Origin of the sequence: Rhizobium sp. Root1204 (genome assembly GCF_001424965.1) — a bacterium.
Lineage (GTDB): Bacteria > Pseudomonadota > Alphaproteobacteria > Rhizobiales > Rhizobiaceae > Pararhizobium.
In genome coordinates, this window is record NZ_LMCZ01000040.1 from 1 (window position 1) to 112,931 (window position 112,931).

The following is a 112,931-nucleotide window of genomic DNA, read 5'->3' on the forward strand; positions in this document are numbered from 1 at the left end:
TGCGCCGCCGACATCTGGGTGCGGATGCGGGCCTGGCCTTTCGGCACGACGGGGAAGGAAAAGCCGACGACATAGACGCCCTTTTCCAGCATCTTGGCAGCAAAAGCCTGTGCCAGCGACGCATCGCCGAGCATCACCGGGATGATTGGATGACCCTCACCGGCGAGCGTGAAGCCCAGCTTGCCCATTTCGCTGCGGAACAGCGTCGCATTGGCTTCAAGCCGCGANAGCATCACCGGGATGATTGGATGACCCTCACCGGCGAGCGTGAAGCCCAGCTTGCCCATTTCGCTGCGGAACAGCGTCGCATTGGCTTCAAGCCGCGASCGCAGCGCSTCGCCATTGTCGATCAGGTCGAACACTTTCAGCGAGGCAGCCGCAATCACCGGCGCCAGCGTGTTGGAGAATAGATAGGGCCGCGAGCGCTGGCGCAGCCACTCGACCACTTCACGTCTTGCCGACGTATAGCCACCTGAGGCGCCGCCAAGCGCCTTGCCGAGCGTGCCGGTGATGATATCCACCCTTCCCTCGACGCCGCAATATTCGGCCGAACCGCGGCCATGCTTGCCGACGAAACCGACGGCATGGCTGTCATCGACCATCACCATGGCGCCATACTTGTCGGCGAGATCGCAGACCCCTTGCAGATTGGCGAAACCGACGGCATGGCTGTCATCGACCATCACCATGGCGCCATACTTGTCGGCGAGATCGCAGACCCCTTGCAGATTGGCGATGATGCCATCCATCGAAAAGACGCCGTCGGTGGCGATCAGCTTGAAACGCGCGCCTTCGGCTTTCTTCAGCTCTTCTTCGAGCGCCGCCATATCGTTGTTGGCATAGCGGAAGCGTTTGGCCTTGGAGAGCCGCACGCCGTCGATGATCGAGGCATGGTTGAGCGCATCGGAAATGATCGCGTCCTCTTCGCCGAGCAGCGTCTCGAACAGACCGCCATTGGCATCGAAGCAGGAGGAATAGAGGATCGTGTCCTCCAGTCCGAGAAACGACGAAATCCGCGCCTCAAGCTGCTTGTGCTCTTCCTGGGTGCCGCAGATGAAACGGACCGAGGCCATGCCGTAGCCGTAACGGTCGAGCGCCTGCTTGCCCGCCGCAATCAGCTCGGCATTGTCGGCAAGCCCGAGATAATTGTTGGCGCAAAAGTTCAAAACCTTCGCACCGGACGCAACCTCGATCTCGCCAGCCTGCTTGGACACGATCACCCGCTCCGACTTGTAAAGCCCGGCGGATTTCAGCCCTTCGAGTTCGGAGGAAAGGTGAGTGATGAAGGCTGACGTCATGAAGGCCGCTTTCCAGGATCTGAGATCGGTTTGCGATGAATTCCTATCATATTCCGTTTGATATGACAGCGAAAGACGGCGCCAGCGGGCGGCGTTTGCACGACAGGATCGTTCCGGGTCTTGCCTGATTGCGACTTGACTGTTTCAAACAGGCTATCCACCCCAGCCCTTGAGCTTCTGCACCAAAAAACGGAAAACTGCAAAAATTAATTGACTGAGTCCACTATTTTGATGTCGATAGACAACGCTTTTAATGCGATGAGGAAGCCATGACTAGATTCGACAGATTTTCGCTCAAGAGCCGTGTAGCGCTTGTCACCGGTGGCGGGCGCGGGCTGGGACTGGAGATTGCCCGGGCGCTGGCAGACGCCGGAGCACATGTCGTCATCAATGGCCGCACGGCTGCGACGCTTGAAGGCGCGGTCAACTCGATCAGGGCCTCAGGTTGCAGCGCCGAGGCGATGGCTTTTGACGTCGCGGACCGTACCGCGCAACGAGACGCGCTTGCCAGTATTGAACGACGCCATGGACGGCTCGATATTCTCGTCAACAATGTCGGCGCCCGCGACCGCAGGCCTTTGGCCGAGTTCGACGACGATGCCATTCTCACCTTGATCCAGACGGACCTCATTGCCGCAACCACGCTATCGCGCGATGCGGCGGCAATCATGAAGCGGAACGAGTACGGGCGGTTGATCGCAATCACCTCGATCAACGGCTATGTGGCGATGCCGGGCGACGGGATCTATCCCCTTGCCAAACAGGGGTTGACCGGCCTGATGCGCTCGATGGCGGTCGAATTCGGCCCCTCCGGTATCACCAGCAACGCCATCGCACCCGGCTGGTTTGCCACCGAGACCAACGCAGCGATGGCCGCTGACGAAGACCTGATGCCGTTCGTTCGCCAGCGCATCCCGGCGCAGCGCTGGGGCCGGCCCGACGAGATCGCCGGTGCCGCCCTGTTCCTCGCCAGCGACGCCGCATCCTTTGTCAACGGCCATGTGCTGACGGTCGATGGCGGCATGACGGTCAGGATGTAGCGGCTCTCACTCTTCTCCCCGGCGGGGAGAAATGCCGAGCAATGCGAGCGAAGCGATGAGGGGCCGCGATTTCAGAATTCACCGCCCCCCACCCGCCCTTCGGACACCTTCTCCCCGGTGGGGAGACGAGGGAGCCAGCCCGTCAATCGAACCCGCGAATAACATCCAGGAACGCGTCGCCGTATCGCTCCAGCTTCGACTGGCCGACGCCGGAGATGCCGAGAAGGGCGTCGTGATTGTGCGGGCGGGCGGTGGCGAAAGCGATCAGGGTCGTATCCGGGAAAACAACGTAAGGCGGAACACCCAGTTCCTTGGCAATGCCGGAACGTGCCCGGCGCAGGGCTTCGAACAGTTCCGCATCCGAACCCGACAAGGCCGATTTGGCGCTGGATGACGCCGATTGCCGGGCGTTTTTACCCTTGCCGCTGACCGGCCGATCCTTGCGGAAGCGGACCTCGCGCTCACGCTTGAAGACGGCGCGTGCTTCCGGCTGCAGCTTGAGCGCCCCAAAAGCCTCGTGATCGACGCTGATCAGGCCGGCGGCCAAAAGCTGGCGATAGACCGATTGCCAGGTTTTCGACGGGATATCCTTGCCCGCCCCGAAAACCGGCATCTTGCTATGGCCGAAGCGCTCGGTCTTTTCATTCTCGGTGCCGAGCAGCACATCGATCAGGTGACCAGTGCCAAAGCGTTCGCCGGTGCGGTAGATCGCCGCCAGCGCCTTGATCGCGGCGTCTGTTCCATCCCAGGTTTCGACCGGGTTGATGCAGGTATCGCAATTGCCACACCCGCCGCCATGCGCCTCGCCGAAATGGGCGAGGATCGATTGACGCCGGCAGCCGGGTGTCTCGCAGATGGCCAGCAGCGCATTCAGCTTGGCGCGCTCGACGCGCTTGACATCGTCGCCCGATGTTCCGCCATCAATCATCCGGCCGCGCTGGATGACATCGGCCATGCCATAAGCCATCCAGACATCCGACGGCAGGCCGTCGCGCCCGGCGCGGCCGGTTTCCTGGTAGTAGGCCTCGACCGAGCCCGGCAGATCGAGATGGGCGACATAGCGCACGTTCGGCTTGTCGATGCCCATGCCGAAGGCGACGGTCGCCACCAGGCATAATTCCTCCTCCTTGAGGAAGGCATCCTGATTGGTATCGCGCACCGCGCGGTCCATGCCGGCGTGATAGGCCAGCGCGTAAATGCCCTGCCCGTTCAGCCACTCGGCTGTTTCCTCGACCTTGGCGCGCGACAGGCAATAGACGATGCCGCTCGATCCCTTGTGGCGCGACAGGAAACGCAACAATTGCTGGCGCGGCTGATCGCGCTCGACAATTTCATAGGCGATGTTCGGCCGGTCGAACGAGGTGGTAAAAACCTCGGCAGACTGCAGGCCCAGCCTGTCGATGATGTCTTCGCGGGTATGCGGATCGGCGGTCGCCGTCAGCGCCATGCGCGGCACGCCGGGATAGAGATCGCCCAGTTGGCCAAGCTCGCGGTATTCAGGACGAAAATCATGGCCCCATTGCGAGACGCAATGCGCCTCGTCGATGGCAAACAGCGAAATCGTCGCATTGCCGATCAAATCCTTGAAGCCCGGCGTGACGATGCGCTCAGGCGTTACATAGAGAAGATCGAGATCGCCATTGGAGATTGCCCGGCGGACATCGACGAATTCTTCGCGCGAGAGCGAGGAATTGAGCGCCGCTGCCCTGACCCCCAATTGCTTCAACGCCTCCACCTGATCCCGCATCAGCGCAATCAGTGGCGAAACGACGATGCCGACGCCATCGCGGCAAAGGGCAGGAATCTGAAAGCACAGCGATTTCCCCGCGCCCGTCGGAAACAGAACGACGGCATCACCGCCCGACACGACCCGCTCAACCACAGAAGCCTGCTTGCCCCGAAAAGCCGGATAGCCGTAGACCGTTTTCAGCACCGACAGCGGATTTCTGGCACCGTCAGTGTCAAAGGTGGGATCAATACGGTTCTGGGTCTGCGGCATGGAATCGCTTTCGTGGGAGAAAGCGGACTATGGCACAGGAACGGTTGTGGGCGCGAGGGCCGAGTTCTCATTGAAGGCGGTTGACCGGACCGTTTGGGATTGCCGCAACAACCGGATCCCGCTGGCAACAGCTAAGCGGTCCATTCGTCCGCTCGGCCGAAGGACGCGCCGTCAGACGCTCGCACGCCGGTAAAATGCCAGCGACCCGGCGAGCGCCAACAGAACACCTCCGCAGACGCGGTCGAGCCAGAGCGCGCCGGACGTTTTCAAAACCTTGACGGCCTGCGAACCAAGGGCTGCGTAGCCGAACATGACGAGGAAATCGACGGTAGCAAAGATCAGGGCAAGCACCGCATACTGGGTGAACTGCGGCTCGGACGGCACGATGAACTGCGGCAGGAAGGCCGAGAAGAACAGGTAACCCTTGGGATTGGTGACCGCGACCAGAAAGCTTTTCAGAAAGATCGCGCGCGGCGATCCCGAACCGGCCTGCGCCGCGCCGTGCAGCGTCTCATTGAGTGTGCCTTTCGAGCGCAGGAGCATGATGCCGAGAAAGGCGAGATAACCCGCACCGATCCATTTGACCACCGAAAACCAGAATTCGGACGCCGCCAGCAGCGCACCGAGACCGAGCGCCACGGCACCGATCAGGACAAAATCGGACAGGACAGCACCGAGCATGCCGATCAGCGCGCGGCGCACACCAAAGCGCGAACCATTTGTCAGCGCCAGAAGCACGGTTGGACCGGGCGTGGCGATACCGATGAACGAGACGAATGCAAAAGCCAGCAAGGTGATTTCGGTCATGGTTGCCCCTCCTCCGGACCTGCGCAGCGGCATCGCCGGCGGCGCAATCGAAAGGGCAGTCTTGCAATTGCCTTGCAAGGTGGCAAGAGGCTCACTGAACCGGTTTCGTCACCAAAAGAGCGTGCCCTACTTGCCCGCCGGTCCCTTGACGCGCCCCGACAACACGCCAAACCCGTCGACGATCGCTTCCTGGTTTTCCAGCCGCGTCACTTCGAGCTGCACTTCCTGCAGATTGCGCAGGATCTGGCTGACGGTGTCGTCATCACCTTCTTCCGTTGCGTAGGCCAGTTCGCTTTCCAGCTCGCGGCGCTGCCAGAGCAAAGCCTTGGTGCGCTGATGGAGAGCAAGCGCCTGCAGGTAACCTTCGCGGGCATCCTCCGGCGCTGCGGCCGTGGTGGCAGTCCACAGGCGGGCGAAGCGGATCTGCTGGTCAAGCGCTTTCAGAAGCGCATCGAACCCTTCGGCCTCCAGCTGCTCGACGAGGACTTCGCGCGTCAGGCGCGGACCTTTGGCGGCGGCGGCATTGAGCACCGAGGACCAGAAGCGCTGCAGATCGCGATTGTCGTATTCGATCGCGGAAATCTCGTCATACTCTTCAAACAGCAGTTGCGGATGATTGACGATGGTCAGCGCCAGCACGCTTTCGCGCAAGGGCGGCAGCGCCTGATGGCCGCTCACCAGCGACGAACGCGCCAGCCGGTCGGAAATGCCGGTGCGCTCCGACATGCGCGCGCCCTGCTGGCCACCGCGCCCCTGCCCCTGGCCGCGTCCGCCGCCCTGGCGCGGGTTGCGGTCAAAACCGCGCTGGCCGTTCTGTTGACGGGAGGCGCCCTGAAAGAACTGGTTGAGCCGATCGCGGATATCCTGGCCGTAGTGACGGCGGACATTTTCATCGGCAATGACAGAAACCACCTGTTTCAACGTCGCTTCCAGCTGGGCCCGGCTCTCCGGCGTATCGAAGCCACCGGCCTGGGCTTCGCGCAACCAGACCATTTCCGACAGCGAACGCGCTGACGCCATGACCTTGTCGAACGGCGCGCGTCCTTCGTTGCGGACGAGATCGTCCGGGTCCTTGCCATCCGGCAGCATGGCGAAGCGCACGGAGAAGCCGGGCTTCAGGTGCGGCAGCGCCAGATCGACGGCGCGATTTGCGGCACGGATACCGGCACCGTCGCCATCAAAGCAGAGTACCGGCTGCTGCGTCAGTTTCCAGAGCAGCGTCATCTGGTTTTCAGTGAGTGCCGTGCCGAGCGGCGCGACTGCATTCTCGATGCCGGCCTGATGCAGCGCGATGACATCCATATAGCCTTCGACGGCGATGATCGTGCCTGCGCCGTCGGCACCGGACATGGCGCGGCGCGCGCGAGCGAAATTGTAGAGAACGTTGCCCTTATGGAACAGCTCGGTCTCGTTCGAATTGAGATATTTGGCCGGCGCATCCGGCGACATGGCGCGGCCGCCGAAGGCGATGACCTTTTCGCGCGATGAGAGGATCGGGAACATGATGCGATCGCGGAACCGGTCATAGGAGACGGGAATGTCGGGACGATGGACGACCAGGCCACAGGCCTCGATCTGGTCCTTCGGTATGCCCTTCCCGGCCAGAAACTCCTTCAGCGCATTGCGGCTTTCCGGCGCATAGCCGAGCCGGAACGTTTCGATGGTGCGGCCGGTCAGCCCGCGGTCGCGCAGATAGGCACGCGCCTTGGCGCCGTTTGCGGTCTGCAGCTGGGCTTCAAAAAACTGCGTCGCCACTTCCATGACTTCCTGCAGGCCGATGCGCTGGCGGTCGCGCTTTTCCGCCTCGACATCCGGCTGCGGCATGGCGACACCGGCGAGATCGGCAATCTGCTGCACGGCTTCCGGAAAGGCCATACCGTCAAGATCCGTGAGGAAGCGGAAATGATCGCCCGACACGCCGCAGCCGAAGCAGTGATAGCGGCCCTTGCGGTCCTCGCAGTGAAAGCTCGGCGACTTCTCGCCATGGAACGGGCAGCAGGCCCAATAGTCGCCGCGCGAGGCATTGGTTTTCTTGCGATCCCACGTGACACGCCTGCCGATCACATCCGAAATGGGAACGCGGTCGCGGATCTCGTCAAGGAAGGTGTTGGAAAATCGCATGGATACCTCTGGGCTGGCTTCCATATAGGCGGCAATCGCCGCCCGCGCCACAAGAGGGGACGCATGATACCCGCAATTCACAGGTTGACGGAATTCGAATACGTATATACAATTATATATGCAAATTCATTATCCGAAAGGAAACATATGTAGGCAAGGCGACATGTCATTGTTGAGAGTTCGGAAATGCAGCACGCAGATAACAAATTCCCATCTTTTGAATGGGACGAAAACAAGCGCCTTATTAACATTCGCAAACACGGTATCGACTTTCTGATTGCAGCGGCCGCATTGAACGAGCCACATGTCGAAAGCCAAACCGACAAGAACGGAGAAGTCCGCACACTGGCGATTTGCCCTTCGTCGGGAACCTTGATCGCAATAGTCTATACGATGCGGAAAGAGGCCTGCAGGATCATTTCAGCCCGTTCGGCACACAAACATGAGCGAAGACAATATCGTCAGATATTCGCTGGATGAAATCCGCGAAAAAATTGCCAAGGGCGAAGACCGCACCGACTGGGCGCGCGTTGCAGCCCTGACCGACGAGGATATCATGACGGCCATGCGGGACGACCCCGACTGGGCGGAATTCGTGGATGTTGACTGGTCGAAGGCGACGATCGTCTACCCGACCCCGAAGAAAGCCGTTTCGATCCGGCTCGACGAGGATGTCATCGACTTCTTCAAGAAAAGCGGAAAAGGCTATCAGACGCGGATGAATGCGGTGCTCAGGCATTTCATGACGGAGCAGAAGAACCGCAAGAACGGATAGCCCCCGACCGCCACCCGGCCTCTCCAGGAAACCTTGCATCTGGGCAGACCTGCCCAGAATAGGCCATTGATGCCGGATGCAGAACAGGCAATGAATTGTTGGCATCCCTCCGGAAACCGCCCGATGCCCTTTGTCGCAAGCGATCTCGTGTCCAACAGCGTCTTTTTTGCCGCCATGCAGGAAAATGCGCGGCAGATGACGGCGCAGTTTGCGGAAAATCCGCGGTTGAGCTCGATCTTTGCCTCGCAGCAGCGCTGGCTGATGGCGCAGCTGGGCCTGTCGCTGCATTACCGCCGCGCTGATCCGGACAAGGGCCTTTATGCCGGGCGTTTTGTTGCGAACGCCGTGCAATACGGTATTGCCAGCCGCAACACCGCTGGCGCCTTCGTCAAGGAAATGCTCGCCTATCGCTTCGCGCGTCCTGCCGACAATCCGCCTGATCATCGTATGCGGCCGCTGGAGCCCACCGATGTCGCGATAGAATCCGTCGTCAAATGGCTCTACACGCATTTGGCCATTCTCGACATGCTGGACGGTGGCAAAAGGGCTGTGGCGCTGGCAGAAAAACCGGCGCTGTTTGCAAGTCTACAGCCCGCCATCGCGCAGGGAATTCTGGAAAACCACGCGGTGCGCAACCCCGGCGAGACGTTCAATCTGTTTACCTGGGCCAATTCCGGCGGTGTGGTGATGGATTGCCTGATTGCCCTGATCAGGGATTTCGATCCGGACGCGCCCCGCATCCGGATCGGGCCAATCTCATCGGCCGAAATCTGCCAGCGCTACCGGATCTCGAAAACCCACCTGAAGCGGCTGATGGACAAGGCGGCAGAGATGGGCAGCCTTGGCCATGATAGCGGTGCCGGCAAGAACATGCTCTGGCTTTCGCAAGGGTTTATCCGCGAATACCGGACCTATCAGGCGGAAAAATTCGCGATTATCGACGCGGCCTTTCATGCGCAGGCCGCGCCGGAAGAAACGGCAGACAACCCCGCCGTCAGCCAGCTGTCAGCAGTTCCTTGAGAACGGACGACGCCTTGGCGAAATCCATCTGGCCGGCATAACGCTCTTTCAGCACCGCCATGACCTTGCCCATGTCCTTGATCCCGCCGGCGCCCGCTTCGGTGATCGCAGCGGCGATATTCGAGCGTATCTCGGCCTCGCTCAATTGCTTGGGCATGAAATCCTGAACGACAACGATCTCGGCGCGTTCCTTGGCGGCCAGTTCCGGGCGGGCATTGTCTTCGTAGATCTTTGCCGATTCCTCACGCTGCTTGACCATCTTGGCCATGATCTGCAGGATTTCGTCGTCGCTGGCGTCGCCTTTGCCAGCGCTGCGATTGGCGATATCGCGGGTCTTGATCTCGGCCTGGATGAGGCGAATGGTGGACAGCCGCGGTGCGTCCTTTGATTTCATCGCATCCTTGAGGGCGGCAGCGAGTTGATCGCGCATCTTTATCTTCTCCTGTTTGATGGCGTTTCATAAACCAGCCGGACGAGCCGGAGCAAACGAAATGCGAGTTTCCGTAGTAAAAGCTGCAGGAAAAGCCAGATCCCGCTGTCTTCAAGATTGACCTTGCCGGACACTGCAGTTATTGACCGTCACCTGCACCAACATCGTGACCAGGCCTGACAGCGCGCGCCCATCGCCCGCATCTGCCCGCCTGCAAACCACAAAGGCCGGACGGCGCTCCTTTGGGGAGCGTCCGAGACGCGCCGCCTGAACGGGATGAAGACAATGACCGCGACAGCCCCCTGGACCACCGCAAAACCAACCGCCCTGCTCGTTCTGGCCGATGGCACCGTCATCGAAGGCAAAGGCATCGGCGCCACCGGCAAGGTACAGGCCGAGGTGGTCTTCAACACCGCACTGACCGGTTACGAAGAGATCATGACCGATCCCTCCTATCTCGGTCAGATCGTTACCTTCACCTTCCCGCATATCGGCAATATCGGCGCCAATGACGAGGACATCGAAGACCTGACGCCGGCAGCACGCCACGGCGCGGTCGGGGTCATCTTCAAGGCTGACATCACCGATCCTTCCAGCTACCGTGCGGCAAAGCATCTCGACGCCTGGCTGAAGGCGCGCGGCATCATCGGCATGTGCGGCATCGACACCCGCGCGCTGACCGCCTGGATCCGCGAGAACGGCGCGCCGAACGCGGTCATCGCCCATGACCCGAACGGCGTTTTCGACATCGAGACGCTGAAGGCCGAAGCCAAGGCCTGGAGCGGGCTTGAAGGTCTCGATCTCGCCAAGGTCGCCTCCTCCGGCCAGACCTCGCGCTGGAGCGAAAAGCCCTGGGTGTGGAACGAGGGTTTTGACGAACTGGCCGACGCCGACACGACGCACCATGTCGTCGCACTCGACTATGGTGTGAAGCGCAACATCCTGCGCCTGTTCACCGGCCTTGGCTGCAAGGTCACAGTCATGCCGGCAACGACATCGGCCGAAGACGTGCTGGCACAGAAGCCGGACGGCATCTTCCTGTCGAACGGCCCGGGCGACCCGGCAGCAACCGGCGAATACGCCGTCCCGGTGATCCAAGAGCTGATCAAGAGCGACATCCCGCTGTTCGGCATCTGCCTGGGCCACCAGATGCTCGGCCTGGCACTCGGCGCGACGACCGAGAAGATGCACCAGGGCCATCACGGCGCCAACCACCCGGTCAAGGATCACACGACCGGCAAGGTCGAGATCGTCTCGATGAACCACGGCTTCGCGGTGGATTCGAAGTCCTTGCCGGAAGGCGTTGAAGAGACTCACGTTTCGCTGTTCGACGGCACCAATTGCGGTCTGCGCGTCACCGGCAAGCCGGTCTTCTCGGTCCAGCACCATCCGGAAGCTTCGCCCGGCCCGCAGGACAGCCACTACCTCTTCCGCCGCTTCATCAATCTGGTGCGCGAAAAGAAGGGCGAACCGGCGCTGGCCGAACGCTGATATCCACCATCCTGAAATGCCAAAAGCCCCGGTCTCTCAATGGAGTACCGGGGCTTTTCGATTCAGCCGTTGAAGACGATGGCAAGCTTGTTGCCGGCCGGATCGCGCATATAGGCGGAGTACCAGTCCGGGCCATATTGCGGACGAGGCCCAGGCTCTCCCTCGCTGCTGCCACCATTGGCGAGTGCCGCGTGGTAAAAAGCCTCAACCTCGTCGTGGGATTTCGCCATGAAGCCGACCATCGTGCCGTTGCCGGGGGTCGCCGGTTCGTGGTTGAACGGTTCGCAAACCCAGAGCAGAAACCCCTCCCCGCTGCCGCCCAGGGTGTAGCCGCGCCAGCCGGGATAGTTTGCATGTGCGCTCCAGCCAATCGTGGCTAGCGCCGCATCGTAGAATCGCACCGACGTTGCGTGATCCAATGTTCCAACAGTTGCATATGCCGTCATCACGTCCTCCCTTTGATCACCGGCAGGCTAAGCGAAAATCCAGAACAAATAAAGAACAAAATTACACGAAAGAAATGCAGCTTCCGGCTTAATGCCCCTGTGCCGACTTCACCTTCGCCCATACATCCCGGGTCAGCCGGTAGCACATCCAGCTGACGGGTGAACCGGAAATATCGAGCACCGCATCATAGGCATGCACGGCGCCGAGCTTGGCGGTCGCTTTCTGTGAACGGATATTGGTGGGGTCGATGTGGAACCAAACATCATCGACACTCTTGAAGGCATGGTCGAGCATCAGGCGCTTGATCTCGAAATTGGTGGCGCCGCCCCAATAGGCATTGCTGAGGAAGGTGAAACCGATCGAGATATCTTGCGGCTGATCGGGTGCCACATAATAGCGCGAGCAGCCGATCAGCTTACCCGTGGCCCGGTCGATGAAGACCAGCGTGCTCCGGCTGGTCAACTGGGCGTCGAAATACTGGCGGAAGATCTCCGGTTTGTAACGGTCTTTCGCCGGATGCCCGGCCCAGACGGCCGGATCGCTGCCGGCCGCGTAGAGTTCATCGAAGTCATCGGCCGTCAGAGGACGCAGTAGCAGCGTCTCCCCTTTTAATTCCGGCTGAAGATTCAGGCCATCTTCCGGCATGCCGCGGCTCACAAAACGGTTCCGGCCGGCAAGGCCAGCAGCTTGCGCTCCCGCTTCAGGAAGAGGAAGAAGCGCCAGGTGAGCGAAACGCTGGCGGCGGCAAGACCGAGCACGAAGCCATACCAGACGCCGACACCACCGAAACCGAAGTGGAAGGCGAGCAGATAGGCGGCGACAAAGCCGATCGGCCAGTAGGAAACCAGCGCCAGCACCATCGGCACGGTCGTATCTTTCAGGCCACGCAGCATGCCGGCAGCAAGGGCTTGCACCCCATCGACCAGCTGGAACGCGCCGGCAATGACGATCAGCGGTCCGGCAAAGGCGAGCACTTCGGCCGCATCCGGCCGGTTGGTATCAAGATACATCGCCGCCAGCTCATGCGAGAAAATCGCAAAGACGGCGCTGCCGATGAAGGCAAAGCCGCAACCGATGACAAACACGGCGATCGCTGCGCGCCTGATTCCCTCCGCATCGCGGCGGCCATGGGCAAGGCCGATACGCACGGTCGCGACCTGCGCCAGCCCGAGCGGCACCATGAAGGCGACGGAGGCAAACTGCAGGGCGATGCCGTGCGCGGCAAGCTCGACAGTGCCGATCATGCCCATCAGCAGCGAGGCGACGGTGAACAGGCTGACCTCGGCAAGGATGGTGACCGCGATCGGCAGGCCGAGCTTGACGACATCCCTCAGCACCGGCCAGTCCGGCCGCCAGAACCGCACGAAGATTTCATAGGCCCGGGTCTGCGGCTGCGCCTGGATATAGATGTAGAGCAGCACGAAGCTCAGCGTGTTGACGATCAGCGCCGAAATACCGGCACCGACGATGCCCAGCGCCGGGGCGCCGAAATGGCCATAGATGAATACGTAGCAGAGTGCGGCATTGGCAAGCAGCACGATGATCGTCACGTAAAGGATGATGCCGGCACGCTCGAGCGAGCTCAGGAAGCCACGCAGAACCATGAACAGCAGCGCCGGGAACATGCCCCAGAGCGCAACATGCAGATAGCTTCCGGCAAGGGCTGCCACTTCGGGCTTCTGCCCCAGCAGCAACAGGACGTGCTCGGCTTGCCAGAGAACCGGCGCCATGATGACGCCATAGCCGAGCACGGCCCACATGCCCATGCGCACGGCGCGGCGCACGGCAACACGGTCGCCGCGGCCTTCGGCCTGCGCCACGATCGGCACGACGGCATTGGCAAAGCCGGAGCCGAAAATGAAGATGGTGAAAAACGTCTGAGCGGCCAGAACCATGGCCGCAAGCTCGGTCGTGCCGAGGCGGCCGACCATCAGCACGTCGGTGGCATGGATGGCGAACTGCGCAAGCTGCGCGCCGACGAAGGGCACACCGAGCGCAATGGTGGCGCGATAATGCGCGGACCAAGAATTATCGGTGCGGACGCCCGTGTCGACAGGGGGTGAAGTCAGCATGTGAGGATAGGCCTTTGGCTTCGTCGCAACCGGTATGGGCCGCAAGACGGAAGATTTTGAAATAGAACAACCGATTGAAAAGCACCAGCCAGAACGGCAAATGTGCTTATTTTTTCATCCAAAGATCACAGAAGTTGATCTTTTTTCGAGCGTCAATCCGGGAAAGCAGGTCAGGCAGCCTGTCCGGCCACACCACCATCATCGATTGAGGCAGGCTCCGGCCGCACTTTTAATATGTACACGGCAATGGCCAGCACAATAAAGATGGCACCCAGAACATATGGTGCGCCGGCAAATGTGACGGGCGCCTGCGGGGCCGTGAAGAGACTGAAGATCTGCGCGAACATCAGCGGCCCAAGGATCGTCGTGAAGCTGGAAATGCTCGACAGGGCGCCTTGCAATTCGCCCTGCGCCGACGGAGGCACCTTGGCGGACGCGATACTGCGCAAGGGCGGATCCGCAAGCGCTTCAAGGCAGGTGACGATGATCACGGCGTAGATCATCCACCCCTGAAAGGACAAGGCATAACCAACCAGACCGAGTCCGGTAAAGATCAGCCCGACGGCTCCCGCCTTCCATTCGCCGAGCAGCGGAATGGCTTTTGGCAGAACAAAGCCCATCACCAGCGCCCCGCAAATCCCGAAGATGCCGAGAGACAGGCCGATCTGCCCTTCGCTCCAGTCATAACGATAGGAGGCGACGAAGGACCACACGGCCGGATAAACCGCATGCGCCTGCCAGAACAGGAAGAACACCAGCAGCACCCAGCCGATGCCCGGATAATTGCGCATCTGCTTCAAGGCTCCTAGCGGATTGGCACGCTTCCATTCGAAGCGGCGGCGGTTTTGGCTTTCCAGCGTCTCCGGCAGCAGGAACCAGGCGACGACGAAATTGACGAAGGACAGGGCCGCCGCACCATAGAAGGGAACACGCGGGCCGAATTCGCCGAGCAGGCCACCGAGCACAGGACCGAGCGCAAAGCCGGTGCCGAAGGCGATACCGATCAGGCCGAAATTCTTCGCCCGGTTGGTATCATCGCTGACATCAGCGATATAGGCGGCAGCGGTCGAGAAACTTGCGCCGCTGATGCCCGCCAAAACCCGTCCGACGAACAGCATCCAGTAGGTTGTTGCCAGCGCGCAAATCAGGTTGTCGAGCGCAAACGTCAGCACCGAGGCAAGCAGGATTGGCCGGCGGCCGAAGCGGTCGGACAGATTGCCGATCAAGGGCGCGAAAATGAACTGCATGCCGGCATAGGCCAGAAGCAACCAGCCGCCATCAACGGCTGCTTCGCTGATCGTATCGCCGGTCAGCTCCTTCAGATAGGCGGGCAGCACCGGCACGATGATGGCGATGCCCATAATATCCAGGAAGAGGATAAGGAAAACCAGGAACAGGCCACGCCGCGTTGATTTCGGATCGATCATCGAACAAACCTTAATGGGCATCCGGCGGCGCGCGGATACAGAACGCGAACATGACAGGCAAATCGTCTGTATCGGAAAATTTTGACGGAAACAATCCGTGAACATTTCACTGTTCGTGATGAGTGCTTCGGGAACATTGATGAGCGGGCGCAACATACCCAAGGGATAGCTCCCGTTCCAAACGATGACGGATGTTCCGTTACAACGGTTGCCTGAAAGGGGTGGGGCTAGAGGATGAAAAGCCCCTTAGTCAGCACGACAGCGTCGTCGAGATGAATGGCGAAATCAGCCTTCTTGTCGCCGTTGACATCGGCGTAGATGTAGCTATCAGACACCTTTTTGTCATAGCGCAACTCACCCGCCTTGCCCGAAAAAGCCTTCGTTCCGATAAAACTGAAAGCCTGATTACCGCTGAGCTTCAGATTGGCGTCGATGGCCGACAGATCGACCCGATCGCCTTCCTTGGCGCTGAAATCGTAGATGGTATCCCGAAAGGCCACGCTGTTGGCGGATTCCTTTGTACTCTTGAAGACAAAAATATCCTTGCCGGCACCACCGAAGAGTTTATCCGCACCGGCGCCGCCGATCAGCTTGTCGTTCCCCGCGCCACCGCCAAGAATATCGTTTCCGGTATTGCCCAACAGCGTATCGTTCCCACCGGCGCCGTAGGCGATATCGTTGCCCGCCTTGACGTCGATCGTATCAGCTGCGGAGCCGCCAACCAGAGCATCCCTGCCCGCCGTGCCGGCAAAGACCGATTTGATCGGAGCTATCGTCACGTTGAAAGAACCGCTGTCTGTAGCCAGCGCCACCCCATAACCGAACGTGTTCTTGTTGCTGACAAGTTTATCCAAGATACCGGAACCGATAGTACTCAGCACGTTCTTCAAGCCATTACTAATGCCTGTCACATCGAGTAGCCCCTTGCTGGTCACGTCATCCAGACGCTGGAACATGTCTTCGGGACTGCTGCGCTCGTTGACACCGTCATCGATGATGGAAAACAGATTGGTGTGAAAGTTGGTCAGAGCCTCCTTGATCCGAAAGCTCTCTTTCGCAGCTTCATACTGGCCTAGTACGCCGCGATTGAGCGCCAGATTTTCAAGGAAACCGTCAGCTTTATCGAAAAAAGCAGAGTAAGTTTTGGCGACTAGGAATTGTTTTATTCCATCAGTGGTCCATTCACCCGGAACAAGGTCGCTAAGATTCCACCGATCTAACGTCTTGTCGAACTCGATCTTCGCAGACGTCAGTTGGTCCTTGATGTTGTTCCAGTCCTCTCCCCAATGGGTATCAGTCGGTGAAGGCATATCCGGCAGGAATTGTTCGAATCTGGTATCCGTCGAGGAGGAGAAATAGTCGTTGACGGCGGCTTCGAACAACATGTCCGGCGGATATTGATCAACGATCGTCTGAACCAGTTCAAGCCCACGAAACAGACTGTCAAAGTTTCCACTTGCAAACTGGCTTATGACATCAGCCACCTCCGATGTGTAAAGGCCGGCATCCTGCAAGTAGCCGATCACTTCGTTCCAGTCGACTGATGCGAAGTCGAATGAGGACAATAGCGAAACATACCCGGATATTTCGCCCACCGTAAACGTCTGATAGCTCATCCTTCCCTCCGCAATAAATAAAATCTGAAATACCGCCAAACCGAAAAATATCAGACACGACTAAAATCACAAGGCCGCACATACCGCCAGCAAAAGTTGCAAGGATACTGCAATCATGAGAAGCGATATTCCGCAAAACATCGGCAGAATGGCGCAACCCGCAGACTTTAATCCTAGCCCCCCGGCATGCTCTTCAGAAAGCGCATGAAGACCCACAGTGAGGCCGCAGATGCTCGCGACCTGCACTATGGAAATTAGAAAAATCGGACAGGCAGATAAGCGGGAGATGTCGCGGGAAACGCAGACGGCGCAGACCAATCGGTGACTATCTTACATAAACGATCTTGCCGCCATTGAACGCGGTCTGGATGCCGACGACATTGCGCAACTGGACGCGCTTTTTCTGGAGAAAACCACGCAGATAGGCGTCAGACCGGATTTCGTCCTGCGCCTTGGCGATCGTCTGTGGCGAGGGGTAGCGATAGGTGCGCGGCACCTGCTGTGTTTCGTCATCACTATCGACCTCATTCTTGATGATGATGACGGTGATGCTGACCTGGCCGGAACGCGCATCCCGGGCGCTGGCAAGGCCGCCAAGCGGCATGGCCGCGACCAACACGGCAAACGTGAGCATGATGAGTCTGCGCATTGTTCTCTCCTCAGAGATCCAGTGACGGCTTCCAGCGGCCGGCAGACTGTCACAGACGGCTACTGCGACTGGTAAGGACCGGGTGCGCGCGATCGTCATGGCGGCGCGCAGTCACGGTGATGAAACCAGACGCCGCCGTCCCGATCACTTCACATAGACAATCTTGCCGCCGTTGAAGGCGGTCTGGACGCCATTGACGTTGCGTGCCGGAATGCCGCGCTTCTGTAGGGCCGCACGGATGTTGGGCGTGTTGCGGATTTCCTCCTGCCCCCTGGCGTAGGTCTGCGCCGACGGATAACGGTAGGTGCGCGGCACTTGCTGGAAATCGTCCGGGCCGATATAGTCGCGGATGATGATCACCGTGACGCGGGGATTGGTGTTGGCGGCCTGGCGAGCGGTCGGCGCCCTCTGGGCATAGGCCGTTCCCGTTGCCAACCCGGCACCAAGCGGAGCTAAAAGGGCGGCAGCCAGAACAAGCGTAACGATCTTCTTCACTGTCTTTCTCCTTCAGGCGTTTGCGGTCACACGTACCGCAATGGGCCGATATCATCGTGTATAAATGATCTTGCTACCATCCAGCGCCGTTTGAATGGCAAGGACATTGTGCGGCCGGATGTTTCGCCGTTCCAGAGATGCCCTGATGACTCGATTCGAGGCAATTTCCGCCTGCGCCCGGGCGCGCGTCTCTGCCGACGGATCACGGAAGATCGCCGGAGCGCGATCACCGCCACGATCGCCGGACCTCACCATGACAACGGCGATGCCGGGCTCCATGGGGTGGCCGAACAGGATGGTGCCGAGTGTTTCGGTCGCCGATGCGGGCGGCACGGCCGAAAGGGCGAGCGCCGCAGCCGCAAATGTCAGGGGGAGGATTTTCCGCATGCTTATTCTCCTTCAGTAACCACCCGGCCGGGCTTGCCATCGGTGTCGTCTTGTTCAGGAGATATAGGTTATCCCGCCGCTTTTGCGATCACCATGCTGCGGCGCGCGAGATTTTTTAATGCTTGCCGTAAAGACGGCGCGTCCGCGAAAGGACGCGCCGTATGCCACTCAGATGTTGCTGTTGAACGTATCGCAGGCAGAAAGCTTGCCGCTGTCGAAGCCGCGCTTGAACCAGGTCGAACGCTGCGCCGAGGTGCCGTGGTTGAAGCTTTCGGGAACGACATAGCCCTGGGTGCGCTTCTGCAGCGTATCGTCGCCGATCTGCGTGGCGGCGTTCAACGCTTCTTCCAGATCGCCCTGCTCGAGAAGCCCCTTCTGCTCGGTATATTTGCCCCAGATACCGGCGAAGCAATCCGCCTGCAATTCCACCCGCACCGACATCTGATTGGAATCGGCTTCGCTCATGCGCTGGCGCTGCGCGTTCACCTTGGGCAGAATACCGAGCAGGTTCTGGACGTGATGGCCGACTTCGTGGGCAATGACATAGGCCTCGGCGAAATCACCGGATGCCCCGAATTTCTGCGCCAGCTCATCGAAGAAAGCCATGTCGAGATAAACCTTCTGGTCACCCGGGCAATAGAACGGGCCGCTGGCGGAAGACGCCATACCGCAGGCCGAATTGATGCCGTCACGGAACAGAACCAGTTTCGGCTCGACATAGGTTTCGCCGCTCGCCTGGAAGATGCCGTTCCAGGTGTCTTCGGTCTCGGCCAGAACGGTGGAAACGAACGCCTTGGTCTCTTCCTCGGCGGCAGAGCCCTGCGGCGATTGCGACTGGGTCTGCTCGTAGCCGGACTGGCCGGGCGACTGGCCACCGTCGAGCACCTGCAGCATGTCGATACCCATCATCTTCAAGACGAAATAGATAGCAACGAGGAAGATGATCGTGCCGATGCTCATGCCGCCGCCACGGCCGCCACCGCCGGTCGGCAGGCGGAAGCCACCGCCGCGGCCGAACGGATTACCGCCCATCCCGCCCCGCACAGGACCCGCTCCGCGCTCGTCCTCGATATTGCCCGATTGACGCCGGCCCTTCCATTCCATGATCTGATCTCCCCGTGCTGGCCGCTCAAGGCCCTCAAGCTTTTCAAGACCATATAACGCGCCAGACGCGATTTTGTACAAGACCCAAATGACAAAGTTTTTCACTCGCGAAAATTCGATCCGGCCGTTGGCAGCCGGTGAAAGGCCATGCCAGTATGGCAGCCATTGTTTTGGGAGGAACGAGCCTATGAAAGCCATGCGCCTGGAATCGATCGGCAAACTTTTCGTGCGCGAGATCGAGACGCCCGTTCCGGGGCCGGACGACCTTCTGGTCCGGGTCGAGGCCTGCGGCATCTGTGGTACCGACCGCCATCTGCTGCACGGCGAATTTCCCTCGACGCCCCCCGTGACGCTCGGCCACGAGTTCTGTGGCATCGTCGAGGCTGTGGGTGCTGACGTGAAAGGCTTCAAGCTGGGCGCGCGCATCACCGGCGACCCGAACATTTCCTGCGGCCGCTGCCCGCAATGCCAGGCAGGCCGGATCAATCTCTGCCGAAACCTGAAGGCCATCGGCATCAGCCGCGATGGCGGTTTTGCCGATTATGTCATCGTGCCGCAGAAGCAGGCGTTCGAAATCCCGCTCGATATGCCCGCGACCCACGGCGCGTTCTGCGAACCGCTTGCCTGCTGCCTGCACGGCGTCGATATGGCTGAGATCAAGGCAGGCTCTTCGGTCGTTGTACTTGGTGGCGGCGTCATCGGACTTTTGACGGTGCAGCTGGCGCGGCTGGCGGGGGCAACGACCGTCATTCTCTCGACCCGGCAAGAAGCAAAACGGAAGCTGGCGGAAGAACTGGGCGCGACTGCCAGCATCGATCCGTCGGAAGGCGACCTGATCGAAGCCATTACCGGACCAGGCGGACTTGTTCCCGGCGGTGTCGATGTAGTGATCGAATGCGCTGGTGTGGCGGCGACGGTCGAGCAATCCACCCGGCTTGCGAAACCCGGCGGCACCGTCGTCATCCTCGGCGTGATGGCACAGGGAGAGACGGTCCGGATCGAGCCGTTCGACATTCTCTTCCGCGAACTCAGGGTGCTCGGCTCCTTCATCAATCCGTTCACGCATCGCCGCGCTGCCGATCTGGTGGCATCGAGGGTGATCAATGTGGAAAAGCTGATCTCCCGCACAATCACGCTTGAAGAAGCGCCGGACGTGATCCGCAATCCTCCGGCGGCAGGCGAAGTCAAGGTCCTGGTGGTAAGCAACCGCGTCTGATTCGATCGCCGTGCCACCTCTTAGATTTTCCGGTCTATCGTGATACAAGAATTGCGGTGATCTCAAGCTATGGGGAAGCAAGATGACGGCATTTGGCGTTGTACGGTTCCGCCCGAAATCCGGCCTGCATGACGAGTTCGAAAACCTGTTTCGCAGCCTTTCGCGCAACTTCGAGGGATTACGGAAATTCTCGCTGATCAAGTCCGCCGATGGCACCTATTGTTCGATCGGCGAATGGGACAGTTTCGATCATATGGTGGCGGCGCGGCCAAAGATGATCAACAATCTCGACACGTTCCGCCATACGCTGGAGGATCTGGGCGAGGAGCGCGGTGTCACCGATGCGGTTTCAGGCGATGCCGTCATAGAAATTTCCTTCTCCTAGCTCGCCGGCATTCGAGCGACACCGGGCAGACCTGACGGAAATGTCCGCAGGCCCCACGCTTGACGGAGGTCTGAATGACCGACCGATGGGAAATGTGCATCGCACCTCCCATCGGTCAGATTCGTCATGCCGCTATCATTGTTTACCTCAAGCGGCGAAGCGGGCGATCACCTCGGCCAGCGGCACATGGCCGACGCAGGCGCCGGAGCCAGCCGGTGTTTCGCCGTCCTCGACTGCCAGGGCATATTGCACCACCGGCTCGGCTTCGATCCGGCGGCGCAGCGCGGCAAGTTTCGGATAGGCCTTGGGGTCAACGGCTTGATGGAATTCGGCCCAGCGCGCCACACCGATCAGCGTCGTATCCGCCAAACTCAGGCGATCACCAGCCAGAAATGGCGTATCACCGATCATAGCTTCCAGCTTTTCGTGGCGTTCCACAACGGATTTGCGGCCGAACTCGCGCAGAAATGCAAGTGTCTCTGGCGTCTCGCCTTCGGACTCAAGCGCAACCCACAATGGCCCGAAAGCACCGGTGAAGCCGGTATTGATGAAGGCCATCAACTGCAACATCCGGTCTGCCTGTGGCGAGCGGGGCTCAAAGCTGATGCGGTGCTGGGTATCGCGGGCTGCAAGCCAGCCGGCAATCGCCATGGTTTCGGTGAGGACTGCGCCCTTGTCCGTGATCAGGACAGGAGTTTCCTGACGGCCGTTCAGCCGGGCATAGGCATCGTTCTTCATCTCGGAGAGCATGTCGACGCGGCAGAGGCGGTAAGGCTGGCCGACTTTTTCGAACGCAGCGACAAGCCCCATCGAGCTTCCAAGCGGGAAGCCGTGAATGAGAATAGGTTCCATTTTTCGGGTCTCTTGTTGTTGTTGATGGTGACGCTGCGCAGCGATGGTTGACCCTAACCATTGGCGCCCCCATGTAAATTACGCACTCTTTTGTAACCAGGACCGCCCGATGAAAGACGTCGTCTCCAAATGCCCGATCGAAGAGACCATGCGCGTGCTGAGCGGCCGCTGGCCGACATTGCTGCTCTATTATCTCAAGGACGGCACCAAGCGATTCAGCGATCTGCAGCGCGACAACCCGACGCTGTCGCACCGGATGCTGGCGCTGGAACTGCGCAAGCTGGAAAAAGCCGGCATTGTCAGACGTACGGCCTTTTCCGGTTATCCGCTGCGGGTCGACTATGACCTGACGGCTTCGGGCTATGCGCTCGTGCCGCTGATCGACGCGCTCGGCGATTGGTGGGAGGACACTGCAGGCGCCCGGGGTGAACCGGTTGAAACAAAGATACGCAGGCCACTGATCAAGGCGGCCTGACGGTCGGCCGCATTTTTGCACCGGGGCGCCTGCCCCTGTGCAATGGGGAAGCAGCAATCCGCTGTCAGCAAATCGGATTTGGTGTAAACTGTGCGCATGAGCGACACCCAGCCCCTTTTCGCGGCGTTGCGCCAATCGGCAAGGCCGGACATTGTCGATGCCATCGAACGGCTCGTTCAAGATGCGCCGGACCGCAAACTCGGCCGGGTAAACCCGCTGGCGTTCGCCGCCAACGCGGGATTTGACGAAGAACACGCGATCAACGGGTTTCTGCACGCGTCGCGGCTCGGCCTGTTCGAGATGTCATGGAATGTCCTGTGCCCGGGGTGCGGCGGTGTGCTCGATGCCAATACCTCGCTCAAGACCGTGCAAAGCGAGCAATATATCTGCGCGCTCTGTGCCGCCGGTTACGAGCCGACGCTCGATGAGATGGTCGAGGTGACCTTCACGGTCAATCCGCGGGTGCGCCACATCGAAGCGCATAATCCGCACGACCTGCCGCCGCTCGAATATTTCCGTCAGATCTACTGGGGCTCCGGCATCGACATGCCGGAAGACGATTACGAGGCGAAGGTCGATGAATTCGTCCTCGAAGCGCTGGAACTGCCATCCGGCGAAAAGGCGGTCATCTCGCTGCAATTGCCCGAAGGGTTCGTGATGGTGTTTGAGCCCGTCACCCATGCGGCACAGTTCATTGACGTGAAGGGCGAGCCGACCAAGGAGCGAACGAACCTTTCGCTTGTCTTCGACAGGTCTTTTCAGCATCGCGAGACGCTGGAATTGCGGCCCGGGCCGGTGCGGATCATGGTGGAAAATCACACCGGGGTCCGGACATTGCCGTCCGTGTGCCTGGCCAACGACGCATTGCACGATCTGCTCGGGCGGCGCCGCCCCTTCCTGACCGCCAAACGCCTGCTCACCAATCAGACGTTCCGCGACATTTACCGCACCGATACGATCGACGTCGATCAGCGGCTGAAGATCACCAGTCTCACCTTTCTCTTCACCGACCTGCGTGGCTCGACAGAGCTTTACGAGCGCGTCGGCGATCTCGCAGCCTTCGATCTGGTGAAGACGCATTTCAGCATTTTGAACGAGATCGTCAGTGCGGAAGCAGGCGCCGTCGTCAAGACCATCGGCGATGCGGTGATGGCCACCTTCCCGACACCGGACCGTGCCGTAGCCGCCGCCATGCGGATGCGCGATGCGATGCGCGCACTCAATGAGGAGCATGGTAACGAAGACCTGCTTTTGAAGATTGGCATCCATGAAGGACCGTGCATTGCGGTCAGCCTGAACGAACGGCAGGATTATTTCGGCCAGACCGTCAACATCGCCTCAAGGGTACAGCATCTCGCCACGTCCCGCGAAATCTTCGCAACCGGCTCTGTCCTGCAAGACCAGCGTGCCTTGCACCTGCTGACACAGCGCGGCGTGACGCCGGCATCGCACAATGTCGCCCTTCGCGGCATTACCGGCGAGATCGGCATTTTCGCGATTCCGTAAGCGCTCGTCCGCCGGGTTGCCAATTCCCGGCAAACCGAACCTCGCAACAGGCGCCATGACAGGGAAAACACGCGAACTTTCCTGTCGATTCCCGCATTTTCGGGGTTCCGCTTTGCGTCACATTTCCCTATAAGCCGCTTCTAGCCTGAAAATACCAAGCCTGCGCGACCCGACCGGTGATCTCCCACCCTGGCCGGTTTTTTGCGCAGCCGGAAAAAGCGGATAGAACCCATGCCAAAGCGCCAAGACATTAAATCGATCCTCATCATCGGCGCGGGTCCGATTGTCATCGGCCAGGCTTGCGAGTTCGACTATTCCGGCACACAGGCCTGCAAGGCGCTGCGCGAGGAAGGATACCGGGTCATCCTAGTCAACTCCAATCCCGCCACCATCATGACCGACCCGGATATGGCCGATGCGACCTATGTCGAGCCGATCACGCCTGAAGTCGTCGCCAAGATCATTGCCAAGGAACGCCCGGACGCGCTTCTGCCGACCATGGGCGGCCAGACGGCGCTCAACACCGCACTCTCCTTGAAGCGCATGGGCGTGCTCGACCGCTACAATGTCGAGATGATCGGCGCCAAGCCCGCCGCCATCGACATGGCCGAAGACCGCGCCCTGTTCCGCGAAGCGATGGAGCGCATTGGTCTCGAAACTCCAAAATCGCTGCTGGCCAATGCCACCGAAATCAAAGACGCCGACCGCAAGGTGCATGTCGCCGAGCGCGACAAGCTGAAGGCGCAGCTGTCAGGCGCCGAACTGGACAAGGCGCTGGACGAACTGGAAAACCAGTGGAATCTCGGCGAGACAGACCGCAAGCAGCGCTACATGAGCCATGCCATGGCGATCGGCGCGCAGGCGCTCGACACCATTGGCCTGCCCGCGATCATCCGCCCGTCCTTCACCATGGGCGGCACCGGCGGCGGCATTGCCTATAACCGCTCGGAATTCTTCGAGATCATCAATTCCGGCCTCGACGCTTCGCCGACCACCGAAGTGCTGATCGAAGAATCGGTGCTCGGCTGGAAGGAATACGAAATGGAAGTGGTCCGCGACACGGCGGACAACTGCATCATCATCTGCTCGATCGAGAACATCGACCCGATGGGCGTGCACACGGGTGACTCAATCACCGTTGCCCCTGCCCTGACGCTGACCGACAAAGAATACCAGATCATGCGCAACGCCTCGATCGCGGTTCTGCGCGAGATCGGCGTCGAGACAGGCGGTTCGAACGTGCAGTTCGCCGTCAATCCCGAAAACGGCCGCCTCGTCGTCATCGAGATGAACCCGCGTGTTTCGCGCTCCTCTGCTCTGGCATCGAAGGCCACCGGTTTCCCGATCGCCAAGATCGCCGCCAAGCTCGCGGTCGGCTACACGCTGGACGAACTCGACAACGACATTACCGGCGGTGCGACGCCTGCCTCGTTCGAACCTTCGATCGACTATGTCGTCACCAAGATCCCGCGCTTCGCCTTCGAAAAGTTCCCCGGCGCCGGCACGACGCTGACGACGGCGATGAAGTCGGTCGGCGAAGTCATGGCAATCGGCCGCACCTTTGCCGAATCGCTGCAGAAGGCCCTGCGTGGCCTCGAAACCGGCCTGACCGGTCTCGACGAGATCGAAATCCCGGGGCTGGAAGACAGTGGCGACAACCACAACGCCATCCGCGCCGCCATCGGCACCCCGACGCCCGATCGCCTGCGCATGGTCGCCCAGGCGCTGCGCATGGGCATGTCGGAAGCCGACGTTCATGACGGTTCGAAGATCGACCCGTGGTTCATCGCCCAGTTCAAGGCGATCGTCGACATGGAAGCCCGCGTGCGCGAGCATGGCCTGCCGGAAGACGCTGAAAACCTGCGCATGTTGAAGGCCATGGGCTTTTCCGATGCGCGTCTTGCGACGCTCTCCAAGAGCCGCCCGAAGGAAGTGGCCGAACTGCGCAACCGGCTGAACGTGCGCCCGGTCTACAAGCGCATCGACACCTGCGCTGCCGAATTCGCCTCGCCGACCGCCTACATGTACTCGACCTACGAGACGCCGTTTGATGGGAAGGCACGCTCCGAAGCGCAGATTTCCGACCGCAAGAAGGTCGTCATCCTCGGTGGCGGTCCAAACCGCATCGGCCAGGGCATCGAGTTCGACTATTGCTGCTGCCATGCCGCCTTCGCGCTGAAGGATGCCGGCTATGAAGCGATCATGATCAACTGCAACCCGGAAACCGTCTCGACCGACTATGACACATCCGACCGGCTCTATTTCGAGCCGCTGACCGCCGAAGACGTGATCGAAATCCTGCGCGCCGAACAGGAAAACGGCGAGTTGCACGGCGTCATCGTCCAGTTCGGTGGCCAGACGCCGCTGAAGCTCGCCGAAGCGCTGGAAAAGAACGGCATCCCGATCCTCGGCACCGCCCCCGACATGATCGATCTCGCCGAAGACCGCGACCGGTTCCAGAAGCTTCTGATGAAGCTCGACCTCAACCAGCCGAACAACGGCATCGCCTATTCAGTCGAACAGGCCCGCCTCGTCGCATCCGAAATCGGCTTCCCGCTGGTCGTGCGCCCGTCCTATGTTCTGGGCGGCCGTGCCATGCAGATCATCCATTCGGAATCGATGCTGCAGACCTACCTGCTCGACACCGTACCGGAACTGGTGCCGGAAGATATCAAGCAGCGCTATCCGAACGACAAGACCGGCCAGATCAACACCCTGCTCGGCAAGAACCCGCTTCTGTTCGACAGCTACCTGACCAATGCCGTCGAAGTCGACGTCGATGCGCTCTGCGACGGTGAGACTGTGTTCGTCTCCGGTATCATGGAGCATATCGAGGAAGCCGGTATCCACTCCGGTGACTCTGCTTGCTCTTTGCCTGTCTACTCGCTGTCATCCGAGATCGTCGACGAACTCGAGCGCCAGACCAAGGCAATGGCCAAGGCCTTGAACGTCGGCGGCCTGATGAACGTCCAGTACGCCATCAAGGACGGCACGATCTACGTGCTCGAAGTCAACCCGCGCGCCTCGCGCACGGTGCCCTTCGTCGCCAAGACCATCGGCGCGCCGATCGCCAAGATCGCTGCCCGCATCATGGCCGGCGAAAAGCTTGATGATGCGATCTCCGCCTATGGCAAGAAGCCGGATCCGCGCAAGCTGAACCACATTGCCGTCAAGGAAGCGGTGTTCCCGTTTGCCCGCTTCCCCGGCGTCGACATCCTGCTTGGCCCGGAAATGCGCTCGACCGGCGAAGTCATCGGCCTCGATACAGACTTCGCGCTGGCCTTCGCCAAGGCCCAGCTCGGTGCCGGCGTCGACCTGCCCCGCGAAGGCACCGTGTTCGTCTCGGTGCGCGACGAGGACAAGGAACGGGTCCTGCCCGCCATCCGCATCCTGACTGACATCGGCTTCAAGGTGATGGCAACCGGCGGCACGCAGCGCTTCCTCGCCGAAAAGGGCATCACCGCCACCAAGATCAACAAGGTCCAGGAAGGCCGTCCGCATATCGAGGACGCCATCCGCAACCGCCAGGTCCATCTCGTCATCAACACGACGGATTCGAACAAGGCGATCTCGGACTCGAAGTCGCTGCGCCGTGCGACGCTGATGCAGAAGGTGCCGTATTACACGACGATGGCGGGTGCCGAAGCGGCTGCCCGGGCGATCAAGGCCTTGAAGGCCGGAAGCCTGGAAGTGCGCACGCTGCAGAGCTATTTCCAGGATTGATGCATGTGAACGGCGCCTGAGAGGGCGCCGTTTCTCTTTTGCGAAATATCAGATCGCAATTTCCGCACGCGCAAGGCGCACGGTTCGAAAACCGAGAATGACGGCGACAGCTGCAATCACACATCCGCTGACAAAAACCACCAGCATGGCGTGGCGCATCGTTTCAACGCTTGCAGTGCCGCCGAACCCCATGAGATTGGCAACTAGACCGAAGACTGCGGCGCCGATCGCATACCCTGCCGATTGCAAGGTCGGCAGCATGGCCGAGGTCCGGTCGCGTTCGTCATCGGTGGATACGTCCATCATCAGCTGGCTGAGCGTGCCCCAGGAGACGCCGAAGCCTGCGCCGATCATCGCCTGCCCCGGCAGGATCAACCAGAATATGTCGGCACTGATCGCAAGCACCACCGAGGCCAGTCCCGCCAGAAGCAGAACCGGGCCTGTCAACATGATCCGATTGCGTAATGCCAGCGACCGCACACTTGCCACGCCGATGGCGCTCAGGCTCCAGGAAATCGCCATGACTGCGCTCAGCGCGCCGGCTGCGGTCGGACCGAGATTCCAGAGATGCTGCAGGCTGTAGACGAGGAACACCGAGCCAGCTGCCTGCGAAAGCGGCATCAGCAGGATCACCCATAATCCGGTTCCCAGTGCCTTGCGGGCGGTGAATGCCGCGCTCGGCAGAACCGGGTTGGGTGAACGCCGGTCGAAGAGAACGACGGTTACCAGAACCACGGCCGCGCCGATCAACAATGCGGTCATCGGCATTGTTCCACCAGCAATGCCGGACAGCGAGATCATCAGGATGCCAGCCCCCGCTGCGACGAGGCGTACAAACGGAATGGGCGAGACTTTCCCGGCACCGGACACCCCGCGCGGAACGATGGCGAGAACGAGGACGATGAAGATGGCCGCCGCCGGGATGCTGACGAAGAAGGCCGCCCGCCATGAAAAATGCTCGGTCAATCCGCCGGCGACCAGCGGTCCGGAAAACGCCGCCATGGCCCAGACGATCGCCTCGGCGCCGAACACCTTGGGGACGAGGCGGGAGGGGAAAAGCTCGGGGATCAGCGCATAGCAAAGAGCGGCGACAACACCCTCACCCGCCCCCTGCAGCAACCGCCCGGCCAGAACCTCTTTCATATCAGCAGCGGTGGTCGCAAGCACCGTGCCGGCGATGAAAACGGTTGCTGCGGCAAGCAGTGTGTTGCGGGCACCGAACCGCCGCTTGAGATTGGCCGCGACAAGGCCGCCGATGATGGCAAAGACCAGATAGAGGGTGAAGGCCCAGGACAGAAGCGAGGCACCACCGAGTTCCTCGACCGCCGTCGGCAAGGCCGTGGAAATGAAGAACTCGTTGAAGGCGAACAGGGCGACGCCGAGGCAGAGCGTTATCGTCGAAACGAGATAACGCGGCTGCATCAGCTCACCCCATCCTCCGGCCATTTCAGAGGAGGCGCTGTTCACCGGCTCGTCTGTGTAAGGGATATTGTCAGTCGTCATGCTTCCGTCTCCAGTAGGGAGCCAGACTGATACAACCTCAAGCGCTGTTGAGGTAAAGCCCTATTTTTACGGCAGAACTGATTTTTTCGCCCTCACGCCGCCTGATTTTCTTTGGCTGGACGGGCATTGAACAGCTCCCGGCCGATGGTGTGCGCGGCCTCCAGATGCCGGACGACATCCGCCGGTTCCGACCCGAGCAGCAGTTCCGATGTCAGCACCGGAGCGCCACAATAATCAAAGATGCCGTGATCGATCTGCGTCTTCATCGCATCGCGATAGCCCCGCCGCTCATAGGTCGATGCGCTGGCGCCGCCGAGGCCGACAAGATGAACGTTAAGATGACGCAACCTCTTCACGGACTTGATCCCCACACCCTCATCATAGGCCCAGCCGTTGGAAAACACCCGATCGATCCAGCCCTTCAGCAAGGCGGGCATCGACCACCAGTGGACGGGAAAGACCAGCACGAGCGATTCGGCACGATCGATCCGCTTCTGCTCGGCGGCGATATCTGGCGGGATTGGCACGTCACGGCGGTGAACGGCAAGGTCGGTCACTGTGAATTCCGGCGAAAAACCTTCCGCTGAAAGATCAGCGATTTCAAAGGAATGATCATCATTCGGCTGGGCGATGCCCTCCGCCAGATGCCGGACGATAGTGTGGGTCAGCGAATCCTGGTCGGGATGGGCGACGACGATAAGCGCATGCATGTTGAAAACTCCTGCTTGGCTGTTGCGAGCGAAAGTCGCACGCTATATACTTTTAGTAAGTTACTTTTGGTACATAACGGTGTCAAGCATGGAAAACACAGCTCCCACCACGTCGACACGACGGCGCCTGTCGCGAGAGGAACGGCTTCGTCAGTTGCTGGATGTCGCATGGCGAGTGGTTCGCACCGAGGGAACCGAAGCACTGACGCTTGGTTATCTGGCCGAACAGGCAGGCGTGACCAAGCCCGTGGTCTACGACCATTTCAACACACGGCCGGGACTGTTGGCAGTGCTCTACCGCGAATACGACACGCGTCAGACGGCGCTGATGGACAAGGCGCTTGAGGACAGCGAGCCGACCCTTTCCGGAAAGGCACGGGTGATTGCATCATCCTATATCGAATGCGTTCTTCTGCAGGGGCGAGAAATTCCCGGCGTCAGCGCAGCCCTGGCAGGCTCGCCCGAACTGGAAAAGATCAAGCGCGAATACGAGACGGTCTTCACCGAAAAATGCCGGGCGGCTCTTGCCCCCTTCTCTGGCACCGGCACGATTGCCGCCGCCGGTCTCTGGGCCATGCTTGGGGCCGCCGAAGCCCTCTCCTATGCCGCCGCGACCGGCGACATCACCGCCGCTCAAGCCGAAGACGAACTTTACCAGACCATCCTGTCGATGGTTAGCCGGAACGCCTAGTAACCACCGACGATCGGCAGAACCTCGCCGGTAATGTAGCTGGAGCATTGGGGCGATGCGAGGAAGACGTAGGCCGGGGCAATCTCTTCCGGCTGTGCGGGACGCTTCATTGGCGTGTCGGCCCCGAATGTGGCGACGTCCTCTGCCTGTTTGTCGGAAGGATTGAGTGGCGTCCACACCGGCCCCGGTGCGACGGCGTTGACGCGGATGCCCTTTTCGATGAGTTGACCGGACAATGCCTTCGTGAAGGCATGAATGCCGCCCTTGGTCATGGAATAATCGACCAACTGCTTGCTGCCCTCGATGCCCGTAACCGAACCCGTGTTGACGATGGCGCTGCCCTCCTTCATGTGCGGCACCGCGGCCTGTGCCATGAAAAAATAACCGTAGAGATTGGTCTTCAGCGTTTCGTCGAAATGCTCCTCCGAAAGGTCGAGCACATCGGCGGAATGGACCTGGAAGGCGGCGTTGTTGACGAGTACATCCAGCCGCCCAAAGACTTCGACCACGGCGGCAACGGCCTTCCGGCAGAATGCCCGGTCTTTCACGTCGCCGGGAAAGGTCATGGCCTTCCGTCCTTCCGCCTCGATCGCCTTCACTGTGTCGTCGGCATCCTTGCCTTCGGCAAGATGAAGGATCGCGACATCGGCGCCCTCCCGGGCAAAAAGAACTGCGACCGCACGGCCGATGCCGCTGTCGCCGCCGGTGATCAATGCAACCTTTCCATCGAGCTTGCCGGACCCTTTGTAGTAAGGCGCTTCATAGAAGGGGGCCGGGTCGAGCCTGTGTTCGGCACCCGGCTTCGGCTGGTGCTGCCTGGGAAAGGGCGGGACCGGATAAGCCCGCGCGCCAGCTTGCATGGCTTTCGGTTTGGCAGGCTTTTTCGTTTTTTCGCTGGCGTCGGCCTTGGCCACCTCAGCCTGGATATCACGCTGCTTCTCCGCCGTGCGGGCGGCTGGACTCGACCGTGCGGCCATCGTATCTCTCCTCGCGATTTTTAAGAAATCTGTGTCGGCTTGATCGTGCCGACGGACACGACACCATCGACAACGCCGCGCGGTCCGGACGCAGCAACGCCCAACTGGTCCAGCATTTCAACGACGGCATAAAGCCGCTCGTTGCGAAAAGCGCTGGCGTCTCGCGTCGAATTGCCCTCCGCAGGGGCAGCGTCGATCTCGGTAAAATCCAGTTCTGCTTCCGCTGCCGTGACGCGGGCATCAGCGGCGGAAAAAGCGCGAACAATCACCTCGCCGTGGTTATCGGCATTGTCCCAGTTGGGATCCCCTGCCCTTGCAACAGGAACCAGCCGGTAAAGCTTCAACCTGTCCAGAGGGCGGTGGTTTTCCTGTATCATCGATCCTCGCTTTCCGGCGCGGCATCGCCGCGCGCCTGTTCCTGACGTCCCACCGCCTGCACCCGCAGGAGCGCCGCAGTGACAATCGACTGAAGCTCGTCATCGGCGATCTGCTGAGTTGCAAAACTGCCATTGGGCTCCACTCCAGGATCTTCCTCATGATCGAGAACCGTTTCGGCATCGCGCCTCAGTCGCTCCACAAAGGCCCGGCCCTCAGCGCCATCTGCGATAAACGCAGCCAGTGCGACCAAGAGTTTTCTGTGGGCATTGAGCCGGCCTTCAAGCTGTTCCGGTGATTGGTTTCGCATCATCTGGTCCTCGTCTCAAACACCCAACGGGCACTACCGTCATTTGTTCCCTCCAAGCCATTTTCAGCGCTGGATGGACACCCCACGGCTTGCGCCCGCCTCCGATTAATCTGGCTTTTTCACTCCGCTTTCTGCTATAAGAGTCATTCAAATGTTTCCGACGGTTCCGGAGTTAACGCTCCGGTGACCGTTTTCTTTTGTGCTAAGCCCTGCTTGAAGCGGGCAAGCATGGACTATGAAGGACAGCGAAATGGTCGATAAAGTACCGATGACTCAGAGCGGATTCGCCAAGTTGCAGGAAGAACTGCGTTGGCGTCAGCAGGAAGAGCGCCCGCGGATCATCGAAGCGATTTCCGAAGCGCGCGCCCATGGCGACCTTTCGGAAAACGCCGAATATCATGCGGCCAAGGAAGCCCAGAGCCACAATGAAGGCCGCATTGGCGAAGTCGAAGATTACGTCGCGCGCGCCGAAGTCATCGACCTGTCGAAGATGTCCGGTACGAAGATCAAGTTCGGCGCCACCGTCAAGCTGATCGATGAAGACACGGAAGAGAACAAGACCTACCAGATCGTCGGCGACCAGGAAGCCGACGTGAAGCAGGGCCGCATCTCGATCTCCTCGCCGATTGCCCGCGCCCTGATTGGCAAGGAAGTCGGCGATTCGATCGAAGTCGTCGCCCCCGGCGGCTCCAAGGCTTACGAGATCCTCGCGATCAACTGGGGCTGATCCCCGGCATGCCCATAGAAAAGCCCGGACGGCGCGCAAAGCTGCCTCCGGGCTTTTTCTGTTCCTGCATGTTTAAAGCGCTACAGCGACCTTTGAGCCTCATGAAGGGTGCGCACTGCAAATCACACACAAGGGCTGGCAAGTGGTAGATATCAGCGACGTCGAGATCATTGCACCGAACTTCAAGCAACGCCTCTCCGGCGTCACCTCGACCATCATCCAGCTGATCCCCGTGCAGCGGGCACTTGGCCAGAAAGTGGCGGCTCTTGGACCGGGTCTGCCGGATAGCCTGCCACATATCGGATACACAGCCCTTCTCAGCCTCTGGCGCCGTCCGAAAAGCCGGGCGCTGCGCGTCTGGCATGCCCGCCGCAACATCGAAATGCTGCCCGCTATCGTCTTGCGCGATATCCTGCGGATGAAACTGAAGATCGTCTTCACCTCGGCTTCGCAGCGCAAACATTCCGGCTGGACCAAATTCCTCGTCCGGCGGATGGACGCGGTGATCGCCACCAGCAACCGTACGGCCGACTATCTGGAGGTGCCGAGTACGACGATCATGCACGGCATCGACACGCAGCGCTTTTTCCCGGCACATGACAAGGCCGCAGCAAAGGCAGCCCTCAACCTGCCGTCAGACAAGAGGATTGCCGGCTGCTTCGGCCGGGTTCGCCATCAGAAGGGCACCGACCTGTTCGTCGACAGCATGATCAGCCTTTTGCCACAACGGCCCGACTGGATTGCCGTGGTCGCTGGCCGCGCCACGCCATCGCATCAGGGGTTCGAGACAGAACTGAAGGAAAAGGTCAAAGCCGCAGGCCTTGCCGGACGCATCCTGTTCGTCGGCGAACACACTAATATTCCAGACTGGTACCGCGCGCTCGATCTTTTCATCGCGCCACAGCGCTGGGAAGGTTTTGGCTTGACACCTCTGGAGGCTATGGCAACGCAAGTGCCGGTAGTGGCAACCGACGTCGGCGCATTTTCCGAACTACTCGTCACGGGCGAGGACGAAACCGGCATCCTGGTCCCCGCCAACGACCTGACCGCGATGGCCGGCGCTGCGGCATCGCTGATGGACGATCCGGAACGGACAAAGCGCGCGGGCGAACAAGGTCTTTCCCACGCCATCGCCAGCTTCAGCATCAAGGGCGAAGCGACAAAAATCGGTGAAATCTACGAAAAGCTTTTGTCGTCTGCGACTTAAGGTTTTCGCTTGAACAGTTCGATATAGGCGTTGGCGACCGCTTCCTCGGAGAACTGGCCCATCAGGGTCTTTTGGCCGCCCAGGATAACACGATCGGCCAGTTGACGGTCGTTGATCAGCCGCTCGATTGCCCGGCTGAAACCATCGGTATCGCCGATATCGGCGAGCAGGCCGTTGTCACCATCGCGCATGAACCAGCTCGGACCTTCGGAACGGCTGGAAACGACCGGCTTGCCTTGTGCCCAGGCCTCCAGAATGACATTGCCGAGCGGTTCGTGGCTCGACGGCATGACGAAGATATCGCAGGCGGCCACATAGGGCCGGGTATCCTTCTGCCAGCCAAGGAACCGCACGCGGTCAGTGACACCGATATCGGCGGCCAGCTTGCGGACATTCTCCATCTCCTCACCGTCGCCGGCAATCCAGAGATAGACGCCAGGCAGCTTGGCCACGGCCTCGGTCAGCAGCGCAAAACCCTTGCGCGGAACGAAACGTCCCATGGACATGACAACGGGCGCATTCTCCGGCGTGTCGACAGTTCTGCGGTCAACCGGTGTGACGCGCTCGGTGCTGGTGAAGTTGGAGATGACCTCGACGCTGCGCGTCCAGCCGAGACTGCGCACATGATCGGCAATGCCGGGCGTGTTGCAGACGATCACATCGGTATTCTTGAAATAGTGCAGCCGGGTCGGATAATCGCCAAGCCGCGAAACCTTGATGCAACCCTTGTAGTCCGGCATCAGCTCGCTTGCCCGCGGCGCCCATGCCATCAGCGCGTCCGGATTGCTGCTCCTCGCCATCCTCAGGACTTTGCGTGGCAACAGAACCCGATCAAGCGACAGATTGCGGAAATGGCTCTCCGTCACCCCGACAGCAGCATTGATATCCCGCCGCCAGACGCGATTGGGCCGGATGACCGCCGTCTGTTCGATGCCACGGCGCGCTAGCGCATTGACGAGATGGACGAAAAAGCGCTCCGCCCCGCCATCCTTGCCGAAATGAAAGTGCGAAACCTTCATCGGAAGCCAGACCCGCGCTTGAAGAGATCGATATAGGCGGCGCTGATCGCATCCTCGGAAAAGCGGTCGCGCAATGTCGCCTGTCCGCCCTCGCTGAGGCGCTGGCGAAGAGCCGGATCTGCGCGCAGCCTTTCAATCGCATTTGTGAGACCCGCAGCGTCGGCGCAATCGACCATCAGCGCATCGGCCTCATCCGTCATCACCCATGAAGGGCCTTCCGCACGCGATGCGATCGTCGGCTTACCGGCGCCCCATCCCTCAAAGCAGACATTGCCGAGCGGTTCATGCAGCGAGGTGACGGCAAAGGCATCTGCAGCGGCCAGATAGCCATAGGCATTGGTTTTCCATCCAGGGAACCGCACACGATCCGAGACACCGAGATCGGCGGCCAGCTTGATCAGGTTGTCGCGTTCAGGGCCGTCTCCCAGCAGCCAGAGATAGGTATTGGGCGCATTGGCAATCGCCCGGATCAGATAGTCGAAGCCCTTGCGGGGAACAAATCGGCCCATGCCAGCCACCACGAAAGCATCGTTTGGTGTTTGCAGCTCGCTGCGCTGAACCGCAGCAACCGGCTTTGCACGGGTGAAATTGGCAATCACCTCGATGTCGCGGGTCCAGCCCATCTTCCGCACCTTGTCGGCCATATCGGGCGTGATGCAGACAAGGGTCTGGACGTTCTTGTAGTAGTCGAGATGTTCGGGATAATCGCCAAGGCGCGACAGGCGAAACGAAGCATCCCATTTCGGCATGAAACGGCTCGCCCGCAATTGCCATGCCATGATGACGTCGGGCTGAAACTCGCGCAGCACGCTCTTCATTCTAGCCTGCAAGAGAAAGCGCGAGAGCGAGATACGCCGGAAGACCCCCTCGTAGACAGTCCCGCACGCTTCCAGATCCTTGCGCCAGCTCCGGTCCGGGCGGATCAGCATGCGCTGCTCGACGCCACGATCGTGAAGGGCATTGACGAGATTGACAAAGAAGCGCTCGGCACCGCCGTCCTTGCCGAAGTGATAGTGCATAACCTTCATGACGTCCTCACTTGCCGCGGCGTGCGCGCTCCATGTCGTCGAAATTCGGCTTCCGCTGCAACGCGTGCCGCTGGTAGATCTTGGCTGCGGTCATGAAGGCGTAGACGGCACCGGTCGCAGCCTCGATAAAGCCCGGAAAGCCACACCGCCACAGCCCGTTGCGAAAATAGAGCCGCAGAAAATAAAGTGGGGGACTGAACAGCATCTTGTAGGCCCGTGGCGGCTTGCCAGCGACAAACTGCTGGTCGGCCTTCAGGGTAGAATACTTGTTTTCCTTGAGAATCTGTTCGTCCAGCATAAGCGGCCGGTAATGCAACAGGCTGCCGGTCGCCGCCGCTCCAGCCTTGCCATCAGGGACGATGCCTTCATGAACTTTCTGAGAAAGATCGTAGGCGCCCCTGCCCTTGCGGATCAGCCGCAGGTTCTTGCGCTCGCGTACCTTATCAGGCGTGTAGCCATAGCCGATCAGATAGGGCCGGCGGGCAATACGCCAGCCAACGATATCTACGGGAGCCTCCAGCAGCGACGGCAGCAAGGCTTGAAGCGGCTCGTCCAGCCGCTCGTCGGAATCGATATTCAGACACCAGGGCTCACGGCACTGATCGAGCGCGAACTGCTTCTGGCCGGCATAGCCGCGCCAGGGTTCGAACAGGAAACGGATTGGCCAGCCCTTGTCGATATAGGATTGCACCAGCGCCGCCGTACCGTCGGTCGATCCCGAATCGACGATGACGATCTCGGCGCAGCTTTCCAGGCTCTCGATGCAATTGCCGAGATAGGCCTCTTCATTCTGGCAGATGATGAAGGCGGAGAGCGGGAGTTTCGCTGGCATCAAAGGGCGCCCTTCAGGCCGCACGGGCAAAATGGGAGGTTTTGCGATTACTGCTGCGCATGACGTAACCGCGCGCTTTCAGACTGGAAACCAGCGTTGATATCGCAGCTTCACCAACGATATGCGGATGCAGCTCCACAATGATATGGGCGATGTTCTTCAGATCGACATCACCGAGCAACTCAATCTCGGCACCCTCCACATCCATGATCAAGGCCGACGGATCGTGCTTTGCCAGGACATCGGACAGCGCTTCGCTCTCCACCACGATCTGCTGATCATCGCGCTTGCGGTCGTAGAGGCTGGACGAGATGATGTTGTCGCTTCTGAAAAACGTGATCGGGGCGCCATCGACGGTGACCGCCCGCATGGTCAGGTTGGGCGCCATGCCGTTGAGCGCGAAATTGCGTCTGATCGTCGGCTCCAGTTCCGGATTGGCCTCGTAGCAGAACACGTTGTTCACTCCACAGATCCGGGCCGCAACCAGACTGACGAAGCCGATACCAGTGCCGATTTCGAGCGTGCGCATACCCGGCTTGAGGATTTTACCGATCAGGTCACGCTCGGTATCCTCGTAGATTTCGCGGAAAATCAGCTCACGGACGTTTTCCGGGATATGGCCAATAGTCGTATCGATCGTCACCCCGCCCAGCCGAACGGTACGGACCTTGAACATGTACCGGAAGCTTTTGCGCAGCGAACGCAGCAATCTTTTCAAAATACCTGATCCTATCGTGGTAAGCGGAAATCTCGGGCAACAGACCAATCAGGAGATCTAGATCTCGATAAGGCTGACATCCTTGACTTGGCGAATGGTCAGCATGGTGCGTACCGTGTCCACATTCTCCGTGGCCGTAAGCTCCTCAATAACGAAATCCTGAAAGCCTGCAAGGTTTTCGGCGACGCATTGCAACAGAAAATCGGACTCGCCCGACACCATCCAGGCCTCGCGCACCAGCGGCCACTTGGCCGTTTGCTTGGCAAATGCCTTCAGGTTGGCGTCGGACTGATGCTTCAGCCCAACCATGCAAAAGGCCACCAGATCGTAACCAAGCGCCGGAGCATTCAAAAGAGCGCGATAGCCGCGGATGATGCCGGCTTCTTCCAGCTTTCGCACACGCCGCAGGCAGGGCGGCGCCGAAATTCCGACGCGTTCGGCAAGCTCGACATTCGTCATCCGCCCGTCGTTCTGGAGTTCGCGTAGAATTTTCATATCGATAGCATCAAGTTCGACGCGTATCACCATGGTTGAGCTTCCCGTTGTTCTTCTTGGTCCGCTCTGAGCAGACCCTTTCTTGTTACTGCCCGCGATATTTCACAAGCCTCGCCGGACTGCCGACATAAATTCCATAGGGCTCCGTCTTGCCTTTGACGACGGCATTCGCGCCGATGACACACCCTTTTGATATATGCGAGTCCCCCAATATCTTCGCGCCGGCCCCGATCCAGACATCGTCCTCGATGGTGATCGGTTTGGCGATGACACCCTGCATGGTAATGGGCTTGGAGACATCGTCATAACGGTGGTCGAAGGAAACGATCACGACATGGGCAGCGATGCGCACATCATTGCCGATCTTGATCCCGCCAAGACCATAGAGAATGCTATAGGGATTGATCGAGACGTTCGAGCCAATCTCGATGCTTCCCTTCTGCGCGTCGATGAACCCGCCCTTGTGAATCTTGAACCGGTCGCCGATGACAACGCGGCCGCGATAGGCATCGATGGCCGCGCCCGAGCGAATCTGGGCTCTGCGGCCGATGCGCAAATGTCCCGGCAACAGAAATCCGCGAAGCAGCCAATAACAATGGGTCAGCGATCCGATGCGCATCCGCCGTTAAATCCCCCCGCCCTGGCCGGTGGACCAGATCGACCGCATGAAACCACGCTCGACCAGTTGCTCCGGCGAGGCATATTTCAAGGTTCCGTCATAGACAAAATCAAGATCGCCGCTGGCCTCGACAGTGTCGAGAATGCGCTGATATTCACGAGCGCCACCGAAATACTGCTTGTCCTCCACCGCAGCCCGCGTCTTCTCATGATAATCGGCAAAGAATTTGAAATGCAGCAGCACGCCTGAAATGGCCGAGAAATTGCGATCGAAAGGCAGTGGCTGATGGATGCTGATGCCGAAACTGCACTCGTCGTCCCAATACATCAATGGATATTTCATCATTTCAGCTTCTGCTGCAAACTTGCGCCGGCGCGGGCCACCGGCGAGACTGAGAAAGCGCTTTGTCTTCTCAAGAACGTAGCCGTTGCCATCGATACAGCCGGCAACCGCCCAAGGCATGACGTCCGTCGAACCGTCGAAAGCGAAAGCACTGACGCTGCCACCCGGATACATATCAATCATCGGCGCCGCAAACCGGCGAAGCCCGAGACGTTCCAATTGCGCAATCAGGTCCGGCAACGGCTTTTCAAAACAGCGGTCGTAGACGAGATACTCGTCCGCATCGATATTCAGATACCAGCGGTTCTTGCCATAGCGGGCAAACAGCGCTTCGCGCCAGAGCTTTCCGCGGCGGGCTTCGCCATAACGCACCGTCGAGGTCCAGACATCGACATCGGGCTCAGCGCATAGCAATTCGCGCGTGCCATCGTCGGATTGATCATCGACGCAGATGAAACGGGTGACACCGAGCGCGCGGTAATGGGCAAGCAGCGAGCGCATGAACTTGAGGTCGTTGTGCGCCAGGAAAAGCAAAGGCACGTCGCTATCCGCCAGCGGCCAGAAGGTGACAGGCGACAAAAGCGCGAGCGGTACCGTTTCGGCTCTGCTTTTAAGCCGGGCGGAGACGCGGCGACTATCGAGCCAGGTCCGGAGCCGGTGAAACAGCGTACGGCTATAATCGAAATCGTCCGGGTTTTTGAACGGATATGAGGATTGCCGTATTTTCACTGCCAGTTCGATCCCGATCGGCCACTTGTCACAAGGCTCGTCGGTAACACGTATTAGGATGGAAAAACGAGAGAGAGTTTGTGTGTCATGCACAAAAACCTCGTAAAACCGGGGCAATGGAGCAACACATCTGTGTGTATCAGCAGCCTCGCCCTTGAAACAGGGCTGGGGGAATCCCTAGACTAGAGAGGATTTTCTCAACCCAGGACGAAGCTGGGCGGCATTATACCGTCATAGCGATCGAAGGACCCGGACCATGACTGCCCGACACACCAAAGTTCTCATCATCGGCTCAGGCCCGGCCGGCTATACCGCCGCCATCTATTCGGCACGCGCGCTGCTCAACCCGGTTTTGATCGCCGGCATGGAACAGGGCGGGCAGCTGATGATTACCACGGATGTCGAGAACTATCCGGGCTATGCCGATCCGGTCCAGGGACCGTGGATGATGGAGCAGATGCTCAAGCAGGCGCAGCATGTCGGCGCCGAGATCGTCAACGACCTCGTCACCGATGTCGATATGTCGGTGCGCCCGTTCAAGCTGAAAACCGACAGCGGCACCGATTGGACGGCCGACGTGGTGATCATCGCCACCGGCGCCAAGGCGAAGTGGCTGGGCATCGAGAGCGAACCAGCCTTCCAGGGGTTCGGCGTCTCGGCCTGCGCCACCTGCGACGGCTTCTTCTATCGCAACAAGGACGTGATTGTTGTCGGCGGCGGCAACTCTGCCGTCGAGGAAGCGCTGTACCTGTCGAACCTTGCCAAGACCGTGACGGTCGTTCACCGCCGCGATCACTTCCGCGCCGAGAAAATCCTGCAGGAGCGGCTGTTTGCCAAGGAAAACGTCAAGGTCGTTTGGGATCATGAAGTCACCGAATATACCGGTGCGGCGGCCAAGCCCCCAATGCCGGCCTCGGTCAGCGGCGTCAAGCTGCGCAACACCAAGACGGGCGCAGTCAGCGACATGCCGATCGACGGCGTGTTCGTGGCCATCGGCCATGCGCCTGCGGTCGAACTCTTCAAGGACAAGCTACGCCTGAAGCCGAACGGCTATCTCTGGACGGCGCCGGATTCGACGGCCACGGATGTGCCGGGCGTTTATGCCGCAGGCGATGTGACCGACGATATCTATCGCCAGGCCATTACCGCCGCCGGAATGGGTTGCATGGCGGCTCTTGAAGCGGAAAAATATCTGGCGGGCCATATGCCTGTCGCAATTGCGGCCGAATAGAAGCCGCGAAGAATGGGATCGGTCGAAGACCGTTCCTGAGTGGGAACAGACAATTAGCCTTATGGCGGAAAACACGAGGCCGTTTTCCGCCACGAGCATTTATTGGGGGACGGCATGCCGCTAGACTGGGACAAACTGCGTATTTTCCATGCGGCGGCGGAAGCGGGATCGTTCACCCATGCAGCCGACAAGCTTCATCTGTCCCAATCGGCCATCAGCCGCCAGGTCAGTTCACTGGAGCAGGATGTCGGCATCAAGCTGTTTCATCGCCATGCCCGCGGCCTGATCCTCACCGAACAGGGTGAAATCCTCTATCGCACGGCACACGAAGTGCTGATGAAGCTGGAAAGCGTCAAGGTCCAGCTGACCGAGAACACCGACAAGCCATCCGGCAAGCTGCGTATCACCACGACGGTGGGTCTCGGCCAAGGCTGGCTGACCGACAAGGTGCAGGAATTCCTGGCGCTTTATCCCGACATGCAGGTTCAGCTGATCCTCGACAACGAGGAACTGGATGTGAACATGCGCCATGCCGATTGCGCCATCCGGTTGCGCCAGCCACAGCAGTCCGACCTCATCCAGCGCAAACTGTTCACCGTGCACATGCACGTCTACGCAGCCCCCTCCTACATCAACAAGTATGGCGAGCCGCAGTCGATCGAGGATCTCGACAACCACCGCATCATCACCTTCGGCGAGCCGGCGCCCAACTACCTGCTCGACGTCAACTGGCTGGAGATCGCCGGCCGGGATTCGGACAATCCCCGCCCCTCGCATCTGCAGATCAACAGCCAGACCTCGATCAAGCGCGCCTGCCTGCTCGGCATCGGTATCGCCATGATGCCCGACTACATCGTCGGCCGCGATCCCGGCTTGATTCAACTTCCGATCGGTGCCGAGATTCCGTCCTTCGATACCTATTTCTGCTATCCGGACGAGATGAAGAACGCCGCCAAGCTGAAAGTCTTCCGTGATTTCATCGTTGCGAAGGCACGTAACTGGGCCTTCTGATGCAGCCTTCGCACCTGCACAAAAAACACTCTCTACCTTTCTCCTAGACAAACTGTTGTTTTAACTTATTTTTTGCCAAATCCTCTGCTTTATAAGGGATGCAAGGAATAGAAACCGCCTGAAAATTACGCAGGGGTGCGTCCGGCACATGGCTGTCATGCAGATTAAATCATTGCGAACAGCCCAAAAAACCATCATACCGACTGCAGCTGATGCATCTTGGTGGCTTTTTTCCTCCCAGTGCCACCGCAGCAGCTGTTCCCCTCTGGAGGTTTAATTACCTTCATAACTATAAAGGGCCCAAGTTTTTCTTGTGGCCCTCTTTTTTTGCCCAGATTTCAAAGACATCCCTAAGGTTGCAATATTTCTTGCCGAGCGGCATTGAAGTTTTTAGGCACCTTTCCCATATCCAGTTCAGCTGATGCACATGGTGGTCTTTTCCTCCCAGTACCACCGCAGCAGCTGTTCCCCTCTGGAGGTTCTATAACCTTCACATCTAAAAGGGCCCTGTTCGTCAGCGGCCCTCTTTTTTTGCCCGGATTTCCCCTCCAGGCATTTTTCACGAAGACGTGACTTGAATATCGGAAAATACCGATTTACGTATCGCTATATCGGAATTTAGCGATACAGAGTAGACTGATGGACAAGGACGAAATTCTCAAAGCCCTGGCGCATCCCAAGCGCATCGAAATGCTCGGCTGGATGAAAGAACCGGAAGCGCATTTTTCCAGCCAGCATCATCCGCTGGATATGGGTATCTGTGCCAGCCAGTTCGAGCGCTGCGGCCTGTCGCAATCGACCGTGTCCGGCCATCTGTCGATCCTGCAGCGCGCCGATCTCGTCAGCACCAAACGTGTTGGCCAATGGGTTTTCTACAAGCGGAACGAAGACACAATCGCAGCGTTCCTGAAGGACATCGGCAACACGCTCTGACCGCCAACGTTGCCCAACATTTTATCCTCCCAAGATAAACACCCCGCAGCAAACGAAAAGGACTTCCCATGACTTCCCTCTTCGACCCGATCAGGATCGGCGATATCGAGCTTGCCAACCGCATCGTGATGGCTCCCCTGACGCGCAACCGCTCGCCGGGCGCCGTGCCGAACACGCTCAACGTCACCTATTACGAACAGCGTGCCTCCGCCGGCCTGCTGATCACCGAGGCGACTGCGATCACCCATCAGGGCCAGGGCTATGCCGACGTTCCCGGCCTCTACACCAAGGAAGCGCTCGACGGCTGGAGACAAGTGACCAACGCGGTGCACAAGGCAGGTGGCAAGATCGTCGTGCAGATGTGGCATGTCGGCCGTATCTCGCACACGACGCTGCAGCCGGATGGCGGCAAGCCGGTATCGGCCTCGGCCATCCAGGCAAAGTCGAAGACCTATCTGATCAACGCTGACGGAACCGGCACCTTTGCGGAAACGTCCGAACCGCGCGCGCTGGAACTCTCCGAGATCCCGGGCATCATCGAAGACTACCGCAAGGCCGCCCGAGCTGCTGTTGATGCCGGGTTCGATGGTGTCGAAATCCATGCCGCCAACGGCTACCTGATCGACCAGTTCCTCCGCTCGGGTTCCAATGTCCGCACCGACGAGTACGGCGGCCCGATCGAAAATCGCGCCCGCTTCCTGTTCGAGGTTGTCGATGCGATCACCAAGGAAATTGGCGAAGGCCGCACCGGCATCCGCATTTCGCCCGTGACGCCTGCCAATGATTCCTCCGATCCGAATGCGCAGGCGCTGTTCACCTATGTCGTCGAAGGACTGGCCAGGTACAAGCTGTCCTACATCCACATCATCGAGGGTGCGACTGGTGGCCCACGCGACTTCCAGCAGGGCGACAAGCCGTTCGACTATGCGGCGCTGCGCCAGGCCTATGAAAAGGCCGGCGGCAAGGCCGCCTGGATGACCAATAACGGTTACGACCGCGACCTCGCCATCCAGTCGGTCAAGGACGGCAAGACCGACCTCGTCGCCTTCGGCAAGCCGTTTATCTCCAACCCGGATCTGGTTGAACGCCTCAAAGACGATGCACCGCTCAATATGCCGGATCAGGCGACTTTCTACGGCGGCGGCGCCAAGGGCTATACGGATTATCCGGTGCTTGAACAGCAGGTTGCTTGACTATCCACCCTCCCCTTGAGGGGGAGGGTCGGCACGAGAGTGCCGAGTGAGATAAGGCGATGAGGGGGTACGGCCGTGATTTCGGAGCCAGCCGCCCCCTCATCCGGCCCTACGGGCCACCTTCTCCCCATAGGGGAGAAGAGGACGCGAACCACCGTTTCTCTCATTGGGGAAATCACGGAGTGAAGGTGCCTGCAATGTTCGACCATTTCATCAAGGCATGGGCCTTGCAGCCTGATGGCGTGCCAGTCGTCACGCCGTCCAGCCTCCTCCTGCCCGTCCGCTGGCAAGGTCTGCCTGCAATGCTGAAGGTGGCGACCATTGCCGAAGAGAAACGCGGCGGCCTGTTGCTGCAATGGTGGAACGGCCAAGGTGCAGCCAAGGTCTATGCCAGTGAGGATGACGCCATCTTGCTCGAGAGAGCTGAAGGCAAGCGTTCTCTGCTGTCCATGGCCATGACGGGCGAAGACGAGGCTGCGAGCCGGATCATCTGCGAAACCGTCGCAACCCTGCACAGGCCATCCGCAAAACCCTATCCCGAGCTTGTTCCTCTCAATATCTGGTTCCGCGCCTTGGAACTGGCCTCGCTGGCGCATGGCGGCAAGTTCAGCACCTCTGCCACCGTGGCAAAAGCGTTGCTTGCCGAACCCCGGGAGATCGGCGCGCTGCATGGCGATATCCATCACAGCAATATTCTCGATTTCGAAGCCCGCGGTTTTCTGGCCATCGACCCGAAAGGTTTGCTTGGCGAGCGTGGCTATGACTATGCCAACCTGTTCTGCAATCCCGACCTGCCATCGACACAGGAGCCGGCAAGACTGCGACGCCAGCTTCCCATCGTGGCACAAGAATCGGGCCTTGCGCCGGAGCGGTTGCTGCGCTGGATCGTCGCCTATGCCGGACTTTCCGCAGCGTGGTTTCTTGAAGATGGCGGCGATCCGGCACCGGCGCTTCGCGTTGCCGAAATTGCAGCGGCGGAGCTTGCCGGTAATCCATAAGCAGTTTGCGCAAGGGCAGGATTTACCGGCTGTACAACGCCTCTATCGCGGCTTAGAGCTTCGCCAAACTGCTGGAGACCACTGATGCACCTGCGCGACGCCGAAGAAACCGACCTGCCTGCCATCCGCGACATCTACAATGATGCCGTGCTCAACACGACGGCGATCTGGAACGATACACAGGTCGATCTTGTCAATCGCGCCACATGGTTGGCCGATCGAAAACGCCTCGGCTATCCGGTTCTTGTCGCGGTTACGGATGACGGCACCATTGCCGGCTATGCCTCGTTTGGCGACTGGCGCGCTTTCGACGGTTACCGCCATACGGTTGAGCACTCCGTCTATGTCGAGAAGAACCAGCGCGGCGGCGGCATCGGCAAGCTGTTGATGCTTGCCCTGATCGAGCGGGCGGCGGACTGCGGCAAGCATGTGATGGTCGCTGGCATCGAAGCCAACAATGCCGCCTCGATCCGCCTGCACGAAAAGCTCGGCTTCGAGATCACCGGCCAGATGAAGGAAGTCGGCACCAAGTTCGGCCGCTGGCTGGACCTGACCTTCATGCAGCTGACCCTGCCGGAAAAACCATAAGCATTTTCCGGTTTCGCCGATCGATGCTATCAAGGGCCGTCGAAGCGGACGGTCCCCTGGCGGATGAGATACAAAAGACGTTGGCAGGAGCGGATATGGCTTGCAGCGCTGTCTACGGCCGCGGTGCTTAGCGGGACGTTTTTGCACAGCCCGATTGCCCTGGCGCAGCCGGAATGGCGTGCACCACCGTGCGTCTACTCCGCCAATACCGGCACGGCGACGCTTTGCGTGCGCGCCAAAAGCTATAGCCGTGACATCTGCACGGCGCTTGGCCATTTCGCTGAAACCAATGCGCTCCCACCCGACTTCTTCGCGCGACTGATCTGGAAGGAAAGCCTGTTTCGGCCGGATGCCGTCAGCCCGAAGGGTGCCGAGGGCATCGCGCAGTTCATCCCTTCGACCGCGAAACTGCGCGGGCTCACCAATAGCTTCGACGCGCTGGAAGCCTTGGGAAAATCGGCCGAATATCTCGATCTGCTGCGTAATCGCTTCGGCAATCTCGGCCTTGCCGCTGCCGCCTATAATGCCGGTGAAGGCGGGCTTAGCAACTTTCTGGAAACCGGTAATCTGCCGTCCGAAACGCGCGCCTATGTGCTGGCCATCACCGCCCATCCGGTCGAGGAATGGAAGGACAATCCGCCTCAGACGCTCGATCTGCGGCTCGACAAGGACAAATCCTTCTACGATGCCTGCACCGCCCTTGCTGACAAGCGGCGGCTGAAGGAGGTTGAGTTTGAAGAGGAAGGCACCTGGACACCCTGGGGGGCGCAGCTTTCAGCACATTTTCAGAAATCGGTTGCGGAACGGCTGTTTCTGGCCACCGTCAGCCGCATGCCCTCGCCGCTTAATACGGAGAAACCGCTGATCCAGCGCGAGCGCAACCGGGCCTTCGGAAACCGGCTGCGCTACACGGCCCGCATCGGCCGCCAGACGCGGGCGGAAGCCGATGCAGTCTGCGCCGATATCCGCAAGACCGGCGGCGCCTGCATTGTCTTCAAGAACTGAACAGTCACCCTGTGCTCTCCAAAGGCCCGCGTTACCGCGTCACCTTCGATGCGCTGGTCGAGGGATTTTGGCCTATCTAGGGAAAAAAGCCGGCCGTTAGACCGCAGCAGTAGCCGCATCCGCCACACTCCGGCGCGGCGCCAGCGCCTTGACCGAAAACAGCGCGTAGATGATCAGCGGCAGGCAGACGAGATAGGATGTGCGGATGCCCGCATGTTCGGCAACAAAGCCGAGCAGCGGTGGTGCGAGGAAGAAGACGATGAACGTCACCTGCCCGAGGGCCGCGACATTCACCTGCGCCGGCCTGTCAGTGCGCTGCGCAGCCGCAGACACTGCCAGCGGATAGACCGCACTGCATCCGCCACCCATCAGCGCGAAGCCGAACAGCGCGACATAGGCATGCGGCGCCAGCCAGACGGCGGTGAGGCCGATGGCCGACAGCACAAGCAGGACCGAGGCGACGTTGCGGGCGCCAAACCGGTCGACGACCGGATCGATGAACAGCCGGGCCATCGCCATGAAGAAGGTGAACAGAGTCAGCCCCAGACCGCCGATGAACGGCTCGACGGCAAAGACGTCGCGCATGTAGATCGCCGACCAGTCGATCCCCGCGCCTTCGACCAAGAAGGCCGCAACGCCAATGATGCAGAGCGGCAGCAGGCCAAGCGTCGGCACGGCGAACAACGGCGCCTTGGCCTCGTGCGAAACCGCCCGCGCCGGCGCGTTGCGGATACCCGAAATGGCAAATGCACCGGCAACGACGACGACGACAAGCGTTATCCCCAAATGCAGCTGCATCGAGATTTCCGCCTGGCGGACGCCCGAAGCGATCAGCGCGGTGACGAAAAAACCGAAGCTCCAGAACCCGTGCGCCCTGTTCATGATGCCTCGGCCAAGCCGCGCCTCCAGCCGGTCGATCTCGACATTGAGGTTGATTTCCAGCGCACCGGCCAGCAACCCGGCGGTAAACAGCACGCCGAACACCAGCACCGGCGCGCCAACCCAGGGAACAATCGCAAACGCGGTGGCCGTCCCGAGAACGGTGATGAAGGCCGTGGTGCGCGCGCCCAGATGCGCAATCAGCGGCGAAGAGAATGTCAGCGAAATCAGCGCCCCGACTGCCATGCCGATCAGCGTCAGCCCGAGCTCGGATTTATTCACCCCCAGCGCCACCTGCAGGTCCGGCATGCGGGCCAGCAACGCGCCAAGCGACACGGCAAACAGGAAGAAACAGGTATAGATCCTGTGATGCGGCGCAATAGTCATGACGGGGCTCCTCGGTACGCTGTTGTGTATCGGGAATTGGGTTGGAGCGGAAGCCAAGCGCACATTCAAGGGTAAAGATTTACCCCGGCGACTGTCAGATTTCGCGACAGAGAGAAATGGCGAGGTAGCCAAGCTCCAACAAAAAAACCCGCCGTTTCCGGCGGGCCCATTGTCGTTCAGTGACGATGCCTTACTTGCAGGCGCCGCAGAAGCGCTGGATGCGCTTGCAGGCTTCTTCGAGCTGCTCTTCCGAAGTCGCATAGGAGATGCGGAAGTTCGGGCCGAGGCCGAAGGCCGAACCGTGAACGACGGCGACGCCTTCGGATTCCAGCAATTCGGAAACGAAGTCCTCGTCGCTTTCGATCAGCTTACCGTTTGGCGACGTCTTGCCGATCAGGCCCTTGCAGGACGGATAGACGTAGAACGCCCCCTCCGGCGACGGGCATTCGATGCCCTTGGCCTGGTTGAGCATCGAGACGACGAGGTCGCGGCGGCCTTCGAAGATCTTCTTGTTTTCAGGAATGAAATCCTGCGTGCCGTTCAGCGCCTCGACAGCCGCCCACTGGGCGATCGAGCAGGCACCCGAGGTCTGCTGGCCCTGGATCATGTCCATCGCCTTGATCAGCGACAGCGGGCCGGCTGCGTAGCCGATGCGCCAGCCGGTCATGGCATAGGCCTTGGAGACGCCGTTCATGGTCAGCGTGCGGTCATAGAGCTTTGGCTCGACTTCAACCGGCGTGGCAAACTTGAAGTCGCCATAGGTCAGGTGTTCGTACATGTCGTCGGTGAGCACCCAGACATGCGGGTGCTTCAGGAGCACATCGGTGAGGGCCTTCAGTTCGGCATGCGTATAGGCAGCGCCCGACGGGTTCGACGGCGAGTTGAAGATGAACCACTTGGTCTTCGGTGTGATCGCCTTGTCGAGGTCTTCGGCTGTCAGCTTGAAATTGTTGGCCTGGGTCGCTTCGACGAATACCGGCGTGCCGCCGCAGATCGACACCATCTCCGGATAGGAAACCCAGTAAGGTGCCGGAATAACGACTTCATCACCCGGGTTCATCGTCGCCATGAACGCGTTGAAAAGAATCTGCTTTCCACCGGTGCCGACGATTGTTTGGGCAGCCGTGTACTCAAGATTGTTTTCGCGCTTGAACTTCTTCGAAATCGCTTCGCGCAGTTCCGGGATGCCCGAGACCGGCGTGTACTTCGTCTCGCCGCGGTTGATCGCGTCGATGGCGGCCTTCTTGATGTTATCCGGCGTATCGAAATCCGGCTCTCCGGCACCAAGCCCGATCACATCGCGGCCCTTGGCTTTCAGTTCCCGGGCTTTCTGGGAAACGGCGATGGTGGCGGATGGCTTTACACGGGAAAGGGCGTCGGCAAGAAAGGCCATGATATGTTTGTCCTGATCAGGTTGAAACAGCATGCGGCCAAGAGCGGGCATCGCCGGGCTCCATAGCGGTTAGGTGTATGTCGAAAGACCGCCCCGGTTTCAAGCGCAAAGAACCGATAAAACCGGCAAAATGCGTAACCATGACAATGTTTCTTCAGTGACATCACAGGTTTGGATGAATCACTTTGTCGGCTGAGCTGCGCAGACGATTGAAACGACTCTGCTTTTTTGAGCCCTGCCAATGAGAAACGTCGCCCCGGGCTGCCGTATCCGGACGGAGCGCAATAACGTTTCTTCACCGAGATTTATTCATTAAAAACAAAAACTTTTGCCACTTTCCGCAACGCCTTGATTTGGTCACAACAAATGCCTCGGCCTGCCGCAATTCCGTCCTTGTGCAGCCGATTTCGGAGCCTTTTCTGAAGGCACACGAATCCATTTGCGCCGAGGGGGCCTGCAATGCTTCTGGACACCGAAAACTCAGCAAAGCGACCAAGCCGCATGACCGCGCGGCACATCGAATATGCGATCGTCGCAGCCCTTGCTGCCCTGACACTCGTCCTTTTGTTCGTGATGGGTGTCTTTTCGCACGCCGTGGCCGAGACCAATGACGGCAAGCCGCAGCGTCTTGCCGGTTATGTGCGCCCCAACGACATGGGGACCGGTGCCTTGCTCTTTCCCTCCAAGGAACCGGGGTCCTTCGTCGAGGCGCCGCGTCTGGCGACCGACGTGGTGATCGACGTCAACGGTCCGATCATTCGCACCCGCGTCACCCAGCGCTTCCAGAACCCGAGCAAGGGTTGGGTCGAAGGTACCTATGTCTTCCCGCTGCCGGAAAATTCTGCGGTCGATACGCTGAAAATGCAGATCGGCGACCGCTTCATCGAGGGTGAGATCAAGGCCCGCGAAGAGGCCCGCAAGGTCTATGAGGAAGCCAAGGCCGAGGGCAAGAAGACGGCACTTCTCGAACAGCAGCGCCCTAACATCTTTACCAACCAGGTTGCCAATATCGGACCGGGTGAAACCATCGTCGTGCAGATCGAATACCAGAGCAGCGTTCATCAGTCGGGTGGCGAGTTCTCGTTGCGTTTCCCGATGGTCGTCGCACCGCGCTACAATCCCGACCCAATCATCCAGACAGTCGATCTCGATCCGAAGTCCGGCTATGCGGTCAACGATCCGGTACCGGACCGCGACAAGATCGCCGCCCCCGTACTCGACCCGGCTGAGAACGCCAGGATCAATCCGGTGACGCTGACCGTCAATCTCAATGCCGGTTTCCCGCTTGGCACAGTCACCTCGCCGTTCCATCAGACCGACATGCAGACGGTCGATGACATGGCGCGCACGATTTCTCTGAAGGGCGGCAGCGTGCCGGCCGACAAGGATTTCGCGCTAAGCTGGAACGCCATCGCCGGCAAGACACCAAATGCGGGCCTGTTCCGCGAAACCCAGGGTGGCAAGACCTATCTGTTGGGCTTCGTCACGCCTCCCGCCGGGTCCGCTGTAACGGAAACACCGGCAAAGCGCGAGGTCATCTTCGTCATCGACAACTCCGGCTCGATGGCCGGACCATCGATCGAGCAGGCACGCGATAGTTTGGCGCTGGCAATTTCCAAGCTCAAGGCCGAAGACAAGTTCAACGTGGTGCGTTTCGACGACACGATGGAGGTGCATTTCCCCACGCTCGTCCAGGCAACACCGGACAAACGTGAGGATGCCATCGCCTTCGTTCGCGGCCTGACCGCCGATGGCGGCACGGAAATGCTGCCGGCGCTCGAAGCAGCCCTTCGCACCCAGGGTCCGGTCGAACCCGGAGCGCTGCGGCAGGTGGTGTTCCTCACCGATGGCGCGATCGGCAACGAGGCACAGCTGTTCGAGGAGATTTCGAAGAACCGTGGCGAGGCTCGCGTCTTCACCGTCGGCATCGGCTCGGCACCCAACACGCATTTCATGACCAAGGCCGCCGAAATCGGCCGTGGCACCTTCACGCTGATCGGCTCGGAAGATCAGGTTGCTGCGCGCATGGGTGAATTGTTTGCCAAGCTCGAAAACCCTGTGATGACCGACATCGCCGCTGACTTCGACGGGGCCAATGCCCGGGATATCACCCCGAACCCGATGCCCGACCTTTACCGCGGCGAGCCGGTGGTGCTGACAGCGCAGCTTGACGGCGCAACGCCCGCAGGCAAGCTGCAAATCACCGGCAAGACCGGCAACCAGCCGTGGCGGATCGAAATGGATGTTGCCAAGGCCTCCGAAGGCCAGGGCATCGCCAAGCTCTGGGCCCGCCGCAAGATCGACGATCTCGAAGCCAATGCCTATGCGGTCAACGATCAGGCGGCGCTTGACAAGCAGATTGAGACGGTAGCGCTTGCCAACCACCTTGTCTCGCGCGTCACCAGCCTTGTCGCCGTCGATGTGACGCCGTCCCGTCCGACCGGTGAGCCGGTCGTCAGCACCGACTTGCCGCTCAACCTGCCCGAGGGCTGGGATTTCGAGAAGGTGTTCGGCGAGAAGCCACAGCAGGCCATGCCGGAAGGCGAGCGCAAGGCATCGCTTGAACGGAGCGAACAGCAGGCCATGATGGTCGCCGACCGGATGGCCGCAGCACCGACGGCGCGCGCCGCCAGCGTAATCGCCGACGCCGGCAAGCAGGTGGACCTGCCGCAGACGGCAACGCTTGCCGACCGGCATATCCTGATCGGCCTGCTGCTGCTCGCCTTTGCCCTGATGGCGGCGACAACGTTCAGCCTGTGGCGCTGGCAACTGCGTGGCCTGGCTTTGGAGGCAAGCGACCGTGTCTGATAAGCCCGGCAACCAGGAAAATCAGGACAAGGAAGGACGCGCCGGTTTTCTGGCGCGCCTCACCGCGCTGGAAACGATTGTGCTGGCCGGAATCCTGCTGATCGCGCTCGCCGGCCTGATGCTGGTCGGCAAAGGCTTTTACATGAAGGCCAAGGCGGAGGTTTCGCAGGTTCTTTTGAAGCGCAGCTTTGAGGCGCAACTGCAGGGTGAAACCAATGTCAAACCCTGGCCCTGGGCCGACTTTTCCACCGAGGCGGAAATCACCGCACCCCGGATTGGTAAGACGGCGGTCGTGCTTTCCGGCGCCAGCGGCGAGGCCCTGGCCTTTGGCCCGGCCCGCCTGGCCAATACGCCTGCGCCGGGGGAACCCGGCACGTCGGTCATCGCCGCGCATCGCGACACGCATTTCCGCTGGCTCAAGGACGTCAAGCCGGGCGATCTCCTGGTCGTCACCCGCAACGACGGCACCAACCTCACCTTTCGCGCCGGCAGCAGCCGCATCGCTCGCTGGGACCAAAGCGGCATCAACGCCAATGCGCCCGGCCGCAATCTGGTACTCGCCACCTGCTGGCCGTTCGATGCCGCCGAGCAAGGCCCGCTGCGTTACATCATGAATGCCGAACTTGTCGCGGATGCAGACCCATCAACGCTCGCCGCGCAAGGTGAATCAGGTAAACTCCCGGTCAAATCCTTTTGATCGCAAAACCTCGCTCGGGACCTTGATCCGCGTGTCTCAAGACCCAGCTTCAACGGGTATCCGTGGGAGAATGAGATGACGACGCCATTCGCAAGCCTGTTGAAATTCGCCGGACTGGCGTCGGCTTTTGCCGCCGTCCCTGCCCTCGCCGACACTCCCAAGCAGTTTACGACCGGAAAGGCGGCCGTCCAGGTCGATACGATCGCATCCGGCCTCGACAATCCATGGTCAGTCGAAGTGCTTCCGGATGGCGCTTACATTGTCTCAGAGCTTGGCGGCACCCTTCGCATCATCCGTGACGGAAAGGCGTCCGAGCCAGTCACCGGCGTTCCGGACGTGGCGCCGCAGGGACAAGGTGGGCTTCTCGACGTCGCGCTCGATCCCAAATTCAAGACCAATCGCACGCTGTTTCTTTCCATGGCGGTCGCAGAGCGCAGCCGCTATGGCACGGCCGTCGTTCGCGCGACCCTCTCCAAGGATGGCAAAAGCCTGACACAGGTGCAGGAACTTTTCCGGATGAATAGGTTCACCGGCAAGGGCCAGCATTTCGGGTCGCGGATCGCGGTGGCCGCCGATGGCAGTCTGTTCTTCGGCATCGGCGATCGGGGCGAACGGGCTCGGGCACAGGACATGCGCGACCATGCCGGCGCCATTTTGCATATCAATCCGGATGGCAGCATTCCGGAGAACAATCCCTACAAGGACGGCAAGGCCGGACTTGCCGAAGTCTGGTCAAAAGGCCACCGCAATCCGCAGGGCATTGTCATCGACCCGGACAGTGGCCAATTGCTGACGGTCGAACACGGCGCGCGCGGCGGCGACGAAATCAACGCGCCGCAGCCGAGCAAGAACTATGGCTGGCCGGTCATCACCTACGGCAAGGATTACTCCGGCGCGAAGATCGGTACCGGGCAGGCCGCCGATGGCTACGAACAACCGCTTCACTACTGGGATCCATCCATCGCGCCCGGCGCCATCGACGTCTATCGCGGCGCCATGTTTCCCCAGTGGAACGGAAACCTGTTGGTATCAGCGCTGAAATCCGAACTGCTGACGCGGCTGGAACGGGATAAAGACGGCGCGATTGTTGCCGAAGAGCAGCTGTTCGAGGGCGAATTCGGACGCATTCGCGACGTCAAGGTTGCGCCCGACGGGGCGATCCTGATGTTGACGGACGGAGACGGCGGCGCGCTTCTGCGGGTTTCCGCACCTGGCAACAGGAGCTGATAGCCCGACAATTTGCGCCAGACGACCGCTTGCCGAAAATCCGTGCAGATGTTAGCTCAGATGCAAATAGGATCCAACGCACTGCTGCCCTGAAATCGTTCCGATATGAGGCCTTCGTGCCGATACATCAGGACCAGCATCGTGACGCGCTTTCAGGCCAATCTCTTCCTGCTCATGTCCGGCGCCATCTGGGGGGCCGGTTTCGTTGCTCAATCCACAGCGATGGAATCGATCGGCCCGATGTGGTTCATCGGCCTTCGATTTGCCATTGCAACCGCGGTAGCAGCACCGCTGGCTTTGTGGGAGCATCGCAAGGCAGAGAAACCAACACCGAAATCCAACATCCGCAACTTCCTGTGGATCGGGCTGGCATTGTTTGCCGGTGCGATGACCCAGCAGCTTGGTCTCCTGACGACCAGCGTCACCAATTCCGGCTTCCTGACCGGGCTCTACGTCGTGTTCGTACCGATCCTGACCGTGGTGTTCCTGCGCCGCAAGCCGCATTGGGTCATCTGGCCGGCAGCCGGCATGGCGCTGCTCGGCATTTTCCTTCTCAGCGGCGGCACGCTTGCCGGCCTGAACAACGGCGATTTCCTGACCATCATCTGCGCTGCCTTCTGGGCACTGCAGGTGATGCTGGTCGGCATTTTCGTTGGCAGTACCGGCCGGCCGATGCTGCTGTGCGTGGTACAGTTTGCCGTCTGTGCGGTTCTGGGCTGTTTAGCCGGAGCGTTGTTCGAACCACTCGATATGACGGCCATTACAAACGCCCTGCCCGAAATCCTCTATGCCGGTTTCTTTTCCAGTGGCATCGGCTTCATTTGCCAGGTGGTCGGGCAGCGCTATACGACAGCGCCGCAGGCGGCGATCTTCTTGTCGAGCGAAGCATTGTTTGCCGCGCTGCTCGGCGTTCTGCTGCTCGGTGAATCCATCACCACCGTTGGCTACATTGGTTGCGCAACGATCTTTGCCGCCATGCTGATCGCCGAGATCGTGCCCGAACTGACAAAGCCAAAACGCATCGCAGCCGGCGCCTGATGCCTCGCCGGTCATAAGGCGTAGCTTTCCGAGTGTTGACTGCGTTGCATTAGAACACCCGCAAGTACCAGTTTTATCAAACGGTTAATATTTAAGATACCCGGGGAAACGGGTCGTGTTGCCTTAATCTTCTCAGGCACACTCAGCCTCAAACGGCTTAAAAAATGCGTATTCGCGGCCAAATGATAATATTTTCAATAGTTTGCAATATATCGGCCGAAGAACCGCATTTTTTGGCAGTTGATTGCTTTTTAAACAAACCAAAACGGCACACTTGTTTCAAAAAACTTTTGCTTGCCAATTTAAAATAAACACAGCAATCTTACTGTGTTCGGGCAATTTGCGAACACGGGAAGACCTTTATATTAACGCGCGCCGGACACGCACAATGTCCCGGGCAGTCAGGCAAAGAGACGGAATTCTTCGATGGCTGGCTGCAATTACAGGACCCTTTCCTCATAGTCGAGAACTGCCTGCCGCACGCCCTTTGGGGCAAAATATCGTAATGCTGCCCGCTGCATCCGGGCAGAGGAAAAAGGACCTGACGTATGGCCGAGACTGGCATTGTTAAATTCTTCAACACCGACAAGGGCTTTGGGTTCATCAAGCCGGACAATGGTGGCGCCGATATCTTCGTGCACATCTCCGCAGTCCAGGCCTCGGGCCTGAACGGACTCTCCGAAAATCAGAAGGTCAGCTTCGACACGGAACCGGATCGCCGCGGCAAAGGCCCTAAGGCGGTCAACCTGCAGGTTTCTGGCTAAACGGCCCGAGTTTCTGCAAACAGATTCACGTTGAAGCCCGGCCTCGTTGCCGGGTTTTTTCATTCAGCCTGCGTTCAGTTTCGCCAGACTAATCTGTTTTCATCATCAAGGACTGAATTGTCCGGCCGAAAACAGGATCGAATCAATGAACAAGGTTATCAAAGCTGCCGTTCTTGCCATCGCCACCGCAGCGACGGTCATTCCGACAGTATCGTCCGCCCAGGCCGAAGACTGGGGCCGTCGCGGCTATCGCCATGGTGGCTACGACAGAGACTATCGCCGCCACAACAATGGCGACGCTGTCGCGCTGGGCGCACTTGGCCTTGCTACCGGCGTCATCATCGGCGGCGCGATTGCCAGCCAACCGCGCTACCAGGAACGCGTCTATATCGATCCGGAGCCCGAATATTATGAGCCGCGCCCGGTCTATCGCCGCGCACGCCCGGTCGTTGTTCAGAACTACGGTGGACTGGAGCCTTGGACACCCGGCTGGTACCGGTATTGCTCGCAACGTTACCGCTCGTTCGATTCCCAGTCCGGCACATTCCGCGGTTATGATGGCCGGGACTATTTCTGCCAGGCAGGCTGAGGCGACAGTCTCGTTTCACTGAAAAGGCACGTGCTGACCGGCACGTGCCTTTTTTTATTGTCCCTGCCCCTGGCACAGGACCGATGCTGGCCGTTACAGACCGCGCAGATAAGGGTTGGTCCGGCGCTCTTCGCCGATCTGCCCGCCCGGGCCATGCCCACAGATGAAGCCGACGGTATCACCAAGCGGCAGGATCTTGTCGCGGATCGAATCGAGCAGTTGCTGGTGATTGCCGCCGGGCAGATCGGTGCGGCCGATGGAGCCGCGAAACAGCACGTCCCCGACATGCGCAAACCCCTGCTCGCGGTTGAAGTAGACGACATGGCCGGGCGCATGGCCGGGGCAATGCAGAACCTCGAAGACGTGCTCACCGAACGAGACGGTGTCGCCATCCTCCAGCCACCGGTCCGGCAAGACGTTCTCGACCTTCATGGCCAGTCCGAATTTTTCAGCCTGGGTCTCCAGCTTTTCAAGCAGCGGCCGGTCATCCTTGTGCGGTCCGATAATATCGAGGCTGAGGGCTTCCTTCAGCTCCTTGGCACCGCCGGCATGATCGATATGGCCATGGGTCAGCCAGATCGCCTTCAGCGTGATGCCATTTTCCTTGATGGTCTGCAGGATGAGATCGACGTCACCACCCGGATCGACGATGACACCTTCCTTGGTTTCGGTATCGAACAGAACCGTGCAATTTTGCTGGAAATGGGTAACCGGGATAACGCCCGCCTGTAACATGTAGCCGTGCCTCGCTGTCTCACTCGTTGAACAGCATATAGGACGGACGCACCGCAATGAAAACGGCAAAGACGCCAGGGAAACACAGAGCAGCTGCGAAAGGCGCCCTATCTGGAAGGCGGAGGACAAATCGCCTTAGCGCATTTCCGCCAGTTCGACGGCGACCGGCAAAGGCGCCTGAAAGTTGATCGTTGTCATCAACAGAGCGAAAACCGCAAGCTTTGCAGCGACAACGGTGACGACAACGGGACGCAGCTGGCGCGCGGTGGAGTGTGAATCCTCGGAGATTGTCTGCGACATATCATTCATCCTCTCAGTTGGCGTCTAAACACCGGAATTGCTTAAAGGTTCCGGTAAAGCGGAACGAATTCAGTATTTTACAATTTCGAAATATTCGCAGTTCCAAAGGGAACATGCCAAGGCGCACTGGCGCCGGCGGCCAGACGGCTGGTGCATGGCCAAAAAAAACGCGAGTGGCAAGAAGGGCAAAGGCAGGATTTCGTGCCGTTTTTTTGAGCAAGATAGCCCCAGCTCGGCGACGTTTTCAGCCGGGAGAAGTCTCGCGAAAACCGCCGTGGGGCCTCTCCACCAGAAGGAGATCCGGACTCAAAATCTCATTTCGCAGTTGCGAAATTGACTCATACCATTTTTCGCCTCAACCTGAGCATGCCGGATCGACGGCGTGCCAGGTGAGTCCGGGGGGCCGGACGCCAGTGGCGGACACGGGAGCAGCGAGCAATGGAAGCAATAATTACGCAATTGATTGCCGGCGCAGCGGGTGGAAACGCAACGGGCGCGGTTCTCAAGCAACAGGCACTTAGCATTGTCGTGCGCACGATCGTCGGTGCCATCGGCGGTCTTGGTGGCGGGTTTCTCGTTCAGATGGTGGGTGGCGAAGCCGCAGCCACGGGACTGATTACGCAGGCCATCGGCGGACTTGTCGGCGGCGGCGTCCTGACCGGGCTTGCCGGCATGGTCATGGGCGGAAGCAAGGCCTGAAGCATTTGATTTACGGCGCGTGCATGGCCGCGTGAACCCAGCATACTCAACGATCAAAAAAAGGCGGCTCATCGGCCGCCTTTTTTCATTGATTTTGCCTGCGGCTTATTCGGCGGCAACGGCGGCTGGATAGACTTCCTTCATGTAGTCGTTCATCAGCGTCTCGGAAATCGTCGCCGGCTTGAACGTGTAGGGGCCAATCTCAGATACCGGCGTCACTTCGGCAGCAGAACCGGTGAGGAAGCACTCCGAGAAACCGGCAAGCTCTTCCGGCATGATCGCCCGTTCAACCACCTGGTAGCCGCGGCGCTTGGCCAGTCCGATCACCGTCTGGCGCGTGATGCCGTTGAGGAAGCAGTCCGGCACCGGCGTATGGATTACGCCGTCTTTGACGAAGAAGATATTGGCGCCGGTCGCCTCGGCCACCTGACCGCGATAATCGAGCATCATCGCATCGGCATAGCCCTTGGCTTCCGCCGCGTGCTTGGTGCAGATCATGTAAAGGCCGGCGGCCTTGGAGGCGCAAGGGGCGGTCTTCGGATCGGGGCGGCGGTACTCGGCGATATCGAGACGGATACCCTTCAGCTTTTCAGCCGGATTGAAATAGCTGCCCCACTGCCAGATGGCGATCGCGACGTTGATGCGGTTGTTCTGGGCGGAAACGCCCATCGATTCCGAACCACGCCAGGCGATCGGCCGGACATAGGCCTCCGAAAAGCCCTGACGCTTCAGCAGTTCCACCGTCGCGGCATCCAGTTCCCCGACCGAATAAGGAATGGTGAAGCCAAGGATTTCCGCCGACTTGTGCAGACGTTGATTATGCTCGTTAAGCTTGAAAACACGGCCGCCATAGGCTCGCTCGCCTTCGAACACGGCACTGGCATAATGAAGCCCGTGGGTCAGCACGTGAACCTTGGCATCCTTCCAGTCAACGAACTCACCATTGAACCAGATCTGACCGTCCAACTGATCAAAAGGAACTGCTGCCATTGTCTCATCCCTTGGCGCCAACGCACCATTCTTTATGTTGATTGTCTTCCCGGTTCCCATTTATCGGCAAACGTGAACGACGGAAATCCGCTATGGTGATTTTGAATTGGCGATCGGAGCGGCGCGGCCTATCTTCACGGATGAGACGAGCGTCGGGTGTTCGCCCTTCTGCAGTTAGAGACTTACCAACCACGAAAAAATATGTCAATATAGCTGACATATTTTTTCAAATGTTTCGTAGAATGCTCTGCAATTGAAAGGAAACGACTGAGTGGCGGGACAGCCGAACCAAAAAGCCGAAAACGAGATGCCATCGGCTGGGGCAGACAACACGGACGCGGTTGATTTTGAAATCATCGAGCTGTTCTTCTTTGCCTACCGGGATTTTACGTCCGACCCGGATGTGATTCTCGAAAAACGCGGTTTCGGGCGCGCGCACCATCGCGTGCTGCACTTTGTTGATCGCGAACCGGGCATGACGGTCGCCAATCTGCTCGATACGCTGCGGATCACCAAGCAGAGCCTGGCGCGTGTTTTGAAACAGCTCATCGATTCAGGGTATATTCATCAAGTTGCTGGACCGGAGGACCGCAGGCAGCGCATGCTCTATACAACGAAGGAAGGCAAGACGCTCGCAAGGGCCTTGGCCGAGCCACAATCACGGCGCATCGCCGAGGCCATGGAAAAAACCGGTCCCGGCGCGCGCGAACTGGTCAAACGTTTCCTGGCCGGCATGAAAAATGCCGGCGATAATTGACACCCGGCAAGACAGCCGGCCTATGCGAGATGACAGGGCCAACGACAGATGACAAAGACCATCAGGATCGACGATGATGCTGCCCATCTGCTGGTCGTGGATGACGACCGCCGTATTCGTGATCTTCTCAACCGTTATCTGATGGAAAAGGGTTTTCGCGTCACCACCGCTGCCGACGCGGACGAAGCACGCCGCAAGCTCGAAGGCATCGACTACGACCTTCTGATCGTCGATGTGATGATGCCCGGTGAAACCGGCATTTCGTTGACGCAGAGCCTGCGCAAGATCAAGACCGTGCCGGTGATCATGCTGACGGCGCTCGCCGAATCCAATGCCCGTATCGAGGGCCTGGAGGCCGGTGCCGACGACTATCTACCCAAACCCTTTGACCCGCGCGAACTGGTGCTTCGCATCAACAACATCCTCAGGCGCAATACGCCGGCAAAGGCCCCCAAGGTGGAGCAGGTCATCTTCGGCCCCTTCACCTTTTCCGTGGTGCGCAAAGAACTGCGCCGCGGCGCCGACCATATCCGGCTAACCGATCGCGAACAGGAGATCATGATGTTGTTTTCACAACGCGCCGGCGAGACTATCCCGCGCCATGAACTGGTCAGCGACGAGGCTGAGGTCGGCGAACGGACGATCGACGTGCAGATCAACCGCCTGCGCCGCAAGATCGAGGACGATCCGTCCAATCCTGTCTGGCTGCAGACCGTACGTGGCATCGGCTACCGGCTGAGCGTGGACTAGTGCGATGACCATCCGGCTGGGTATCCATGGCAAGCTTTGACATCCTGCGGCGCTATCGCGGACAAACCGGTGATACGGCCTGGAAGCGCAGTGTCCGCTGGCTGAGGCGGCGGTTGCCGATGGGGCTCTACGCCCGTTCGCTTTTGATCGTCATCATTCCGATGGTGCTACTGCAGTCGGTGGTCGCCTTCGTCTTCATGGAACGGCATTGGCAGCTGGTCACGCAAAGGCTCTCGGCGGCCGTTACCGGCGATATTGCCGCCGTCATCGACCTGATCGATGAAATGCCCGCCAGTGATTACTCGGATATCATCCAGATTGCCCGTGACCGGCTCAACCTGCGCATCTCGATCGAACCGGATGGCGAACTGCCGGCGCCGCGCCCAAAACCTTTTTTCGAAATCCTCGACCAGATCCTCAGCGAAGAGATATCCGACCAGATCCGCAAGCCGTTCTGGATCGATACCGTCGGCAATTCCGATCTCGTCGAAGTGCGGATCAAGCTTGACGACCAGCGAATCCTGAGGGTCTATGCCCGCCGCAGTCAGGCCTACGCCTCCAACACCCATATCTTCATCGTCTGGATGGTTGCCGCCTCGCTGGTGCTTTTGACCATCGCCATCCTGTTCCTGCGCGGACAGATCCGGCCGATCCTGGCACTCGCCAAGGCAGCCGAGAGCTTTGGCAAGGGCCAAAAGATCGACGATTTTTCCCCGCGCGGCGCCGAGGAAGTCCGTAAAGCCGGCCTTGCCTTCATCCAGATGCGCGAGCGCATCGAGCGCCAGATGGAACAGCGCACCGCGATGCTGACCGGCGTCAGCCACGACCTTCGAACCATCCTGACCCGTTTCAAGCTGCAATTGGCGCTTGCCGGCGACAGTGCCGATCTCGATAATCTCAACCAGGATGTCGAGGATATGCAGAGCATGCTCGAAGGCTACCTTGCCTTCGCCCGCGGCGAGGCGGAGGAAGACGTCGGGCAGTTGAAGCTGAGCGACCTGATGAACCGGCTGACGCTCGAGGGTGAGCTGCAGGACAAGACGGTCACGACCTCAGTGGAAGGCGACGACAATATCCGCGTCCGGCCGAATGCCTTCACCCGGCTGGTCGCCAATCTGGCATCGAACGCTTACCGCTACGCCAACACCGTCCATATCGATGCCAAGCACAGCAGCAAATGGCTGACCGTCACCGTTGACGACGACGGCCCCGGCATCCCAGAACGCTCGCGCGAAGACGTGTTCAAACCGTTCTTCCGGCTTGACGAAGCCCGCAATCTCGACAGTTCAGGAACAGGCCTCGGCCTTGCCATTGCCCTGGACATCGCCAGAAGTCATGGCGGCAACGTCACGCTGGCGGATAGCCCAATGGGTGGATTGAGGGCTGTGGTCCGGGTTCCGGTATGATCAACGTGAATAGGTGCCGATCATGCCGCGCCGTTCGTTAAACCGGTGCCAGGCGTCGATGCGTTTCGGATGCTTTGACCGCATGACGTCGAGCGGGGCGAGAAGCCGCCCTTCCCGTTGCCAGTGCGCGTCGAAAATTTCGATGATGCGGCGGTTCGGCCAGGGCTTGTTGACGATCGACAGCAGTGCTGCAAAAGCCTCATCCTCACGGCCAGCGCCAAAGCGGTGGGCGATGATGCCATAGGCAAAGGCAGTCGAGCGGCTGACACCCGCATGACAATGCACGAGGATCCGGCTGTCTTCCCGTTCAATGGCCGGAAGGACGGTATCGAAGAACGCCGTGACTGCATCCGGAAAATGGCTGGTCGCCAATGCATTTTCCTGGTCGCGCAGACGCACCACATGGTGCTGTGCGGGGGAGATACGCGGAACGTGCTCTTCGGCCAATTCCGGGTCTAGCAATGAAACGACATGCGAGGCCGACCAGTCTGTGGCGACCATGGCCGCATCGCGCAGGCACGTGACACGGATGAAGTCTCGAACAGCACTCAGGTCCATCGCAAGGTTCCTTACCAAAAGTCCTCAGAGGAGCCGCTTGCCATTCGGCACCGGCTTGTCGGTGGCGGCAAGCACGATCGCGCCGGCTTCGTCCTCGAAGCCCAATGTCAGGACTTCCGAGCGGAACGGGCCGATCTGCCGCGGCGGGAAATTGACGACGCCGAGTACCTGGCGGCCGATCAGGCTTTCCGGCGTGTAGTGGGCGGTGATCTGCGCCGAGGATTTCTTGATGCCGATCTCCGGACCGAAATCGATGACGATCTTGATCGCCGGCTTGCGTGCTTCGGGAAAGGGCGACGCCTCGATGATTGTGCCGGTGCGAATATCGACGCGCTCGAAATCGGCGTAACTGATGGTCTCGGTCATGAAAAGAATCCTGAACTAGCCGGCCAGCTCTTCCGCCCGCTTGCGGGCTGCGGCAATCGCCTTATCGAACAGGGGCTGCATGCCGTCATCGGCCATGAGGATGTTGAGGGCTGCCGCCGTGGTGCCGCCGGGAGACGTCACGTTCTGGCGAAGCCTTGAAGCGTCGTCGGGGGACTGGTGCAAGAGTTCGCCAGCCCCCGCGACGGTTTCCCGTGCAAGCCGCATGGCAAGGTCCGCCTGAAGACCGGCCTTGCGGCCAGCCTCCGCCATGCACTCGACGAGATAGAATACATAGGCCGGGCCGCTGCCCGACACGGCGGTGACCGCATCGATATCGGCTTCGGTTTCGACCCATTCGACCGGGCCGGATACTTTGAGAAGATTGTGGACGAGATCACGCTGTGCGCTCGATACGGCACCATTGGCAAAGGCGCCGGTGACGCCACGGCCGATCATCGCCGGGGTGTTCGGCATGGCGCGCACCATGGCAGCGTCACCGAGATGCGATTGCATGAAGGACAGCGTCGTTCCGGCCGCAACCGAAACCACCACGGTTTCAGGACCGACGAGGCTCTTCAATGGCGGCAGGACCGCGCCCATCATCTGCGGTTTGACCGCAAGGAAGAGAACACCGGCCTTCAAGTCCGCGGGCGCAGCCGTCACATGGCGCGCGCCGTTGTCGGCAATCAGCTTGGCCATGGCCGGCGGCGGGCCGGGATCGATCACCAGAAGATCGGCACCGGAGATACCACTTTTCAACCAGCCGGCGAGCATTGCGCCGCCCATATTGCCTGCACCGATCAGAACGACCGGACCTGACGCATGCACAGCCATTGTCACGCCTCTCCGACGGTTTCAAACATAACGGCTTCGACAGCGCTCTGCGCATCGACACCTGACCAGACCACAAACTGGAAGGCCTGGAAATAGGATTCGCAGGCTTCAAGCGCGCTCGACAGCAGAACTTCGACCTGCTGGTTGGTCGGCTCCGCACCACCGGCAAGCAGCAGCGACTGGCGGAAAATCACCACGTCTTCCTGACGCCAGAGGTCGAAATGCCCCATCAGCACCTGACCATTGATATGGGAGAGCAACCGGATCACTTCGTTGACGCGGCTTTCCGGGACCTTGATGTCGAAGGCGCAGGCAAGGTGCAGCGCCTCGAACTCCTCCATCCACGAGAAGGAGACGTGGTAATCGGTCCACTTCCCTTCCACCGTCATGGCGATTTCATCTTCGCCCGAGCGCTCGAAGGACCAATCATTGTTGGCAGCGACGAACTCGATCATATCGACCGGGTTCGATTGGCGCTCAAGTTCCAGTTCCATCAGGCTCATGCATCACCCCAAAAGTCCTGGCGCAGACATGCGACATCGTGTTCACACACAAGGCTGCAAACTCAAACACCAGAAACAAACACTTATGATTACCGGAAACACGACCATCCTGGCTAACATACCCTGCCTGGAGCTTGCGTGATCCGTTTCGAATCATCATTTAAAATCAGTGTATAATGCCGGAGTCCGCATGAAAGCCCCCCGGGTGAAAAATAGCGCCGGCGCTTGTGGATAGGCTCTCTTAAATTGATTCAGCACCCGTTCTTAAATGACTCTGCCATAAGCGTTTTTCGGCAGTGTCCACAGGGTGAAAGATTTATGAAAAAGGCGGCGCGTTTGCATCTGAAAAAGAACGGCTTGTACCGTCCCGGGACACCTGCCCCGCAAACCGGTCACGCGGCGGCGCAGCACACGCCACCGCGTTGATTCTGCTTATTTGCCGGCGTCTGCCAGACGCGCTTCAAGCGCTGCGATGCGGGCGAGCAGCGCATCGTTTTCATCCCGCGCCTTGAGCGCCATTTCACGCACGGCCTCGAACTCCTCGCGCTTGACGATATCCATGGAGTTGAGCAGCCGTTCGCCCTGGGCGCGAAACACCGTTTCCATTTCCTTGCGGACCCCCTGGGCTGCGCCCGCCGCGTCCGTCATCAACTTGGCAAAATCATCCAGAATGCGGTTTGCGCCTGTGCTCATCGTCTTGGTCTCCGGTCCTTGGCATCCATTGCCCGCCAGCGCGGGCCTATAGAAAGGAGGTAGGAGCACATGCTGACCGATGCAAGGAAAAATACCGGGGATGTCAGGCTTTCGTGAACGCAGCTTGCCTTGACCCTGCCTTGCCGCAGGGCCATGTTCCGGCAAACAACGATGGAAATGAAGCAAGACCTTGGAAACAATAGCGACACTCTTCTCGATCATGCCTTTTCCGGAAATCGATCCGGTCCTCATTTCCATTGGTCCTTTGCAGATCCACTGGTATGGCCTCGCCTATGTGGCGGGCATCCTGATCGGCTGGCAATATGCCCGCCGACTGGTCCGCAACACCACGCTCTGGGCCAACGGAACGCCGGCGGCGACCGAGGCACAGCTTGACGACTTCCTGCTCTGGGTTGCGGCGGGTATCGTCGGTGGCGGACGTATCGGCTATATCCTGTTCTACGACCTGCAGAGCGTAATCGCCAATCCTGTGCGGGCACTGGAAATCTGGAACGGCGGCATGTCCTTCCATGGCGGCCTGATCGGCACGATGATCGCCATGATCCTGTTTGCCAAGCGCCACAAGATCGTCATCTGGAGCCTGTTCGACATCGTCTCTGCGGTGGTGCCGATCGGTCTGTTCTTTGGCCGCATCGCCAATTTCATCAATGCCGAACTCTGGGGCCGGCTATCGTCAGCCCCTTGGGCAGTTATCTTTCCGACCGGCGGTCCTTTCGCCCGTCACCCGAGCCAGCTCTATGAAGCCGGGCTCGAAGGCCTTGTGCTGCTGACCGTACTTGCCGTCATGATTTACTACCGCAAGGCGCTGAAGACGCCTGGCCTGGTTTGCGGCGTGTTCGTCACCGGCTACGGTCTGGCGCGTATCTTCGTGGAGTTCTTCCGTGAACCCGACGCACAACTCGGCTACCTGCTGGGCGGCTGGCTGACCATGGGCATGCTTCTATCGGTACCGATGGTGCTGATCGGCCTCTGGGCCATCCTGCGGGCACGCCGTGCCAGCGCCGTCACAGCCTGATGGGGTTTTCATGACGACCCCGCTTGCAGAAAAGATCAAGGCACTCATTCTGGCGCACGGGCCGATCAGCGTCACCGATTACTTTTCGCTCTGCCTGGCAGATCCGGACCATGGTTATTACAGGACGCGCGAGCCCTTCGGCCAGTCCGGCGATTTCATCACGGCACCCGAGATCAGCCAGTTGTTCGGCGAGATGATCGGCATTTTCCTTGTCCAGGCCTGGCAACGGCACGGAGAACCGGTTCCGGTCAATATTGCCGAGATCGGCCCCGGCCGCGGCACGATGATGGCCGATATCCTGCGCGTCGTCGCCAAGCTGTCGCCCGCGCTCTATGACGCGGCGAGCGTCCATCTGGTGGAGACCAGTGAGCGGTTGCAGAAGGTCCAACAGCAGACGCTGATCGCCCACAAGTTCAAGATTTCCTGGCACGACAGTTTCGATAGGCTGCCGGGCGGCTTTCTGCTTTTGGCTGCCAACGAACTGTTCGACGCCATCCCCATCCGCCAGTTCGTCAAAACGGCACAGGGGTTCAGGGAGCGTCTTGTCGGCCTTGATGCGCAGGGAGAACTGACGTTTGCGGCCGGCGTAGCCAGTATCGATCCTGACATGCTTCCGTCCTCAGGCCCTGCAGCGCCACTCGGAGCGGTGTTTGAAGTCGCCCCTGCCCGCGATGCGGTGATGGCAACGCTCAGCGAGCGCATCCGTACCCATGGCGGAACAGCCGTGATCATTGACTACGGCCATATGGCAACTGGTCTCGGGGACACGCTGCAGGCCGTGCGCAGCCATCAGTTCGATCCGCCACTTGCCCACCCCGGCGAGGCCGATATCACCAGCCATGTCGATTTCGAGCAACTGGCCCGGCGTGCAGTCGCCGAAGGCTTGCAAATCAACGGGCTGACCTATCAGGGCGATTTTCTGATCGCGCTTGGCCTGGCCGAACGCGCCGCCGCCATTGGCCGAAACAAGAGCCCCGAAACCCAGGAAAACATCCGGGCCGACGCCGAACGGCTGGCTGGAGCTGGCGAAGGAAAAATGGGCGAATTGTTCAAGGTTCTCGCTGTCAGCAGCCCGAATGTAGCCCTCGTGCCTTTTCAGAAATAGCAGCTACAAAGACATGGCGGCGACGCCGGCTGTCGTTTCGATGGATTGACAGAGACCGTCCCTAAAGGCCAACATCCGGCCAAATCACCCGGGCTGACACAGCCGAGACGCCCGGAAAACCAACCGCATCGCAGCATATCGAAAAGGCAAAACAACCGATGAAGGATGATGCCTTGCTATCGCCTGTGCAAAGCCCGCTTCTCTCTTCAACAGCGGGAAACGCCATCAGACATGGCTACTTCACCCGCGAAGGCGGCGTTTCGGACGGCATCTACCGAGGCCTGAATGTCGGGCTTGGATCCCGGGACGAGCGCAGCCGTGTCGAAGAAAATCGCGCCCGCGTCAGCGCCTGGTTTGGTGCCCCACCAGAAAAACTGGCAACGGTGCATCAGGTTCATTCGCCAGACGCCGTGATCGTCAACGCCAGCTATGACGGCACGCGCGCTGAAGCCGACGCGCTGGTGACCGCGACGCCCGGCCTTGTCATCGGCGTCCTGTCGGCCGATTGCGGCCCGGTTCTGTTTGCCGACGCTGAGGCCGGCGTGATTGGTGCCGCCCATGCCGGCTGGAAGGGGGCGCTGACCGGCGTGCTCGAAAGTACCATCGAGGCGATGATTTCTTTGGGGGCGCGCCGCGAGCGTATCGCCGCAAGTCTCGGCCCTTCGATCAGCCGCCGGAATTACGAGGTTGGCACCGAATTCGTCGAACGCTTTCTGGAGAAAGATCCCGCCTACGCCGTCTTCTTTACGCCATCCACCCGCGAGGGCCACGCCATGTTCGATCTGCCGGGGCTGACCACCAGGCGGTTGACGGATGCCGGCGTCATCGCAGAAAACCTCGATCTTTGCACCTATGCGGATGAGGAACGCTTCTTTTCCTACCGCCGCACGACGCATCGCAGCGAGCCGGATTACGGCCGGCAAATTTCTGCAATATCCATACGGGAGGCATGACATGGCACTGCATTTCACGCAGGACGAATTTTCAGCGCGGCTGGAACGGCTGACGGCCAGGATGAAGGAAGAAAAGCTGGCTGCCGTGCTGCTGTTTGCGCAGGAAAGCATGTATTGGCTGACCGGCTACGACACGTTCGGCTACTGCTTTTTCCAGACGCTGGTGGTGAAAGCCGACGGCTCGATGGTGCTTTTGACCCGTTCGGCCGATCTGCGCCAGGCCAAGCACACCTCCAATATCGAGCGCGTCGAGGTCTGGGTCGACCGGGTCAACGCCGACCCGACGATGGACCTGAAAAACCTGCTGAGCGACCTCGACCTGCTCGGAGCCCGGATCGGCATAGAATATGACACCCATGGCATGACCGGCCGCATTGCCCGGCTGCTCGATCAGCAGCTGACGAGTTTCGGCGAACTGGTCGATGCCTCGTTGCTGGTCAGCCGCCTGCGCCTGATCAAGAGCCCCGCCGAGATCGCCTATGTCGAAAAGGCCGCAAGCCTTGCCGACGACGCGCTGGATGCCGCCATTCCGCTGATCCATGCAGGCGGCAGCGAAGCCGCTATCCTGGCCGCCATGCAGGGCGCAGTCTTTGCCGGCGGTGGCGACTATCCCGCCAACGAATTCATCATCGGCTCCGGCGCCGATGCCCTGCTTTGCCGCTACAAGGCCGGCCGCCGTACACTGGACGCACAGGACCAGTTGACGCTGGAATGGGCGGGTGTCAGCGCCCACTATCATGCCGCGATGATGCGCACCGTCGTTGTCGGAGAGCCGACCAACCGTCACCGCGAGCTCTACAGCGCCTGCCGCGACACCATCCAGGCCATCGAGATGGTGCTTCGTCCCGGCAACACGTTCGGCACCGTTTTCGACGTTCATTCGAAGATCATGGACGAACGCGGCCTGACACGGCACCGGCTGAACGCCTGCGGCTACTCGCTTGGCGCCCGATTCTCACCCTCCTGGATGGAGCATCAGATGTTCCACATGGGCAATCCACAGGAGATCGCACCCGACATGTCCCTGTTCGTCCACATGATCATCATGGACTCAGACAGCGGCACGGCCATGACGCTGGGCCAGACTTACCTCACCACAGACGGCGCGCCCAAGGCATTGTCGCGCTATGGACTGGACTTCATCTCTGCTTAGGAAAATTGATCTATCGTCCCTTTGAACGGCGGAAAGAAGGTGGGGGCCTTCGCCTATTCCGTCACCGACGAACCGGACGGTAGGACGATGCACAAGCGGATCATGCTTCTTGCGAGCCTTGGAATGATTGTGGCCCTGACGGGCTGCAACAGCATGGACGATCTCACCCCGCAGGTCGATGTTGGCGCAGGCACCTTCCGCTCGCCGCCGGTCAACCAGTCCGATCTCGATTCCATGCAGACGGTTGACGTTACGCCACAGGCGTCCACGCCGGTGCAAAGCGCGCAACTGGCCTCGCCGGAACAGGAGGGCTTTTCGGAAGGCCCAAGCGGCACGGTGATGGCGCAGGGCGATGTCGACTATACCGATCCGGCCGGGTCGCTGGATGCACAGGCCAACCGTTTGCAGCAAGGCCAGATTCCGGCACAGGAACAGCAGGTCAGCCGCAGATCAATTGCTACCGGGCAGGCTGAGACATCGCAGGACGATGGCGCCACACGAAACGACCAGCCCACAGAGCCCGAACAGCAGGTTGCCGAGCAGGAACCACAAGCCCAGCAGCCGCAGAAGGCGGCAGCGATCGCCCCTGCGGCAGCGGGCACCATCCGCTTCCTGCCGATCATCGGTGCGCCGGTGGAGGTCGTCACGCCGCTCTCCAAACAGCTCGGCAGCGAGGCCCGCTCGCACGGCCTGACGATCAAGGCCGCATCCGACACCAGCAGCCAGCATATCCTGAAAGGCTATTTCTCGGCACTGAACGACGGCGGCAAGACGACTGTGGTCTATGTCTGGGACGTACTGGATGGCGCCGGCAACCGGCTGCACCGCATCCAGGGGCAGGACACGGTGAATGCCACGGCCGCCAATCTCTGGTCCGCCGTCCCGCCGCAGACGATGCAGGCGATCGCCACCAAGACCATCAACGAATATCTCAGCTGGCGTGACAGCAACGCCGGTTGACAAGCGGCGGGATGGAAAATCCGTTGGTGTGAGGCGAAATATCCTCACTTCACCACGTTTGAGCAAATCTTTTTAGGATAAACTACGCTGCAACGCGGCAATCCTCTTGCATTCGAAGTCAAGCGCGTTATGAAGCGCGCATAAGCTTGGGACGATCGAGACCCAGGCTGGCTTACGGAATTTGCGCGTAATAAATATTCGCGCCAGCACAGGCGGACCATCGATGAAGGTTTTCGCAGGCAACTCGAACCGGCTCCTGGCCGAAGCGATCTGCAATTATCTCAACCTGCCCCTGGGCAAAGCGACCGTCAGACGGTTTGCCGACCAGGAAATCTTCGTGGAAATACAGGAGAACGTGCGCGGCGAAGATGTCTTCGTTGTCCAGTCGACCTCGTTTCCGACCAATGACCACCTGATGGAACTGCTGATCATGATCGATGCCATGCGCCGATCTTCAGCCCGCCGCATCACCGCCGTCATTCCCTATTTCGGCTATGCCCGCCAGGACCGCAAACCCGGCCCGCGCACGCCGATTTCGGCCAAGCTGGTCGCCAACCTGATCACCGAAGCCGGCGCCGACCGCGTTCTGACACTCGATCTGCATGCAGGCCAGATCCAGGGCTTCTTCGACATCCCGACAGACAACCTCTACGCCGTGCCGATCCTGTCGCGTGACGTAAAGGAACATTACAATCTTGAAAACGTCATGGTCGTTTCGCCCGACGTCGGCGGCGTGGTCCGCGCCCGGGCGCTGGCCAAGCGTCTCGACTGCCAGCTGGCGATCGTTGACAAGCGCCGCGAACGCGCCGGCGAATCCGAAGTCATGAACGTCATCGGTGACGTGACCGGCAAGGACTGTCTGCTGATCGACGATATCGTTGATTCCGGCGGCACGCTCTGCAACGCCGCAGAAGCACTTTTGAAGAACGGCGCCACCAGCGTCACGGCCTATATCACCCACGGCGTTCTGTCCGGCGGTGCTGTCGCCCGTGTCACGTCGTCGAAGCTGAAGGAACTGGTGATCACCGACACGATCCAGCCAACCACGGCGGTCCAATCGGCCCACAATATCCGCGTCATCTCGACATCCAGCCTTATCGGCGAAGCGATCAACCGCACCAGCCAGGAAGAATCGGTCTCCAGCCTGTTCGATTGATCCGCTCAATCGGCGGCATGGCCGGCGCTATGCTCTTTTGACAATCGGAATGGCGCAGGCCTCGCCGCCTGCGAACAGCCGCGACCTGGTGAGAAACCGGCGCTCGCGGCCATTGTCGAGCGAGAACATGCCGCCCCTGCCCGGCACGACGTCGATGATCAGTTGTGTGTGCTTCCAGACCTCGAACTGGCTGGCGCTGATATAGACCGGCACGCCGCCAATCTCTCCCAGCTTGATATCGTTATCGCCGACAATGTAGTCGTCGGCGGGATAACACATCGGCGACGAACCGTCGCAACAGCCACCGGACTGATGAAACAGCACATCGGGATGATCCTGACGGATCTCCTTAAGGAACGCCAGTGCCGCGTCGGTGGCAAGCACCCGTGGTTCGCCCTTGATGGTGTCTGTCATGAGTTTCCTTCCGAGTTAATCCCCTCTCCCCGCCTACGGGGAGAGGGTTAGGATGAGGGGCAAGCTCAAGTGGCCCCTCATCCGCCCTTCGGGCACCTTCTCCCCGCTAGCGGGGAGAAGGAAAAAATCAAAAGAAACCCAACGCCTTGGGGCTGTAGCTCACCAGCATGTTCTTAGTCTGCTGGTAGTGGTCGAGCATCATCTTGTGGGTTTCGCGGCCGATGCCGGACTGCTTGTAGCCGCCAAAAGCAGCACCCGCCGGGTAGGCATGGTAGCAATTGGTCCAGACGCGGCCGGCCTGGATGTTGCGGCCGAAATTATAGCAGCGGTTGGCATCGCGGCTCCAGACGCCAGAACCGAGGCCATAGAGCGTGTCGTTGGCGATTTCCAGCGCTTCCTCGTCAGTCTTAAAGGTTGTCACCGACACGACCGGCCCGAAGATTTCCTCCTGGAACACGCGCATCTTGTTGTGGCCCTTGAACACCGTCGGCTTGACGTAGAAGCCACCGGCAAATTCACCCTCCAGATTGTTACGCTCGCCGCCGATCAAGACCTCGGCACCTTCCTGGCGGCCGATATCCATGTAGGACAGGATCTTTTCTAGTTGTTCGCTGGACGCCTGGGCGCCTATCATCGTCGACATGTCGAGCGGGTTGCCCTGCTTGATAGCAGCGACACGCGCAATGGCCTTTTCCATGAAGCGATCGTAAATCTTTTCATGCACCAGCGCACGGCTTGGGCATGTGCAGACTTCTCCCTGGTTGAGCGCGAACATTGCAAAGCCTTCGAGCGCCTTGTCGAGATAATCGTCGTCCTCGCGCATGACGTCTTCGAAGAAGATGTTCGGCGACTTGCCGCCGAGTTCCAGCGTCACCGGGATGAGATTCTGGCTGGCGTACTGCATGATCAGCCGGCCGGTCGAGGTTTCGCCGGTAAATGCCACCTTGTTGATGCGGGGGTTGGTCGCAAGCGGCTTGCCGGCCTCAAGACCAAAGCCGTTGACGATGTTGAGCACGCCCGGCGGCAGGAGATCACCGACGAGTTCGATCCAGACGAGGATCGAGGCCGGTGTCTGTTCGGCCGGCTTCAGGATCACGCAATTGCCTGCAGCAAGCGCCGGCGCAAGCTTCCACGCAGCCATCAGGATCGGGAAATTCCACGGAATGATCTGGCCGACGACGCCAAGCGGCTCATGGAAATGATAGGCGACGGTGTCGTGGTCGATCTCACCGATAGAGCCTTCCTGGGCGCGGACGCAGGACGCGAAATAGCGGAAATGGTCGATGGCGAGCGGCATGTCTGCTGCCATCGTTTCACGCAGCGGCTTGCCGTTGTCCCAAGTCTCGGCCCTTGCCAGAAGCTCGATATTGTCTTCCATTCGCTGGGCGATTTTCATCAGGATATTGGCGCGCTCCGTCGAGGATGTGCGGCCCCACTTTTCCTTGGCGGCATGGGCAGCATCCAGTGCCAGTTCGATATCAGAAGCCTCTGAACGGGCGATCTGGCACAACACCCCGCCGGTGACCGGGGTCGTGTTGTCGAAATAGCGGCCGCTGACCGGCTCGCGCCAATCGCCACCGATGTAGTTGCCATATTTCTGCTTGAACGGATTTTCGACGATCTTCTGATGCAACATGTAATTTCTCCTCCTGAAACAGACTCCAACATCTGCTGGGAGGAAATGTGCGCCGGAACTTTCGGAACGCGTAGGGGCGCAATGCCTGCGCCTGACCACAAGTGTTTCAGATGTGCGACAGGTGAATTACAGCAAACATGCTGCAGCGCGGCAACCAGCACCGCGCCATCAGTTGACCGACAGTTTCTTCATCTTTCGGTAAAGCGTCGCCCGGCTGATCCCCAGCGTACCAGCCGCCAAGGACACATTGCCGTGCGCTCTCGACAAGACGCGGCGAAGCGCGGCGCGCTCGGCATCGAGGAGATCCTCCCCCTGCCCCGCCGGAGCCTCGTTCAACAGGTCGGCGGCCGGAATGCCATTGGCAATGCGCCTGTCGTCGAGATTGAGCTTCAACCGGGCGGCACGGGTAGCGCCGAGTACAAGATCGTCTCGGTCGATGGCGATGAGCGCCGGGCTGCTCTTGTTGTCGGCCGGCACAAAAAGAATACGCGCGCCGTTGAAGGCGCGATGGAACAGATTGGCTTCGATACGGGCGGCGGAGTCACGGACGGCCTGCGACAACAACAGCATGGCCATTTCGCCGGCATCGTCGCGGCAGGTGGAGATATCGATGGCGGCAGCGACCCTTCCCAGATGATCGCGGATGGGGGCAGTCACACACGAGAGGCCGGTATTGCAGCTCAAGAAATGCTGGTCACGCTGGATGACGACGGCGCGCTCGTCGGCGATTGCCGTACCGATGCCATTGGTGCCGACGCTCGCCTCGCTCCACACCGTGCCGGACCAGAGGCCCAGCCCGCGAAAGTCGTGGTCGTCGCCCGGCGCGCCGCGGCGTTCGAGTGCAATGCCGTTCTCGTCGGTCAACAGGAGGCAGCATCCCGCCTTGCCGACCGTCGAAAACAGCCGGTCCAGTTCCGCTTGCGCTTCCTCGATCAGGTGCCCGGATTTTTCCCGCGCCGCACGGAACTCCTGTTCCGACAGCCTGAGCGGTGAGCGGACATCTTCGGGAGACAATCCATGCACGGTCAGGCAGCGGCGCCAGGAAGCGGCGACAGGCGAACTGGCAGCGGCCGACACATGGTGCGCAACGGCTTGAACATGATCCGAATGTTTCACCGGCTCTCCTCCCTGAGGGCTGACGCGAACCTCACCATAGATTTAGTGACAGTAAAACGTCCAGTTGAACAAAGGTCAAAGATAAAACGGCCGTGACCCGAAATATCGGCCAGGGCAAGCACATGGTATTGCACGAACATGACGATATGATAGGCGAATCTGTCTTCAAGACACGTCCTACAGCCAGGTCCCAGACAATGCTTCGAGACTTCTCCCTTCAGAGCCTGTTCATGGGCCTGCTCACTGCCTTCGTTGGATTTGCAAGTTCCTTTGCCGTCGTACTGCACGGGCTGACGGGCGTCGGCGCGACCGAGGCGCAGGCCGCTTCCGGGCTGATGGCACTATCGGTATCGATGGGACTGTGTGCGATCGTACTCAGCCTTTCGACGCGACTACCGGTAAGCATAGCCTGGTCGACGCCGGGCGCCGCACTGCTTGCGAGTTCGGGTGCCGTGGCGGGCGGGTTCAACACCGCAGTCGGCGGGTTCCTGATTTGCGGCGCGCTAATCGTCGTGGCGGGACTATGGAAACCGCTGGGCCGCGCCGTTGCGGCAATCCCGGCGGCGCTGGCCAACGCGATGCTCGCGGGGGTTCTGATCGGGCTGTGCTTTGCGCCGGTCAAGGCGATTGCCTTCAATCCGCTGCTCGGCTTGCCCATCGCCGCCGCCTGGGTGATCGTCGGCAGCATCAACCGGCTGTTTGCAGTGCCGGCGGCACTTCTGGCGTTCGTGCTGGTGCTCGCCTTCGGGGTCGATATGCCTGCCGATGCAATGACACGGCTTTCGGCAACGCTGGTTCCGCATGTCGAGTGGGTCACGCCAGCGTTTACCGTCGCCGGCTTCGTCAGCATCGCGCTGCCGCTGTTCATCGTCACCATGGCATCCCAGAATATTCCGGGCATCGCCGTCTTGAAGGTCAACGGCTACGAACCGCAGCCCGGCCCGCTGTTTGCAACAACCGGTGTCTTCTCGATCCTGAGCGCGCCGTTCGGTGGTCATGCGGTCAATCTGGCTGCGATCACCGCTGCGATGTGTGCCGGCGAGGACGCGCATCACGATCCGGCCCGGCGTTACTGGTCGTCGATCGTCGCCGGTGCCGGTTACATCGTCTTCGGTCTCCTTGCGGCCACCGTGACGGCCTTCGTCAGCCTTGCCCCGCCGATCCTGATCCAGGCGGTGGCCGGCCTTGCCTTGATCAGTGCCTTTGCTGGATCGGCCATGGCCGCGTTCAAGGAAGCGGACGGCCGTGAGGCCGCAGCTGTGACATTTCTGGTCACCGCGTCCGGTGTCAGTTTCGCCGGGGTTTCCGGTGCCTTCTGGGGCCTGATGGCCGGCGGTCTGATGCTTGCCCTTGCCCGCTTCACCAAGTCCCGCAAACGCTGACTCAACCGGTCATCCAACGGCGGAACGCATGGGCAAGGTTTCCGGTTCGATCCCGCCTGCCTGGTGACCGGGCAACTCACCGCATGGCGGCCTGTTCACAACATGACTGATCTCGCTCAGTGGCATCGGCCTGCCGAACAGGTAACCCTGCACCTGCGGGCAGCCTTCGTTCAGCAGGAAGTCCATATGCTCTTCGCATTCCACGCCTTCGGCCAGAACCGGAATGCCGAGACTGTCGGCAAGGATGATGGTCGAACGGACAATCGCCGCCGACTGACGACTGGTCGTCACGCCATCGATGAAGGCACGGTCGATCTTGATCTTGTCGAACGGAAAGTTCTGCAGGGTCGTCAGCGAGGAATAGCCGGTACCATAGTCGTCCATGGCGATCTTGACACCGAGCTGCTTCAGCTGCCGGATGATCCGTAGGGCATTTTGCTGGTCGGCGATGATGCCGGATTCAGTGATTTCCAGCTCCAGCCGGCAGGGTTCAAGACCCGTTTCCAGCAGGATCTCTTGCACCCGTGCCGCAAGGTTGACATTGGTGAGTTGGCCCGGCGCAACATTGACCGCGATCTTGAGCGGGTTCGTCCAGCACGCCGCCTGCTGACAGGCCGTGCGCAAGACCCAATCCCCCAGCTCGTGAATGAAGCCGTTACGGTCGGCGATCGGAATGAATTCCGCGGGCGGCACCATGCCCCGGACCGGGTGATGCCAGCGCAGCAGAACTTCAAAGCCGATGACGTCGCGCGTCAAAGAGTTGTTCTGGTACTGGTAGTAGAGCTCGAATTCGTTGCGCTCGATGCCCTGGCGCATGTCCATTGCAAGCGCACTGCGGTCCCGGGCGGCATCATCCATCGCCGGCTCGTAGCGTCGAACGGCATTCGACCCCACGGCCTTGGCGCGGTACATGGCGAGATCCGCCTGCGCCAGAAGCGCCTGCGGCGTGCGTGCGTCGGCGGGATAATGGGAAATTCCGACGCTCGTGCCGACCTGCAGCTTCTTCCCTTCCCATTCGACCGGCTGAATTATCGCCTCGACAAGCCTCGACGCGAAGGCGGTGGCATCGTCATACCGGGCCAGATTACTGGACAGGGCAACGAACTCGTCGCCGCCCATGCGTGCGATGAATTCCCCTTTGCCCAGCACTTTTGACATCCGCCCGGCCACACCCTGCAGGACGGCATCGCCGGCCGCATGCCCGTGCACGTCGTTGACATCCTTGAAACGATCAAGGTCAAAGGACAGGACGGCGATGCCGGCCGTGCCGTCCTTGTGACGGTCGATGATCTCCTGAAGCTTCTCCCCGAGAGCGACGCGGTTTGGCAATCCCGTCAACGGGTCGTGAAGCGACAGATGACGGAACCGCTCCGCCGCTCCCCGCGTCGATTGCAGATCGATGGCATAGGTCGATGCGCCGAGCGCCAGCATCAGGCCGATAATGGCGACCACGACCGTCAGCAGGCTTTCGGGGATCATGTCATTCGAGGTAACGATGAGCGAATCCGGAATGATCGTGATCGCACTCATCCCGGTAAAATGCATGGTGGTGATCGCCAGGACCAGGGCGAGAATACCCGCGTATTGACGGGCCGGTGCCCCCGGCCTTGCGATCAGGCTCATGGCGACAGCGCCGAAGCCGATGCCAAGGAACACGGACGCCGCGTAGTGGCTCTGATCCCACTCCAGCCTGCCGGCAATCTGGTAACCGGCCATGCCGGTATAATGCATGATGGCGATCCCTGCTCCGACCACGCAGCCGCCGAATTCGATGACAATACTGGGCCTGCCTGCCGCCGTGATCAGAAATCCCATAATTGTGATGACGATTGCAGCAGCCAGCGATGCCATCGTCAGCATCGGCTCATAGGCATGCGCCAAGGGTGGATTGAAACTCAGCATCGCAATGAAATGCGTCATCCAGATCGTCGAGCCACCGACGACCCCGCTCATAAACAGCCAGTTCAACTTCTGCATCCCGGCGCTGCGCTGAACGCGAACATAAAGGCGGACGGTCAGGATCGACCCCAGGACGCAAACAAGGGCGGCAAGCGCGAGAAGTCCGTAGCTATGGTCGGTGGCTATACAGGAAAGAACCTTGAGCATTGACACCACCCGTACTGATACGGATGGAATCGTCTCACGCAACCACTAATAATCATTGAATGACATTATTCTAACTGACCAACTCGGGATGTCGGACATGCGTTCAAAAGCAATGCGGGAGAAACCCTGCTTCCGGCGACGGTTCTGTCAGTTGCGTAGGCTTAATGCTGGAATCAGAAAAACAACCAGTAAGTGTATTCCTGATGCGCTCAGTCCGCGCCGCTGAACAGCTCCACCTGCGGCCGCGCGATTGGGGCGCGGACGACTGGTACATCATGCGGCGACGGCGTTGCCTCCGTCCGTTTCGGATTCCGCGCCGGCCGCCGAGCGGTCAGCACTGATCGCGTTGACAACATGCTCGATCTCGCTGAGCGGCATCGGTTTGCCAAACAGGTATCCCTGCACCTGCAGGCAGCCTTCGCTGCGCAGGAAGTCCATGTGTTCCTCGTTCTCCACCCCTTCCGCCAGTACCGGAATATCCAGGCTCTGGGCGAGAATGATGGTCGAGCGCACGATCGCGGCAGAGTGGCGGTTGCTGGTGACGCCATCGATGAAGGCGCGATCGATCTTGATCTTGTCGAACGGGAAGTTCTGAAGCGTCGAGAGCGACGAATAGCCGGTCCCATAATCGTCCATGGCGATCTTGACGCCAAGCTGCTTCAACTGGCGGATGATGTGAAGCGCGTGCTGCTGGTCGGCGATGATGCCCGATTCGGTGATTTCCAGTTCGAGGCGGGCGGCATCAAGGCCGGTTTCCTCCAGGATTTCGCTTACCCGGTTGGGGAAGTTCGTATCGGCCAACTGAGCCGGCGCGACGTTGACGGCAATCTTGATCGGATTGTCCCAGGAGGCCGCCTGGCGGCAAGCCGTCAACAGCACCCAGTCACCGAGTTCGTGAATAAAGCCGTTCTTCTCGGCGATCGGAATGAATTCCGTCGGCGGCACCATACCGCGCACCGGATGCTTCCAGCGCAACAGGACCTCAAAACCGATGACGTCGCGCGTCAGCGAGTTGTTCTGATACTGATAATAGAGTTCGAACTCGTTGCGCTCGATGCCATCACGCATGTCCATGGCAAGGACGCTTCGGCTGCGCGCGGCATCGTCCATCGAGGGCTCGTAGAGACGGATTGAATTCGAGCCGGCCGCTTTGGCCCGGTACATGGCCAGATCCGCCTGTGCCAAAAGCTCTTCTGGCGTGCGTGCATCGACGGGAAACAGCGAGATACCGACACTGCTGCCAACCAAAAGCGTCTTGCCCTGCCATTCGACGGGTTTGCCGATTTCGGCGATCAACCGCGCTGCAAAGGTCTTTGCTTCGCTTTTCATGAAGAAATTGGAGGTCAGCGCCACGAATTCGTCGCCGCCGATGCGGGCAACATATTCTCCCTCCCCCAGAACGCTGGCCATCCGCTCGGAAATCGTCCGCAGGACAGCATCACCGGCCGCATGACCGTGAACGTCGTTGACGTCCTTGAAACGGTCCAGATCGAAGGACAGGACTGCAACACGCGACGTGTCGTCCTTCTGCCGCCGGATGATCTCTTCGAGATGTTCGCCAAAGGCGACCCGGTTCGGCAGGGCCGTCAACGGATCGTGCAGTGACAGGTGGCGGAAACGTTCGGCTGCGACCTGGCTGGAATGAAGGTCGATGACATAGGTCGATGCACCAAGCCCCAGCATCAGGCACATCATCACCATGACCATGACGAGCAGAAGGTTATCGGGAATAAGCGCTGCCGACGGCTGGATCATCGGATCAGGAATGATGGTGACCGCTGCCATACCGGTGAAATGCATGCTGACGATCGCCAGGATCAGCGCGACGACACCACCATATTTGCAAAATCGGGTGGCCGGGCGGGCAATCCGGCTGGTAGCAAGAGCGCCGAAGCTGACACCCAGAATGATCGAGGCAGCATAGTAGCTGTAATCCCACTCCATCCGCCCGGCGATCTGGTAGGCCATCATGCCCATGTAGTGCATGATGGCGATGCCCGCACCGACAATCGCGCCGCCAAGCTCGATGGTCGGACCGGTCTTGCGCATGGCGGTGACGAAAAAGCCCAGTATCGTGATGCCGATCGCCGCGCCCAGGGAAGCCAGGGTCAGGATCGGTTCATAGGCATGTTCGAGCGTCGGCCTGAAGCTCAGCATGGCAATGAAGTGCGTGGTCCAGATCGTCGAACCGCCGATGACCCCTCCCATGAACAACCAGTTCAGCCGCTGCACGCCGACAGTGCGCCTGACACGGGCATAAAGCCGCATGGTCAGGACTGAACCCAAAATGCAGACGAGAGTTGCAAGCGACAGCAAACCGTAGTGATGATCTATGGCGATGCAGGAAAGAACCTTGAGCATGAAGCACCTGTTTTGAACGTGGCCGCAATCTGCCACGCAAGAACTAAGAGAGATTAACGCGGTTGGATTTTCATGATTTGACGGTTATCAAGTTCTGAAAAACATCCCGCTGTGCGTGCAACCGCGGTTGCATCGCCACTTCCAAGCGGATTTTTCGGCAAAACCGGGCTTTTGCCGGCAAAACCGGGCTTTGCTTGCAATTGCGGGCGTTCTCGGCTATGGACGCGCGTCCGCGCAGACACCCTTGGAGGCAAACGCGGATGAGGCGGTCAAACGTCTCGGTTCATCCTGTCTTTATAAATAAGCGGATGAGCTCTCCAAAAACACCAGAAAGGTTAAGACCATGAGCCACGCATCCTACGAGCTCAAGGCCGAAACGCGCGAACGGGTTGGTAAGGGGTCCTCCCGTGAACTTCGCCGCAACGGTCTTATTCCTGCAGTCATCTATGGTGACAAGCAGGCTCCGATTTCCATCGCCCTCTCTACGAAGGAAGTCACCCAGAAGATTCACGCCGGTGGTTTCATGACCACGATCGCCACGATCGACGTTGGCGGCGAGAAGATCCGCGTCCTGCCGAAGGACTACCAGCTGGATCCGGTCCGTGACTTCACCATGCATGTCGACTTCCTTCGCGTTTCGAAGGACAGCGTCGTTACCGTTGAAGTTCCGGTTCACTTCGTCAACGAAGAAAAGTCCCCGGGCCTCAAGATCGGCGGCGTTTTGAATATCGTTCGCCACGAAGTCGAACTGGTTGTTCCGGCCGACGACATTCCGGAATTCCTGACGGCCGACCTGTCGGGCCTGAAGATCGGCGACGGCATCCACATCTCGAACATCAAGCTTCCGAAGAACGCGTCGCCGGTTATCGCCGACCGCGACTTCACGATTGCGACCATCGCGCAGCCTGCTGGCGGCACGAAGGAAGAAGAAGTTGTAGCCGAGTAAAAATTCCGGCCTGACGGCCAGGATTGAAAGCCCGCTTCACCCCGTGAAGCGGGCTTTTTTGTTGCTTCGCTCGCCTCAAGGTTTTGCCTCCCGCGGCAGTCACCCCAGTTTTCGCCGCAAGGTTTCAGCAACATTTAAGATTTTCGTGATGTGTTGGCGCTGGGGGATTATCCGACTTCAGTGTACGAGAATCCTAATGGGACGTGGAATTGGTGGCGCAACCGGGGGCATCCGATGATGCACTCTGTTGAAAATCGTTTTATTGCGATCGTCTGTGGTGCGATGCTTGTCTTTATCGCTCCGTTGATCGTGTTGTTTCTGGCACTGTCGTCAGAGCGGGTTGCCCGTGAAAGCTTGCAGAACACGCAGGTTCTCATGGAAGCAGGCGCTCAGGCGCTTGGTAAACCCCTCTGGGATTTTGACACGGACGGCGTCGAGCAGATCGCAAAATCGCTGATCGGCGACGCCGCCGTCATGTCGGTGCATGTCAAGGACAGCTCCCAATCGATCTCCATTCGCCTTCCGGAAGGTCCGGTGGATGCCAGCCTGCCGCACAAGGTTCTCACCAGGGAAATCCTTTATAATTCGAACGACGGACAGAAATCCGTCGGCACCCTTGAGATATGGGTCTCCACGCCCGGTCTCCTGTCGCGCTTCAGCAAGGATGAACTGAGCATCTTCTTTATCCTGATCGTCGCGGTCGGTATTGTCTTTGCAGCGGCCATCCTTGGCAACCGCCTGACGGTCATCCGGCCGCTGATGCGGCTGACGGCGGCAATCGAAGCCACAAGAAGGCTCGGTTCGCGCCACCATGTCGACTGGACATCGGACGACGAGATGGGCACGCTCGCGCATAATTTCAACGAGATGCAGAGCAAGCTGGAGCGCGAGGAAACCGAGCTGAAGCTCGCCCATAGCCGCGCTACCGACATCTACAACCTCACCCCATCGATGCTGTTCTCGCTTGATCCGGCCAACTGCCTCACCGCCGTCAGTGACTACTGGCTGACGGCCACGGGCTATGACCGCACCGAGGTTATCGGCCGCGTCTTTACCGATTTCGTCGATGAACACTGGCACGAAACCTATCGGGCCCGCCGCCGCAACGGCAATACCACCCATGCCAATATCTGCGAAGTCACCGTCCCGTTCATCAAGGCGAACGGTGAAACCATGACCGTTCTCATTCTGGAGACGAAGAGTGCCACCAGCGGCGAGCGCGGCGGTCTCTCCCTGTCGGTCATGACCGACGTCACGGAACTGAAGCAGGCCGAAAGCCGCAATCATGCGCAGGCGATCACCGATCATCTGACCGGTCTTCTCAACCGCCAGGGCTTCGAAGCGGCGCTCGATGACGGCATCCGCCAGGCCGATGAGAATACGATGCAGCTGGCCTGCATCTTCATCGACCTCGATCGCTTCAAATGGATCAACGACAATTTCGGCCATGCCGCCGGCGACGAAGTATTGCGCCAGGTTGTTGCGCGTATCCGCACCACGCTTCGCCCGGCCGATGCGATGTCACGGCTCGGCGGCGACGAGTTCGCCATCCTGGTCAGCGCCGAGGACGTTGAGGCCCTGGCCAGCGAAATCGGCGACCGCATCGGCGCCAGCCTTCGCCAGCCGATCCTCGTCGAAGGTGCCGAGCTTTCGGTCAGCGCCAGCGTCGGCATCGCCCTTTATCCCGACCACGCGGCAAACGCGGCAGAACTGCTGTTGAAATCCGACATGGCGATGTATGCGCGCAAGCGCGACGGCAAGAACGGCATGCTGCTGTTCGATACCAGCATGCTCGACACCGCCCGCGAACGCCACGAGATGGAACAGAACATCGAAGCCGGGCTCAAGGAAGACTGGTTCGAGGCCTATCTGCAGCCGATCGTCAGCCTCAGCGACGGCCGCATCGCCGGGTTCGAAGCGCTGATGCGCCTGAACCATCCGGAAAAAGGTATCCTCCCGCCGGCCAAGATCATCGGCATCGCCGAGGAAACCGGCTCGATCGCCCGCATCGGCGAACGCGTGCTGGAAAAGGCGATCAGCCACCTCGCGCGGCTGACACAGCTGGAAGGGACCGAGGCGACTTATCTCGCCGTCAACTTCTCGCCACTCCAGTTTGAAGAGACGTTGCCGCACAAACTCGCGGCGCTGCTGCTCAAGCACCATATCTCCCCTGCCCGCATCGTCATCGAGATCACCGAAGCGGTGCTGATGGCCGACAATCCCGATGTGCATGCCGTGTTGAAGCAACTCAGCGAATTCGGCTGCCGGATCGCGCTCGACGATTTCGGCACCGGCTATTCCTCGCTCAGTTATCTCAACCGGTTCCCAGTCGATATCGTCAAAGTCGATCAGTCCTTTACCCGGTCGCTGACAACGGGGACAGCCGACATCCGCCGCAAGAGCCGCATGCTGATCAAGGGCATCCGGACGATCTCGCATCAGATGGGCTGTACCGTTGTTGCCGAAGGCATCGAAACCAAGGAACAATGGGAACTGCTGCGCAAGCTGGGTCTCGACTACGGCCAGGGTTATCTTTTCAGCCGGCCGATGCCGATCGAGAACATGCTGCTGATGCTGGAAATGGAATCCGAAGCAAAGGCGACCAGCCTCGCGTGACAACAATAAAGGAAGAACGGGTATGAGACATATGGCGTTCGCACTCGCTCTCCTTTTCTCGGGCACGGCGAATGCCGAAACATTGAAATTGCTGACGGAAGAGTATCCTCCCTACAATTTCAGCAAAAACGGGGTCATCAGCGGCGCCGCCGTCGAGCAGGCCGAACGGATGATGCAGGCACTTGGCACCCCCTACTCGCTCGAAATTCTTCCCTGGGCACGGGCGCTGTCGCTGACGGAAAACCAGCCGTGGACCTGTCTTTTCACCACCGGTCATGATGACGAACGTGACAAGCGATTCAAATGGGTCGAGCCGCTGCTGATCGATCGTATGGTGATGGTCCGCAAGACAGGCTCGGGCGTCAATCCGGCCAATGCCGAGGAGGCCAAGCGCTTCACCGTCGGTACCCAGCGCGACGATTTTTCGGCCAACTATCTGCACAAGAACGCTTTCCCCAAGGTCGATCTCGCCGCCGACATGGAAACGACGGTAAAGAAGCTCCTGAGCGGCCGCATCGACCTGATGATGACCTCGGAAAAGACCTTCGAAATGATGCGCGACCAGGGTGCAGCACTTGAAAGCGCGCTTGTTCTCGAAGGCAAATTCTATGGCTTTGCCTGCAATCTCGATTTGCCGGATAGCATGGTCACGGCAATGCAGGCACAACTCGACAAACTGATCGCCGACGGCACGCAGGACCAGATCTTCATAAAGTACGGACTGCGCCCCAACCGATAACCCGCATAGCGGCGTTAAGCGCAGGGCCAGACCGGAAAACCGGCCCTTGCACACGCCAGACGGTTGACATCCGGCCGCCAACGCGGTGCAAGACAGTCTGTCCGACTGTTAGAGATACACTCATGCTGATTTTCGCAGGTCTTGGTAATCCAGGCGCCGAATATGCCGGTAACCGCCACAATATCGGCTTCATGGCCGTCGACGCGATCCAGCGGCGTCACGGCTTTTCGCCCTGGTCGAAGAAATTCAAGGCGCTGGTTTCGGAAGGCGAGATCGGCGGCGAACGGGTGCTCTTGATGAAGCCGCAGACCTTCATGAACCTCTCGGGCGAAGCGGTCGGCGAGGCTATGCGCTTCTACAAGCTGGAGCCTAAGGACATTCTGGCTATCTACGACGAACTCGATCTCATTGAGGGCAAGGCCCGGATCAAGACCGGCGGCGGCCACGGTGGTCATAATGGTATCAAGTCGCTCGATGCGCATTGCGGCCGCGAATACCGCCGCCTGCGCCTCGGTATCGGCCATCCTGGTTCGAAGGAGAGAGTGCACGGCCATGTGCTCGGTGATTTCGCCAAGGCCGACAAGGTTTGGCTGGAACCGCTGCTCGATGCGCTGGCTGACAATGCCGACATGCTCGTGAAGGCCGAGGATTCGCAGTTTCTCAACAAGCTGACGCTGGCAACCGGCGGCAAGCCGGAGCCCGTCCAGACTCCAACAAAGCCCGCCACTGGAAAGTCGCATATCCGCCAGGCCCGCAACAGCGCACAGCCAAAAATCCTGCCGACGACCGGCCCGATGGCCGACATGCTCAAGAAGCTGTTCGGCAACAAGGACGAATAGAACCATGCAGACCGGTGATTTCCGTATCCGGCCGGCAACGCCAGACGATCTTCCGGCCCTGCTTTCACTCTATCGACACCTCAACCCGGACGATCCGGAGATGGCGTCGGATATCGCAACCGGGCGCTTCGCCGAGATCATCGCGCAGCCCGGTATGACGCTGCTGATCGGCGTCTCGGGCGAGAATTTGACCTCTTCGGTGACGCTGGTGGTGATCCCAAACCTGACCCGCGGCGGCGCGCCCTATGCGTTGATCGAGAACGTCGTCACGCACGCCGAATACCGCAAGCGCGGCCATGCGCGGACTTTGATCACAGATGCCTTCCAGCGGGCCTGGGACGCCGGATGTTACAAAGTCATGTTGCTGACCGGTTCGAAAGAACCGGCGACACTGAGATTCTATGAGGGATGCGGCTTCGTGCAGAACAAGACCGGCTTTCAGATCAGGCGGCCTGCCGGGATTTAGTCCTGCCTACTCCTCCGGCTCCGTCACAAACATCAGCGGAAAGCCCGCCTCCTTGCCCAGATCCGTGGCTTCCTTCGCCTTGCTCTCGGCAATATCCCTGGCACAGACGACAATGACGCACACGCCCATCTTGTGGGCGGTCATCATCATCCGGTAGCCGGTCTCCTCGCTCATGCGGAACACCGCCTTCAGAACCATGATGACGAATTCGCGCGGCGTATAATCGTCATTGACCAGAGTGACCTTGTAGAGCTTCGGCCTTTCCAGCTTTGGCTTGGTCACAGTTTTGGGTTTGAGACTGGTGTCGTTATCCGCCATCGGAAATCCGCCCGTTGGTCACAGGAGTGGAGGAAAGATCCATTGTGCATCGCAAACCGGCTTCAAACAAGATGCACTCGGGCGGCTTCTCCCCTATAAAGCCTGCAAAACCGGTCTGAGGCTTGACCTCGGCCCAAGTTTCCGCAAAAGGCACAGCAACAGAATTCGATCGGACAGGTTTCAAGACCATGGGTTTCAAATGCGGTATCGTCGGACTGCCGAATGTCGGCAAGTCCACTCTTTTCAACGCGCTGACCAAGACGGCGCAGGCGCAGGCGGCAAACTATCCGTTCTGCACCATCGAGCCGAATACCGGAGAAGTGGCTGTGCCGGATCCGCGCATGCGCAAGCTTGCCGATATCGCCAAGTCCAAGGAACTGATCCCGACCCGCATCTCGTTCGTCGATATCGCCGGCCTGGTGCGCGGCGCGTCGAAGGGTGAAGGTCTGGGCAACAAGTTCCTCGCCAATATCCGCGAAGTTGATGCGACGGTACATGTGCTGCGCTGCTTCGAAGACGACGATATCACCCATGTCGAGGGCCGCATCAATCCTGTCGGCGACGCCGAGACGATCGAGACCGAGCTGATGCTCGCCGATCTGGAAAGCCTGGAACGCCGCACCGAGCAGACGCGCAAGCGCGCCGCATCGAAGGACAAGGAATCCCTCAGCTTGCTGCCGGTCATGGATGCGGCTTTGAAGCTGCTGCAGGACGGCAAGCCGGTGCGCACGCTTCTGCCGACACTGGATGCGGAAGAAAAGCTCATCCTGCAGGGTCTCAATCTTTTGACCGCCCACCCGGTTCTCTACGTCTGCAACGTCGCGGAAGCCGATGCTGCAACCGGCAATGCCCATACCAAGGCCGTCGAAGCCATGGCCAAGGCGCAGGGTGCAGAAACCGTCGTTATCTCGGCTGCGATCGAATCCGAAGTGGCGCAGCTGCCGGAAGAAGAATCCAAGGAATTCCTGGAAGCGCTAGGCCTGCATGAAGCCGGTCTCGACCAGCTGATCCGCGCCGGCTACAAGCTGCTCGACCTGATCACTTATTTCACCGTCGGCCCCAAGGAAACGCGCGCCTGGACCATTCCGCGCGGAACCAAGGCACCGGCCGCCGCAGGCGTCATCCACACGGATTTCGAACGCGGCTTCATCCGCGCCTTCACCATTGCCTATGACGATTACATCGCGTTTGGCGGTGAAACCGGCGCCAAGGAAGCTGGCAAGGCGCGCGACGAAGGCAAGGAATATGTCGTTCAGGACGGCGACGTCATCCACTTCCGCTTCAACACCTAAACGGAGCGTGGGGCCGTACGGGCGGCTGCGCTTCCGACAGGAAACTCAAGACACGGCAACGCCGTTCGTTAACTCTAGCGAACGGCGTTGCCGTCTGTAGCGTGTTGCGGCCGCCTTGGCGCTTGCCCTTCAGCCGATCGGCTATATGTTGCCTCGCAATCATTTGAGGAGTTTTCAATGCGCCTGATTCCTGCCCTTCTGCTTTCAACCGCCCTCATCACACAATCAGTGCAGGCCGCGGATATCAGCCATCAGGGTGCGCAGGAACTCGAGCGGAAGTTCACCTCATTCCTCCCGGAAACCCTGGCAAAGACGGGCCTGATCAAGGTGCGGCCCGGCACCGCCGATTACGAACTGACCTTCGATCCGACCGTGCTTCTGAAAGACATCGATCCGAAAACCTTCAGCATTTCCGGCCTGAAGCCACTGCTTTCGCTGATCCGCCCGATGGACGATGGACTCTGGCATTTCTCCCAGGCCGCTGATCTCGATGTGAAGGGACAGTTCACTACAGGACCCGAAAAAACCGACTTCACCTACAAGATCGACGCGATGCGCGCCGAAGGCATTGTCGATCCCGATCTGTTCTATTTCAAAACCGCCGACATGTCCGCAGATGGCATTTTCATGACGTCGGTGTCACCGCAGCAATCCGTCGAAGCCCGGTTCGGATCGATGACGTCGACGATGAACTCGACGCGGGCGACGCCGCAGACCATCGACATTCGCGGCAACACGGCGCTGAACGGCTTTACCGAAACGATCATCGATCCCTTAAAGATGAAGGTGGATATTTCCGCCGATACCGTGACAGCGGATGTCGCCGTCAACGGCCTTGCCTACCGGCCGCTGCAGGATCTTGTTTTCTTCGTTTTCGACAATGTGAAGAAGGAAAAGCTGCTGGCAACCGAGCAGGTTCGCTTGAAATCGCTGATACGCGCCAACCTGCCGATGTTTGAAAACCTTCTGGAATCAATCGAGATCGCCAATTTCAAGATCGCCACGGCCACCGGCACCTATGGTGCGGAAACCTTGCGCTACACCATCGACACCAACGGCCTGAAGGACGATGCGAAAGTCGGCTTCGGCGTCACCATCGACAAACCATCGCTGCCGCCCGGACAGGTGCCGGAAGCCTTTGCCTCGGCGCTTCCCCAAACCGTGACCGCCCGTATTTCACTGGAAAAGCTCAATCTGGCCAGCGGCATCACCTATCTGATCGACCGCGCCAACTTCGACGCCGACAAGCCGCTGACCGACGAACAGTCGGCCGAGGCCGGCCGCATCTTCCTGCCGGGCGGCGCCATGACGATCCGGTATGACGAGGTCTCGGCCCGCTCCGCCGTCTACGATTTCAGCCTGTCGGGCACGACGACTATCTATCCGGAACAGCCGGACCGCCAGAACACCGATGTCACCCTCTATGCCAAGGATTTTGACAATACGGTTTCCTACATGCAAAAGAACGCCGCAACCGTGCCGGAATTCGGCCAGGCGGCCTTCATGCTGCTGATGATCAAGGGTTTTGCCAAGCAGACGCCGGATGGCCGTCAGATGTGGAATATTACCGTCGACGAAAGCAAGAAGGTGAAGATCAACGGTCAGGACCTGCCTTTCCAGCCTTGATCCGGCCCGCCACCGTAATCCTGTTTCCATTTCCCAGGACACGTGCGGATGCTAGAACGTCCGTGTTGGAGGATATTCAGCCATGCTTCATTTCGAGGATTTTCCGGTCGGCAAACGGTTCGATTTCAAACCGGTCGTGGTCAAGGCCGAGGAGGTCATCGCCTTTGCATCGGAATTCGACCCGCAGCCGATGCATCTGTCCGAGGAAGGCGGCAGGGCCAGCATTCTCGGCGGATTGGCGGCCTCCGGCTGGCATACCAGCGCGATGATGATGCGGATGCTCTGCGATAGCTACATCCATGAAACGGCGTCGGAAGGTTCTCCCGGCGTCGACAGCATGGAATGGAAGAAAGCGGTGCTTGCCGGCGACACGCTGTCCGGCAATTGCACCGTCCTTGAGGCGCGTGTCTCGCGCTCAAGGCCCGAGATCGGCATCGTGCGGCTGCGCGCCGTCGTCGTCAACCAGCGGGGCGAGACCGTGGCGATTTGCGACTATGCCAACATGATCCGCTGCCAAACGGCAGGAGACGCTGCATGAAACTGTCCGACCTCCACCCCGCAGGTACGCGCGAAACCATCGGCACGGTGACGTTCAGCCCCGAAGACATCATCCATTTCGCCGAAAAATTCGATCCGCAGCCGTTTCATCTCGATGCGGACCTGGCCAGGCAATCGTTGTTCGGCGGCCTCTGCGCGTCCGGCTGGCACACCTGCGCCGGATGGATGAAATGCTTCGTGCCGTACTGGCTGGGTGAAATGAAGCGGCTGGCGGCCGAGGGCCTCGTTGCGCCCAAGCTTGGCCCCTCGCCCGGCTTCAAGGACATGCGCTGGCTGCGGCCGGTCTTCGCCGGCGACACGATCACCTATTTCGTCACCTTCGTTGCGGCAAAGGACCTGGAATCACGGCCGGGATGGCGGATCAACACCATCCTGTGCGAAGGCGAAAACCAGGATGGCCAGTCGGTCATCCGGTTCGAAAGCAAGGTCATCGAGTTCCCTTGAGAACCGTCATCAGACCTTGGCTTGATAGACCGGGTGCAGGTGTGAGGTGATCCCGGCTGGCAGCAGCGAGACGATAGCCCGCCGCAACGCCTGCCAGAAAATACCGATCATCAAAACGACGACGCCGACCGCAAGCACGGTGACGGAAAAATAGTCGCTGAAAGCCACCCCGCCCCGCTGCAGGATCGTCCAGATCGCCAGACCGAGCGATACCAGTCCAGAGGTGACAAAGGCGCGCCGGTCGATAATCAGGCCGATGACCATGAAGACGATGACGATCGCAAGCACCGCGGCCGCATCCGCCGGTGATGTTGCATCTCCCCACCATTCGCTGGAAAAATTGCGCAGGAAGATGAGGGACAGCATGGCGTAGAGCAGCGCCGGAGCAGCTGCGAGATGCAGCCAGAATGCCACGTCGGATTTACGGCTTTTGCGGGTTGGATCGGCGACATCATAGGACATTGCCGCCGAAAAGAGGCCCAACGCGCTGATCAGGAACACGCTGGAAACCAGACCGGAATGCTCGGCAAGAGCCTCGGTCGAGCCGTAGGCCTTGGCAATCAGCACAAGCACGATATCCATGGCGAGCAGGAACAGCGCCAGAAGCGTTGCCGCCAGCGCCAAGGGCACCCGGTATCGCCAGTAAAACGCTGCCAGAACGGCAGCAAAGATCGGCAACACCATCAGCCAGTTGATCAGGGTGTCGAGTTCCTCTGGAGCAGCCACCTCGATGACCAGCAGAGCAAACATGCCGGTCCAGTGGAGGAGAGCCACAGTCAGCGCCACGGCGGGCAACGCAAGACGTTGCCTCCGGATCAGGATCTCGGCCAGGATGATGATGGCCGGCAGAACAGCAAACAGATTGCCGATACCCCAGAGGCCGACGAGCGCCACGATGACGCCGATGGTGATCAGGATATCGTGGAAACCGCGAACGAAACGCGGCTGCTCGCTTTCTTCTGCCAGAAGCGCGTCATCGGCGAGCACCGCCGGACCGGCCACCCGGCGTTCTCCGCCTCCGGCTGCCATCTTCGCATCCAGCAAAAACGGCACCAGCTTCTCCGCCTGCGCTGAGGTGATGATTCCCTCATTCGCAGCTGCGGCCATCGCTTCCTGTATCGACGTCATAGATGGCTCCCGCCGTTTCTTCAGTGGCCGTCGAATTCGATCAGCGTGCGAACCTCGACACCGAGGGCTTCGAGCTTCTTGCGGCCGCCGAGTTCCGGCAGGTCGATGATGAAACAGGCGGCGACGATATCGGCACCCATCTGCTGCAAGAGCTTGGTCGCGCCTTCGGCGGTGCCACCGGTGGCGATCAGATCATCGACCAGAACCACCTTCTCACCCGGCTTGATGGCATCGCGGTGCATTTCCATCTCGTCGACGCCGTATTCGAGACTATAGGCGATGCGGACGATATCGTGCGGCAGCTTGCCCTTTTTGCGGATCGGAACGAAACCGGCCGACATCTGGTGCGCCATGGCGCCACCCATGATGAAGCCGCGTGCTTCCACGCCCGCAACCTTGTCGATCTTGGTGCCGGCAAAGGGCTGGATCAGCGCATCGATCGCACTACGGAAAGCGCGCGGATTGCCAAGCAGCGTGGTGATATCGCGGAACATGATGCCTGGCTTCGGATAATCCGCGATGTTGCGGATCGAAGCGATCAGTTCCTGCTGAAGAGAAGAGCTCATGATGGTGGGCATGCCTTTGCGGACGTCTCAGGGAGACGAAGGCATAACATCAAAGCTCACGTTTTTTATAGTGCTTTCTGTTGGAAACAATTCGGGAGCAGGACCTGTTTTGCCCTGCTCCGCGATATCGGCCTATTGAGCGGTATCAGTGGTCTTGAGTTTTTCCTGCACCTTCTTTGCGACATCGGGATCAGTCTGTGCTGCGGTGATGATAGTCTTGTATTCATCAAGCGACATGTCCGGCGACTTCTCGACCGCATTGATCATCTGCTTGTTGGCCTCGTTCTGAAGTTTCTGCTTGTTCACCGCGTCCTTTTCGGCCCCGATCTTGGCGGCATAATCCTGGCGGACCTTGTCGACCTGCAGATAGGCGACGGCAAAGGCTTCGATCTTTTGATCGCTGATGGCAGCGGGAGCCGTGCCCTGCATCGGCTGGGTCGTCTGTGGTTCGGCTGCACCTTGGGCAAAGGCCGGCGAGTTGATGACGATCAGGCTGAGTGCCGCAGCGGTCAGGGCTGCAACGGGCATGTGGCGAATGGTCATATGCGTGTCCTTCCTTAAGTCAGTCTCAAGACGGTTTTCACCAATTTTTCCGAAAGGGGCTACCCCCGGTGCCAAGGGTTGAGGACAGATCGGGCGACAATGTGACCCTGAAAAGGAAGCTTCAAGGCCATGTCGCGTTCAGAAAACGGGGGCTGCCCGCAATATTGTGAACGCCAAGCAAGCGATCGGCGGAACCATCGGCACCATTTTCGGTTATACTTGCTTCATCCGTCTGGTCCGAACGCCTTCCAGGCGGACTATGCAAACGCAAGGAGGAGCATCATGCGATTGTTTGAATGCGGGACCCTCGTGCCCGGCTGCGAATGGCACACCCACGCCGACAGCGACGCCGAAGTCGTCCGGCGGGCCGTGGAACACATGCGTACGGTGCACGGAGAAACGCTGATTCGCGAAAACATGATCGACAATATTAAGGCGCGCATTGTCGAAGAGGCGAAAGTCGCCTGAACCTCAGCCCTTTCAGACCGTCGATTGCAGCCGGGCAACCAACGTTGCCCGGTCGGCATTGAAATTGCCGTCTACCCATTTCTCCTCAAGCTGGCCAAGAATTTCGCCGACCCGCGGCCCGGCGGGAATGCCGGTGGCCAGAACATCGGCCCCGGTCAGCGGAAACACGGGCTTCTGCCATTTCTCCGACCGCGTCAAAAGCCGTTGCAGCCGTGCCGTCTCAGGTAGCAGCGCCGGATCGTTTTCGGCTTTCTGCCGCACGGAGGCGAGTGAAAGCCGCAGCGACGTTGCTATCCCCTTGTCTCCGTTCCGATACAGCAACCGGTCGAATGCGGTATCGGCAATCTCGGCCGGCAAACGTGGGGCCTTGGTCCAGGCAGTGAAATAGACCGCTTCCGCCTTGGACAACCGCAGCCGCTTAGCCATCGCATCCAACCGCTCGGCGTCAGGCGGGACGATCGATGCCAGCCTGAGCAGCGGATCGGGTTGCCAGCCAAAAGCCTGTTCGGCGGCAATCAGCCCCGGGATCGCATCGATACCCCATTTCTCGCTTTCCGGCAGGATTTCGCTCAACACGCCGGATGTCCGCATCCAAAGCAGCGCCCGGCCCGGATCGCGCGCCGAAAGCAGCTTCTTCAATTCGGACCAGACCCGCTCGGCCGACAGTGTCGATAGTTTCGAGCGCGCCTGGGCGCAGGCGCGAAGGCCGTCGGCATCCGGGCGGCCAGAGCCGTAATGCGCAAAGAAGCGGAAGAACCGCAGCACCCGCAGATAGTCTTCGGCCACTCGCTCGCTGGCATTGCCAATGAAACGGATATTGCGTTTCTCGACATCGGCCAAACCGCCGACGAGGTCGATCACATCGCCCTTCGCATCGGCATAGAGCGCATTGATCGTCAGGTCACGCCGCTCAGCATCCACTGTCCAGTCCGTGCCGAAGGCGACCTCGGCATGACGGCCGTCCGTCTCCACGTCCCGACGCAAGGTCGTGATTTCGTAGGGCTTTCCATCGATGACCAGGGTCACCGTCCCGTGTTCGATCCCGGTCGGTACCGCCTTGATACCCGCAGATTTGGCGCGTGCGACCACCACTTGCGGCAGAAGCGTCGTCGCCATGTCGATATCGGCGACGGCAAGCCCCATCAGGCTGTTGCGAACGGCACCACCGACCACACGCACCTCGCCGCCATCGGCGTTGAGAAGATCGAAAATGCGCGTCAGCGCGGGCGCCGAAAACCATGTTTCAGCGGCAACGGAAGTCATGCATAAAGCCTTTCATACAACATGCGGACAATGCCCGCCGTAATGCCCCAGATATGCTGTTCGCCATAGGGCATGCTGTAAAAATGCCGCTCGGCACCCTTCCAGGTCGCCTGGCCGCGGCCGTGATTATCAGGGTTCATCAGGAAGGACAGCGGTACGTCAAAGACGATGTCAACTTCCGCAGGATTCGGGATGAGGTCGTAACCCGGCTGGACCACGGCCAGAATCGGCGTAATGCGAAAGCCCGACATCGCCATATAATAAGGCAGCCGGCCAACCGTTTCGACAAACCGCCGGTCAAGGCCGATTTCCTCTTCGGTCTCGCGCAGGGCCGCACGCTCCGGCGTATCATCCTGCGGATCGATGGCGCCGCCCGGAAAGGAAACCTGGCCGGAATGCTTGCGCAGTGTCGCCGTGCGCCGGGTGAAGATTACCCGCGCCTCGTCGCCATCGTCGATGACAGGCACGAGAACAGCGGCATCCCTGAGTTTCAGGGTCTCAAGATAGGGAACAGTGTCGGGATTGAGCAGAAAATCGCCATGTTCCCGCCAGGCCTCTTCCGTGGGGCTGCCGGACTGCCGGAGCGCCCGGCGGCGAAAATCATCGGCTGAAAACAACAAATCCGTCATGCCGACAGCGCTTCCAGTTCCTGGGCGGGCATGATGGCAAAGGTGACGCCGCCAGAGCGGATGGCAAACATCGCCGTGCCGTCGATCGCCACCGTCTCGCCGAGCCCCACCAGATCGTACATCACGGCGCGCGACACCAGCGCTTCCAGCCGCCCGCGCACATGCAGATAGGGTTTCAATTCACGGTTCTCGCCATGCACGACGAAACGAAGCGCATGATCCGGGCCGGCCTCGACGACATCGCCGACATTGGTGCGGAAGGTGATGACGGGCACGCCGTCGCGTTCAGTGACGTTCATCTCGACCGCGACAAAAGGTGCATCGGTGATGCGGATGCCCAGTTTTTCCACAGGAGTTACGAGATAGGTCTTGCCGTCCTCGTCCTTGCGCAGAACCGTGGAAAACAGCCGAACCAGAGGCTGCCGGCCGATCGGCGTGCCCATGTAGAACCAGGTTCCATCAGCGCGGATCTCCATGTCGATATCGCCGCAAAACGGCGGATTCCAGCGCTCGACCGGGGGTAATCCCCTGGTCTGGCCGTTCGTCTGCCCGGCCGCGCGGGTGATCAGCGCCGCCAGTCCTGCAGCATCGCCCGCCTGATGTATTTCCGCATCCGCCATCGTTCCGTCCCGTTTGGCCCTATTCTTGCTTTTTATCGAGCACTGCCTCACGAGATAGTGCGTTGCCCCCGTCTTGTCAGCCACCGGGCGGAGCATAGATTGAAAAAGAGAAACGGAAAGCGCGCTTTTCGCGATTCGGCGCCGTTGCCGGCCACTGGAGACAGACAATGGGTGTGATGAAAACGACAGACGGCGCGGTGGACGACAAGGCGATCATCGCTGCGGCAGAAAAGGCGCTGGGCGAGATTGCCCTCATCCGCAAGGAAGTCGGCAAGGTGATCTTCGGTCAGGAGAGCGTTGTTGAACAGACGTTGCTGGCAGTGCTCTCCGGTGGTCATGCGCTCTTGGTCGGCGTTCCCGGCCTTGCCAAGACCAAGCTGGTCTCGACGCTCGGTACCGTGCTCGGCCTCAATTCCAGCCGTATCCAGTTTACTCCTGACCTGATGCCATCCGATATTCTCGGTTCCGAAGTCATGGACCAGGACGACAACGGCCGCCGGTCGTTCCGCTTCGTGCCCGGCCCGATCTTCACCCAGCTTCTGATGGCCGACGAAATCAACCGCGCCAGCCCGCGCACGCAGTCAGCGCTGCTGCAGGCCATGCAGGAGTACCACGTCACCGTCGCTGGTCAGCGCAACGACCTGCCACAGCCCTTCCATGTTCTGGCGACGCAGAACCCGTTGGAACAGGAAGGCACATACCCCCTGCCCGAAGCTCAACTCGACCGCTTCCTGATGCAGGTCGATGTCGGCTACCCGGAGCTTGCGGCCGAACGGCAGATCCTGCTCGAAACCACCGGCACCCATGAATCCGAAGCAGGCGGTGTTATCGATGCCGCCCAGCTCAGGGATATCCAGCAGCTGATCCGGCAGATGCCCGTCAGCGAGAAAGTCGTCGATGCCATCCTGTCGCTGGTGCGCTCGGCCCGTCCCGGCAACGGCAATGCCGCAACCGACAAGAACGTCGCCTGGGGCCCCGGCCCGCGCGCCGGCCAGTCGCTGATGCTGTGCGCCCGCGCCCGCGCTCTTTATGACGGCAGGCTCTCGCCATCGATCGATGACATCATGGCGCTGGCTGAGCCGGTGCTGCAGCACCGGATGGCGCTGACATTCGCAGCCCGGGCGGAAGGCATGTCGGTGCGGGACGTGATTACCGGTCTGGTCAAGCAAGCCAAGGGATAATGAATGGCTGCCATCGGCCAAATCGTCGAACCGACACCCTCTGGAGACGTCCTTTCCCGTGCGCAGAGCCGCGCCCGGCTGATCCCGGACTGCATGGTGGAAGCAAAGCGCATCGCCAATACGGTGATTTCCGGCTGGCACGGCCGCCGCAAGCGCGGAATCGGCGAAAATTTCTGGCAGTTCCGGCCCTATAGCGACGGCGAGAGCCTGTCGCGCATCGACTGGCGCCGCTCGGCCCGCGACGATCATACCTATGTGCGCGACCGCGAATGGGAGGCGGCCCACACCATCTGGCTCTGGGCCGACCTGTCGCCGTCGATGATGTACAAATCAAAGTTCGGTTCGGTCTCCAAGGAAAGCCGCGCGCTGGTGCTGATGCTGGCACTGGCAGAAATCCTTGCCCGTTCCGGCGAGCGGATCGGCTGCCCCGGCGTCATGGAGCCGGTGTCGGCCCGCAATGCCGCCGAACGGCTGGCGACCGCGCTGATGCATACACCGCTTTCGGGTGGCTTGCCGCAGACGGCCATGATCCGTGGCACCAGTGATCTGGTCCTGATCGGCGACTTTCTCGATCCGGCCGACAAAATCATGGCGCGTCTCGGACCGCTTGCCCGGCGCGGCCTGCGTGGCCATGTCATTGAGATTGCCGACCCGGCCGAAGAGAGCTTTCCCTATGCCGGGCGCACCGAATTCACCGATCCGGAGACCGGCGAGAAGCTGACAGCCGGCCGCGCCGAAATCGTTCGCGACGACTATCGCCGCGCCTACATCGCCCGCCGCGACAGCCTCGGCGAAAACCTGCGCCATCTCGGCTGGACGTTCACACCACATCGCACCGATCACCTCGCCTCCGAGGCGCTGGTCGCCGTGCACATGTATCTCTCGGGCATGCCCGGGCGCGCCACCCATGGAGGCCAGTTGTGAGCTTCCTGCCGTTCATCTTCGCCAATCCGCTAATGCTCGCAGCCCTGGTTGCCCTGCCGGCGATCTGGTGGCTCTTGCGCATGACACCGCCCAAACCGGTGGTGGAGGTGTTTCCACCATTGCGCATTCTCGCCAGCGTCCTGAAGCGTGAAGAAACGCCGTCGAAAAGCCCGTGGTGGCTGACGCTGCTGCGCATGCTGATGGCCGCCGCCATCATCCTCGCCATCGCCGACCCGGTATTCAATCCGCGCACGAACACGCTTTCGGGCAACGGCCCGCTGGCGCTGGTAATCGACAACAGCTGGGCAACATCGAGTGACTGGCAGCGCCGCGTCGAAACCGCCGAAGCGTTGATCGGCGATGCGGAAGCGAAAGACCTGCCGGTCGCCGTCGTCTTCACTGCCGACCAGGACCACAATGCCGTACCCGGATCTGCCTTGACCGCGCGCAACCGCCTTGCTGCAGCAACACCGCAACCGCTGCGGCCGGACAGGCAAACAGCCGTCAATGCATTAAGGACAGCGCTCAACGGCACCACGCCCGGCACATTGGCCTTCCTTTCGGATGGCATCGAGGCCGATGATAGTCAGGTGATGGCGGAACTGGCGGCACTCGCACCGGCCAATTTGCGGTTGATCGAGGGCAGCAACGATCACGCCGTGGCGATCAGCAATTCCGCCAATGATGCCGAATCGATGGTGGTCAGCGCCACTCGCCTCGATACGGCCGGCGCCCGGACCCTGCCCGTCACCGCCTATGACACACGCGGCCGGGCGATCGCCAACGGCTCTGTCGCTTTTTCTGCCGGAGAAGGTCTTGCCAAGGCGACGCTTGCCGCCCCCTTCGAACTGCGGAATGATTTTGCGCGCGTCGGCATCGATGGATTGGCAACCGCCGGCGGCACGTTCCTGCTCGATGACGGCTTCCGCCGCCGCCGGGTGGCACTGCTCAGCGGCGAAGCCCGCGACCAGTCGCAGCCGCTACTTTCGCCGCTCTACTATATCAACCGGGCGCTAGCGCCCTATGCCGACCTGATCCAGCCGAACGAAGCCGACATGGCGGTTTCGATCCCCGAGCTTCTTGCACAGAAGCCGTCGATGCTGATCATGGCCGATATCGGCCGCCTGCCGGAAGAGACGTACGCGCCGATCACCAAATGGATCGAAAACGGCGGTACGCTGGTGCGGTTTGCCGGTCCGCGTCTGGCCGCTGCCCCTGCCGACGATCCACTGGTGCCGGTGACGCTGCGGCAAGGTGAACGCGCGCTTGGCGGCGCGCTTTCCTGGTCCGAACCGCAACCGCTGGCCGACTATCCGGCGCTCAGCCCCTTTGCCGGCATGCCAAGGCCGGAAGGCATTCTCGTCAAACGGCAGGTGCTTGCCGAGCCGACCGCAGACCTGTCCTCGCGGACCTGGGCAAGCCTTGCCGACGGCACGCCGCTGGTGACAACAAAAACGCAAGGGACCGGCCGCATCATTCTCTTCCATGTCAGTGCCGAGGCGACCTGGTCGAACCTGCCGATATCAGGCGATTTCGTCGAAATGCTTCGCCGCAGTGTCCAGCTGTCGCGGAGCGGCGGCGTTGCAAGCGAAGGTGCGGTAAAGGGCCAGACGTTGGCACCGTATCGCCTCTTGAACGCCGACGGCGTGCTGATCAGCGAAACCGGCAAGGCACGGCCGCTGGAAGTTACCGCTGGAAGCACCCCTGTTTCCAGCGTCGAGCATCCGCCTGGTCTCTATGGTTCGGAAGAAGGATTTACCGCGCTAAACCTTTTGCCCCGCGATAGCCAGTTGAAGCCGATCGACAAGGCAGGCTTGTCTATTCCCTACACCACGGAACCGCTCATCGGTGCCGAGGCCTGGTCGCTGAAACCATCGCTGTTTGCTGCAGCGCTCATCCTGCTGCTGATCGATTCCGCCATCGTGCTGTTCATGGGCGGCGCCTTTGCCCGCCTGAGAATGCCAGCGTCGGCGGCAATCGTTCTGGTACTCGCGGCAGGCACGCTGGTCGCCACGCCTGGCCAGTCCTTTGCCGACGACAGCAAGCCGGGGGACGACATCATCCTGCGGCAACTGGACAAGACCCACCTCGCCTATGTCATCACCGGTGAAGCCGATGTCGACCGGCTTTCCGAGCGCGGCCTGGCTGGCCTGACCGATTTCCTCACCTATCGCACGACGCTCGAACCCGGCCCGCCGATCGGTCTCGACATTGCCTCGGACGAACTGGCATTCTATTCGCTGATCTACTGGCCGGTATCGGCCAACGCGCCGATGCCGAGCCCTGCGGCGATCAGCCGGATCGATGCCTATATGCGCTCGGGCGGCACCGTGCTGTTCGATACGCGCGATCAGTTTTCATCGCTGTCATCCGGTTCCGGCACAAGCCCCAATTCCGAGCGGCTGCAGGCGATCCTTGCCGATCTCGATATCCCGCCGCTGGAACCGGTTCCGGCCGACAACGTGCTGACCAAGTCGTTCTACCTGCTGTCGAATTTTCCCGGCCGCTACAATGGCAGCCCGCTGTGGATAGAGGCGCAACCGGACAATGGCTCGCAGCCGACCGGCAGGCCGGCCCGCTCCGGCGACGGCGTCTCCCCGATCATGATCACCGGCAATGATTTTGCCGGCGCCTGGGCAATCGACAGCAACGGCATGCCGCTTTTGCCGACCGTGCCACCGGACGAGCAGCAACGCGAACTCGCCTTCCGCTCAGGCGTCAACATCATGATGTATATGCTGACCGGCAACTACAAGGCCGATCAAGTGCATATCCCTGCTCTGCTCGAACGGCTAGGCCAGTGAGGGCAAGCTTATGACACTCGACTTCCAGCCCCTGATTCCATGGCCTTTCATCGCCGTGCTGGCGCTCGCCGCAGTCCTGTTGTCGGTACTCGGCTTCTGGCGCGGTGTCCGCGGCGCTGCCTTCCGCACAGCCGCACTCGCAGCCTTGATCCTAGCCGTCGCCAATCCGGTATTCTTTCAGGAGGAACGCGAACCGCTCTCAACCATCGTCGGCGTCGTCATCGACCGCAGCCAGAGTCAGGACAACGCGGACCGCCGCGCCATGACCGATGAAGCGCTGGCGACCCTGAAGCAACGGCTGGCCAAATTCCCGCAGATCGAAGCGCGTATCGTCGAGGCCGCTGATGACGAGAACACCGAAACGCCCTCGACCAAACTGTTCACAGCCCTGCAGACGGCCCTTGCCGACGTGCCGCCTGCCCGCGTCGGGGGGGCAATCTTCATCACCGACGGTCAGATCCACGATGTTCCCGACATCAACCAGCCGCTTGGCTTTGATGCCCCGGTCCACGGCCTGATTACCGGCAAGCCGGATGAATTCGACCGGCGCGTCGAGATCGTCAGCGGCCCGCGCTTTGGCATTGTCGGCGAAGAGCAGAAGGTGACGTTCCGTATCGCCGATGACGGCGCAGCACCCGGCGGCACGGCGGAAGTGACGATCAGCCTCAATGGCAACGAGATCGCCACGGAAATGGCCGAGCCTGGCACCGATGTGCCTTTCGCTTTCACCGTGCCGCGTGGCGGCAACAATATCCTCGAGTTTTCCGTCGCCCCGGTCGCCGGTGAAGTGACGGAAGCCAACAATCGTGCGGTCCACGTCATCGACGGCATCCGTGAAAATCTGCGTGTGCTCTTAGTTTCCGGTGAACCGCATTCGGGCGAGCGGGCATGGCGCAATCTGCTGAAATCCGATGCCGCCGTCGATCTCGTCCACTTCACCATTTTACGGCCGCCGGAAAAACAGGACGGCACTCCGATCAACGAATTGTCGCTGATCGCGTTTCCGACCCGCGAACTGTTCGTCGACAAGATCAACGAATTCGATCTGATCATCTTCGATCGCTACCAGCATCGCGGCGTGCTGCCGATCCTCTACTATGACAACATCGCCCAATATGTTGAGAACGGCGGCGCCCTCCTGATTGCCGCTGGCCCTGAACACGCCGGCGATGACTCGATTGCGACGACGCCACTATCGACTGTGCTGCCCGCAAGTCCGACCGGCTTCATGAACGAGAAAGCCTTCTATCCGCGGCTGTCGGACGAGGGAAAGAAACATCCGGTTACCCGTGGCCTGGAAGGCGCCGACAGCGAGCCGCCGCATTGGGGCCGCTGGTTCCGTACGGTGGATGTCGACAAGCCGCTCGGTCAAACCGTCATGCAGGCGGCCGACGGCAAGCCGCTCCTGGTCCTGAACCGTGTTGGCAAGGGCCGTGTCGCCATGCTGCTCTCTGATCAGGGCTGGCTCTGGGCGCGCGGCTTCGAAGGCGGCGGCCCGAGTGTTTCGCTCTATCGCCGCACGGCTCATTGGCTGATGCAGGAACCGGCGTTGGAAGAAGAAGCGCTGACGGCGCATGCGAGCGGCCGCACCCTCGAAATCGCCCGCCAGACCATTGCCGGCGATCCGGGGCCGGCGACGCTGACCTACCCTTCCGGCAAGACCGAAGAGATTACGCTCAACGAAGGCGAACCCGGTCTCTACAAGGCCAGCGTCCGCACCGCTGAGACCGGTCTGTTCGAAGTCACCAACGGCGAACTCAATACGCTGGTGCATGTCGGCAGCGTCGATGCGCCGGAGTTCAAGGCGACGATTTCGACGACTGAAACGTTGGCCCCCTGGGCGGAAAAAACAAAGGGGCTGGTGCAGCGTCTTGCCAATGCCGAGGGGCCGGTCGATGTGCCGCAGATTCTGCCCGTCCGCGGCACCGTCCGCGTTGCCGATGCACAGCGGATGTCGCTGCGCATGACCGATGAGACCGTGCTGAAGGGCATCAATTCGCTGTCGCTGTTCGCCGGATTCCTCGGCTTGGCGGCTCTGCTGTTCGTCCTCTCGGCCACCTGGCATCGCGAGGGGCGGTGAATTTATTGGCGGTGCAGGCAATCCATCGTGGCCTATTCCTTCCCTGATGCAAGACAATTGCCGAATTATCGGCAACGGCCCCTCATCCGGCCTGTCGGCCACCTTCTCCCCGTGAACGGGGAGAAGGGACAAGCGGAAAACTCCATCATTCCCTCTCCCCGCTCGCGGGGAGAGGGTTAGGGTGAGGGGCGGAAGCGTCGATAGCGCTTGATGTTCTCCGATATCTCCCGACAGCGACGCCCCTTAAAGCCTCTTCCTAATCGGATCGAATTCCGCCCCCGGTTTACGCTTCACCGAGTCAGGCTTGCCCTGATCGATCGCTTCCCAGTACTTCCAGTTGACCTTCTGCGCGCCAAGCTCGTAATCCATGCCATCCCAGCTGTCCTCGCGAAAGCTGTAGAAGGCCCAGTGCAGCTTGTTGTCGTCGAGCGAGGTCAGGACATCCTCGAGATACGTCTTGCACCCTTCCCAGCGGCGCATGCAGCCGAACTCGCCTGCCACTATGCGGTTGCGCGGTACGTTGTGGCTGTCGGCCCAGTCGACAGGAAGCTTGAGATAGGCGGCGACCCGCTCGCGGTCCCAGGCTTCTTCCGTCTCGCCAAACGGCACCTTGCCCGGATAGGCATAGGGCTTGTCGCGCTTCATGTTCGGCGCGCTGGTGGCGGCGTAGGGCTCGTACATGTGGAAGCTATAGAGAACCTTGCCATCGGTGAGCGGCTTTGGCCAATAGCTGAACGCATCGGCTGCAGCATACCAGCCGGCATCCGCCATGATCGGGGTTGAGGGATCAACCTCGCGGATGGCTTTGATCATCGTCTCGTAAAAGGCCGGCAAGTCGCGGGCAGTCTCGGCCTGCTTCGCATACCAGGCCTTCATCGCGTCGGCACCGCCATGCTCGGCCACGCCATTGTTCTTTTCCGGCGCTGGTTCGTTGATGATGTTGTAGGCAGCCACGCCCGGGTGATCCTTGAGGGCCGTGGCGATGTCCTTCCAGAAGGCTGCGGATTGCGCCCACCAGGCCTTATCCTGCCATAAACGACCGTCAAACGTGTTCCCGTTGTTCTGCGCCCAGCGCATGCCCGGCAGCGACAAAGGCGTGATGACGATCCTCAGGCCCGCCTTGTCGGCGCGATCGAGTGTTGCCTTCAGCGTCGCAAGGTCCTTTGCCGGAATGCCCTCATACTTGTCGGCATCGCCAATCAGGAAGTCGCGTTTTTGAGGCTTCCATTTGTCATAGGACAGCCGCACCCAGGTGGCGCCATAGCCTTTCAGAGCATCGAAATAGGCCTGGTCCGGAGGCAGCCGGTTGAAGCTGTTGCCGCCATGCTGCGGTTTGTCCCAGAACTGGATGAGATCGGCAGAAGACGCCGAGGTGGCAAGAAGAAGCGAGGCGAAGACCGCGGGTAGCAGACGCATCAAAAATATCCCGGTTGCGATGGCCGGGATATTCGCAGTCACTATGGCGGAATTGGGAATGGGCAGCATTGTCCGCTGACAATCCCCTGCGGGGAAATCAGGCCCGCCAGTGAATGTCGCCCTTCAGGCCCTCATGAACGCCCTCGGTCATCGGCACGACCAGCACGCGGTTCGGATCGACCGGTCCCGGAAACGTCAGCGCGCCATAGGCGACCTTCTCGAAACCGAGCGGCTGGTAGTAGGGAGGATCGCCGACGAGGATGACACATTCCGAACCCTTGCGCCGCGCCGCCTCGACCGCAATACGGACCAGCTCGCGGCCGATACCCCGGTTCTTGTGCGACGGACGAACAGCCAAAGGACCCAGCAGATGGCCCTTGATCGAACCCGCCATCACCGGGGTCATCCGCACCGAGGCGATCGTCTCGCCATCGTCGGCGCAGACAAAAGACAGGGATAGATCATGCGGCCCCTGCTCGCGGATGCGGGCGGCAGCACGCGCAAACCGGCCAGGGCCAAATGCTTCTTCATTGATGATTTCGATGGCTGCGTCGTGGGAAGCGTCTTCAGTGAGATAGACGAGGTCGTGCTTTTTCATGAACATCGGGAAACCGGGCATACGAGACAAAAATATGATGGCTTCGCCCTCAAGGGCGTTTGCAGCATCAGCGTCGTCGTGGGCTTCCCGGGAAAAACATCAATCTTGATCCGTGTTCAGAAAAATTCTGTCTGGCCGGATAGCAGAAAAATGCGTCGTGTCAAAGCCTAAAACGCACTGTTCAGTTTTTACGGACTATATGAGCGGGTTTGATGCGCTATCTATGGATCATGAATTCACAGACAAGCGGCGATACAGCCGCCAGGAGATAGTCAATGGGCATGCTGATTGATGGCGTCTGGCAGGACGTCTGGTACGACACGAAGGAAACCAAGGGACATTTCAAGCGGGCGGCATCGCAGTTCCGCAACTGGATCACCGCCGACGGCTCGGCCGGTCCGACAGGCGAAGGTGGCTTCAAGGCCGAGGCTGGGCGTTACCATCTCTACGTTTCGCTCGCCTGTCCGTGGGCGCACCGCACGCTGATCTTCCGCAAGCTGAAGAAGCTCGAAGACCTGATCACTGTCTCGATCGTCGATCCGTTGATGTTGTCGAAGGGTTGGGAGTTCAAGAACGAGATCGGCGGCACCGTCGATCACCTGTTTGGCTCCGAAGCGCTCTGGCAGGTCTATGCCAAGGCAGATCCACATTACTCGGGCCGCGTTACCGTGCCGGTGCTGTGGGACAAGCAGCAGAACAAGATGGTTTCCAACGAATCCGCTGAAATCATCCGCATGTTCAACTCGGCCTTCGACGGATTGACGGGTTCGACCGAGGACTTCTATCCGCAGGATCTGCGCGGCGAGATCGACGCCCTCAACGAGCATATCTATGGCGCCGTCAACAACGGCGTCTACAAGGCGGGTTTCGCGACCTCACAGGATGCCTATGCGGAAAGTGTCACGACGGTATTCGAGGTGCTGGACGAACTGGAAGCGCGCCTGTCGATCCGGCGTTACCTGAGCGGTGCACGTATCACCGAGGCTGATTGGCGGCTGTTCACAACGCTGGTGCGCTTCGATCCGGTCTATGTCGGGCACTTCAAGTGCAACATCCGCCGCATCGCCGATTACCCCAACCTGCAAGGCTATCTGCAGGATCTCTATCAGGTGGCCGGTGTCGCCGAAACGGTCAACATGCGCCACATCAAGGAGCATTATTACCGCAGCCACACCATGATCAATCCGACCGGCATTGTGCCCGCTGGGCCAGTCCTTGCTCTTGACGCGCCACATGGCCGTGAAAAACTGGCTGCCTGATCTACCAGACTTCGGCTGGCGGAACACTGTCTAAGAGTTCCGCCAGACGCCTGCGCGTTGCAGGCGTCGTTGCCGCCGGCAGAGCATCCAGCGCGAAGAAGCCGCTCTCGACAATTTCCATGTCCGGCTTCTTCGGCGAAACCTGCCGGACATTGCGGCAGCGATAGAAGATCACATGGTCACGATTGCTAGTCTGCCGGTTGAAATAGACATGGAAGAGTTCAGGCGGGCCGCTCATTTCGAGATTTCCCTCCTCGCGCAATTCCTTGACCAGTGCCTGTAAGGCCGTCTCGCCCCGCTCGACACCGCCGCCAGGCATATGCCAGCCGGGCACATAGGAATGCCGGACCAGGAAAACCCGGCCTTCGGCATCGAAACAGGCAGCCCGCACGCCCATCGTCATGCCCCGCGCGACCGCAAAATAGCTGTGAGCCAGGCGGGTGATCAGCCTTGCTCTCCAACTGCGCATTTCCCGCGGCCTCGCGTTCATTCCGGTCCGGTTCCTTTCGAATTATCACGCCGAGGATAAAGCGTCTGGAATGATTCCCCTTTGCAGGAATATGCGCTAGGTACGAAGGATGTTCAAACTCGCCCATATTTCCGACATCCATCTCGGCCCCCTGCCGGACCTCTCGTACCGTGAACTTGCATCGAAACGCATTACCGGCTTCGTCAACTGGCATCGCAATCGACGCAACCACCTCGTCGGCAATACCCTCAACCTGTTGATGGACGAAATCGAGCGGATCGATCCGGATCATCTCGCGATAACAGGCGATCTCGTTAACCTCGCGTCCTCGCGTGAAATCGAGATCATGACCGGCTGGCTGAAAGAAGCTGGAGAACCCGAAAACATCTCGATCGTGCCGGGCAACCACGATGCCTATGTGCCGGGTGCCTATGAAAAAACGACCAGGGCCTGGTATCCCTATATGCGCGGCGAGCGCGGACCGGCGGAGTGGAACGAGGATTTTCACTGCTACCCGTACTTACGGGTTCGTGGTCCTGTGGCGCTGATCGGCTGCTCTACCGCCGTTGCCACCCCGCCCTTCGCAGCCAGCGGCTATTTCGGCAGCCGTCAGGCGCGCGAGACCGTCAATCTGTTGCGTGCAGCAGGCGAAGCCGGCCTGTTTCGCGTCGTAATGATCCATCATCCGCCGATCCGTGGCGCTACATCCCTGCACAAGCGCATGCTCGGCATTCGCCGCTTTGCCGCAACGATCACCGCCGGTGGCGCTGAACTGGTGCTGCACGGCCATACGCACCTGAACACGGTCTATTCGCTCAAGGGTCAGGTCAAACCGGTGCCGGTCGTTGGCATCGCGTCGGCTTCGCAAGGCCGCGGCGGCAAGAAGCCACCCGCCGGGTTCAACCTGTTTTCAATCTCCGGCAGCCCGGGACAATGGAACGTGATCCGCGAGCGGTTCGAACTGACGATGGACAGCCGCTCCGTCACGCTGGTCGAAACCACCCGGCTCTGATCGCCCTATCGTTACTCGCCACGCGGCGAAAAAAGACTATGCTCGCGAAATAATCGGCGCTCGTCATCCGTCCTACAGCACTGACCGTAAGAATGGGAATGCTGGCATCGGCAGATGTCGTGCGCAATCCGGCTTGCCGGTATCAGTTTCAGCCAGGGAGATGACCATGATCCATAGCAAGACTGCAATGATCGCCTTGTTCTCAGCCGCCTCCTTCTTCGCACTGGGCCAAGCGGCCTGGGCTGCAGGCGAGGATACGACCGCACCGCCGGAAAAGACCAAGACCTCCACCGAATGCAAGAATGGCAAGATCTGGGACAAGAACAAGAAAGAATGCGTCAATGCCAAGAAGAGCGGGCTTGACGACGATATCCTGTTCAAGGCGGCCCGCGAACTGGCCTATGCCGGCCAATACGAAAACTCGCTGAAGGTACTCGACGCTGTGAAAGACCAGAACAGCGCCCGCATCCTCAATTATCGCGGCTATTCCAACCGCAAGGCCGGACGCATGGAACTCGGTATGAGCTTCTACAAGCGCGCGCTGCAGGCCGATGAAAACTATATCCTTGCACGCTCCTACATGGGCCAGGCGCTGCTCGAACAGGGCAAGGTCGAGGAAGCCAAGGCACAGCTCATCGAGATCCGCGACCGCGGCGGTGAAAACAGCTGGGCCTACCGCGCCTTGCTCGAATCCCTCGGCGGCGTTCGCCACTACTGACAGCAATCAGGCCGGGCGATCCTAACGCATTGCCCGGCCTGATATTTGACGTTGAGAAACGTCCCCGAAGTGGCAAAATATGCCCTTCCAATACGCTGCCGACTTGCAGACCACGGGCCAAATGTTTCATATCAACCGGCGTGTATTTCGATCCGGGCGAATAAACTGTCGACCCGGAACGTTTTCTTTGGAAGAGCAATGCGTCCAGCGGCAGACTCGAACGAATTCAGACGGGACTTGGTCAGTGTTCTGCCCAAGTTGCGCCGTTTCGCGATGACACTGACGCGGAACGCCGCCGATGCCGATGACCTGGTCCAGGAGGTATGCGAGCGGGCAATCACCCGCAATCACCTCTGGAACGGTGAAGGTCGGCTCGAAAGCTGGATATACGCAATGACACGCAATCTATGGATCGATGAGATCAGAAAGCGCCGGGTGCGCACCGGCACTGGTACGGTCGACGCCACCGAGCAAGATGAGCTGTCGATCGAGGCATCTGGCGAAAAAGCTGTCTACGCCAATCAGCTGCAGAAAATGATCCTCTCCATGCCAGAAGGCTTGGCCAGCGTTTTCCTTTTGGTGAACATCGAAGGGCATAGCTACCGGGAAGCCGCCGATATCCTGAAGATACCGATCGGGACAGTAATGAGCAGGCTTTCGACCGCGCGCCTGCGCTTGGCCGCAATGATTACAGAGACGACGGAAAGGAGGGCCTGAGCGTTGCAAACCACCAAAGGGCTCCCGCTCGACGTTCGCCTGTCGGCCTATCTCGACGGCGAAGTCAATGAAGCGGAACGCAAGGAACTGGAACAGCTGGTGGCGCGCGATGACGAAGCCCGGCGAATGTTGGAGAGGCTGCGGGCCGGAAATGCCTTCGGCAACAAGGCGTTCGAGGAATTTCTTCACGATCCGGTGCCGCTGTCGCTGGTGCGCCGGATCAAGCAGGGCCCGGGTCTCAATCCGAAGACCGAGCGCGTCGTGACCGCAGCACCCCGTCAAACAAAGCAGCGCCTGTGGCCGCGCGCCCTCGCCGCCTCCCTGGTTTTGCTGCTTGTCGGCGGCTCGACCGGCTTCATCATCGGCAAGACCAGCCATGACGACGAGCAGCAGGTAAAAATGGCTGCCGCCCGCACATGGCTCGACGATATCGCCGACTACCACCGCATCTATTCGCGCCAGACGGCCGAACATCTTGTGGAGGTTCCGGCCTCCGCCGAAGGCAAGATCGAAGGCTGGCTGGCGTCGAACGTCGGCGTCAATTTTTCGCTGCCGGACCTGAGCAACAAAGGCCTGACATTTGAAGGCGCCCGCCTGCTGGTGGCCTCAGGCAAGCCGGTGGCGCAACTGATGTACAAGGATCAGGACGGCGACGTCTTTGCGATCTGTTTTCTGAAAAGCACACCGGGCAGCACCGACGGCAAGATGACCGAAAGCATGCGCGACGATATCGCGATGATTTCCTGGCAGAAGGCAGGCGCATCCTATGTCGTCGTTGGCCCATCGTCCGACGCCAACCTTCATCAATTGGCGACAGCGGTTTCGACCGCAATCTGAGTTTCGATATCACTGCAAAAGGGCCGCTTCCTTGACGAAAGCGGCCCTTTTGCTTGAATCGATCTTTTTAACAAACCGCGTAACAGGCTGTATTATTTAGCCTTCAGCTCCAAAACCCGGTTTGCTGCGGAGACAATGGCTTCGAGGGATGCCGCGACGATATTGGTATTGATGCCGACGCCGAACAGTTTTCCGCCCGGATATTCCACTTCAACATAGGCGATAGCAGCGGCATTCGAGCCGTGCTGTAGCGAATGCTCGGAATAATCGGCAACCGAGATATCGATACCGAGATAGATCGCCAATGCATTGATGAAGCCATCGATCGGACCGGTACCCTTGCCCTCGATGCGCTTGGTTTCGCCATTGTCAGTGATCTCGGCTGCAACGACGCGCACGCCCTTGTGCTCGCCGACCGGATAGGTGTGATGATCGACAAAGCGGATACGTGCGTCCGGCTGATCGACATAGCGCTCGATGAAACGGGCGTGGATCGCCTTGGACGGCAGTTCCTTGCCCTCTTCGTCGGTGATCCGCTGGATATCTTCGCGGAACTCGACCTGCAGGTTGCGCGGCAAGTTGATGCCGTAGTCCTGCTGCAGGATATAGGCGATGCCGCCCTTACCCGACTGCGAGTTGATACGGATGATCGCCTCGTAGGAACGGCCGACATCCTGCGGATCGATCGGCAGGTAAGGCACTTCCCAGAGCGGCTTGTTGGCAACCTTGATCGCCTTCATGCCCTTGTTGATCGCGTCCTGATGCGAACCGGAGAAGGCCGTGTAGACCAGTTCGCCAACGTAGGGATGGCGCTCGGGAATGACCATCTGGTTAGAATATTCGTAGACTTCCTTGATCCGCTCGATATCGGAGCAATCCAGCTCAGGATCGATCCCTTGCGTAAACATGTTCAACGCCAGGGTCACCACGTCGACATTGCCGGTGCGCTCGCCATTGCCGAACAACGTGCCTTCGACGCGGTCAGCACCGGCCATCAGACCGAGTTCCGTTGCCGCAATGCCCGTGCCGCGGTCGTTATGCGGGTGCAAGGAGATGATCAGGTTTTCGCGATTGTCGAGGTTGCGGCACATCCATTCGATCTGGTCGGCATAGACGTTCGGCGTCGCCATTTCGACGGTCGATGGCAGGTTGAGGATCAGCTTGTTGTCGGCCGTCGGCTTGATGATCTCGGCAACCGAGTTGCAGATTTCCAGCGCCACTTCCAATTCGGTGCCAGTAAAGCTCTCCGGCGAATATTCGAACCGGAAACCGCCACCGGCCTTGGCGGCCATGTCGGCAATCATCTTGGCGGCATCGGTGGCGATCTGCTTGATGCCCTTGACGTCCTTGGAAAACACCACGCGACGCTGCAACTCGCTGGTCGAGTTGTAGAAATGCACGATCGGCTTGGTGGCACCCTGCAGAGCTTCAAACGTCCGGGTGATCAGCTCAGGCCGGCACTGGACGAGAACCTGCAACGAAACGTCAGCAGGCACGTTGCCTTCCTCGACGCACCAGCGGGCAAAGTCGAAATCGGTCTGCGAGGCCGACGGGAAACCGATCTCGATTTCCTTGAAGCCCATATCGAGCAGCAGCTGGAACATGCGGGCCTTGCGGTCGTGGCCCATCGGGTCGACCAGAGACTGGTTGCCGTCGCGCAGGTCCACCGAACACCAGATCGGTGCTTTGGTGATGGTGTTGCCCGGCCATGTGCGGTCGGGAATATTGATCTGCGGATAGGGCTGATACTTGACCGCGGCTTCAGGCATGCCTTGCTTGACGGTGTGGGACTTCATGATCATTGCGGCTTCTCTTCACTCTGTGAGGCGCATAGCCCGCATGCAATAACCGATCGACGGTCGCATTGCGACGGCAAAATGCTGGCTCTCGGGTTCTTTTCGTATCTGGATTTCAGGAAAGGCAAGGAGCTGGGGCCGGTGGGCTTTCGGCCACCGGGCGCTCCTTCAAAGAACCCGGCAACCGCGTGTAAGGCCGAGAAGAAGAAGCGAGGTAAAGGCGCGCGAACGTTCCACGATGGCAACGTGCCCGCGGGAAACCTGTTCGACGATGATGGCGCCTGTCTTCAACATGAGGCTTGTATAGCGAGAGAAGTGCGCAAGGGCAAGCGCCGATCCCGCCACGCCCTGGCAATAAAAAAAACCCCACCGGGCGAACCAGCAGGGTTTCGATATTTCAGCGATCAGCAAGCCTCAGATATCGGCCTGCGACGATACGATGCGCGAAACGAGGCCGTAGGCCTTGGCTTCTTCGGCGGAGAGCCAGTAGTCACGGTCCGTGTCCTTGGCGATCTTTTCGACCGGCTGGCCGGTTGCCTCGGAGAAGATCTTGTTCAGGCGCTCGTTCATCTTGATGATTTCGCGGGCCTGGATTTCGATGTCGGACGCCATGCCGCGCGTGCCACCGGAGGGTTGATGAAGCAGGAAGCGGGTGTTTGGCAGGCAAATGCGCCGTTCCTTCGGAGCCGAGACGTAGATCAGTGCGCCGGCGGAAGCGACCCAGCCGGTTCCGATCATCCAGACCTTCGGCTTGATGAACTTGATCATGTCGTGGATCGAATCGCCGGATTCGACATGGCCGCCCGGGGAGCTGACGAAGATGCGGATATCGTCATCGCTGGCGGCGGCAAGAGCCACGAGCTGCGAGCAGACCTTCTGTGCCAGTTCCTGATTGATCGGGCCGTAGATGAAGATCGAGCGCGACTTGAAAAGATTCGCCTCAGTCTCTTTGCCCAATGACAATTCCTTTGTCTTGTCGTCGTCTTCTTCGTTCATCATGCGAACTCTCCCGCGAAATAAATTCAAATGTTCTGCCGCTGTCAGATAAGGCGACTCGACTGCGAAAACAATGCAACAAAAGCGGATACGGATGAAAGCCCAATCCGCAACACCCTGCGGCTATGGTAAAGACGCCACCTAAGGCAATTGCCGTATAGACAGCGACCCGCCGCCCCATAAGATGCGCAGGACAAGAATTTACATCCGGCGGGGTGTCTCCCACATCTTCGCCCTTCAGGGGGACACCAATGAAAAAACGCCTTCTTCTGGCCGCAGCAGGCTTTGCCGCCTCGACCGTGCCAGCCTTCGCCCATCTCGATCCAGCTGAACACGGATCACTGCTGGCGGGCTTTACCCATCCGCTATCCGGTATTGACCATATCCTGGTGATGATCGCCGTCGGCCTCTGGGCCGCTCAAATCGGTGGACGCGCTTTTTGGGTGGTGCCTTCCGCCTTCGTCGGCACCATGGCCTTCGGCTTTGCATTGGCGATGGCCGGTGTCCACCTGCCCTTCGTCGAGCCCGCCATTCTCGCCTCCGTCGTCGCGCTTGGCCTTCTGGTCGCCATGGCTGTGCGCATGGAAACCGTTGCAAGCGCTGCCGTCGTCGGCGTCTTCGCGCTGTTCCACGGCTATGCCCATGGCGGCGAACTGGGTGCGGCCGGCGCCCTGCCCTTCAGCGCCGGCTTTATCATTGCAACAGCACTGCTGCATGTCGCCGGCATCGGTCTTGG

General features: G+C 59.9%; 111 protein-coding genes and 1 pseudogene (1 of these 112 running past the window's edge). 57 read left to right on the forward strand and 55 right to left on the reverse strand.

Annotated features, from left to right (window positions below; genetic code table 11):
• Nucleotides 1–227: aminotransferase class I/II-fold pyridoxal phosphate-dependent enzyme (locus ASC96_RS34120; RefSeq protein WP_244482306.1), on the reverse strand; the 227-nt coding region annotated here is incomplete at both ends.
• A gap of 1 nt (nt 228) precedes the next feature.
• Nucleotides 229–1,298, reverse strand: a pseudogene (locus ASC96_RS24380) (PLP-dependent aspartate aminotransferase family protein); the annotation flags it as partial.
• Nucleotides 1,299–1,567: 269 nt separating this feature from the next.
• Between ASC96_RS24380 and ASC96_RS24385 the strand changes: the two are divergent.
• Nucleotides 1,568–2,338 (forward strand): SDR family oxidoreductase, encoded by a 771-nt coding sequence (locus ASC96_RS24385; protein WP_060505681.1) that lies wholly within the window; start codon nt 1,568–1,570, stop codon nt 2,336–2,338.
• A gap of 142 nt (nt 2,339–2,480) precedes the next feature.
• Here ASC96_RS24385 and recQ read toward each other — a convergent pair whose 3' ends face one another.
• The 3 genes from recQ to dnaG form a co-directional block, all read right to left on the reverse strand.
• Nucleotides 2,481–4,337 (reverse strand): DNA helicase RecQ, encoded by a 1,857-nt coding sequence (gene recQ / locus ASC96_RS24390; protein ID WP_060505682.1) that lies wholly within the window; start codon nt 4,335–4,337, stop codon nt 2,481–2,483.
• Between the two features lie 171 nt (nt 4,338–4,508).
• Entirely contained in the window at nt 4,509–5,144 is a 636-nt protein-coding gene (locus ASC96_RS24395; RefSeq protein WP_060505683.1) for a LysE family translocator, read from the reverse strand.
• 126 nt (nt 5,145–5,270) lie between these two features.
• A complete protein-coding gene (dnaG, locus tag ASC96_RS24400; protein WP_060505684.1) occupies nt 5,271–7,265 on the reverse strand; it encodes a DNA primase in 1,995 nt (664 codons plus the stop codon).
• 186 nt (nt 7,266–7,451) lie between these two features.
• Between dnaG and ASC96_RS32250 the strand changes: the two genes are divergently transcribed.
• From ASC96_RS32250 to ASC96_RS24410, 3 genes are all read left to right on the forward strand, one after another.
• A complete protein-coding gene (locus ASC96_RS32250; protein ID WP_082512252.1) occupies nt 7,452–7,745 on the forward strand; it encodes a BrnT family toxin in 294 nt (97 codons plus the stop codon).
• Nucleotides 7,708–8,040, forward strand: a complete 333-nt coding sequence (locus ASC96_RS24405; RefSeq protein WP_060505685.1) for a BrnA antitoxin family protein — start codon at nt 7,708–7,710, stop codon at nt 8,038–8,040. The genes ASC96_RS32250 and ASC96_RS24405 overlap by 38 nt, the downstream gene beginning before the upstream one ends.
• Before the next feature lie 123 nt (nt 8,041–8,163).
• Nucleotides 8,164–9,060 carry a hypothetical protein gene (locus ASC96_RS24410; RefSeq protein ID WP_060505686.1) on the forward strand — a complete coding sequence of 299 codons (897 nt, stop codon included), beginning with the start codon at nt 8,164–8,166 and terminating at the stop codon, nt 9,058–9,060.
• Here ASC96_RS24410 and ASC96_RS24415 read toward each other — a convergent pair.
• Entirely contained in the window at nt 9,035–9,490 is a 456-nt protein-coding gene (locus ASC96_RS24415; protein ID WP_060505687.1) for a GatB/YqeY domain-containing protein, read from the reverse strand. The genes ASC96_RS24410 and ASC96_RS24415 overlap by 26 nt on opposite strands.
• 285 nt (nt 9,491–9,775) lie before the next feature.
• Here ASC96_RS24415 and carA point away from each other — a divergent pair, with 285 nt between their 5' ends.
• Entirely contained in the window at nt 9,776–10,981 is a 1,206-nt protein-coding gene (gene carA / locus ASC96_RS24420; RefSeq protein WP_060505688.1) for a glutamine-hydrolyzing carbamoyl-phosphate synthase small subunit, read from the forward strand.
• Between the two features lie 62 nt (nt 10,982–11,043).
• On the opposite strand, the gene ASC96_RS24425 is transcribed toward carA, so the two are convergent.
• The 9 genes from ASC96_RS24425 to ASC96_RS24465 form a co-directional block, all read right to left on the reverse strand.
• Nucleotides 11,044–11,427 (reverse strand): VOC family protein, encoded by a 384-nt coding sequence (locus tag ASC96_RS24425; protein WP_060505689.1) that lies wholly within the window; start codon nt 11,425–11,427, stop codon nt 11,044–11,046.
• Between the two features lie 88 nt (nt 11,428–11,515).
• On the reverse strand, nt 11,516–12,073 hold the full coding sequence (locus ASC96_RS24430; RefSeq protein ID WP_082512273.1) for a GNAT family N-acetyltransferase: 558 nt from the start codon (nt 12,071–12,073) through the stop codon (nt 11,516–11,518).
• A gap of 8 nt (nt 12,074–12,081) precedes the next feature.
• Complete coding sequence (locus ASC96_RS24435; protein ID WP_060506044.1) at nt 12,082–13,500, reverse strand: MATE family efflux transporter; 1,419 nt, start codon at nt 13,498–13,500, stop codon at nt 12,082–12,084.
• 170 nt (nt 13,501–13,670) lie between these two features.
• Nucleotides 13,671–14,927, reverse strand: coding sequence for a TCR/Tet family MFS transporter (locus ASC96_RS24440; RefSeq protein WP_060506045.1), 1,257 nt, complete (start codon nt 14,925–14,927; stop codon nt 13,671–13,673).
• A 227-nt stretch (nt 14,928–15,154) separates the two neighbouring features.
• Nucleotides 15,155–16,543 (reverse strand): calcium-binding protein, encoded by a 1,389-nt coding sequence (locus tag ASC96_RS34320; protein ID WP_060505690.1) that lies wholly within the window; start codon nt 16,541–16,543, stop codon nt 15,155–15,157.
• A gap of 325 nt (nt 16,544–16,868) precedes the next feature.
• Nucleotides 16,869–17,192: a hypothetical protein gene (locus ASC96_RS24450; protein ID WP_060505691.1), complete on the reverse strand. Its 324-nt coding sequence runs from the start codon at nt 17,190–17,192 to the stop codon at nt 16,869–16,871.
• 144 nt (nt 17,193–17,336) lie between these two features.
• The gene (locus tag ASC96_RS24455) at nt 17,337–17,687 is read right to left on the reverse strand and encodes a hypothetical protein (RefSeq protein WP_060505692.1); all 351 of its coding nucleotides are present in this window, start codon (nt 17,685–17,687) and stop codon (nt 17,337–17,339) included.
• Nucleotides 17,688–17,738: 51 nt separating this feature from the next.
• A complete protein-coding gene (locus ASC96_RS24460; protein WP_060505693.1) occupies nt 17,739–18,074 on the reverse strand; it encodes a hypothetical protein in 336 nt (111 codons plus the stop codon).
• A 168-nt stretch (nt 18,075–18,242) separates the two neighbouring features.
• A complete protein-coding gene (locus ASC96_RS24465; RefSeq protein ID WP_060505694.1) occupies nt 18,243–19,178 on the reverse strand; it encodes a neutral zinc metallopeptidase in 936 nt (311 codons plus the stop codon).
• A gap of 187 nt (nt 19,179–19,365) precedes the next feature.
• Here ASC96_RS24465 and ASC96_RS24470 point away from each other — a divergent pair, with 187 nt between their 5' ends.
• Both ASC96_RS24470 and ASC96_RS24475 read left to right on the forward strand, forming a co-directional pair.
• Complete coding sequence (locus ASC96_RS24470) at nt 19,366–20,394, forward strand: zinc-dependent alcohol dehydrogenase family protein (RefSeq protein WP_060505695.1); 1,029 nt, start codon at nt 19,366–19,368, stop codon at nt 20,392–20,394.
• Nucleotides 20,395–20,476: 82 nt separating this feature from the next.
• The gene (locus ASC96_RS24475) at nt 20,477–20,779 is read left to right on the forward strand and encodes an antibiotic biosynthesis monooxygenase (RefSeq protein ID WP_060505696.1); all 303 of its coding nucleotides are present in this window, start codon (nt 20,477–20,479) and stop codon (nt 20,777–20,779) included.
• 147 nt (nt 20,780–20,926) lie between these two features.
• Here ASC96_RS24475 and ASC96_RS24480 read toward each other — a convergent pair whose 3' ends face one another.
• Nucleotides 20,927–21,631 (reverse strand): glutathione S-transferase family protein, encoded by a 705-nt coding sequence (locus ASC96_RS24480; protein ID WP_060505697.1) that lies wholly within the window; start codon nt 21,629–21,631, stop codon nt 20,927–20,929.
• Nucleotides 21,632–21,740: 109 nt separating this feature from the next.
• Here ASC96_RS24480 and ASC96_RS24485 point away from each other — a divergent pair, with 109 nt between their 5' ends.
• The 3 genes from ASC96_RS24485 (at nt 21,741) to carB (ending at nt 27,335) form a co-directional block, all read left to right on the forward strand.
• A complete protein-coding gene (locus tag ASC96_RS24485) occupies nt 21,741–22,106 on the forward strand; it encodes a helix-turn-helix domain-containing protein (protein WP_060505698.1) in 366 nt (121 codons plus the stop codon).
• A gap of 96 nt (nt 22,107–22,202) precedes the next feature.
• Nucleotides 22,203–23,612, forward strand: a complete 1,410-nt coding sequence (locus ASC96_RS24490) for an adenylate/guanylate cyclase domain-containing protein (RefSeq protein WP_060505699.1) — start codon at nt 22,203–22,205, stop codon at nt 23,610–23,612.
• Between the two features lie 231 nt (nt 23,613–23,843).
• The gene (gene carB / locus ASC96_RS24495) at nt 23,844–27,335 is read left to right on the forward strand and encodes a carbamoyl-phosphate synthase large subunit (protein WP_060505700.1); all 3,492 of its coding nucleotides are present in this window, start codon (nt 23,844–23,846) and stop codon (nt 27,333–27,335) included.
• A gap of 48 nt (nt 27,336–27,383) precedes the next feature.
• On the opposite strand, the gene ASC96_RS24500 is transcribed toward carB, so the two are convergent.
• Both ASC96_RS24500 and ASC96_RS24505 read right to left on the reverse strand, forming a co-directional pair.
• On the reverse strand, nt 27,384–28,781 hold the full coding sequence (locus ASC96_RS24500) for an MFS transporter (RefSeq protein WP_060506046.1): 1,398 nt from the start codon (nt 28,779–28,781) through the stop codon (nt 27,384–27,386).
• Nucleotides 28,782–28,930: 149 nt separating this feature from the next.
• Nucleotides 28,931–29,548 (reverse strand): NAD(P)H-dependent oxidoreductase, encoded by a 618-nt coding sequence (locus tag ASC96_RS24505; RefSeq protein ID WP_060505701.1) that lies wholly within the window; start codon nt 29,546–29,548, stop codon nt 28,931–28,933.
• An 88-nt stretch (nt 29,549–29,636) separates the two neighbouring features.
• Between ASC96_RS24505 and ASC96_RS24510 the strand changes: the two genes are divergently transcribed.
• The gene (locus tag ASC96_RS24510) at nt 29,637–30,239 is read left to right on the forward strand and encodes a TetR/AcrR family transcriptional regulator (protein WP_112834489.1); all 603 of its coding nucleotides are present in this window, start codon (nt 29,637–29,639) and stop codon (nt 30,237–30,239) included.
• On the opposite strand, the gene ASC96_RS24515 is transcribed toward ASC96_RS24510, so the two are convergent.
• Genes ASC96_RS24515 through ASC96_RS24525 form a run of 3 tightly spaced genes read right to left on the reverse strand, consistent with a single transcriptional unit; the run spans nt 30,236 to nt 31,901 of the window.
• A complete protein-coding gene (locus tag ASC96_RS24515; protein ID WP_060505703.1) occupies nt 30,236–31,216 on the reverse strand; it encodes an SDR family oxidoreductase in 981 nt (326 codons plus the stop codon). The two genes, ASC96_RS24510 and ASC96_RS24515, sit on opposite strands and share 4 nt — an antisense overlap.
• A 20-nt stretch (nt 31,217–31,236) precedes the next feature.
• Nucleotides 31,237–31,593: a hypothetical protein gene (locus tag ASC96_RS24520; RefSeq protein WP_060505704.1), complete on the reverse strand. Its 357-nt coding sequence runs from the start codon at nt 31,591–31,593 to the stop codon at nt 31,237–31,239.
• Nucleotides 31,590–31,901: a hypothetical protein gene (locus ASC96_RS24525; RefSeq protein ID WP_162260363.1), complete on the reverse strand. Its 312-nt coding sequence runs from the start codon at nt 31,899–31,901 to the stop codon at nt 31,590–31,592. Before ASC96_RS24525 ends, ASC96_RS24520 begins: the two co-directional genes overlap by 4 nt.
• A gap of 250 nt (nt 31,902–32,151) precedes the next feature.
• Here ASC96_RS24525 and greA point away from each other — a divergent pair, with 250 nt between their 5' ends.
• Both greA and ASC96_RS24535 read left to right on the forward strand, forming a co-directional pair.
• The gene (gene greA, locus ASC96_RS24530) at nt 32,152–32,628 is read left to right on the forward strand and encodes a transcription elongation factor GreA (RefSeq protein WP_060506047.1); all 477 of its coding nucleotides are present in this window, start codon (nt 32,152–32,154) and stop codon (nt 32,626–32,628) included.
• Between the two features lie 142 nt (nt 32,629–32,770).
• Nucleotides 32,771–33,835, forward strand: a complete 1,065-nt coding sequence (locus ASC96_RS24535; RefSeq protein ID WP_060505706.1) for a glycosyltransferase family 4 protein — start codon at nt 32,771–32,773, stop codon at nt 33,833–33,835.
• Here the strand turns inward: ASC96_RS24535 and ASC96_RS24540 are convergent.
• From ASC96_RS24540 to ASC96_RS24570, 7 genes are read right to left on the reverse strand one after another with little or no spacing between them, the layout of a single operon-like run.
• Nucleotides 33,832–34,854, reverse strand: coding sequence for a glycosyltransferase (locus tag ASC96_RS24540; RefSeq protein ID WP_060505707.1), 1,023 nt, complete (start codon nt 34,852–34,854; stop codon nt 33,832–33,834). The two genes, ASC96_RS24535 and ASC96_RS24540, sit on opposite strands and share 4 nt — an antisense overlap.
• Nucleotides 34,851–35,882 (reverse strand): glycosyltransferase, encoded by a 1,032-nt coding sequence (locus ASC96_RS24545; RefSeq protein ID WP_060505708.1) that lies wholly within the window; start codon nt 35,880–35,882, stop codon nt 34,851–34,853. Before ASC96_RS24545 ends, ASC96_RS24540 begins: the two co-directional genes overlap by 4 nt.
• 7 nt (nt 35,883–35,889) lie before the next feature.
• A complete protein-coding gene (locus tag ASC96_RS24550) occupies nt 35,890–36,714 on the reverse strand; it encodes a glycosyltransferase family 2 protein (protein WP_060505709.1) in 825 nt (274 codons plus the stop codon).
• A gap of 13 nt (nt 36,715–36,727) precedes the next feature.
• On the reverse strand, nt 36,728–37,432 hold the full coding sequence (locus ASC96_RS24555) for an FkbM family methyltransferase (RefSeq protein WP_060505710.1): 705 nt from the start codon (nt 37,430–37,432) through the stop codon (nt 36,728–36,730).
• Between the two features lie 57 nt (nt 37,433–37,489).
• Entirely contained in the window at nt 37,490–37,960 is a 471-nt protein-coding gene (locus ASC96_RS24560) for an Lrp/AsnC family transcriptional regulator (protein WP_082512254.1), read from the reverse strand.
• Between the two features lie 52 nt (nt 37,961–38,012).
• On the reverse strand, nt 38,013–38,546 hold the full coding sequence (locus ASC96_RS24565; protein WP_082512255.1) for an acyltransferase: 534 nt from the start codon (nt 38,544–38,546) through the stop codon (nt 38,013–38,015).
• A gap of 6 nt (nt 38,547–38,552) precedes the next feature.
• Entirely contained in the window at nt 38,553–39,617 is a 1,065-nt protein-coding gene (locus ASC96_RS24570; protein ID WP_082512256.1) for a glycosyltransferase family 2 protein, read from the reverse strand.
• A gap of 256 nt (nt 39,618–39,873) precedes the next feature.
• Between ASC96_RS24570 and trxB the strand changes: the two genes are divergently transcribed.
• From trxB to ASC96_RS24605, 7 genes are all read left to right on the forward strand, one after another.
• Nucleotides 39,874–40,848, forward strand: coding sequence for a thioredoxin-disulfide reductase (gene trxB, locus ASC96_RS24575; RefSeq protein WP_060505711.1), 975 nt, complete (start codon nt 39,874–39,876; stop codon nt 40,846–40,848).
• A gap of 114 nt (nt 40,849–40,962) precedes the next feature.
• On the forward strand, nt 40,963–41,859 hold the full coding sequence (locus ASC96_RS24580; RefSeq protein ID WP_060506051.1) for a LysR family transcriptional regulator VtlR: 897 nt from the start codon (nt 40,963–40,965) through the stop codon (nt 41,857–41,859).
• A 639-nt stretch (nt 41,860–42,498) separates the two neighbouring features.
• On the forward strand, nt 42,499–42,792 hold the full coding sequence (locus ASC96_RS24585) for a metalloregulator ArsR/SmtB family transcription factor (RefSeq protein ID WP_060505712.1): 294 nt from the start codon (nt 42,499–42,501) through the stop codon (nt 42,790–42,792).
• Between the two features lie 68 nt (nt 42,793–42,860).
• The gene (locus ASC96_RS24590; protein ID WP_060505713.1) at nt 42,861–43,985 is read left to right on the forward strand and encodes an alkene reductase; all 1,125 of its coding nucleotides are present in this window, start codon (nt 42,861–42,863) and stop codon (nt 43,983–43,985) included.
• A 197-nt stretch (nt 43,986–44,182) separates the two neighbouring features.
• Nucleotides 44,183–44,983: an aminoglycoside phosphotransferase family protein gene (locus ASC96_RS24595; protein WP_060505714.1), complete on the forward strand. Its 801-nt coding sequence runs from the start codon at nt 44,183–44,185 to the stop codon at nt 44,981–44,983.
• Nucleotides 44,984–45,067: 84 nt separating this feature from the next.
• Nucleotides 45,068–45,571 (forward strand): GNAT family N-acetyltransferase, encoded by a 504-nt coding sequence (locus tag ASC96_RS24600; RefSeq protein ID WP_060505715.1) that lies wholly within the window; start codon nt 45,068–45,070, stop codon nt 45,569–45,571.
• A gap of 63 nt (nt 45,572–45,634) precedes the next feature.
• The gene (locus ASC96_RS24605; protein ID WP_082512257.1) at nt 45,635–46,576 is read left to right on the forward strand and encodes a lytic transglycosylase domain-containing protein; all 942 of its coding nucleotides are present in this window, start codon (nt 45,635–45,637) and stop codon (nt 46,574–46,576) included.
• Between the two features lie 96 nt (nt 46,577–46,672).
• Here the strand turns inward: ASC96_RS24605 and ASC96_RS24610 are convergent, their stop codons facing one another.
• Both ASC96_RS24610 and ASC96_RS24615 read right to left on the reverse strand, forming a co-directional pair.
• Nucleotides 46,673–47,842, reverse strand: a complete 1,170-nt coding sequence (locus ASC96_RS24610; protein ID WP_060505717.1) for an MFS transporter — start codon at nt 47,840–47,842, stop codon at nt 46,673–46,675.
• A gap of 190 nt (nt 47,843–48,032) precedes the next feature.
• Nucleotides 48,033–49,235: a pyridoxal phosphate-dependent aminotransferase gene (locus tag ASC96_RS24615; RefSeq protein WP_060506052.1), complete on the reverse strand. Its 1,203-nt coding sequence runs from the start codon at nt 49,233–49,235 to the stop codon at nt 48,033–48,035.
• Nucleotides 49,236–49,694: 459 nt separating this feature from the next.
• Here ASC96_RS24615 and ASC96_RS24620 point away from each other — a divergent pair, with 459 nt between their 5' ends.
• The 6 genes from ASC96_RS24620 to ASC96_RS24645 all read left to right on the forward strand — a co-directional run bounded on the left by ASC96_RS24620 (nt 49,695) and on the right by ASC96_RS24645 (nt 56,358).
• A complete protein-coding gene (locus ASC96_RS24620) occupies nt 49,695–52,043 on the forward strand; it encodes a marine proteobacterial sortase target protein (RefSeq protein WP_060505718.1) in 2,349 nt (782 codons plus the stop codon).
• Nucleotides 52,036–52,740, forward strand: a complete 705-nt coding sequence (locus ASC96_RS24625) for a class GN sortase (protein WP_060505719.1) — start codon at nt 52,036–52,038, stop codon at nt 52,738–52,740. The genes ASC96_RS24620 and ASC96_RS24625 overlap by 8 nt, the downstream gene beginning before the upstream one ends.
• A gap of 75 nt (nt 52,741–52,815) precedes the next feature.
• Entirely contained in the window at nt 52,816–53,967 is a 1,152-nt protein-coding gene (locus tag ASC96_RS24630; protein WP_060505720.1) for a PQQ-dependent sugar dehydrogenase, read from the forward strand.
• A gap of 141 nt (nt 53,968–54,108) precedes the next feature.
• Nucleotides 54,109–55,005, forward strand: coding sequence for a DMT family transporter (locus ASC96_RS24635; protein ID WP_060506053.1), 897 nt, complete (start codon nt 54,109–54,111; stop codon nt 55,003–55,005).
• 548 nt (nt 55,006–55,553) lie between these two features.
• Nucleotides 55,554–55,769, forward strand: a complete 216-nt coding sequence (locus ASC96_RS24640; RefSeq protein WP_037098666.1) for a cold-shock protein — start codon at nt 55,554–55,556, stop codon at nt 55,767–55,769.
• A 145-nt stretch (nt 55,770–55,914) separates the two neighbouring features.
• Complete coding sequence (locus tag ASC96_RS24645) at nt 55,915–56,358, forward strand: BA14K family protein (protein ID WP_060505721.1); 444 nt, start codon at nt 55,915–55,917, stop codon at nt 56,356–56,358.
• 93 nt (nt 56,359–56,451) lie between these two features.
• On the opposite strand, the gene ASC96_RS24650 is transcribed toward ASC96_RS24645, so the two are convergent.
• Nucleotides 56,452–57,093: an MBL fold metallo-hydrolase gene (locus ASC96_RS24650; protein WP_060505722.1), complete on the reverse strand. Its 642-nt coding sequence runs from the start codon at nt 57,091–57,093 to the stop codon at nt 56,452–56,454.
• 135 nt (nt 57,094–57,228) lie between these two features.
• Entirely contained in the window at nt 57,229–57,393 is a 165-nt protein-coding gene (locus ASC96_RS33475) for a hypothetical protein (RefSeq protein WP_164491969.1), read from the reverse strand.
• 438 nt (nt 57,394–57,831) lie between these two features.
• On the opposite strand from ASC96_RS33475, the gene ASC96_RS24655 reads away from it, so the two are divergent.
• Entirely contained in the window at nt 57,832–58,092 is a 261-nt protein-coding gene (locus ASC96_RS24655; RefSeq protein WP_060505723.1) for a hypothetical protein, read from the forward strand.
• A 105-nt stretch (nt 58,093–58,197) separates the two neighbouring features.
• Here the strand turns inward: ASC96_RS24655 and ASC96_RS24660 are convergent, their stop codons facing one another.
• Nucleotides 58,198–59,082: a branched-chain amino acid aminotransferase gene (locus tag ASC96_RS24660; protein ID WP_060505724.1), complete on the reverse strand. Its 885-nt coding sequence runs from the start codon at nt 59,080–59,082 to the stop codon at nt 58,198–58,200.
• Between the two features lie 307 nt (nt 59,083–59,389).
• On the opposite strand from ASC96_RS24660, the gene ASC96_RS24665 reads away from it, so the two are divergent.
• The 3 genes from ASC96_RS24665 to ASC96_RS24675 are packed head-to-tail and all read left to right on the forward strand — an operon-like array spanning nt 59,390 to nt 61,995.
• The gene (locus ASC96_RS24665; RefSeq protein WP_112834496.1) at nt 59,390–59,839 is read left to right on the forward strand and encodes a MarR family transcriptional regulator; all 450 of its coding nucleotides are present in this window, start codon (nt 59,390–59,392) and stop codon (nt 59,837–59,839) included.
• 48 nt (nt 59,840–59,887) lie between these two features.
• Nucleotides 59,888–60,589, forward strand: coding sequence for a response regulator transcription factor (locus tag ASC96_RS24670; RefSeq protein ID WP_060505726.1), 702 nt, complete (start codon nt 59,888–59,890; stop codon nt 60,587–60,589).
• Nucleotides 60,590–60,615: 26 nt separating this feature from the next.
• Complete coding sequence (locus ASC96_RS24675; protein WP_060505727.1) at nt 60,616–61,995, forward strand: ATP-binding protein; 1,380 nt, start codon at nt 60,616–60,618, stop codon at nt 61,993–61,995.
• Here the strand turns inward: ASC96_RS24675 and ASC96_RS24680 are convergent, their stop codons facing one another.
• The 5 genes from ASC96_RS24680 to ASC96_RS24700 form a co-directional block, all read right to left on the reverse strand.
• A complete protein-coding gene (locus tag ASC96_RS24680; RefSeq protein ID WP_060505728.1) occupies nt 61,996–62,553 on the reverse strand; it encodes a dual specificity protein phosphatase family protein in 558 nt (185 codons plus the stop codon).
• A 24-nt stretch (nt 62,554–62,577) separates the two neighbouring features.
• Nucleotides 62,578–62,919 carry a tRNA-binding protein gene (locus ASC96_RS24685; protein ID WP_060505729.1) on the reverse strand — a complete coding sequence of 114 codons (342 nt, stop codon included), beginning with the start codon at nt 62,917–62,919 and terminating at the stop codon, nt 62,578–62,580.
• A gap of 15 nt (nt 62,920–62,934) precedes the next feature.
• Nucleotides 62,935–63,753: a pyrroline-5-carboxylate reductase gene (proC, locus tag ASC96_RS24690; RefSeq protein ID WP_060505730.1), complete on the reverse strand. Its 819-nt coding sequence runs from the start codon at nt 63,751–63,753 to the stop codon at nt 62,935–62,937.
• 2 nt (nt 63,754–63,755) lie between these two features.
• Complete coding sequence (locus ASC96_RS24695; RefSeq protein ID WP_037098689.1) at nt 63,756–64,256, reverse strand: YbjN domain-containing protein; 501 nt, start codon at nt 64,254–64,256, stop codon at nt 63,756–63,758.
• 432 nt (nt 64,257–64,688) lie between these two features.
• A complete protein-coding gene (locus ASC96_RS24700) occupies nt 64,689–64,949 on the reverse strand; it encodes an accessory factor UbiK family protein (protein WP_037099438.1) in 261 nt (86 codons plus the stop codon).
• Between the two features lie 190 nt (nt 64,950–65,139).
• On the opposite strand from ASC96_RS24700, the gene lgt reads away from it, so the two are divergent.
• From lgt to ASC96_RS24730, 6 genes are all read left to right on the forward strand, one after another.
• The gene (lgt, locus tag ASC96_RS24705) at nt 65,140–65,985 is read left to right on the forward strand and encodes a prolipoprotein diacylglyceryl transferase (protein ID WP_082512259.1); all 846 of its coding nucleotides are present in this window, start codon (nt 65,140–65,142) and stop codon (nt 65,983–65,985) included.
• 10 nt (nt 65,986–65,995) lie between these two features.
• Nucleotides 65,996–67,090 (forward strand): class I SAM-dependent methyltransferase, encoded by a 1,095-nt coding sequence (locus ASC96_RS24710; RefSeq protein WP_060505732.1) that lies wholly within the window; start codon nt 65,996–65,998, stop codon nt 67,088–67,090.
• Between the two features lie 158 nt (nt 67,091–67,248).
• Nucleotides 67,249–68,043 carry a peptidoglycan editing factor PgeF gene (gene pgeF / locus ASC96_RS24715; protein WP_060505733.1) on the forward strand — a complete coding sequence of 265 codons (795 nt, stop codon included), beginning with the start codon at nt 67,249–67,251 and terminating at the stop codon, nt 68,041–68,043.
• A gap of 1 nt (nt 68,044) precedes the next feature.
• Nucleotides 68,045–69,196, forward strand: coding sequence for a Xaa-Pro peptidase family protein (locus tag ASC96_RS24720; RefSeq protein WP_060505734.1), 1,152 nt, complete (start codon nt 68,045–68,047; stop codon nt 69,194–69,196).
• 87 nt (nt 69,197–69,283) lie between these two features.
• Nucleotides 69,284–70,156 carry a hypothetical protein gene (locus ASC96_RS24725; RefSeq protein WP_060506054.1) on the forward strand — a complete coding sequence of 291 codons (873 nt, stop codon included), beginning with the start codon at nt 69,284–69,286 and terminating at the stop codon, nt 70,154–70,156.
• Nucleotides 70,157–70,379: 223 nt separating this feature from the next.
• Entirely contained in the window at nt 70,380–71,312 is a 933-nt protein-coding gene (locus ASC96_RS24730; protein ID WP_060505735.1) for a ribose-phosphate pyrophosphokinase, read from the forward strand.
• Nucleotides 71,313–71,339: 27 nt separating this feature from the next.
• Here ASC96_RS24730 and ASC96_RS24735 read toward each other — a convergent pair whose 3' ends face one another.
• The 3 genes from ASC96_RS24735 to ASC96_RS24745 form a co-directional block, all read right to left on the reverse strand.
• Nucleotides 71,340–71,726, reverse strand: coding sequence for a DUF779 domain-containing protein (locus ASC96_RS24735; protein WP_060505736.1), 387 nt, complete (start codon nt 71,724–71,726; stop codon nt 71,340–71,342).
• 127 nt (nt 71,727–71,853) lie between these two features.
• Nucleotides 71,854–73,362 (reverse strand): aldehyde dehydrogenase, encoded by a 1,509-nt coding sequence (gene adh, locus ASC96_RS24740; RefSeq protein WP_060505737.1) that lies wholly within the window; start codon nt 73,360–73,362, stop codon nt 71,854–71,856.
• Nucleotides 73,363–73,530: 168 nt separating this feature from the next.
• A complete protein-coding gene (locus tag ASC96_RS24745; RefSeq protein ID WP_060505738.1) occupies nt 73,531–74,478 on the reverse strand; it encodes a helix-turn-helix domain-containing protein in 948 nt (315 codons plus the stop codon).
• A gap of 197 nt (nt 74,479–74,675) precedes the next feature.
• Between ASC96_RS24745 and ASC96_RS24750 the strand changes: the two genes are divergently transcribed.
• Nucleotides 74,676–75,860, forward strand: a complete 1,185-nt coding sequence (locus tag ASC96_RS24750) for a benzoate/H(+) symporter BenE family transporter (RefSeq protein ID WP_060505739.1) — start codon at nt 74,676–74,678, stop codon at nt 75,858–75,860.
• Between the two features lie 9 nt (nt 75,861–75,869).
• On the opposite strand, the gene ASC96_RS24755 is transcribed toward ASC96_RS24750, so the two are convergent.
• Together ASC96_RS24755 and ASC96_RS24760 are read right to left on the reverse strand one after the other, a co-directional pair.
• Complete coding sequence (locus ASC96_RS24755) at nt 75,870–77,966, reverse strand: bifunctional diguanylate cyclase/phosphodiesterase (RefSeq protein ID WP_060505740.1); 2,097 nt, start codon at nt 77,964–77,966, stop codon at nt 75,870–75,872.
• 273 nt (nt 77,967–78,239) lie between these two features.
• Nucleotides 78,240–80,327 (reverse strand): bifunctional diguanylate cyclase/phosphodiesterase, encoded by a 2,088-nt coding sequence (locus ASC96_RS24760; RefSeq protein WP_060505741.1) that lies wholly within the window; start codon nt 80,325–80,327, stop codon nt 78,240–78,242.
• Nucleotides 80,328–80,670: 343 nt separating this feature from the next.
• On the opposite strand from ASC96_RS24760, the gene ASC96_RS24765 reads away from it, so the two are divergent.
• The 5 genes from ASC96_RS24765 (at nt 80,671) to ASC96_RS24785 (ending at nt 85,933) form a co-directional block, all read left to right on the forward strand.
• Nucleotides 80,671–81,273 (forward strand): 50S ribosomal protein L25/general stress protein Ctc, encoded by a 603-nt coding sequence (locus tag ASC96_RS24765; protein ID WP_060505742.1) that lies wholly within the window; start codon nt 80,671–80,673, stop codon nt 81,271–81,273.
• A 234-nt stretch (nt 81,274–81,507) separates the two neighbouring features.
• Nucleotides 81,508–83,889: an EAL domain-containing protein gene (locus ASC96_RS24770; RefSeq protein ID WP_060505743.1), complete on the forward strand. Its 2,382-nt coding sequence runs from the start codon at nt 81,508–81,510 to the stop codon at nt 83,887–83,889.
• 22 nt (nt 83,890–83,911) lie between these two features.
• Nucleotides 83,912–84,628 carry a transporter substrate-binding domain-containing protein gene (locus tag ASC96_RS24775; protein ID WP_060505744.1) on the forward strand — a complete coding sequence of 239 codons (717 nt, stop codon included), beginning with the start codon at nt 83,912–83,914 and terminating at the stop codon, nt 84,626–84,628.
• Between the two features lie 122 nt (nt 84,629–84,750).
• Nucleotides 84,751–85,467: an aminoacyl-tRNA hydrolase gene (pth, locus tag ASC96_RS24780; RefSeq protein WP_060505745.1), complete on the forward strand. Its 717-nt coding sequence runs from the start codon at nt 84,751–84,753 to the stop codon at nt 85,465–85,467.
• A gap of 4 nt (nt 85,468–85,471) precedes the next feature.
• Nucleotides 85,472–85,933 (forward strand): GNAT family N-acetyltransferase, encoded by a 462-nt coding sequence (locus tag ASC96_RS24785; RefSeq protein ID WP_060505746.1) that lies wholly within the window; start codon nt 85,472–85,474, stop codon nt 85,931–85,933.
• Between the two features lie 6 nt (nt 85,934–85,939).
• Here ASC96_RS24785 and clpS read toward each other — a convergent pair whose 3' ends face one another.
• Nucleotides 85,940–86,251: an ATP-dependent Clp protease adapter ClpS gene (clpS, locus tag ASC96_RS24790; protein ID WP_060505747.1), complete on the reverse strand. Its 312-nt coding sequence runs from the start codon at nt 86,249–86,251 to the stop codon at nt 85,940–85,942.
• A gap of 188 nt (nt 86,252–86,439) precedes the next feature.
• On the opposite strand from clpS, the gene ychF reads away from it, so the two are divergent.
• From ychF to ASC96_RS24810, 4 genes are all read left to right on the forward strand, one after another.
• Nucleotides 86,440–87,543, forward strand: coding sequence for a redox-regulated ATPase YchF (ychF, locus tag ASC96_RS24795; protein WP_060506055.1), 1,104 nt, complete (start codon nt 86,440–86,442; stop codon nt 87,541–87,543).
• 177 nt (nt 87,544–87,720) lie between these two features.
• Entirely contained in the window at nt 87,721–89,169 is a 1,449-nt protein-coding gene (locus ASC96_RS24800) for a hypothetical protein (protein WP_060505748.1), read from the forward strand.
• 82 nt (nt 89,170–89,251) lie between these two features.
• Nucleotides 89,252–89,707, forward strand: coding sequence for a MaoC family dehydratase (locus ASC96_RS24805; RefSeq protein WP_060505749.1), 456 nt, complete (start codon nt 89,252–89,254; stop codon nt 89,705–89,707).
• The gene (locus tag ASC96_RS24810) at nt 89,704–90,171 is read left to right on the forward strand and encodes a MaoC family dehydratase (RefSeq protein WP_060505750.1); all 468 of its coding nucleotides are present in this window, start codon (nt 89,704–89,706) and stop codon (nt 90,169–90,171) included. Before ASC96_RS24805 ends, ASC96_RS24810 begins: the two co-directional genes overlap by 4 nt.
• 9 nt (nt 90,172–90,180) lie before the next feature.
• Here ASC96_RS24810 and ASC96_RS24815 read toward each other — a convergent pair whose 3' ends face one another.
• The 3 genes from ASC96_RS24815 to ASC96_RS24825 form a co-directional block, all read right to left on the reverse strand.
• Nucleotides 90,181–91,299 (reverse strand): hypothetical protein, encoded by a 1,119-nt coding sequence (locus ASC96_RS24815; RefSeq protein WP_060505751.1) that lies wholly within the window; start codon nt 91,297–91,299, stop codon nt 90,181–90,183.
• Nucleotides 91,300–91,319: 20 nt separating this feature from the next.
• Nucleotides 91,320–91,865 (reverse strand): adenine phosphoribosyltransferase, encoded by a 546-nt coding sequence (locus ASC96_RS24820; protein WP_060506056.1) that lies wholly within the window; start codon nt 91,863–91,865, stop codon nt 91,320–91,322.
• Nucleotides 91,866–91,997: 132 nt separating this feature from the next.
• A complete protein-coding gene (locus ASC96_RS24825; protein ID WP_060505752.1) occupies nt 91,998–92,408 on the reverse strand; it encodes a DUF4168 domain-containing protein in 411 nt (136 codons plus the stop codon).
• A 282-nt stretch (nt 92,409–92,690) separates the two neighbouring features.
• Here ASC96_RS24825 and ASC96_RS24830 point away from each other — a divergent pair, with 282 nt between their 5' ends.
• The gene (locus tag ASC96_RS24830) at nt 92,691–92,876 is read left to right on the forward strand and encodes a DUF1059 domain-containing protein (protein ID WP_060505753.1); all 186 of its coding nucleotides are present in this window, start codon (nt 92,691–92,693) and stop codon (nt 92,874–92,876) included.
• Between the two features lie 12 nt (nt 92,877–92,888).
• Here ASC96_RS24830 and ASC96_RS24835 read toward each other — a convergent pair whose 3' ends face one another.
• From ASC96_RS24835 to ASC96_RS24845, 3 genes are read right to left on the reverse strand one after another with little or no spacing between them, the layout of a single operon-like run.
• Nucleotides 92,889–94,139 carry a CCA tRNA nucleotidyltransferase gene (locus ASC96_RS24835; RefSeq protein ID WP_060505754.1) on the reverse strand — a complete coding sequence of 417 codons (1,251 nt, stop codon included), beginning with the start codon at nt 94,137–94,139 and terminating at the stop codon, nt 92,889–92,891.
• Entirely contained in the window at nt 94,136–94,768 is a 633-nt protein-coding gene (locus ASC96_RS24840; RefSeq protein ID WP_060505755.1) for a CoA pyrophosphatase, read from the reverse strand. Before ASC96_RS24840 ends, ASC96_RS24835 begins: the two co-directional genes overlap by 4 nt.
• A complete protein-coding gene (locus ASC96_RS24845; RefSeq protein WP_060505756.1) occupies nt 94,765–95,388 on the reverse strand; it encodes a DUF1285 domain-containing protein in 624 nt (207 codons plus the stop codon). The genes ASC96_RS24840 and ASC96_RS24845 overlap by 4 nt, the downstream gene beginning before the upstream one ends.
• 167 nt (nt 95,389–95,555) lie before the next feature.
• Between ASC96_RS24845 and ASC96_RS24850 the strand changes: the two genes are divergently transcribed.
• From ASC96_RS24850 to ASC96_RS24865, 4 genes are read left to right on the forward strand one after another with little or no spacing between them, the layout of a single operon-like run.
• Nucleotides 95,556–96,569 (forward strand): MoxR family ATPase, encoded by a 1,014-nt coding sequence (locus ASC96_RS24850; protein WP_060505757.1) that lies wholly within the window; start codon nt 95,556–95,558, stop codon nt 96,567–96,569.
• Nucleotides 96,570–96,572: 3 nt separating this feature from the next.
• Nucleotides 96,573–97,493, forward strand: a complete 921-nt coding sequence (locus tag ASC96_RS24855) for a DUF58 domain-containing protein (protein ID WP_060505758.1) — start codon at nt 96,573–96,575, stop codon at nt 97,491–97,493.
• On the forward strand, nt 97,490–100,297 hold the full coding sequence (locus ASC96_RS24860; RefSeq protein WP_060505759.1) for a DUF4159 domain-containing protein: 2,808 nt from the start codon (nt 97,490–97,492) through the stop codon (nt 100,295–100,297). Before ASC96_RS24855 ends, ASC96_RS24860 begins: the two co-directional genes overlap by 4 nt.
• Before the next feature lie 10 nt (nt 100,298–100,307).
• Nucleotides 100,308–102,377: a hypothetical protein gene (locus tag ASC96_RS24865; RefSeq protein WP_060505760.1), complete on the forward strand. Its 2,070-nt coding sequence runs from the start codon at nt 100,308–100,310 to the stop codon at nt 102,375–102,377.
• A gap of 243 nt (nt 102,378–102,620) precedes the next feature.
• Here the strand turns inward: ASC96_RS24865 and ASC96_RS24870 are convergent, their stop codons facing one another.
• Together ASC96_RS24870 and ASC96_RS24875 are read right to left on the reverse strand one after the other, a co-directional pair.
• Nucleotides 102,621–103,793 (reverse strand): cellulase family glycosylhydrolase, encoded by a 1,173-nt coding sequence (locus tag ASC96_RS24870; RefSeq protein ID WP_060506057.1) that lies wholly within the window; start codon nt 103,791–103,793, stop codon nt 102,621–102,623.
• Nucleotides 103,794–103,890: 97 nt separating this feature from the next.
• Entirely contained in the window at nt 103,891–104,391 is a 501-nt protein-coding gene (locus ASC96_RS24875) for an N-acetyltransferase (RefSeq protein WP_060506058.1), read from the reverse strand.
• 275 nt (nt 104,392–104,666) lie between these two features.
• Here ASC96_RS24875 and ASC96_RS24880 point away from each other — a divergent pair, with 275 nt between their 5' ends.
• Complete coding sequence (locus tag ASC96_RS24880) at nt 104,667–105,650, forward strand: glutathione S-transferase family protein (protein WP_060505761.1); 984 nt, start codon at nt 104,667–104,669, stop codon at nt 105,648–105,650.
• A gap of 1 nt (nt 105,651) precedes the next feature.
• Here the strand turns inward: ASC96_RS24880 and ASC96_RS24885 are convergent, their stop codons facing one another.
• On the reverse strand, nt 105,652–106,140 hold the full coding sequence (locus ASC96_RS24885; protein WP_060505762.1) for an NUDIX domain-containing protein: 489 nt from the start codon (nt 106,138–106,140) through the stop codon (nt 105,652–105,654).
• Nucleotides 106,141–106,228: 88 nt separating this feature from the next.
• On the opposite strand from ASC96_RS24885, the gene ASC96_RS24890 reads away from it, so the two are divergent.
• The 4 genes from ASC96_RS24890 (at nt 106,229) to ASC96_RS24905 (ending at nt 109,403) form a co-directional block, all read left to right on the forward strand.
• On the forward strand, nt 106,229–107,131 hold the full coding sequence (locus tag ASC96_RS24890; RefSeq protein ID WP_060505763.1) for a metallophosphoesterase: 903 nt from the start codon (nt 106,229–106,231) through the stop codon (nt 107,129–107,131).
• Nucleotides 107,132–107,297: 166 nt separating this feature from the next.
• Nucleotides 107,298–107,849 carry a tetratricopeptide repeat protein gene (locus ASC96_RS24895; protein ID WP_060505764.1) on the forward strand — a complete coding sequence of 184 codons (552 nt, stop codon included), beginning with the start codon at nt 107,298–107,300 and terminating at the stop codon, nt 107,847–107,849.
• A gap of 198 nt (nt 107,850–108,047) precedes the next feature.
• Entirely contained in the window at nt 108,048–108,566 is a 519-nt protein-coding gene (locus tag ASC96_RS24900; protein WP_060505765.1) for an RNA polymerase sigma factor, read from the forward strand.
• 3 nt (nt 108,567–108,569) lie between these two features.
• Nucleotides 108,570–109,403 carry an anti-sigma factor gene (locus ASC96_RS24905; protein WP_060505766.1) on the forward strand — a complete coding sequence of 278 codons (834 nt, stop codon included), beginning with the start codon at nt 108,570–108,572 and terminating at the stop codon, nt 109,401–109,403.
• Between the two features lie 92 nt (nt 109,404–109,495).
• On the opposite strand, the gene leuA is transcribed toward ASC96_RS24905, so the two are convergent.
• Both leuA and ASC96_RS24920 read right to left on the reverse strand, forming a co-directional pair.
• Nucleotides 109,496–111,205, reverse strand: coding sequence for a 2-isopropylmalate synthase (leuA, locus tag ASC96_RS24910; RefSeq protein WP_060505767.1), 1,710 nt, complete (start codon nt 111,203–111,205; stop codon nt 109,496–109,498).
• Between the two features lie 408 nt (nt 111,206–111,613).
• Nucleotides 111,614–112,195: an ATP-dependent Clp protease proteolytic subunit gene (locus ASC96_RS24920; RefSeq protein ID WP_037099456.1), complete on the reverse strand. Its 582-nt coding sequence runs from the start codon at nt 112,193–112,195 to the stop codon at nt 111,614–111,616.
• Nucleotides 112,196–112,446: 251 nt separating this feature from the next.
• Between ASC96_RS24920 and ASC96_RS24925 the strand changes: the two genes are divergently transcribed.
• Nucleotides 112,447–112,931 carry the 5' portion of a HupE/UreJ family protein gene (locus ASC96_RS24925; protein WP_060505769.1) on the forward strand. It continues 94 nt past the right edge of the window, so 485 of the gene's 579 nt are visible here — the first part of the coding sequence; the start codon lies at nt 112,447–112,449; its stop codon lies off the right edge, out of view.

Bases quoted from the DNA above. Each gene is read 5' to 3' on its own strand.
- ASC96_RS24385 (WP_060505681.1), top strand. From the start codon at position 1,568: ATGACTAGATTCGACAGATTTTCGCTCAAGAGCCGTGTAGCGCTTGTC.
- recQ (WP_060505682.1), bottom strand. From the start codon at position 4,337: ATGCCGCAGACCCAGAACCGTATTGATCCCACCTTTGACACTGACGGT.
- ASC96_RS24395 (WP_060505683.1), bottom strand. From the start codon at position 5,144: ATGACCGAAATCACCTTGCTGGCTTTTGCATTCGTCTCGTTCATCGGT.
- dnaG (WP_060505684.1), bottom strand. From the start codon at position 7,265: ATGCGATTTTCCAACACCTTCCTTGACGAGATCCGCGACCGCGTTCCC.
- ASC96_RS32250 (WP_082512252.1), top strand. From the start codon at position 7,452: ATGCAGCACGCAGATAACAAATTCCCATCTTTTGAATGGGACGAAAAC.
- ASC96_RS24405 (WP_060505685.1), top strand. From the start codon at position 7,708: ATGAGCGAAGACAATATCGTCAGATATTCGCTGGATGAAATCCGCGAA.
- ASC96_RS24410 (WP_060505686.1), top strand. From the start codon at position 8,164: ATGCCCTTTGTCGCAAGCGATCTCGTGTCCAACAGCGTCTTTTTTGCC.
- ASC96_RS24415 (WP_060505687.1), bottom strand. From the start codon at position 9,490: ATGCGCGATCAACTCGCTGCCGCCCTCAAGGATGCGATGAAATCAAAG.
- carA (WP_060505688.1), top strand. From the start codon at position 9,776: ATGACCGCGACAGCCCCCTGGACCACCGCAAAACCAACCGCCCTGCTC.
- ASC96_RS24425 (WP_060505689.1), bottom strand. From the start codon at position 11,427: ATGACGGCATATGCAACTGTTGGAACATTGGATCACGCAACGTCGGTG.
- ASC96_RS24430 (WP_082512273.1), bottom strand. From the start codon at position 12,073: ATGCCGGAAGATGGCCTGAATCTTCAGCCGGAATTAAAAGGGGAGACG.
- ASC96_RS24435 (WP_060506044.1), bottom strand. From the start codon at position 13,500: ATGCTGACTTCACCCCCTGTCGACACGGGCGTCCGCACCGATAATTCT.
- ASC96_RS24440 (WP_060506045.1), bottom strand. From the start codon at position 14,927: ATGATCGATCCGAAATCAACGCGGCGTGGCCTGTTCCTGGTTTTCCTT.
- ASC96_RS34320 (WP_060505690.1), bottom strand. From the start codon at position 16,543: ATGAGCTATCAGACGTTTACGGTGGGCGAAATATCCGGGTATGTTTCG.
- ASC96_RS24450 (WP_060505691.1), bottom strand. From the start codon at position 17,192: ATGCGCAGACTCATCATGCTCACGTTTGCCGTGTTGGTCGCGGCCATG.
- ASC96_RS24460 (WP_060505693.1), bottom strand. From the start codon at position 18,074: ATGCGGAAAATCCTCCCCCTGACATTTGCGGCTGCGGCGCTCGCCCTT.
- ASC96_RS24465 (WP_060505694.1), bottom strand. From the start codon at position 19,178: ATGGAATGGAAGGGCCGGCGTCAATCGGGCAATATCGAGGACGAGCGC.
- ASC96_RS24470 (WP_060505695.1), top strand. From the start codon at position 19,366: ATGAAAGCCATGCGCCTGGAATCGATCGGCAAACTTTTCGTGCGCGAG.
- ASC96_RS24475 (WP_060505696.1), top strand. From the start codon at position 20,477: ATGACGGCATTTGGCGTTGTACGGTTCCGCCCGAAATCCGGCCTGCAT.
- ASC96_RS24480 (WP_060505697.1), bottom strand. From the start codon at position 21,631: ATGGAACCTATTCTCATTCACGGCTTCCCGCTTGGAAGCTCGATGGGG.
- ASC96_RS24485 (WP_060505698.1), top strand. From the start codon at position 21,741: ATGAAAGACGTCGTCTCCAAATGCCCGATCGAAGAGACCATGCGCGTG.
- ASC96_RS24490 (WP_060505699.1), top strand. From the start codon at position 22,203: ATGAGCGACACCCAGCCCCTTTTCGCGGCGTTGCGCCAATCGGCAAGG.
- carB (WP_060505700.1), top strand. From the start codon at position 23,844: ATGCCAAAGCGCCAAGACATTAAATCGATCCTCATCATCGGCGCGGGT.
- ASC96_RS24500 (WP_060506046.1), bottom strand. From the start codon at position 28,781: ATGGCCGGAGGATGGGGTGAGCTGATGCAGCCGCGTTATCTCGTTTCG.
- ASC96_RS24505 (WP_060505701.1), bottom strand. From the start codon at position 29,548: ATGCATGCGCTTATCGTCGTCGCCCATCCCGACCAGGATTCGCTGACC.
- ASC96_RS24510 (WP_112834489.1), top strand. From the start codon at position 29,637: ATGGAAAACACAGCTCCCACCACGTCGACACGACGGCGCCTGTCGCGA.
- ASC96_RS24515 (WP_060505703.1), bottom strand. From the start codon at position 31,216: ATGGCCGCACGGTCGAGTCCAGCCGCCCGCACGGCGGAGAAGCAGCGT.
- ASC96_RS24520 (WP_060505704.1), bottom strand. From the start codon at position 31,593: ATGATACAGGAAAACCACCGCCCTCTGGACAGGTTGAAGCTTTACCGG.
- ASC96_RS24525 (WP_162260363.1), bottom strand. From the start codon at position 31,901: ATGCGAAACCAATCACCGGAACAGCTTGAAGGCCGGCTCAATGCCCAC.
- greA (WP_060506047.1), top strand. From the start codon at position 32,152: ATGGTCGATAAAGTACCGATGACTCAGAGCGGATTCGCCAAGTTGCAG.
- ASC96_RS24540 (WP_060505707.1), bottom strand. From the start codon at position 34,854: ATGAAGGTTTCGCACTTTCATTTCGGCAAGGATGGCGGGGCGGAGCGC.
- ASC96_RS24545 (WP_060505708.1), bottom strand. From the start codon at position 35,882: ATGAAGGTTATGCACTATCACTTCGGCAAGGACGGCGGTGCCGAGCGC.
- ASC96_RS24550 (WP_060505709.1), bottom strand. From the start codon at position 36,714: ATGCCAGCGAAACTCCCGCTCTCCGCCTTCATCATCTGCCAGAATGAA.
- ASC96_RS24560 (WP_082512254.1), bottom strand. From the start codon at position 37,960: ATGGTGATACGCGTCGAACTTGATGCTATCGATATGAAAATTCTACGC.
- ASC96_RS24565 (WP_082512255.1), bottom strand. From the start codon at position 38,546: ATGCGCATCGGATCGCTGACCCATTGTTATTGGCTGCTTCGCGGATTT.
- trxB (WP_060505711.1), top strand. From the start codon at position 39,874: ATGACTGCCCGACACACCAAAGTTCTCATCATCGGCTCAGGCCCGGCC.
- ASC96_RS24580 (WP_060506051.1), top strand. From the start codon at position 40,963: ATGCCGCTAGACTGGGACAAACTGCGTATTTTCCATGCGGCGGCGGAA.
- ASC96_RS24585 (WP_060505712.1), top strand. From the start codon at position 42,499: ATGGACAAGGACGAAATTCTCAAAGCCCTGGCGCATCCCAAGCGCATC.
- ASC96_RS24590 (WP_060505713.1), top strand. From the start codon at position 42,861: ATGACTTCCCTCTTCGACCCGATCAGGATCGGCGATATCGAGCTTGCC.
- ASC96_RS24595 (WP_060505714.1), top strand. From the start codon at position 44,183: ATGTTCGACCATTTCATCAAGGCATGGGCCTTGCAGCCTGATGGCGTG.
- ASC96_RS24600 (WP_060505715.1), top strand. From the start codon at position 45,068: ATGCACCTGCGCGACGCCGAAGAAACCGACCTGCCTGCCATCCGCGAC.
- ASC96_RS24605 (WP_082512257.1), top strand. From the start codon at position 45,635: ATGAGATACAAAAGACGTTGGCAGGAGCGGATATGGCTTGCAGCGCTG.
- ASC96_RS24610 (WP_060505717.1), bottom strand. From the start codon at position 47,842: ATGACTATTGCGCCGCATCACAGGATCTATACCTGTTTCTTCCTGTTT.
- ASC96_RS24615 (WP_060506052.1), bottom strand. From the start codon at position 49,235: ATGGCCTTTCTTGCCGACGCCCTTTCCCGTGTAAAGCCATCCGCCACC.
- ASC96_RS24620 (WP_060505718.1), top strand. From the start codon at position 49,695: ATGCTTCTGGACACCGAAAACTCAGCAAAGCGACCAAGCCGCATGACC.
- ASC96_RS24630 (WP_060505720.1), top strand. From the start codon at position 52,816: ATGACGACGCCATTCGCAAGCCTGTTGAAATTCGCCGGACTGGCGTCG.
- ASC96_RS24640 (WP_037098666.1), top strand. From the start codon at position 55,554: ATGGCCGAGACTGGCATTGTTAAATTCTTCAACACCGACAAGGGCTTT.
- ASC96_RS24645 (WP_060505721.1), top strand. From the start codon at position 55,915: ATGAACAAGGTTATCAAAGCTGCCGTTCTTGCCATCGCCACCGCAGCG.
- ASC96_RS24650 (WP_060505722.1), bottom strand. From the start codon at position 57,093: ATGTTACAGGCGGGCGTTATCCCGGTTACCCATTTCCAGCAAAATTGC.
- ASC96_RS33475 (WP_164491969.1), bottom strand. From the start codon at position 57,393: ATGTCGCAGACAATCTCCGAGGATTCACACTCCACCGCGCGCCAGCTG.
- ASC96_RS24655 (WP_060505723.1), top strand. From the start codon at position 57,832: ATGGAAGCAATAATTACGCAATTGATTGCCGGCGCAGCGGGTGGAAAC.
- ASC96_RS24660 (WP_060505724.1), bottom strand. From the start codon at position 59,082: ATGGCAGCAGTTCCTTTTGATCAGTTGGACGGTCAGATCTGGTTCAAT.
- ASC96_RS24665 (WP_112834496.1), top strand. From the start codon at position 59,390: ATGCCATCGGCTGGGGCAGACAACACGGACGCGGTTGATTTTGAAATC.
- ASC96_RS24670 (WP_060505726.1), top strand. From the start codon at position 59,888: ATGACAAAGACCATCAGGATCGACGATGATGCTGCCCATCTGCTGGTC.
- ASC96_RS24675 (WP_060505727.1), top strand. From the start codon at position 60,616: ATGGCAAGCTTTGACATCCTGCGGCGCTATCGCGGACAAACCGGTGAT.
- ASC96_RS24680 (WP_060505728.1), bottom strand. From the start codon at position 62,553: ATGGACCTGAGTGCTGTTCGAGACTTCATCCGTGTCACGTGCCTGCGC.
- ASC96_RS24685 (WP_060505729.1), bottom strand. From the start codon at position 62,919: ATGACCGAGACCATCAGTTACGCCGATTTCGAGCGCGTCGATATTCGC.
- proC (WP_060505730.1), bottom strand. From the start codon at position 63,753: ATGGCTGTGCATGCGTCAGGTCCGGTCGTTCTGATCGGTGCAGGCAAT.
- ASC96_RS24695 (WP_037098689.1), bottom strand. From the start codon at position 64,256: ATGAGCCTGATGGAACTGGAACTTGAGCGCCAATCGAACCCGGTCGAT.
- ASC96_RS24700 (WP_037099438.1), bottom strand. From the start codon at position 64,949: ATGAGCACAGGCGCAAACCGCATTCTGGATGATTTTGCCAAGTTGATG.
- ASC96_RS24710 (WP_060505732.1), top strand. From the start codon at position 65,996: ATGACGACCCCGCTTGCAGAAAAGATCAAGGCACTCATTCTGGCGCAC.
- pgeF (WP_060505733.1), top strand. From the start codon at position 67,249: ATGAAGGATGATGCCTTGCTATCGCCTGTGCAAAGCCCGCTTCTCTCT.
- ASC96_RS24720 (WP_060505734.1), top strand. From the start codon at position 68,045: ATGGCACTGCATTTCACGCAGGACGAATTTTCAGCGCGGCTGGAACGG.
- ASC96_RS24725 (WP_060506054.1), top strand. From the start codon at position 69,284: ATGCACAAGCGGATCATGCTTCTTGCGAGCCTTGGAATGATTGTGGCC.
- ASC96_RS24730 (WP_060505735.1), top strand. From the start codon at position 70,380: ATGAAGGTTTTCGCAGGCAACTCGAACCGGCTCCTGGCCGAAGCGATC.
- ASC96_RS24735 (WP_060505736.1), bottom strand. From the start codon at position 71,726: ATGACAGACACCATCAAGGGCGAACCACGGGTGCTTGCCACCGACGCG.
- adh (WP_060505737.1), bottom strand. From the start codon at position 73,362: ATGTTGCATCAGAAGATCGTCGAAAATCCGTTCAAGCAGAAATATGGC.
- ASC96_RS24750 (WP_060505739.1), top strand. From the start codon at position 74,676: ATGCTTCGAGACTTCTCCCTTCAGAGCCTGTTCATGGGCCTGCTCACT.
- ASC96_RS24755 (WP_060505740.1), bottom strand. From the start codon at position 77,966: ATGCTCAAGGTTCTTTCCTGTATAGCCACCGACCATAGCTACGGACTT.
- ASC96_RS24760 (WP_060505741.1), bottom strand. From the start codon at position 80,327: ATGCTCAAGGTTCTTTCCTGCATCGCCATAGATCATCACTACGGTTTG.
- ASC96_RS24765 (WP_060505742.1), top strand. From the start codon at position 80,671: ATGAGCCACGCATCCTACGAGCTCAAGGCCGAAACGCGCGAACGGGTT.
- ASC96_RS24770 (WP_060505743.1), top strand. From the start codon at position 81,508: ATGATGCACTCTGTTGAAAATCGTTTTATTGCGATCGTCTGTGGTGCG.
- ASC96_RS24775 (WP_060505744.1), top strand. From the start codon at position 83,912: ATGAGACATATGGCGTTCGCACTCGCTCTCCTTTTCTCGGGCACGGCG.
- pth (WP_060505745.1), top strand. From the start codon at position 84,751: ATGCTGATTTTCGCAGGTCTTGGTAATCCAGGCGCCGAATATGCCGGT.
- ASC96_RS24785 (WP_060505746.1), top strand. From the start codon at position 85,472: ATGCAGACCGGTGATTTCCGTATCCGGCCGGCAACGCCAGACGATCTT.
- clpS (WP_060505747.1), bottom strand. From the start codon at position 86,251: ATGGCGGATAACGACACCAGTCTCAAACCCAAAACTGTGACCAAGCCA.
- ychF (WP_060506055.1), top strand. From the start codon at position 86,440: ATGGGTTTCAAATGCGGTATCGTCGGACTGCCGAATGTCGGCAAGTCC.
- ASC96_RS24800 (WP_060505748.1), top strand. From the start codon at position 87,721: ATGCGCCTGATTCCTGCCCTTCTGCTTTCAACCGCCCTCATCACACAA.
- ASC96_RS24805 (WP_060505749.1), top strand. From the start codon at position 89,252: ATGCTTCATTTCGAGGATTTTCCGGTCGGCAAACGGTTCGATTTCAAA.
- ASC96_RS24810 (WP_060505750.1), top strand. From the start codon at position 89,704: ATGAAACTGTCCGACCTCCACCCCGCAGGTACGCGCGAAACCATCGGC.
- ASC96_RS24815 (WP_060505751.1), bottom strand. From the start codon at position 91,299: ATGACGTCGATACAGGAAGCGATGGCCGCAGCTGCGAATGAGGGAATC.
- ASC96_RS24820 (WP_060506056.1), bottom strand. From the start codon at position 91,865: ATGAGCTCTTCTCTTCAGCAGGAACTGATCGCTTCGATCCGCAACATC.
- ASC96_RS24825 (WP_060505752.1), bottom strand. From the start codon at position 92,408: ATGACCATTCGCCACATGCCCGTTGCAGCCCTGACCGCTGCGGCACTC.
- ASC96_RS24830 (WP_060505753.1), top strand. From the start codon at position 92,691: ATGCGATTGTTTGAATGCGGGACCCTCGTGCCCGGCTGCGAATGGCAC.
- ASC96_RS24835 (WP_060505754.1), bottom strand. From the start codon at position 94,139: ATGACTTCCGTTGCCGCTGAAACATGGTTTTCGGCGCCCGCGCTGACG.
- ASC96_RS24840 (WP_060505755.1), bottom strand. From the start codon at position 94,768: ATGACGGATTTGTTGTTTTCAGCCGATGATTTTCGCCGCCGGGCGCTC.
- ASC96_RS24845 (WP_060505756.1), bottom strand. From the start codon at position 95,388: ATGGCGGATGCGGAAATACATCAGGCGGGCGATGCTGCAGGACTGGCG.
- ASC96_RS24850 (WP_060505757.1), top strand. From the start codon at position 95,556: ATGGGTGTGATGAAAACGACAGACGGCGCGGTGGACGACAAGGCGATC.
- ASC96_RS24855 (WP_060505758.1), top strand. From the start codon at position 96,573: ATGGCTGCCATCGGCCAAATCGTCGAACCGACACCCTCTGGAGACGTC.
- ASC96_RS24865 (WP_060505760.1), top strand. From the start codon at position 100,308: ATGACACTCGACTTCCAGCCCCTGATTCCATGGCCTTTCATCGCCGTG.
- ASC96_RS24870 (WP_060506057.1), bottom strand. From the start codon at position 103,793: ATGCGTCTGCTACCCGCGGTCTTCGCCTCGCTTCTTCTTGCCACCTCG.
- ASC96_RS24875 (WP_060506058.1), bottom strand. From the start codon at position 104,391: ATGAAAAAGCACGACCTCGTCTATCTCACTGAAGACGCTTCCCACGAC.
- ASC96_RS24880 (WP_060505761.1), top strand. From the start codon at position 104,667: ATGGGCATGCTGATTGATGGCGTCTGGCAGGACGTCTGGTACGACACG.
- ASC96_RS24885 (WP_060505762.1), bottom strand. From the start codon at position 106,140: ATGAACGCGAGGCCGCGGGAAATGCGCAGTTGGAGAGCAAGGCTGATC.
- ASC96_RS24890 (WP_060505763.1), top strand. From the start codon at position 106,229: ATGTTCAAACTCGCCCATATTTCCGACATCCATCTCGGCCCCCTGCCG.
- ASC96_RS24895 (WP_060505764.1), top strand. From the start codon at position 107,298: ATGATCCATAGCAAGACTGCAATGATCGCCTTGTTCTCAGCCGCCTCC.
- ASC96_RS24900 (WP_060505765.1), top strand. From the start codon at position 108,048: ATGCGTCCAGCGGCAGACTCGAACGAATTCAGACGGGACTTGGTCAGT.
- leuA (WP_060505767.1), bottom strand. From the start codon at position 111,205: ATGATCATGAAGTCCCACACCGTCAAGCAAGGCATGCCTGAAGCCGCG.
- ASC96_RS24920 (WP_037099456.1), bottom strand. From the start codon at position 112,195: ATGAACGAAGAAGACGACGACAAGACAAAGGAATTGTCATTGGGCAAA.